This is a genomic window from Pseudomaricurvus alkylphenolicus (genome assembly GCF_011683955.1).
Taxonomy (GTDB): domain Bacteria; phylum Pseudomonadota; class Gammaproteobacteria; order Pseudomonadales; family Cellvibrionaceae; genus Pseudomaricurvus; species Pseudomaricurvus alkylphenolicus.
Genome location: NZ_JAAQPI010000001.1, coordinates 1,268,770 through 1,384,112, shown reverse-complemented (window position 1 = coordinate 1,384,112; position 115,343 = coordinate 1,268,770). Strand labels below are relative to the sequence as shown.

Here is a 115,343-nt window from a genome sequence, read left to right as displayed (position 1 = left end):
CTCCTCGGATGTCGGACGAAAAACATTGAGGTACAGACAATCCTCACTGCCTGCAAAGCCTTCGGTCCATGCAGACAGCCTCTGGGAGCAGATTTCCGGCATCTTATTTGCCAGGTAAGTGTCTGACCAGGCTTCGGGATCACGGGGAGCCTTCCAGCGAAGATCCCCCACAGGCGGCCTGGCAAAAGGAATACCAAGCCAGCTGTAAGCGCCTCCATCGCTTATCCCTTTAACCTTTCCGTCACGAATTACCGTGGTCACGGAATCATTCCACGACAACTCCACAGTGCCGACTTTATTGCTATAAGCCATTGGCACCCAGCTACATACGACGAGAAACGCGCTTAACAATAGAAACTTATTATTGGGCATATCACTTCCAGCTATCCTGTTTACTCTTCCCAAAAGGGCCTGACCACTAAGATATAAGTATGGCACAACAGATACTTATCCCTGCGGAACGATTTTTTGCTCAGTCGGCACTAAAAATGATAACTGACATCTACACCGTAAGTACGTGGTTCATTACGTTTAAGGGAAGTAAACCCCACCGTACTGAAGTCTTTATTGCTGGTGAGGTATTCCTCGTCAGTCAGATTTCTTGACCACAAGGAAATATCCAGGCCGCCCTCTGGATCGGTAAAACCGACACGCGCATTCACCAAACCATAGCTATCCATTTCTAACCCTGGCGAGATAAGCTGCTCACCGTTATAGCTGTAGTCAACGTGGAAGTACACTTCACCCAGATCGGATACCGCAACGAAATAATCCGCAGCAACATTACCTGAGAAGCTGGGAGAGTAAGTACGCTCAGACCCTTCAACAAAGTCGGGATTACCAGGAATACCCTCTTTTAGCTCCGTATCCAACCAGCCCAGACTAGCGCTTAGAGCCAGGTTCTCTGTCGCATGAAATGCCAACTCAAGATCAATACCCTGGCCCACTGCCTTACCGGCATTGTCAGTGCGGATAACACCATTATTTTCGGTCTGCACCTGCAGATCTTCCCAGTCATAGTAAAAATAGGAAGCATTGAACCGTAAGCGACCATCCATAAGAGTCGACTTCACACCCAGCTCATAAGCAGTGATTATTTCTTCATCAAAAGGCTCCATCTGACCAGGGGCTGAAAGGCCTGTACCAAGATCAACAAGCGGGTAGCCATTGAAGCCACCTGATTTGTAACCCTGGCTGATATTCAGATACGCCATGACCTCATTGCTGAACTGATAACTGACCGCTCCGCGCATGGAAAAATTGACCCAATCCTCTTTTAGGTTGGCGAGACTTGGATCAAGATTAGCCTGGCTGTCTGTCAACTGGCCGGCATGAGGGAAAAGTGCATTAATGCCAGGCCCCAGAGTGTCTTGAGCCGGAGTGAGGATCTTATTGACCTTCTCGTCGTATGAATAACGCGCCCCCCAGGTCAAGCTGAGTTTGTCGGTGACCGACCAGATTACGTCACCGAAAATACCATAGCTTTCTATTTCTGAGATATTCTCATTGCGCTCTCGGAGAACACTGCCAAGAATATAGGAGCCAAAGCTACTATCGGACAAGCCGTCAACTTCTTGTTTAAAGCCACTGACACCGATAAACCAATCGATATTCTCACCGGTTCCATTCAGGCGAAATTCCTGGCTAAACTCATCGGAATCAATGCCGGAGCGAACGCTTGCCAGGAGATATTCCGTACCGTCCCTGTCCTCTTCAATATAAGATTCCAATACTCGATATGACGTAATCGAGGTCAAAGTCAAATCGTCATTGATATCCCAGACAGCTTTTGCAGCATGACCTTCGATATCTCGACTAATTCTGTTGTTGACATGGGGCTCATCAGAAACTCCCGGTGCCCCCCCGAAGGCAGCTGCAATGTTGTAAGAGCCACTGGCAGTCTTTGTACCAGTGATATCGAACGCAGCCGGGGAAAATGCGGTGCGAGGAAAAGCCGTACCAGGATTACCAAAAATGTCCGTCAGTTCATTGAGGTGATTATAGCCAACATGGTCATCCTCCTTTTTCTTATCACTGGTCCAAGTGATCTCCAGATCATCTGTCGGCGTCCACTTCAATTTAACTCTTGCCAGCCATCTATCCTGTTCCCAACCATCACGATCGCCAGTGACGATATTTTTGGCCCAGCCATCTCTATCCAGCTTGCCCAGGTTCACTCGCATGGCCAGCGTGTCATCAATTAGAGGCAGATTTATCGTGGTATTCAACTTGCGCAAGTCATAGGTACCCAGCCTGGCGCTTACTTTGCCTTCGAAATCATCACTCACATCTGCAGTAGTCACACTGACTGCTCCACCCAGGGCGTTGCGCCCAAATAAGGTCCCCTGGGGACCTTTCAGCACTTCCACCTGGGCAATATCTTCCAGGTCACCAATCAAGGGCAGGCCAATCCCCATGTATGCCCCATCAAGGTAAACCGGAATACTTTGTTCCGCCGCAAAACTGGCGTCATCAGAGTTAATACCACGCACGGATATCCTGACATCGTCAGCTTGAGTATCTGTGATAGTGAGGCCAGGCACATTCTGTGAAATATCAGAAAGTGTCACAACAGCCCCTTTTGCCAACTTATCGGCACTGAGCGCTGTAACAGCAATAGGTACATCCTGAAGGTTCTGGGCACGTTTTTGCGCCGTTACGACAATCTCCTCGATAGCCCAACCTTCATCAACCGACTGTGCAGTAACCGATGCACTGATCGCCGACGCCAGTACTGACATGGCCAAGGTGGAACTAAGATTTTTCTTCATCACTATTGCTCTCCTGTGAAGGATTTATCGTTATGGCTAAACAGCCTACCCCCCTATGTTTTACCTGCATCAGCTTTCAAATGAGAAGGGGCATACCGTTAATCTATAACTGCTAAGCAGTGAATACTTGTCCATCTGGAACCAACTTTTACCGGGACGGCACTATTTGATTTGCATAGTTCAAAGGAGGAACAGACAGAGTCCGGCAGATTCCAACCATCCCAATCAAAAGCAAGTAAAGTATAGCGTGATTTCCTCAGCACCCGCGGTAGCACCCAGTCCAGGATATTACAAAGAGCGCTTTAAATGACATCTTTTATAATATCGAGGAATATAAAGACAGAAAACCAGACCCTCGGGATTATAGAAAGGAGAATCGAACCTAAGGAGACTCAAATACTGAGCAAGGCTCCTTTCCGAGCTCAGGCAGCCGGGCTGGTATCAGCCTTGACCTTCAGTTTGTGCTGAATTTCCTTAAGCTGTTCCTGCGTCATCGAAAAACGATAGGTGAAAAGCCATGCAACTAACAACATTGGAACCGTGCCAATAACTATGGCCCAAACCAGTCCAGACAAAACATCCGGCGGCACTGCGTCAGGGGTGACACTCTTATCGAGGCCGATAAAATCAAGTGCAAAGCCACCATAAAGAGGTCCGATAGAAGACGCAAGCTTGGAATTAAAAAGGAGCACCGAATAGATGCCGCCCTCCTGTCGCACGCCCGTGCGCAACTCATGCTCATCTGTCAAATCAGCAGCAAGTGAGTAAGTCGCTACCAGACGCATCAGGAAAAAACACAACAAACAGCAAAACTGCAGAATTAACAGTATTGTAACAAGCCAGTGACCATTTGCAGGCAGCACATCAAAGATACGAAGAGGGAACAACCAGACGGTATTTACCATGGCTGCAATAAGTGAATACCGAATGAGTATATGTTTAGGCCACAAATTACTGATGCGCTTCTGCATCAGCATCGATAAAGGTACCGCACACAAAACACCGGCCCCGAAGATAATACCCAGCGTATCCGACTCCACCTCCCAAAAATAGGTGTAGGCAATAACATTTAGCGCAAATATGATACCGTAAGCGATGGCAGCACCGAAATCATAGCAAAGCAAGTTACGAAAATTGGCCCCTTGAAAGGTGGACAAAAAGTCCGTCAGCAGGTCTCGTAAACCACCTGTGCTGGGAGCAGTGGCTGTATGGAGTGTACTTTTATCGATAAATCCCCAGATTCCCCTGATGGTAATCACGGAAAATACAATCACAATCGCGGCCGTCACAAAGCCATAAATGACGTAATTATCAGCAACGAAACGACCATCAACGCCCTCTGATTCACCAAACAAAAAATACAGGCTAAGTGCGGGCAGTAAACCACCCGTCAAGAACATGAGACCAGATCTGGCGCTGAAAAACTGGCTGCGCTCATGATAATCCTGTGTGATCTCAGCAACCATGGCCACATGCGGTACACTGAATAGAGTGGTTGCCGTTCGCAGCCAGATGGCGCTTCCCAAAAGCCAAATCGCCAAATGAGTTTGATTACTGGACACTATCTCAGGTGGTGCGAATAAGGCGATCAACCCCAATGGCATGGGGATAACACTGAATGCCATTATCGGCAGGCGCCTCCCCCAACGGGAGGAAAAACGGTCTGAATACACCCCAATCATTGGATCAGAAATTGCATCCCAGGCCACAGCTATTGTCAGCATTATTCCAGTCAGGGTACCGCTTAACCCTAAAACCTGGGTGTAATACAGCAATACAAATGTCGTAAAAGAAGCATCCTTTACCGAAAAGGCGATTCCACCAGCTCCGTAGACTGCTTGATTTTTAATCGATAGGCTCAAAACAATACTCCACTCTATCCCCTGCTCTTTTCTCCCTGATTAGTCAACCATCTATGTAATATTAGCGATTGAAACGGCCAGGGTCCATTTGACGAAAGGGTGTAAGAAACTTAAGACTATCACTGTATGGGTCTGATGCAGCGAATACTTGTCCTCACGGAACCTTATTTTGCTTTATCGGTACTTCTTGATTTCTCACACCAAAGCAAACTCGCTCCGCCAAGAATGCTGGCAGCGCCCTGGCACATTGCCCTTTGATTTTGCCATCGCGGGCTTAGGCGTTTGGATAAGGAAGCGACGCTGTCACTCGGGAAGCGAATGCTCGTACCCTGGCTGCTCCACAACTTGAAAAATCTTCTCTCTTAACTGATCATCCTCAATGGCTTCAATATCGCTGTACACCTTCTGAAGGGTAATGACATCAACATCCATTGTGAAAAGCGCTTGCGATGCATCGGCATCCAGGTTGATGCCCTTAGGCATTCCGGGTTCTTCCGACCAGGGCAACCAGGTCAGAGACTGGTCCTTATTCCAGCCGTTACCCGGGTTACCGGTGTGCATAAACTGCCTTTGGTAACTGATAATGGCATCAGAAAGCGCCAGGCGTCCCGGTCGATTAGAGTTATTGTAACCGTATGGGAGAAATTCGTTGTTGTCGGGATGGCCGTGAAAAAAGTCGAGATCGATGCCATGGGATGCGCCATAGACCAGTTGGAATAAACTGCCCTCATCGCCGTCCCAATTGAAGCTGAAGTCATACACATGATCCTGATGTTGTGACAGTAGCTGCGCAAATTCGTCCGATGCTTTTGCCCGCCACATATCGCTCTTTATGTTCTTCGTGGCACTGTAATAAAGTCGCTGCCTCGGAGCCATTTCAACATCTGTCTTACCATCAACAAGCGCTTTGGTTAACGGGAAATACTCCGGGAACATCGCAAGATACAGGGTGAACTCATCCTTAGTCGTGCCCACCATAATGGGGACCTTGTGATAACAGCCTTCACGCAATTGCTCACCGACATCCTTTTTAAAGACGCTACCGTCCACCGTGGTGATATAAGTCCCCACCTCGTGCGGATGGTGGGTCATCGCGATAATTTCTGGTGAAACGGAACTCAAGTAGCTCCTTTTTTCTTCCGATGAAAGCGAGGACTGATCACCCAGACCATTTTTTATCATCGCCTTGACCGCCCTTTCACTGATCAACTCTGCTTCTTCAAAGGTCCATGAGCGTACACCGACACCGGCGCCACTATGGTGAATCGCGCGCTGAAACAGATTCTCTTTTTTGACTGCCTCTGCTCCTAGCAGTAGGGAGATATCGCGTGCACCCGCGGATTGCCCTGCGGCAGTGACCAACAAAGGGTTACCACCAAAGGCCTTGATATTGTTCTTCACCCACTGCAAGGCCTTAATCTGGTCCAACAGCGCGTAGTTACCTGAAGCATCTTCCGGTGTTTCTGCATGGGCCCGTACCACCTCGTGGCTAAAGAACCCGAACCAACCCAAGCGATACTGGATAATGACTACCACCGCATTGAGTTTTTTTGCGATTATCTCGCCTTTGTATTGCGAAGCCGATCCTTCATAGTTGCCACCACCATGAATCCAGAAGTAGACAGGCAAGTCGGTTTCCTTTGTAGCTGGTCGAAACACGTTCAGATACAGGCAATCTTCACTTCCTAAGAAAGGCGGAGTGGCTGCATAGATATTAGCTTGAAAACTGGGTTCGGCCATCTCATTGGCAAGGTAAGTGGTTGACCAGGGCTCGGGGTCTCGGGGAGCTTTCCAGCGAAGGCCCCCGACAGGGGGTTTGGCAAAAGGGATGCCCAACCAGCTGTAGATGCCATCGACCATTTGCCCTTTGACTTTGCCGTGACGGGTTTCTATGGTTGTGGAGTCGTTCCAGGTTGACTCGTTTGTGCCGGCATTACTCTCTGTCATTGGTTTTACCTGCCCTCAAATCATTACGTTGCTTTAATACCGCCATTTTTTATCTGATCAGTTATCAATCGGGATAGGAATGTTCATGCCCTGGTTGTTCTACAACCTGCAATACTGCCTCTCTTAACTGAATATCGTCGATGGCTTCAATCTCCATATACACCTTCTTCATCGTAAGCATGTCTGTGTCCATAGAAATCACGGCTTGCAAAGCATCCGCATCAAGATTAATACCCTTAGCCTCACCGGGCCGCTTCGACCAGGACTGCCAGGTTACCGGTTGGCATTTACTCCAGCCATTGCCAGGGTCTCCGCTGCGGATAAATGCTTTTTGGTAATCCATAATGGCTTCAGAGATCGCCAGTCGACCGGCTCGAGTTGCGGCAACCTGACTGTACTGCGGATAGACACTGTCGTCGGGATGTCCGTGAAAGAAAACAACATCCAAGCCATGACAGGCTCCGTATATTAACTGGAATAAACTGCCGTCATCCCCGTCCCAGTTGAACCGAAAATCATATACATGGTCTTGGTGTTGTGAAAGCAACTGCGCGAATTCATCTGACGCCTTTGCTCGCCACATCATGCTCTTTTTACTCTGTATAGTACTGTAGTAGAGCCGTTGTTTCGGAGGCACTTCAAAATTTGTGTCTCCGTCAATAAGTGCTTTGGTCAGCGGGTAGTACTCAGGAAAGGTGGCAAGATAACTGCCGAACTCATCTTTGGTCGTGCCCACCATAACGGGGACTTTATAGTGACTCCCTTCATGCAATTGCTCCCCGATATCCTTTTTAAAAACCGTACCATCCACAGTAGTGATATAAGTCCCCACCTCGTGAGGATGATGAGTCATGGCGATAATTTCAGCAGAAACGGAACACAGGTAGTCCCTTTTTTCTTCAACTGAAAGGCAGGCCTGATCGCCCAGGCCATTTTTTATCATTGCCTTGACTGCTCTTTCACTGATCGGTTCAGCTTCTTCAAACGTCCATGATCGGATACCGACACCCGCGCCACTATGGTGGATGGCACGCTGAAATAGGTGTTCTTGTTTGACCGCTTCTGCCCCCAGCAACAGCGAGATATTACGGGCGCCCGCTGAGTGGCCGGCAACGGTTACCAAAGACGGATTGCCGCCGAAGCCGCTGATATTGTTCTTCACCCATTGCAAAGCCTTAATCAGGTCCAGCAACCCATAGTTACCCGAAGCGTCTTCCGGGGTTTGCGCCCGCGCTCGCACCACGTCATGACTGAAAAAACCAAACCAACTCAGGCGATACTGGGTTATCACTACTACAGCGTTGAGTTTTTCAGCCAATTCCTTGCCACTAACTCTAAAGGCCCCTCCGGTATAGTTACCGCCACCGTGAATCCAGAAGTAGACGGGCAGATCGACTTCCTGCGAGGCAGGGCGAAACACGTTTAGATACAGACAATCTTCACTCCCCAAATATTCCGGAACATCTGTGTAGAGATTCTTCTGAAATGCGGGTTCAGGCATTGTGTCTGCAAGACAGGTATCCTCCCAAGGTTCGGGGTCACGGGGAGCCTTCCAGCGAAGGTCGCCGACAGGAGGCCTGGCAAAAGGGATGCCCAGCCAGCTGTAAATGCCATCAGCTACCTGCCCTTTGATTCTTCCATCTCGAAGTTCAACCGTCGTAGACTCGTTCCATGTCAACTCACTGGTTCCGGTTTTACTTATGTCTATCATTGGCTTTTCCGTTAGATAAGTTGTTGAAAGCAGTAGCTGCCATAGTTTCAAAAATAGAGCGCCTTGACGTTAATCACATCAACACCATACTCCAACGTTCGCCTCGATGAATACACAGAAGTAACTGTATACAAGCAGGCGACTTTTTAGATATTTCCAGATTGCAGATTAGTATACAGAGGGCGGGGCCCTCCCTTTCCTGGCAAACCTGTTAAAGTGCCGCCTGAACAAGAAATAGTGCCTTTACAACAATTTGTCGGGTCATATCGCCTATATAATGAGTACTCATAATCCACCTTTGGCGATGTCCTGTCGCGGGAGCCCAGGCTCCCTATTTTTCAATTAACTTTGTCATCACATGAGAGCCGTTACCCTGTACGTTGCTACATGCTCGTTTAACGCTATTGGACTTGATAGAAGGGTTTCATTAAGACAAAAAATAGTTCCGACATGACAAGTATTTGTCTTTTTTAAATATTATCTTTCATCCTATTGCTATTATTTCTATGCTTATGGATCGGAATGATAGTGATAGGTTTGTAAAGGTAAGAGCATTCCAGAGAGGCTCAGAAACAGATATTCAATCAGTGTTGACGGATTATAAGAACCTCCCTATTTGGTTGCAATCGTTAAAAAAGGAAGTCTATCAGGTCTACAAAATAAAAATTATTTTGTCTCGTTAGAAAAATAATTTCAACAGTGGAGATAAAAATCGATGAAGAATAATCTTTGTTACGTATTCACATTGCCATTAATTGTGTCGGCGATAAATACAGCCGTCGCTGCACAGCAGAATCAACTGGAAGAGGTAGTGGTCACGGCTGAAAAGCGAGAGACGAATCTTCAGGAAACGCCATTGGCGATTACCGCATTGTCGGGAGACTTCTTAAAGTCAGGAGGCATAGAAGATTTCAACGACGTAAGTGTTCAGGTTCCAAGCCTCTCTTTTACCAGCTTTTCCAAGACGCGAGTGGTGCCGTCTATTCGTGGTGCTGTCTCATCAATCATTTCAGCAGGCAATGAACAATCCGTCGGTATATTTGTTGACGAAGTTTATATGGGGTCAGTGACCGACTTTGATCCTGATCTTTTTGACGTGGAGCGTGTAGAGGTGCTACGCGGACCGCAGGGCACCCTATTTGGCCGCAATGTGGTCGGTGGCGCGCTTAACATTATTACGAAAAAACCAACACAGGAGTTTGAGGCTCGGCTTGGCGTAACCGCCGGTAACTTCGGTGCACTTTCACTGCAGGGCTATGTTTCTGGTGCATTATCTGACAATGCGGCGGCGTCGTTCTCAGTAAATAGACGCAAAAATGACGGGCTTGCAAGAAATGTCACCACGAGCGATGATATCGACGATACCGACAAAACGAGTTTCCGAACTCGAATAGCAGTCGATGTGTCTGATACGTTTGAACTGCAAGCAGGACTGGATCACACGATTGATAAATCTTCTGTAGGTGCTAGGAAATTTCTTGGCCCCGCACCTACGGCTCCCACTTTGTTCGGTTGGATTCCAAACTCAGACCCGAATGACGTCTACCAGTCCGCCGAAGCCAGCCAGGATATGGATAACAAGTTTACCGGAGCCTGGCTAAAAATGACCTGGGCGTTTGAGAATATGGACCTTGTGTCAATATCCTCGTACAGGTCAAATGATATATCTCGACCCTACGAAGATGCGGTCGGTACTCCAGTCTCGCTTATCGGGCCGAGTTTGGATTACGACTCCAAACAGTATACACAGGAGTTAAGGCTGGTATCGACCAATGAAGATTCCCGGTTTGACTGGGTTGCGGGTCTGTACTACTTGGACAGCGAAATCGATTCAAGAACTCTCAACCAAATGACGACTATTCCCGGGACGATTTTCCACGACTTTAACTCCGGTAGCCCTGGCTGGGATGCAGATACTCCCCGCACCAGCAGAAATCTAGTCACGGCAAATGCATCCGTTGAGAGTATTGCAGCCTATGGGCAGATTACCTATGAAGTGGCCGATTCACTAAAAGTAACCTTGGGTGGTCGGTATACTCGGGATAAAAAGGCAGCTGATTTTGAATCACTTCCCGGCAGCAATACTGGTGACCCCAATGATGATATCGATTTTATCTTCTACGAGGGTGATTTCGCTGCCGGAGGATCAGACAGCTGGAGCAAATTCACACCGAAGCTCACCATTGATTACGCTCCAACCGGTGATATTCTTGTATACTTTTCAGCCTCCAAAGGCTTCAAGAGTGGCGGGTTTCAGGCTAGAGATACTGTCCTGGCAACTGAACGCGGCTTCGATCCAGAAGAGGCGGTGAACCTGGAACTGGGCTTCAAATCCCGTTTCCTGGATGATCGACTACAGTTTAATGCTGCGGCTTTCCAAACCGACTATAAAGATCAGCAGGTCACCACTACCCTGGGTGATACTTTTGTGACCATTACTGGCAATGCTGGTGAAACGGAAGTGAAAGGCCTGGAACTTGAGCTCAATGCAGTACCGATTGATGGTTTGACGCTCTGGCTTTCTGCTACATTCCTTGACGCCGAATACGTTACCGAAGAGTTCTTTAGCGATGGTGATGTCGCATTTGCTCCGGATTATGCTTATAGTGCAGGCTTCTCTTATGCTACAGAGCTGGCAAGCGGCGGAACAGCGGCGTTTAATATGAATTTATCGGTGAAAGACGAGTTTTTACTCGAGCCTCAAGCGGCTGGTGAGGAAGCTCCTTTCCTGAGCGGCTTTGATGAACAGGTCAATGCAAGACTGTCGTACACCTCTGCAGAGGGAGACTGGGAAGTCAGTCTTTGGGGCAAGAACATAACTGATGAGCGATATGTTGTTTATGGTCAGGATCTATTTCCTATCGTATACGGCTTCGGGGATCTGGGTACTAATCCTGCAGCTGCCGCTTCCACTCAGCCACGCTTCAACCCACCACGTACGTACGGTATAACCTTTGAGAAGAGCTTCTAAGTTCTATTCAGGTACAGCTGAGGCTCGGACTCACTGATGGCAATCGGGGGTTTGAGCCGATCTGAACACAGATTCCCATTCCCCCCCCGCTACTGCTACAAAGCCAAGAGAATGACTTTGCGTTAGAGTCCAGACGAGTGTACTTAGCCTCCTACCTGCTAATAGTCAGGCAATCCCGCCTGGTTTGCGAAATCAGGCCCGAAAGGAACACATAGTGATCCTCTCGGGCCGCTAAATAGGTGAATTGTTTTGAGCTTATCGATGAAGAACCGCATAGTTTTCGGTGCAGGTGGCATAGCCTTTTCGACAAAAGAGACTGCTTTTACCACCTTTGTATTGATCTACTACACCCAGGTTTTAGGTTTGAGTGGGACCTTGACAGGATTAATGCTCACGCTGGGTGTCGTTTGGGACGCCATTTCTGATCCAATGATTGGGGTGTATTCGGATCGTTTTTCCAGTCGTTGGGGGCGTCGTCTCCCGATTATGGCGTTCAGTATCCTTCCCATGCCACTGGGTTTCATTGCCTTGTTTATGCCGCCGGATATCATCGTCGGCGACTCCGTCTATTTGGCAATTTGGCTTCTGGGAAGCTCAATCTGGCTGCGAACAGCCATGACGCTATTCAGTATCCCCCAGCTGGCGATGGTACCGGAGATTGCGCGAGACTACCATGAGCGTAGTCAGTTGCTCAGTGTCAGAACAGGTCTCATGTATTTGGCTGGCGGCTTTTTGCCTTCGCTGAGTTTGTATTTTTTGTTTCGAGAATCCAGTGGTGGCGATGGCCTCTTCGTTGCAGAAAATTATGTGAATTTCGGTTTCGCGGCCGCAGTATTTACTGTTTTCTTTGCTGCAGTTTCGGTAACCGGGACCTGGGGATTTATCGATAAGAGTAAACTTCAGTCGGTGACTGTTCCCAACTCCGCCGGGCTGCGTGGTCTGTTTCGAGATTTTTTTGCCACGCTCAAATGTGGCAATTTCCGTAAGTTGATTTGTTACGACGTCTCGGCCGCCGCGGCCTATGGTGTTGTCTATGCACTGAATGTGATTTCCTATACCTTTTATTGGGAGGTGGATACCGACGCGCTCGGCACAATTTTTGGGGCAGGTATTTTGCTTGCGGTGCCAGTAGCCATGTTTTCACAAAAGTCCATTGGAAGATTATGGCCTAAGCACCAATTGATTCGTTATACACTGATTGGCGCCATGATTAGCACGGTCTGGTTATTTCCCCTGCGAGAATTTTCTGTTCTTCCGGAAAATGGCCATTGGCTGGTGATTGCGCTTTTGGTTCTTCAAAACGCTGCATTGAATTGCTTTTTGATGCTGCGTATCGTGTCCACTTTCTCTCTTGCGGCCGACCTGACGGATGAGCTGGAGTTGAATACGGGTAACCGTCAAGAAGGGGGTATCTATTCCGTATTGCTGTTAAGTGCCAAGTTTGCCTATTCTTTTGGGCCCCTGTATGGCGGTTTTGCGCTTGATCTCATCGGCCTTGATAAAACGGTATCGCCTGACGCGGTGCCACCTGATGTCTTGACTGGCCTGGTTTGGGCTATCGTCATTGGCACTGTTCCTTTATTCTTGCTTTCCTGGCGTCTTGCATTGCGCTTCTCAATGACACCGGAGCGGCTGGAGGAAATACAGCGTAAGCTTTGCAAGAGCAAGGCATAGGTGTCCGCGTATGTGTTCAGGTGTTAATAGCGTATTTGTGAGGTGTGGTTTGAACGGATTGAGAAAAGATCAAACGCAAAAGTCTTTGGGCAGAATACCATAATAACGCTTAAAGGCGCGGGTGAGGCTGGATTGCTCCTTATAACCAACGTGGTGGGCAGCCTCTGTGACCGACCTGCCCTGCCTGAGCATATCCGCAGCATTGATCATACGCTGTCGCAGTAAATATTCACTAACGGTATCGCCAAATAAGCCCTTGAACCCTTCGGTCAGTTTGCGTCGATTAAGGCCGACCTGACGACCAAGATCATCCAGTGTAAAAACCTGACTATAGTCCGACTCCAGCAGCGACTTTACGGTGTTGAGTTTTTCTATATCCTGATTCTTTAACTTATGAGTGGTCCCGCCTTCTGCTGCCTGGCCTCGCAGCAGTTTTAAGCTTTGCAGCAAGACATTTTTGGTCAGCGCCTCAACCTCCAGGAAGTACAGAAAATCATCAACATCAAGCTCCAGCAGCTGGTGCACAAGATTCACCAATTTGCCATCAATAGGAAATAGCTGTGTGACGGAGTCTTCCGCTCCCACACCTTTCCCCAGCAAATTCAAGAAATCGTTGTGATGAACATCCAGATTTTCATAGAGGGATTGAGGACTGAATAGTAGTGTTATACCCGTCTCAGGCTCTTCACTGCAAACGCTCTTATTGATCGGCGCACTTCCACCATAGGTAATCATGCCGGCAGCCTGGTTTAACTCTAGAAGATCGTCACCAATACGAAACGCAATATTGCCGTGCACGTTGATTTTCAGTAGTGCCCACCCATCAAGCCAGAAGGATGCAAAGCTTCTGGCTGGAACAATCTCTTGATTAAACAGGCACATCAAAAGCCCGGGACCAATCTGGTGGTAACATCGAGCTCCCTCCCCCCTTTCATGGTAGCGAACCAGGCGTGATATTTTGCCTTGCTGCTGCAAGTGTTCTAATAGATCGAGCAAGAGTGAAACATTAACATTGCCGAAATCACCGTCGAACAGTGGCGAATCTGAAAGAACATCATCACTCAAGTAAATATCCGTCAGAGCGCCGCGCCTGCGAACGATCAGGCTACTTTCACATCGCTTGGCAACGTCAGTGATATCTGCGTTCAGCGTGGTGTTTCCAAACATTCAGGATTCCTCGACTGCGGGACACGGTTGCGCTATCGGGCACTTATTGGCGAGAATAGTCTTCAACCAGCTGGTTAAATTCTGTCATAGGTCGCCTGTGGAACTTATTCTATTGTGAAGTTATTGATTGACTCAATCGGAAGGTAGTGTTCTCCTATACCAAATCGCTTGGGCCCACAGTTACTGACTGCTTGTTCTGTACGTAGGCGATTTGGAGAAGAAGTCCCAATAATGGTCACTCGTTGCCCGAAACGTAAGGCTTCAGCAGCGATGGGCGCTCCCGTCTCTGTATCAATAACACTAATCAGATCAGGTACCGTAGCCAGTAATTTTCCGCCTTTTTCAAGTTTCAAATACTCGTTTTGAAAGTTGATTTCAGCGATGTCGCCGGATTCACACTGGACTTTTACGTCGCCAACAACCCAGGCATGTTTCACTTCACGGTGAAGATGAGTCACCTTGCCTGACGCCAGCACGCCACATTTACTGTAGTGCACTGTTTGACGTAAATAATCCAGCAGGTCTTCTACCGGGTTTTTGTGGTTTGCCCTGACTGCCTGGCCAATACCGCGGGCGATACTCATCGTATAGGGAATAGAAGCGCGCTTCATATCCCTGCCCGGCATAGCATAGAGTGCACTCATGACTGATAGGCCCATTGCCGCCACGGCGTTTCGGGCAATGTCCTCAGCCCGATGCGGGCTGTCTGAATCAATGACCACAGAATCAAGGTGCTCACTGACCAATGCAATCGGCCCGGTTTTCAACACCGCGGAGTTCCAGGCGGTCATATCAATACCCGGTACAGCCCGCCCTACGCCGTCGGCATCCACCACAGGCAATCCCATACGGGCGGCGGTGCCAATGGGCAACATACCGTTCAGGCCACCGATTTCACCGGATATAATGCCGCTGACCTTACGGCCCAGCTTTTCCTCAACCATGCGAATAGCAAGAATAGCATCTTCGCCAGAAATACATTTCTCCTGCATTACGGAGGGTGCACCGATAAATGCGCAACCCACCACGAGCTCATCGTCATCAAAATCATCCGGTGAGATCAGCTCCGGTTCACCGCACTCTTCTATGGCAGCTTTTGCGATAAGATGGCCGATATAAGGGTCGCCACCACCGCCACAACCAAGAAAGCCAGCACCTGTGGCTATATTTTCCAGATCTTGCAGCCGTATTCTGTTGTTAAGTTCTGATGTGTTCATACTATTGTCAGTACCTGATTGGTTGTCTGGGCTGATCACGATAAATTCAATCCGCCAATGGCTTTAACACGAACTCTTGCTTCCCCGTCTGCCATTAATGGCAAGGGCACAACTTCGACGTCCGCAATCTCAACGGTTTCCGGTTTACCGCCAGCGGCGATAACCTTGTCCCTGGCTTCTTGTTCCAGCGCTTTGACAACCACTTCTGTCTCTCCTTCTGGAATAGACAGAACTTTTTCCACTTCCGCGCCCATCATCGCGATAGAGGCACCCACCGCATTGGCAACACCGGCGTGCTCTGGCAGCACAACTTCACTAACGCCATTCAGCAGGCGGTCAACCAGGATGCTGCCTCCGCCCACAAGGATCACGGGCACGTCATGTTCGTCGGTCTTCATGCGGTCAATGCCGTCTGCCAGAATCCGATGGATTTCGTTAACACCCTGTTCGACTACGGCCCGTTCCAACTGGCTGACCAGAGATTTGTCGCCCACATCGGCATAACCTGCAGCCACAGCAATATCTGTGCTGGTTAATTGAGAGCCACCAAAAACAAGTGCCTCAGAGGCAATACGATAACCTACAGAGCGAGGTCCGATTGACAGAGGGTTCGCGGAGGTATTCACCAGACTGCCACCTCCGAGGCCTAAAGCAAGTACATCCGGCATGCGGAAGTTAGTGCGAATACCGCCGATGTCCGCCACCAGAGCAGACTCACGGGGGAAACCGTTTTTGAGAACACCGATATCCGAAGTAGTACCACCGATATCAATAACCATGGCATCAGTCAGCCCTGAAAGGAAGGATGCACCACGAATACTGTTGGTGGGACCTGAAGAGAAGGTAAGAATGGGGTACTTCCGAGCCTGTTCGACACTCATCAAGGTGCCATCGTTTTGGGAGATAAAGAAAGGCGAGGTAATACCAAGGTCACTAAATGCCTGGGTGAACGCATCCAGCGTAGTCTTAGCCAAACCTGCCAAACTGGCATTCATAATGGCGGCATTTTCACGCTCAATAAGCCCGATTCGACCCAGCTCACTGGACAGTGTCAGACTTACCTCGCCGCTCATTTCGTTGAGGAGTATGTCGGCAGCACGCTGCTCGCCGACGTTGGTCACGGGAGAGAAAATTCCACTGATGGCCACGGACTTGATGCCACACGCCTTGAATTTTCGGGCAGCCTCTACAATGGCTTGTTCATCCAACGGTGCGATAGGGCGACCATCGTATTCGTGGCCACCCTGAACCAGAGCAACGTGGCCACATACGAGCTGACGCGCCTCTTTTGGCCAATCCACCATAGGAGGGAGACCCCGAGCGGCAGGTAAGCTCAAACGCACAATACCGACAGGCTCCAAGTGAGTGCGCTGTACGAAAGCGTTGGTAAAATGAGTAGTGCCCAGCATGACAGTAGCAATGTCTGAGGGAGCAACACCTCCTTCCGCCATTACGTGCTTAACACCGGCAACAATGCCACCACTCGGGTCCTGCGTGGTCGGTTGCTTAAATCCCGATAGAACGGTATCACCGCTAACCAATACCACATCCGTATTGGTTCCACCAACATCAATGCCCAACCGTAATCCTGTAGACTGACTCACTGCCCCCCCTTTCGGTTCTGTTACCGCTTGATTGCGTTAACAAACATAATGAGGGATGAAATAGAGATAATGAAGGGTCTAAACAGGTAGGTAGGGATAGAAAAACTGGTAGGTAGGCTAATGCTGGCTTCCTGGGTTGCCATCTATTCGCTGGCCGCGCTAATCTTAATAGCGGAGGAAAAGGTGTAAAACTCATTTGGTAAATGACCTACAATATGGCACCAGCACGCATTGATCATTTTTTGTTCGAATTTCCGGATCCGTAAGTACTGACTTTTATCAATGATAATGGACACCCAATATAAGCACTGGTTATTACAGGCAACTATTTCTCCTCCGAAACGCCGGGAGCTAATACTGCATCGATCGGCGCTTCTGAACTGCCTGGATGATACCCCCAGGGGAGGAACCATTGTCATTAAAGCACCTGCGGGGTACGGCAAGAGCTCACTGCTCTCTGATTGGCGCCAGGACCTGATTAACCGCGGTGAATATTGTGCCTGGCTGTATCTGGATGAGAGTGATGATCTCGAAATGGTTATCGCCCATCTTGCCTATGCGTTTCATCTTCAGGGTATTGATTTTGGCGGTCTTGGACTGCTTGAAGCTGACAGCAATCGAGAATTTGAACCTGTGCGCGCCTTGAAAACACTGTTGGCGGTAATTGAACGGCAGAAAAACAACGTCAGTATTATATTTGATGATATAGAGCGGGCTGAAGAAACAGCTTTCAAGCGTTTCTTCAGCTACCTCCTGCGTTGGCGCCCAGAGGAACTGACTATCGTCTTAAGTGGTCGAACGCATCCGCCTTTGGACCTGGGCGATATTGCCCTGCGCGGAATGCTGACAGAAATTGGCCCAACACAATTACAGTTCAATTCCAGCGAAATTGCTGAGCTGATGAAGACTGACAATCAGCACGACGTCGAGTTGGTTATGCAGAAAAGTGCTGGATGGCCGGCATTAGTGCAACTCATTCGTATGACTGAACTGGATAAAGGCAGCCATCTACTGCATGGAGAAGACAACCCATTACCCATAGTCTTTGAACATTATCTCGACGAGAACATTCTATCTTTCATCGCAACACCTGAGCTCGATGCCCTTCTGGAATCCTCCATATTTAAGACTATTCCTGTCGCATTCTTTAAGCGAAGAATTGCCAGCGGCAAGTCAGCTGCCAACATTCTGGATATACTAAACAATCTTCCCGAATTTATTACCGCTGTAGAAAACAACTCTGACCTATTGAGAATGCACCCACTTCTTCGGGACAGACTGGAAATTCTGTTAAATAAAACTTCCCCAAGCAAGGCGAGCGCGCTTCATGTTGAAGCCGCCTTATGGTTTACTGAACAAGAACAGGAGCTGCCTGCCTTATATCACGCCTCTCTCACAGGTAATTTGGCAACCGTTGAAGAAATACTGTTTAAAATTGGCGGACCCACGTGGATATTGTTCCAGTCACAAAGCCATCTCAGACGCGTTAACGAACTGATCCTTAAAAGCCGCGAAAATGCCAGCGCTGAGCATGAACTGGCTTTGTCCCCCCTGATAGCGCTGACCGACATCATCTCAGAAACCAAAATAGGACACCTGCATAGAGCTCGGAAAATCTACGACACCCTGGTTTCTCAATGGAACAATCTGAAAGAGGAAAAAAATAACTTTCAAACAGAAGAGCAACTGGCTGATTTCTCGATTCCACTGGCGAGAGTTTCACTGGATTATTACTCCCTATTGCCCATTGACGTAAAATCGGCCCATCTCCTGGTGTCCTATGAATATTCGAAAATAGCCTCAACTCCCTACTTGCAAGCCACCATATGGAATACAGATGCTTTACTGGCTAATGAACAGTCAGACTTTCCCAGGGCGGTCACCAGTGCACAACGGGCGATTGGAAAGTTTAGAGCGGCGTTTTCACACAATGGCGAAGTGCATGTTTTATTACTCAAAGGTGCGGCTGAGATTGCGTTGGGTCGTAAAACAGACGCACAAGACTCCATCTCAAGCGCAGGCCGCATTATCGAGAACTTCCTGGCAAGCAACCAGGAATTAACCTTCGCCTATAACGTCCTGAATAGCGAAATAGGATTTCAGCTGAACCCTTATAGCACTGAGCTCGTAGATAACCTCAACACATACATTCACGACAAAGAGGAAAAGATCAATCTCTGGTTTGACTATTATGCTTCAGCCATGCTGCAAGTTATCGATAACTTTTATTTGTCGGGTAAAAATGAAGAATCAATCAGTTTTATCGACAAGTGTTTATCCATTGCTACCGTAAGAAAATTGGAAAGGCTGATCTATTTCTTACACGACCTAAAAGCTTATGTTTTTTCCAAAAGTGGCAACATCCAACAAGCCATTAACATTCTAAATAATAATACTCGTCATCAATACAAGCACACCTTGGGATGGCGCGAGCAAGCAATTAGCTGTGAAGTGGCCCTCCTTTTGAACCATGACCAAACAACAGAGACGCCGTCATCTGTAACTGACGTCATAAATTTGGCTACTGAAAGCGACAACAAATGTCTGCAACTGCGACTATTATTCTCATTAGCCGAGCAACAGTGGCACAACCGCAATCGCAAGCAGGCTTTTACATCTCTACAATCAGCCTGTGCCATCGCACTTGAAACCGACTACCTGAGAGAGGCGGCGATATACTCAAGCTTTTTGGATGACATCAAAGACTATTATGAGAAGACTCACAAGGACACCGGAGATGCACACAAAAAATCCTATTTAAGTGAACTACTTGATATATTGAAAAATTTAAAAGCCGCTAATTCAAATAATTTTACCGAAAAAGAACTGGCGATAATTACCGAACTAACACATGGGAATAGCGATAAAGTTATTGCACGAAACCTTGAAATAAGCCCTAATACCGTTCGATTCCACCTGAAGAATATCTTCAAGAAACTGGGTGTTACAAACCGTAAGTTAGCGGTAGAGAAAGTACAGCTCAGAACTAGTAATATTAAATGAACAATGCAGCGGACATGCAGAACACTGAAACCCAAGAATTCTCTCAACGCCTTCCCTCTTTCTAACCTGCAAACCAACGATACAAAATATTACTCTTTACCTTCGCGCAAACTAAGCGATGTCATATCGACGTATTAATCGGCGCTACTGATCTACTTCCTAGAAAGATCTAAATCTAGCCATATGTTCCTTACAAATCGCAGTTCCTCTACGTCTGCTTTAGCCGCAACACCTTCCATTAGAAACTCATCGTTACACCTCACGGATAGAGACCACCTATTTCCCAGTCGAATTAGATCTCGCCCTCACTTATCCACCCGACAGTACGCCAGGATAGTCGATTCGTGGTTTAAGGCTATTTGACTTGATCCAATGGATTATAGCACCCATTCACTTCGTCGAACGAAAGCAGCCTTGATCTACAGGCGCACAAAAAATCTGCGGGTTGTACAGTTGCTGCTAGGTCACACCAAGCTTGAATCTACAGTTCAATACTTGGGGAAAGAAGTAGACGACGCGTTGGATATCGCAGAGAGAATTGAGATCTAGCTGACAAAACCCCCTTGCTCGCTACGCTGCAGAATCGTATCGCGTAAGGGGTCATGTTGTACCAAAATAATTCCTATATCAGAAGGGCGCTAGACTTCTGAAAGGTAGTCTGAAGCACCATTACTCGATTTCTACTTCAGGTGTCTACCCGTTTCCGACATTGTTCTTGCGAAAGTCTCTATTTCTTCGATAGCTAACGATAGTCCGCTGTGTGCTACATAGCCGTCTTTAAGAGAAACGACAGATACCTTCCAGACAGCAGTCATAGAGCCTAGTCAATATGTGCCGCATCATTCAGAATGATGTTAAAGCCCGTATGACTGAGAACATAAAGATTTCTCGAACTGAGTTGAACGTAATGAATAATTCCGGGGGTTATATTTCAAAAGCACGGAATTCTCCTATATATGATCAGATCCTATTCTAAACTCCAATCATGGGGATTGGGGAAATAACCAGAATCCGGATCCTGCAAATTGGCTCACGGCCGATACCAAATCGGAGAGGACCACGCCCTCTCCTGGATGGTAGACGGTGCGCCATCTATTAGGGTTAGATTATTGTTGACTGCGTCCCAAGTACTCCAGTGACAACTGGGTACTTCCAATGCTCGAACGTAATAGAAAGCATGCTGACGAGGCTTAAAATCGGGATCCCGCCAAACAACCGAAAGTGTCGAATTACCGCTGTCTTTCTGAATGTCGCAGGTATTCAGGTTTACATTCTCTGGAGGGTCACTGCATCGATGATTTTCTGGAGATGGCGAACCCTGTCCACAGGCAACATCGAACACCCGTTCGTAGACTTTTTCATCCTCCACCCAACCTTTGACGATTTGCAACCGATCCACTGGTGCAGCCCTTGGGTCCTCTGCCGCCCAAACCAGCATCTCCGGTACAGATTCTCCCTGACCTCGCAGCTCTGAGCCCATAGGAACGCCAAACCGATATGCCTCAGAACCACCGTTGTAACTCTTAGCCAAGGACTTCGGAAAACTCCAACCCGCGAACAAGCGCAGCCGAATTCGCGTTCCCGATGTAGCAAATGTTTCCCGACGTTTCAAAGCGGCAAACAGACTCCCGCGAGTATTCTCCTCCGCCCAGATACCTGTGAGTCCGGAGGCACTCCATATCTTCGCAAACCCTCCACTACGGCGCTTTTCCACGGTGGCATCCAAAATTCCCACTTTTCCGGTAAAGGCACTTTCTTCGACCGCCACATTGCCATTGTGGGAATCCGAGGAACCGATAACACCAAACTGAAAGGGGTTGATAAGCCCTCGCTGCCCATGCTGCAGTCCGGTTTTATAGGCGTCGCGAATGTAACTCCCCCTGCGCCGAACCTTGCTTTCTCCCGGTATGTTCCCCAGGAGATGCTCGTATATGCTGAACGACGACCACTCATCATTGGGGGATAATTGCGGATGGGTTTCTGACGTACCCTTAACTTGACTGATTTCCACTAAGGGTTCATTGGTGTTTCTGCGCTTCGCCCATCGCCTGTCTATTGGTTTACCCCAGGAATCCAGTGCGCTGAACATCATCCCGTTGCTCATATTGGAGTTATGAGGGATGGACAGTACTTTCCTTCCCTTCTGCCGGGAGCGCTCCATATAGCTCCACAGTTCCTCTGGTCTGTGCGAATCCAGAGCGCTGAAGGGTCGTCTCTCCACTTCACCCCTGCCCCCTCCAAAAATCACATTACGATGGATGGCGTTTCCATTCGGGGCTCCACTCCACTCGAATCCAGCAAAGGTGGTGAATTTCCCTGGTTGGTTGTGACGCTCTGCCGCATCAATTACTTGCTGCCATGTTTCTATGATCACCTTATTATCGTTCAGCTCTGCAATTGCATTGCCGGAAACGATGGAGGCGGAAATCATGGCAAAGGCGGATTGAATATCTTTGTTATCCAGCAACTTTTCGGCCAATGGATGTCGAGATAACGGGTGAGTTTTATCCCCCATGGTCTCAACAATTCCCAGATACTCGGCATGGTCTGTCACCGCCAGGAAGTCATAGGGTGCTTGAGCCTGGATTTTCTTGCCACTGACATGGTCAATGGCCTCGCCTTTGGCATAACGATAGGCATCGTCCGGTGTTGCACGAACATTGAATACATAGGCGTCGGAAGAGAAGCGGGTATGGACGTGAAGATCGCCGAAAAATGCATGTCGCTCCCCGCTTGATGTTTCAGAGACAGCCTGCGGGCACGGGGAAATCATTAAGATCAGCCCACAAAAGCCGTTTACCCACAAATTAGCTTTGATCATAGATGTTCATGGTCGATAGACATGCGGGATTCCTGTCTTTTGTGATAGATCTCACTAAACATAGCCCAATTCGTCTTTAACCCAGTCCCAGGTTCCCTTGGCTGGAGCATTAACAATGTTAAACTCCGTACGAAGCTCCTCGATTGATTTATGCAAGTGATCTTCCCAGCATATATAGAAAAATGGCGTATTCATATTTCGGGCCATGACTCGCCCCATCTCCAGACTGTCAAATACTGCCATCGTTATAGACGGATGATGCAATAACGCCGTGTTGATCTGACTGGCGATACTAAGGCCGTTAAACTTTTGCAGTTCCGCTGCCAATTCGGGATTGAAATAGTCAAAGTAGCAAGTCATAGCCAACATGACCAGTGCATTCTCACCCATGGGGGTGACGTCGAGGCCTGTGACCATATGCATAATGTCATGATTCTGCATAAAGCGTTTGAGAAAATACTGATAGTCATCCTCAGGCTCGCCCTTGAACATAAAATCAATATCGAACCCGGTCTCTAGCATAAATTTATGGATGTCGTTGCCCAAAGTTCCCGACTCGTAATTGGCCAGCTCTTCCTTTTTTATCGAGGCTACCTGCCTTCTGTTCAGCCACTCGGCGAACTCGGGCTTTTCGCGTTTTTCATGCTCAAACTGCTCCAGTATATAGGGGTAGTCAGTGACTTCTTCAAACGCCTTTAACCTATCCGGAATAAAGTAGGCCGGCGGCAAATCAGGCCCCAATTTTCTAAGCATTTCATTCGACACCACATCTCGCATACGCGCACTGTTCAGATATTTGGAAGAACTGATCAGAACACTGCTCTCGGTCGTCAAAGGCTTTCGCCCCTCCTTCAAATAGATGATTTCCTCTTCGACATCACGAGCCTTCTTTTCGATACTCTTCATACTCCTGAATATCTCCTTATCGTTGTGTTAATTCAGTAGCGAACCAGCAGGTTATCGATTTCTTCAGCCAATCGTTCGTCTAGTTCAGACAGCCCTCCGACATCATGGGTTGTAAGTTCGATGTCCACACGGTTGTACACATTGAACCATTCGGGGTGATGATTGAGACGATTTGCAACCTCCACCACTTCCGTCATGAATTTGAACGCTTGCTCAAAGTCAATGAACTCTAGCTGAGTCTTGATCGACCTTTGAGATTTTTCCCAGTTTGCCAGCATCGACGTTTTCCTATATTTATGTCGCTATATGCTTCCACATTTGAGACTAGTTGAAGATCTTCTGGTAATAATCGAATTCTGATTCCAGCTCTTTGCGCGAAACGCCAAAGCTCGCAAGATTGTATTGGTGCGCGGGTCTCTTTCCTCTCCTGTTGTTTTTTGTATGAGAAGCGAAGGCTTGCCGATCTTCATCCTCCAGAGTTAAACCAGCGCGTTTGAAGATGGACTCACAAGTTTCTATAGGTGCATCAAGCAGTGTTCGGTAATCAATATCCATAAACCGGTCCGCATGCCCTGCCCTTGACTTCATAAAACCCTGCAGGCTCTTATTGAGACGCCAGGTCCAATGTTTTGCCTGAGCCTGTCGCAATCCCTCTGCATCTGAGTCGGCTTCAGTCAGTGACCCCACCATGCTGTACCAGGACGGCATGACATCGGTGATACTTCGATGGGTATTGATGATCACCGCGCTCGAAAATACATCCAATACCGTATCGATTGCCGTAAGATGATGGGGGCTCTTTAGAACCCATTGTTGTCGTCGTCGTTTTGGAGTCTGCCATTGCAGGATCTTCAGGTACTCCACCAGTTCTGCGTAGGCATTGCTTTGATCTGCCTGCAGCAGCCATTTACCATAGCTGGGTACGTACATCATGGATTCGGGCATATTGCTGATAAAGGACTGTTCTATGAGCGTGAGTTCTTCATCGTAGGCGTGGGCATCCAACGGGTGGATCGAATCGAAATTTTCCGCGGCTCCCATGATGTTCTCGACTAAACTTTCTGCCTGCTGAATACGTCCAGAGGGATCACCCTCAACCTCACCCTCCAGGGGCATCGGAAAGATGGTCTCCCACCAGCGAGTGGCGGTCAGCTTGGGCGATGCAGCGATAAGTCGCTGCAGCATGGTACTGCCAGTTCGAGGTAGCCCCACGATCACGGCCGCTACTTTGATCTCTTCATTCAGCACCTGCGGGTGCTTTTGCAAGAATGCGGTTTTTCGCAAACGGCTGCACAGCGCATTTATCAACCGTTCGCTTTGCGCTCTGAGCCCCGCCGGTGACAACCTTGCTTCCTCGCGCATGGATTTGAGCAAGACCTCAAGTGGTTCTACAAAATGCTCAGGGCCAAAGTCTGACAGTTGGGTTCTTTGCATCGCAACGGCCATCAGATTGGAAACGTTTAGTTGGCTGCTATTCATACTACCGCCTGTAGCTTGGATATTTGACTAATTTTGTTTCATTGAATTGGATAATTGGGGACTGCTTGCCAACTACCCTTTGGCAATACTGAGAACCTTGATGTGCGTAAATTCATCAATGCCTTGTTCGGCAAACTCGACCCCCAGACCGGAGTGTTTGATACCGCCAAAAGGGATATGAGGACCAAAGGCGCAGTGTTGATTTACCCAAGCCGTTCCACACTCCAATCGGCTGGCCACCTCAGCGGCACGATCCGGATTGGAAGACCACACTGAACCACCCAGGCCAAACTCGGTGTTATTGGCCCGCTCAATCGCTTCATCAACGCTTGAATATCTCAGTATCGGCAAGATCGGTGCAAAGGGCTCTTCATCCACCAGCGGAGTACCTTCGTTGATGTCCCGAACCACCACAAAGGGGGCAAAATAGCCGTTGCCGGCGGACGCCTGTCTCCGAGTAATGATGTTGCCGTCACGCTCGGCCAAGGCCAGATAGTGGTGGAAACGTTCCAGTTGGGCCGAGTTTTGCAAGGGGCCGTATTCCGATTCAGAATCAAGACCATTACCAATCTTTGCGGCATCGGCCAATTCCGCCATGCGGTCGCAGACCTCATCATACAAAGAATCGGGGACGTAAAGGCGTTTGATGGCAATGCAAACCTGGCCAGAGTTGATAAACGAGACGGCAAAGAGTTGTGGAATCACTTTCTCGACATCAACATCATCCAGTAAGATCGCAGCATCATTGCCACCAAGCTCAAGTGTCAGTGGTTTCAAAGTGGCCGCTGCGCTGGCCATGACGGCCCTACCCGTCTGTGTTGAACCCGTTACTGATACCTTGTCAATACCAGGGTGCTGGCTGATCATTGGTCCCAGTTCGCCCTCGTCGGTAATCACATTAACCAACCCTGCCGGAAAAAACCTCTTGATCAACTGGCCAAACATCAACGTCGTTAAGGGCGTTGTGGGAGCGGGTTTAATAATCACCCCATTGCCGGTAAGCACTGCAGGTGCCATCTTGTACGCGGCCTGCAGTAACGGGAAGTTCCATGGAGTAATGCAGCCGACGACGCCAAGAGGTTGGCGTGTCACGGTCACGGTTTGGGTGTCGCTGTCTTCGATAACCTTGTCCGCCGTGGGTGACTGCTTCGCAAAGTAGTTCAAAAACTGCACCGTTGCATCGATCTCAAAACGTGCGAAATCCAGTATCTTGCCCTGCTCCTGGGTCAGGGTCTGCGCAAGCGCCTCGCGCTGCTCCTCCACGGCCTGGGCCAGTTTTGAGAGCGCCTGCTGACGTGTCTCAATGGAGGTGGACCGCCATTGCTGTTGAGCACGTCGTGCGGCGGCGACAGCTTGATTCAACAGGTCGCCATCTCCACGCGGGCATCGAGCAAAAACTTCACCAGTTGCGGGATTAACAACGTCAATGTGCTCTTCAGTGTCTACCATGTGTCCGTCGATCAGTAATTCGTAATTCATCAGGCAATCTCCAGTTGCAACAGCGGTGCTGCTCCACGCAAAAGGTTTCTCCCAGGTGAACCTTCGCAATGATTGTTATTGATTTTGAGCAAAAAAAAGGGCAGCAGAACTCATCCACTGCCCTTATCCAAGACTAACGGCTGTCAGAATTAGAATTCGATACTGACGTCCACACCATAGGTCCGGGGGCGTACAAAAGTGCTGGTCAGGGTGGGGCCGCCGAGGGTGAATCCATATTCCTTCCCATCTTCATCCAGCAGGTTTCGGCCCCAGATGGATACCCTTGCGCTGGTGTCACCGACAGGGATGTCAGCAATGCTCAACTGGGCACCCAACATCGAGCTCGCATCCAGCAGCGCCAAATCGTCGAGAGCTTCATCCGCCGTTCCCACACATACATCCGACGCTGGCACTTGATCCTGGCCCGCTTTACATACCAGGCGGTGTACATCGTCTCGCCAGCTCATATCCATTCGAAAGGAGGCTTGAACTCCATTATCAAAGGGTGCAAAGTCGTATTGCATTCCAAGATACGCGGTCTGTTTCGGCTGGAAGGTTCTCAAATCCCCGGAGTTGTCCACATCCGTGTAACCGTAGGAGGCGTTCAGAGTAAGGCTTTCCATCGGCATGTAAGTCACTTCAAGTTCAAGACCATCGACAGTCATGTCCCGTCCGACCCCCATGAAATAACCGACACCGGTAAAGCCCTCGATCTGTACATCGGTTCGCTTCTGATTGAACAGCGCCGCATTGATTCGCAGGCGATGATCGAGCAGGTCCGACTTGACACCAATCTCGTAACTGACCATCTCCTCTTCGTCAAAGGCGTTGCCAAAAATGGTACCACCGGATACATAACCGGTAGCGTACTTAAAGTAGACGTTGGCGTCGTTGCTAAGGTTGTAGGTCACCGAGAAATCGTAGTCGGTGTGACTGCCGCTGGTACTGAATTCGGCGCTTGGAGTAAAGAGACCAATCAGACCCGCCGCTATCACGTCCTCTTGTCGATCATCCTCGGTATAGCGAACACCGCCGCTGATATCGAAGTCACCCAAGTGATAGGTGGCATGGGCGTATGCCGCGTTGGACTCGTTGCGCACCTTGACATTCTGGCCAACGAAGTAATCGAAGTTTGCGGTGTCAATGGGGTTGATATCGGTAGTACTGGTGTCACCAATCACCCTCGAGAGCAAAATTGGCGCATTAACGTGGCCTTCTTCCTCGTAGAAGAACGCGCCGACAATCCAGTCCAGATTATCGTCGCCACCCAGCAATTGAATTTCGTGCGACGTTTGTTCCTGAGATTCGATTCTCATGGCAAACAGGGGAGTAAACACTCCTCCGACCGGACCGGGCAACATCCCATCGTTGATGTACTCACCGCCACCCCAGACCTGATTGCCGCCGACATCCAATTCATGTTCGCGATAGCCGCCGATGTACTTAACGGAAATGGTGTCCGTGAGTTCGTACTCAGCCGTGAGCGAATGTCCTCTGACGTCTAAACGACCCGTTGATTCCAAAGGCACGGCCTGGGCATCTTCGTAGTCGAAAGACAGCGATAGCGGGTGCACGGCTCGAACCAATCCGCTACTGATAATGCATTGTCCCGGTGTCGTATTGAAATCAGCACAAGGTCCCATATTGCCGACCTGCCGATAATTCATGGTGCCTTCCCAGTCAGAGCGATCGTATTTGTAGTCAAGGGACAGGCTTTCAATCCCCTCATACTTGACAGCCAGGAACACGGCGTCAGTTTCGTTGTCACCACCCCGGTCATTAGTGGTAATGGCTCCAAACGGCTCAGGAAAAACAAACGTTCGTTTTTCTGCCAGGTTGTCAACATCACCCTCTTCCTCAGAATGGCTCAGATTCAGTCGCGCCTTGAATCCATTCCATTCCGGCAGTTCCAGGGTAGCCTTGTAACGGCGGGCCTCAAAGTTGCCTAACCCCACCTGCAGCTTGGCCCCCAGTTCCCCGGTGGGCTCTGAGGTAATCAGGTTGATGGCTCCGCCGGTGGAGTTACGACCAAACAACGTGCCCTGAGGGCCCCGCAGTACCTCGACACGCTCCAGATCTGCCAGATCAAATGAAGCGCCACTGGCTCGGCCAATGTAGACGCCGTCCACATACATGCCAATGCCCGAGTCCACCTGGTAGTTGAGCGATCCGTTGGAAACACCACGGATCTGCATTTGCGGTGCTGTGGGCATACCGCCCTGCTTCTGGATATAGACATTGGGAACGGTTTGACCGACCGACTGAAAACCGTCGATTTGCAGTGCTTCGAGATCTTCTCGTCCAACGGCGGAAACGGAGGTGGGCACGTCCTGCAGGCTTTCCTGCTTGCGTCGGGCAGTAACCACTATTTCCTCTAGAGACCACTCCTCTTCACTGGCTATGGATTTCTGGGAAAGAGGCATCAGTACCGGCAGCGCCAGCGCGATAGCCGAGGCGAGATATGTGTGTTTGGCTTTCATCGTTGTTATCATCTGTTCTCTCCGAAAGGTGCTTCATGCTTGTGGGGCTTGGCCCAGTAACTACTGTATTGGATCGACACCAGGGCAACTTCACCTGATTGAATGAAGTTGCTGTCATCTGGTGGTCAAAGCAGTTCGAAGGCCTCGAACTTGGGCGCCTTCATCTCCGCCTTGAAGCGACTGCGAGTCCAGGGCCAGGTCGCCGGTACACCTTTACCATCAAGGTACCAACTGCTGCAGCCGGTCGCAAATATGGTTTGTTTGGCCGCTTCGACCCGCTCAGCCTCAAAGCGTTTGAAACTCTCGTTGGAAGCGCACAACGCGCGACAGCGACCGTCTTCAACCAACGCCATCAGCTGTTCGATGTAGCCCCATTGATGTTCAGCGATTTCGATGAGGGAGAAGTTACCCACGGGGCCGTTAGGACCATTTAGCATAAAGAAGTTGGGCATATCCGGTACGCTAATTGCCATGTAAGCGCTGGGGCCTTCCTTCCAGAGGTCATTCAGGCGAACTCCACCTCTTCCCTCAATTTCCATGGGACGCACAAAGCGATCAGCCTGAAAGCCCGTTGCCAGCACGATGACATCGAACTCGTGCAATTGACCATCCTGGGTACGGATACCCTTGGGTTCGATACGATTGACACCCTCTACCACAACGTCCACATTGGGTCGCTGCACCGCCTCATAAAAGTCCGGCGAATAAATGAGTCGCTTGCAGGCAGGTCGGTAGTCAGGTCTTAGCTTCTCGCGCAGCACCGGATCCTGGATTGACTGCTCAAGATTTTGCATGACCTCTTGGTCAATTTGCTTCATAGCTTCAGAGTCAGGGTCGGTAATCGCGGCCGAAAACTGCTCAATACCTGCTTCCAGGTCGGGGTCGTTTTGCATACGCTTGAGCAGCGCCGGATCACTGCGGAACGCCGTCTTCTCCGCTTCTGTAAATTTGCGGTTCTGGACCGGCCTGATCCACTGGGGGGTGCGCTGAAAATGCGTCAGCTGACTGGCTCGCGTCGAAAGTGCCGAAACGATTTGAACGCCGGTCGAGCCCGTTCCGATCACGGCGATTCTGGCACCATCCAGCGGCACGCTGTGGTCCCATCGGGCACTGTGAAACAGAGCCCCTTCGAATTTGTCCATGCCATCGATATCCGGATATCGAGGGTGATGCAATACGCCGGATGCCGCGATGATGATATCTGCGTTATCCTTAACGCCACATTTGGTTTCGATTCGCCACTGGCCATCGATGTACTTGCAGTGGTTGATTTCCTTATTGAACTGTATCCAACGGCGCAGATCGTATTTGTCAGCAACGGACTCAAAATACGATTGAATCTCCGCACCGGAGGGCATCACCTCGGACCAATCCGGGTTGGGTTCAAAGGAATAGGTATAGGAGTGGGATGGTACATCACAAGTAAGACCGGGGTAGGTGTTTTCACGCCAGGTACCGCCAATGCGATCGGCCTTTTCATAAATCACAAGATTGCGTTTGCCTTGCTCCAACAGCTTGATGGCCGCCAGCATGCCGGACATGCCGGCACCTATAATCAAATAACGCAGGTCATCTGTTTTTTGTTGTTCAGTCATGCAAAGTCTCCTAACTTGGGCAATGAGCATGAGTTGAGGCTATCAAAGCCATCGAGACAAAAATTCATATAAACAGAGGAGATTGATGACTTAGAGCTTATTGATCATCTCCAAATTCCCGAATCAGTTGCTTGCCCAGTGACATCATGTGCACCTGGTCAGGCCCATCGGCCAGGCGGATCTGACGGGCGTAGCAATAGGCTTCCGCCAGGAACAGGTCGCCGCTCAAACCCGCCGCCCCGTGCAGCTGAATGGCCCGGTCGATCACCCGGGTGGCCATGTTGGGTACCGCGATTTTGATGGCAGAAATCAGATCGCGAGCAACCTTGTTGCCAAATTTATCCATTTTATCAGCCGCGGTCAGTGTCAGTAGACGCGCCTGTTCAATATCGCAATAGGACCGAGCGATGTCTTCACGCACCGACTGATTTTTCGACAGCGGTTGACCGCAAACGACGCGCTGCTGTGAACGTCGACACATCATCTCCAAGGCCCTTTGGGCGCATCCAATCAGTCGCATGCAGTGGTGAATTCGCCCGGGGCCCAGGCGCCCCTGGGCAATCTCAAAGCCCCGACCTTCCCCCAGCAGAATGTTCTCGACTGGTACCCGAACGTTATCAAAAACAATCTCCGGTTCGCCGTAGGGTTGCTCTGCATAGCCCAGGGTTGTTACTGATCTCAAGACTCTGACCCCCGGCGTACTGCGGGGAACGAGAACCATGGATTGCTGTAGATGTCGACTGGGATTACTCGCATCCGTTTTCCCCATCAGAATCAGCAGTTCGCAGGATTCCCGCATGGCACCGGTGGTAAACCATTTGCGGCCGTTGATAATGTATTCGTCTCCGTCCCTGTCAATTGAGCACTCAATGTTGGTAGCATCGCTGGAAGCAACATCGGGTTCGGTCATCGCAAAGGCGGAACGAATAGTGCCGTCCAGTAGCGGGTGCAGCCATTTTGACTTTTGTTCCGGCGACCCGTATTTGGACAGCACTTCCATATTGCCGGTATCCGGTGCATTGCAGTTAAACACCTCCGATGCCCAGAGTACACGACCCATTTCCTCGGCCAGAGGAGCATACTCCAGGTTCGTCAGCCCGGTGTCTCCCAATCTGGGCAAGAACAGATTCCAAAGCCCTTGACGCTGTGCTTCTGCCTTTAATTCTTCCATCAGCGGCGGAGTGCACCAGGGGCTCTCCTGTTGTTCCAGTAACTCGCGATAACGATGTTCATTCGGGTAAATGTAGTCATTCATAAACTGCCGCAACTGATCAAGCTGTGTTGCAGAGGGGGTAGCATCCATGATGGTTTACCTGTTAAGGAGATGATATCAAGCCAAGTGTCAGCGAAACGGACGACACATTCCTCCTTCGAACAGATGAAGCCGCCATTCATCCAATCAAATGAGGTATCTGAGAGCCACTATGACCACAATCGGACAAGGGCCTGATGGCCGTGTACGTGGATACTTCCGAGAGAACGAAATATGCGAGACAATCTCACCATTGAGCCGGAATTACTGGACATCATTGATTCTCTGCCAAACCTGGATATCAACGATGTTGCCGCCGGTCGGTGCAACGAACAGAAGGCCTTTGAAAGTGCACTTGAAGCAGGGGTGATATCATCGATCCCCGGCCGTACGGAAATCGATAAAGAACTCAACGTCGTTGAGCAGTTGATTCCGGGGCCCGCTGGCGAGCCCGATATACCTGTGCGAATTTACCATCCCAAGTGTCCATCGGGTCCACGCCCCGGTTTTGTGCTCTTTCACGGTGGCGCTTGGGTATTCGGCGGCCTGAACTCTGAACATATCCGCTGTCTGAAACTGGCGAAGGAAGCCGGAGCCGTGGTGGTTAACGTCGATTATCGGCTGGCACCGGAAAATCCCTTTCCAGCCGGAGTCGAGGATTGTTACGCTGCTTTGCAATGGACCGCCAATAACTCCGAGGCGCTGGGTATTGATAAAAACCGTATCGCCGTCGGAGGCGCCAGCGCGGGAGGCAATCTGTCGGCGGCGGTGGCGTTAATGGCCCGCGACAGAAGCGGGCCCGCCATCGCATACCAAATGTTGATGTATCCGGTAATCGACAACCTGATGGATTCCCCTTCCATGCGTCATGGAGAGGGTTTGCCTGTGTGGGACAAGGCTCTGATGCAGGGGGCATGGAAGTATTACCTTGGCACTGACGCTTTTACCGAGCATACGTCTCCTTACGCCGCCCCCGCCAGAGCCAATGATCTCGGTAACCTGCCCCCAGCCTACATATTAACGGCTGAACACGATCCCCTACGGGATGAAGCCATTATCTACGCCATGAGATTACTGCAGGCCGGAGTTTCCACGGAACTGCACCAAGTCCCCGCTACCGTGCATGGTTTTGATCTCTTTGGATGCGGTGGTGTGTCCGACAGGGCATTGGATTTGCAAGTCTCTGCATTCAATCGACAAATGGCACTCTGACCGAAACTTAGAGGTTAATATCATGCGGAAAACCGAAATAAACCTTGGGATCGACGATCAACAACGTCGCGAACAAAACATTGAATTGTTCAAGAAAGCGATTTATCACCTGGGTCGACAGGAATTTGACCTCTGCGTCTCTCATCTGTCCGAAGATGTTGTCTGCGAATGGCCTTATGTTCCCAGGCCTGATCTGCCGGACACGCTGGTCGGGCGAAACAACGTCAGGGCCATGTTTCAACAAATGGAAGACCTGGAATATGACCCCTACAACTACCAATTTGACGACATCCACGAGCTGCTTGACCCAAACACGCTAATCGCCGAGTATCATGCCGAGAGCCGTCACCGCCCAAGCGGTAAGCCCTATGCCAATCGATATATCAGTATTCTGAGATTCAATTCTGATCGGAAAATCTCTCTGTGGAGAGAGTACCTCAATCCATTGCCCGTTTACGACACACTGAACATTGAAATTTAGAGTATCTGTGTGGCTGGAGTCGTAGACCATCAATTACCAGTCACACAGAGTTTTTGTCAGTGGATACTCAACCTTATACTCCGAATCCACCATCGACGGGAATCAGTTGCCCGGTAGTATAGGCCGCATGATTTGAACCCAGAAATACGGCCATTCTCGCCACTTCTTCCGGTTGGCCAAAGCGGTTCAGCGGTAGCATGGCCTTCACTTTGCTCTGCCAGGCCTCATCAAACACACCCTCCTCCTGTAAGCGCAGGAAAATGCCTGTTTCAATAACCCCGATGGCGATGCTGTTTGCACGGATACCAAACTTGCCTTCTTCCTTGGCAATGCCTTTCATCAACTCTTCGATCGCCGCTTTGGGCGCCACGGACATGATATCCAGATCAGCAAATCGCTGCAGGGCTGCGGAGCTGATATGGACGTAGCTGCCGCCACCTCCCTCGCGCAAATGAGGCAGTGTCGCGTAAACAATATTGAATACACCTTCTGCATCGGCGCGCAGCACCTTCTTCCACAGTTCTGGCGTAACGTCACGAACCTGAATCTGGGGGATATCAAATCCCGTAGCGATAAACACCGAATGCAGACGGCCGTAGTCCCTCACCAGCCCTTCTACCGTGGTCTTGATACAGTCCAGGTTATCCATGTTCAGTTGAGCAATTTCGGCCTGTCCACCTTCCGCCACAATTTCAGCGGCCAGTTCTTCAGCTCTGGCGGAATTATTATTGTAGGTGAGAACCACCCTGACATTCACGTCGGCCAACTGTTTACAAATCACCCGGCCTACGCCGCCACTGCCGCCCACCACCAGCGCGACGCCGTCGGGGTACATTTCAGATTGATTGCTCATTGTTACTCCTTAGTCACTAAGCCGGGTGCATCACCCATTTGCAGTAAATTCATTTGGCCTTCTTCGGCATTCAGAAGAAGGTTGGACATCAAGGTGTACTTGGAGACTTTCATCTTCCATTCACCATTGATCTTTATATACTCATCCTCGTAGTAGCCGTGCATCATCTGCACCAGCTTTTTCTCCGTTTCCAACAATTGAAACCGCATACGCCAGCGTCCCGTCGCCGAATCAGGGCCAGTTATATTAATTTCCGGAGCCATTCCGTGATGCATGTCGATATGGCTGGTATGACATGCCAGCTCCTCAAACGTAGCGATAAATTTGTCCATGTCTCGATATTGGCCGATAAAACCGAAGTCGATCAGGAAATCCCGCTCGTCATAGCACGATCGCATATCGGCGGTGGATCGTACATCACAGGCGAACCACCAGCGGGCTTTCAGTTTTTTGATGGACTCAATATCTTCCAGCATCTGTATCTTGCGGGCTAATGTGCTTAATTCCGACACGAAGACTCCTTGACTTGCGTTGATAACTTTTAGAGACGGATTAAATCAGGCGCCGTATAAACAGAGGTCGGCGTCCGGGATTTGCTCGGACAGCAGCACATCGACACGGCGTTTATATTCCGGTTTGAATTCCGGATGCGTAAATATCCAGTAGCGACGCTCTTCAATGGCATCAAAGGTGATTTTGGCCAGTTCCTGGGGTGACATACCGTACGCCTTGAGCTGGCCATCCATCAGTTCGGCCATTTCTTTGCCATGCTCGCCAGCATCGCCATGTTCCAATGACTCTTGAAAGATGTTGCTCTGAACTGTGCCAGGACAAAGAACTGAAAAACCCAGGTTAGACTGCTTCTGGTATTCGTAGTGCAATGCTTCGGTGAAAGCCACCACCGCGGCCTTGGCCGCACCATAGCTGCTCATCGAATGCCAGCTCAGCAAACCACCGACCGAGGCGGTATTAACAATATGTGAGTAAGATTCGGAGGCAGACATTTGAGGTAAGAAAGCTCGGGTTCCATGCATCACACCCAAGGCATTAACCGACATGACTTTGCTGTAGGCTTCTGGCGCCGTGTCTTCGAGTCTCCCGGTCACCATGATACCGGCGTTATTGAACAGAAGATCGGCACCGCCAAACTCTTGCTCCACAAGCTTGGCCAGCCCCAATTGCTGTCGATAATCAGAAACATCCACTTGCTGGTGGATCACCCTGACGGCGTCGTTGACCAAACTGGCAGCCAGGTGCTCTAAGCCCTCCGAATCAACGTCCGCCAAAACCACATTCAATCCGCGGCGAACAGCCTCTATCGCCAATCCGGATCCAATTCCACTGGCCGCCCCAGTAATCACAGCCGTCTTGATGTTCATCAGATTTACGCTTCCGTCCTGCCTGTCTTTGTCACTGGAATCTATCGTCGGCCATTCGTCGGTTCATTACCTCGTCTGTTTAGATGAAGTTAATTGTTGTCCATGTTCTAGTATTGAGGCTTTCGCCATACTGGAGCTTCGACAGCACGATGATGCGAACCGATCAGAAACTATTGGCAGCGGTATGTGTTTTGGGACCGGCGCTGGTATCGTTGATTCCCATGGCTGCCGCCCCCACTCTGCCCGCACTTGCCAGCGAAATGAGTCGTTCCGGTGACGGGCAATTTTATGCGCAATTGGTCATGACGGTGCCGGCCATAGCGTTAATGCTCTTCTCCCCGGTTTCCGGTCTGTTTATCGAGAAGTATGGTGTTCGACGGGTGCTGCTGGCTTCACTTTTGACTTATGCGATATCAGGCTTTGCCGTCTTCTTCACCGAAGAGCATGTACACATCATCGCCCTTCGATTACTGCTCGGCGTGGCGGGTGGCGGGGTACTCACCGCTTGCCTGACATTAATTGGTGATCAGTTTAAGGGAGGATCGAGAGAACGGCTTCTGGGTTACGCGACTGCTTTGGCATCCATCTTTGCCGCACTGGCCATGGTGTTTGGCGGCGTACTGGTGGATCTCTGGGGGTGGAAAGCGCCATTCTCTCTGTATCTTATGGGGCTGCCGGTTTTCGTGGCCGCCTGGCGCTGTGCCGGGGAGAATGGAGGAAGGTTATCTGATAATGGCGTCGCCGAACCTGCGGTTGATGATCCAAACCACAGCCACCTGCCGCTGTTGTCGCTTTGGCCGTATTATCTGATGTTACTCCTACTGACGGTAGGCATGTTTTCACCCTCCATTCAGGGCCCCTTCGCCCTCGAGTCACGAGGATTGAGTAGCGCCTCTGACCGAGGCATGATTCTCGGTCTCACCTCGGTAATGGCCTTTTTCTCGGCCAGCGCCTATGGCCGCTTGCGAGATCGGCTAAGCGCGGAATCTATTCTGGTCATTGATTTCCTGTGTATGGGCATTGGATTTTTGACGTTTTCCCAGTCCACAACCATTGAGTCTATGGCCTTTGGCTGTGCCATTATCGGTGTCGGTGCCGGTATGTCCGAGCCGGCCATCGCCTCCATTGTGATCAAGAAGACGCCGGTTTACCTTCATGGCCTGGCAATGGGATTGATTGTCAGTGCGCTGAACGGTGGTCAGTTTTCCAACCCTTTACTCATGGACCCGCTGCGCCACTGGATTGAAATCGACGGTGCCTTCATGGTGTTGGCGTTGACGTTCATCACAATCGGGGCTGCCCGGATCTTTAGCAGCAGAGTTCGTTCATCAGAAATCGGCAAATACTCCCCAGAGCGCTATTAGAGAGATCGACATGAAAAATCCATTGGCCTTGAAACAAATCAACGACGCTAGAGGCACGCTTTCCCGGGAACAGATAGAGCGAAAAGTGCGTGACTTCCAAGCCTCATATGCCAACAAAGACTGGCAGACCAGGGCTGCGCTCTTATCGAATGATGTCGTGTTCGAGGACACCGTTGGCGTCCCACCACCTGCCATTGGCCGTGAAGCAGCCGCGGAGTATTTTCAATCCGTTATTGCCTATGGGATCAACGTCAACATGACGGCTGAAAAAATCATCGTCATGGGCAATGAGAGCTTTGTGCTGACACGAGCGATCTGGTGGAAAGACGGGGATGAGCCTGAACGCTTGCTACTGATTCAGAATTTTAAATTCAATGACGACGGTGAAATGTGCCACATCCGCATCGCCTACGATGAGGGGTGTTTGGAGTAAATTCACTACTTATTACATGATCCTGAGGAGGATGACATGACATACCCGAGAGAAGAAGTGATGGCCGCAGCTGAGCGACTGAAGCAGGCCTTTGTCGAAGCTGAGCAGCGCAATACCTGGTCCTGGATCGCTGACGAGCTGTATCACGAGGACGCGACCTATTACTGCCCCTACGGGGGCTGCATGCCGGTATTTGCCCGCAACCGGGACGAGATCCGGGCAACGCACTATGGTCGCGACATGGACGTAGGATCAGGATGGACGGGCTGGAGTTTTCCCATCACACATATTTCCGTCGATGGCGACCAGATTGTCACCCGCTGGGTCAACCGTGGGCCAGGCCAGCGCCCCGACGGCAGCTACTATGAAACCGAAGGTGTGAGTTTTATTACCTACGGCGGTAATGGAAAATTCTCCTCCCAGTATGACCTGTTCGATATCGGTCATCAAATGAAATTATGCGATGAACTTAAAGAAGCAGGGCTGCTAGACCCAACGCTGGAGGCAGAATGGGTAAAACCCATGAAACGTCGTATCATTGATTCGCAGGAGCAGGGGATCTCTCCCGCCGAGAAGGTATAGGTTCTATTGGGATTGCGTAAGGTGGATTACGCCGCTTCGCGGCTAATCCACTCTACAATCAGTAATATCCAATGCCGCCAGAAAACCGAAGGTCATCGCCGGACCCAGTGTGGAACCGGCACCGGGATACGCGGGGCCCGTCACCGAGGCAGCATTATTGCCAACCGCATACAGTCCCTTAATCACGTCACCACAATTATCGATCACTCGGGCCGTTTCATCCGTGGCCAATCCACCCTTGGTGCCAATATCCCCGGGATACACCGGCATGGCATAAAAAGGCGCTCTACCCAACGCCGCCAGATTAGGATTTGGCTTTACATTCTGGTCTCCATAGTAACGATCGTAAGCAGCCTCCCCCCGTCCGAAATCGCTGTCAACCCCGGTAGTGGCAAAGCCATTAAATCGCTCAATGGTGTTTTCAAGTGTTTTCGCATCCATTCCCGTTTGTTTCGCCAGACCGGCAATGCTCGATGATTTGCAGATCATTTTGCGCACCTCGCGGCGGTGCACCCAGTCTGGCAATACTGGCATCAGTGGCCCCATGGGGTATTTTTTCCGGAAGGTCGCGTCAAATACAATCCAGGAGGGAATCGTGCGCTTGTCCGGCTGATCCGCATCAATCATGGCCTTGGCCGCCACGTCATAGCTGCGTGCTTCGTTCATATAGCGTTCGCCCCGCTGGTTGACGATAATGCAACCCGGTAATGCCCGTTCGTAGAATAAGGGCCGACCACGGCTTTCTCCCGGCACCCTGACCGTTGGCGCCCACCAGGCGTGCTCCATGAGATCCGTGGCCGCGCCAATACGCATACCCGCCAGAATCGCATCACCGGTATTATTCACCTGGCCGCCAGACCACTCAGGCCGTCCCTCACCCGGCAGGTACTGATCGCGCATCGCCTGGTTTCTTTCGAATCCGCCCGCTCCCAACACCACACCCTTTCGTGCCCGAACGCGAATTCGTTGCCCCTCGCGGTTAACGATGGCCCCTGAAACAGCACCGTCATCTCCACGCACGAGATCCAGCAATGGTGACTGCAGCCACATTTCGCCGCCATATTGATTGAACGCACGCTTGAGATGCGCGGCAATGGCATTGCCAAACACAAGAAAGCGGCTGCGTTTAGAGCGTAACCGCTGTGGGACATCGCTGAAGTAGCGCCACAATACCTTAGCCATGGTGCTCATCCAGCCTGGGCCACGGGTTACCATTGGCGCCGCTTCCATCGTGGTCCAGGGAATGCACCCGAACAAGGCCGTACTGGGATGGCCCGGCAATAGCCGGGAAAAGTCTTCATCGCGCAATTGGGAAGCGTGCAAGGTATTGGTTTCGTGGGTACGATAACCGTGTTTACCACCCGGCAATTCCGCATGGTAGTCGGTATAGGGAATAGCGTTAAAACGCAGACCGGAAACAGACTCAATATGCCTGGCCATGTTTCTGGCGCCTTCGGTAAAGGCACGGATCTTGGCATCGTTTACCGTATCACCGGTCAAGGATTTGATGTATTGAAAGGCCTCTTTGGGACTGTCCTCCTGACCCTGAGCCTGTGCGGAATCACTGGCGGGAATCCAGACACCACCGCCGCAGGTGGCTGAACTGCCACCGTAGTGTTCTCCCTTTTCGATCATTAACGTTGTTGCGCCCCGTTGAGCGGCAGTGACAGCGGCAACCATGGCGCCCGCCCCGGTCCCAACAACGAGTACGTCTACCTCATGGTCCCAATGACCATTGGATGTATTCATGGGCTGCGATTCTCCAGTTTCACAATTTTGCTGGTTGGTACGGGATGATGTGAGGCACGAACCCAACGCAATAACACAAAACCCTCGTCGTGCCCTTCCGTTGGTAGCCAATTACCGAAACCAGGATCAGTTTTTGCAATGACGATGGTCGCAGTGCCATCGCGGTTGAGTGTTACTGAGTGCTTATTTACCCAGATGTTGTGGTAGCGATAATCCAGCGATTCCATCCACCAGTTGTTGATCTGAATATTCCAGTGTTCACACTCTGGCACTGGCGTATCGATAACCAGCGCTTCGCCGGGTTTGAGCCGCCAATAGCCATGCACATAAAAAATTTGAGGATCGCCACCGGCCCTGATAAACATGTCCTGCCCCCAATCCTTCAGTTGGTTGGGGCTTTGCATAAACGTTTCAGCCCAGCCAGCGAACAAGGCAGAGGAGTGAACCACAAAGTCCGCTGCCGCCATCAATCGATTGGCTAGCACGGTCGGGTCCGCTGGTGGTGGTACCGAAGGACCGTCACTGATGCGTTCGATTCCTATGGTGGCTGGCGTTTCACGTCTGCGGTCCAGAAAAGTCTGACGAAGATGTAACATCGAAGAATCCTCCGCCAGGGGCAGCCAGGGCTGATTATCTTCTGGTTTGGTGACACTGACGATGATGTTAAAGTTGCCGTGTTTATCGGGACAGAATTGTTCACCAACCAGCTCACCGGTAGATGGCATAGTCCCATCAATGGCATAGCGATTGGCCTTGGATCCAATGCTCAGATAGGAGACCGAGCCAATATTTCCCCGCAAGCGATATTGATGCTTACCGGATATGGTGGCTGAGAGATAAAGGTTATCCGGGTTGTCGCCACCTAACTTGGCGGTTTCGTGACTCGGTTGGTAGAACGACGGAAACTCCGGATCACCACTTTCCAGATAGATCTCCAGTCCCAGGCGAATCAGTCTGCTGAGGTAACGGCTGCCTTCTGCCTGATCAAAGTCAGATGTCGGAGCACCGGGATGTCTTAAGGTAGCTGTCGCCTCGGACAAACGCTTACAGAATTTTTGCCACAGCTGTCCGTCGCAAACAGCAGCGTCATCAGTGTTCAGTGCCACAGGCTCAGTCCTTTAATTCGTCCGGGTTGGGGTAAAGCAGCACCTTGATGGCTTCAGGCCCGCCTTGGGTCACAAAAGCCCGGTCAACCTCATCGAGATCAAAGCAATGGGAAATAAGGGAGCGGCGATCCACCTTACCCTGTGCCATCATATCCAGTGCCTGGCCAAGTTCTTCTGCGGCATAGCCTTCGGAGCCCATAATGGTAATCTCTTTTTCAATGGTCGGCATAAAATCCACATCGAACCGCCCCTCATAGGCACCAAAGCAAACGATGCGGCCCACACCGCCACCCTTAAGCATATAGAGGGCGTTTTGCAGAGGCGTGTTGCCCTGCATGCTCTTGATGTAGCCGGCGCAGTCGATCACGGCATCCACCGCCGGTGGGTTAATCGAGGGCCATTGCAGCGGTGCCGAACCACAGTGCTGCCGGACCTTTTCAATGACATCACCCTCGCTCGCATTCACAGTGACCGCTCCCAGCTCCCGGGCCTTGTCGAGGCGACGCTCGGACACATCAATCACGACAACCTTGCCCAGCTTTACATCCGCGGCGAACAGTGCCTGAACGACACCCAATCCAATAATACCCGCGCCGTAAACCACGATGTTTTCGCCTGACTTCGGATTGACTTTGCGTACCATCTGCAAGCCATCGGCCAGGGGTTCTGTCGTTGCCGCTTCCTGAAACGACACGCCATCAGGCATCTTCGCCAATTGGAAGGGATTATTGGGCACCGGTACATATTGTGCGAATCCACCCATACCCACACCCACTACTCGTTCACCCAACTCGAAGCCTTCCACTTCGGATCCCATTTCAACGATAACGCCGCTGAATTCGTGCCCCGGGATTTCTTTTCCACAACTGGTTTTTCGATTCAGCACATGGCGGTGGGCTTCGGTGCGATACATATGCATATCTGATCCACAGATGCCACAGGCCATCACCTTAACCAGGACTTCGTCTGAGCGGATCTGTGGGTATTCAACATTATCTTCGGTGACAATGTGAAGTGGATCCTTAAAAACCGCGGCTTTCATACCTTGCTCCTGTGCAGAATCATATATAGGCCACCTTGTCACCATGCCACTTGTAAATCAGATCAGCATGAGGCGCTTGATAGGCGGCGGTTTCCCGATCCATCAGAATTTGCACCAGTGCCGGCTTGCCGCTTTCAAAGGCCCGTTGCATCGCCGGTTGAATCTGTTCGGTACGTTCACAAAACTCACCGTGGCCGCCCATTTCTTCAACCATTTTGTCTAATCTGATAAACTGGTGATCAACCTCAAAAGTGCGACCAAAGCGGTGTTGATAATACGGAACCTCCAGTGCCCAACCCTGATCGTAGGCAACCACCACCACGATCGGCAGCTGGTAACGTACAGCCGTTTCAAATTCCATGGGGTAAAAACCGAAGGCACCATCACCGGTAAAAAGACACACGCGTTTATCTGGATGCGCTAATTGAGCGCCGATGGCATAGGGCACTCCCACTCCCAGCATTCCCATTTTCAAGGTAGCCAGGAAGTCACTGTGCTGGTTGTGTAGATAGCGTTGTTGCCAGAGAAAAGTAGCACCACCATCGCTGACCACGACGGAATCATTGGGCAACGCCTTTTGCGCTTCCAGTATCAGGCGACCTGGATGCACGGGTTCCATTTCTATTGCCGCATCGGAAAAAGCATTAATCGCCTCAAGGCGCTGCTCTCGCCATGCAGACATTTCACTGGGCTCAGCACGGCGCTGACGCCTTTGCAACGACTGAATCAGCAATGGCAGAACCTCAAGGAGATCTCCGGTCAGGGCAATATCCAGCGGCCGATTGCGCCCGGCAATATAGGGGTCTTTTTCAACTTGAATCCAGGTTTGATCGTCGCCAAAAAATGGACCAAATCCCTGCTGTTCCCGCCAGTAGAGATTGTCTCCGAACATCAACTTTTCGCCAATGGACGAGCCAAGCATCAACAACAGATCCGCCTGCTGCGTGGCTTCGAGTCCGGGGCCATAGCCAAAATCCAGAACCTGTGGGTGGTTATCCGGAAAAGTGCCTCTTCCGCCGTAGGTGCGAATCACCGGGCATTGCAGCAAATCAGCCAACTGTTGCACCAGTTTGTGCGCGCGCGCATTTCTGACACCGGCCCCCGGCATCAATACCGGCAGGCGAGCTTCGATCAAGCGGTCCGCCACCTGCTCAATAGTCTCAACTGACGGCATCAGCCGAGCGGGTCGATAACGCTCTGGTGACACCAGAGGTTCGAAGTCGTACTCTTCACGCAACATATCGAACGGCAGTCCCAGGTATACCGGACCGGGACGTCCGATTTTCATTTGCCGAAAAGCCTCCCGGAAGAGTTCATCCACCTGTTCGGGCCGCTCGAGTATTGCCGCCAGCTTGGTGACCGGCTTTACCATATCGAGCAGATTGGGGCACTGGAACTGTGAACTGCGCACAGAGCTTCGGGCTACAAGCCCCCGTTCTGAACCCAAGTAGAGAATCGGTAGTCCTTCAGCTTCGGAATGGACAATGGCTGGCAGCAGATTGCTGGCACCTGGCCCGCAGTTGCCCCCCGTTACCGCAATATTGCCGGTGGATTGGGCATGGGCTTCGGCCATATAAGCACAGGCGGTCTCATGGTGACCGGCAATAATTTTGCCACCCTGTTCTACAAGGCGGTTGTGAATATCACCGAAGGTCACCTCCGGCAAGGTAAACATGGTGTCTACACCTTCGAGCATCAACAAGTCCGCAATGCGGCTTCCCAGTGTTTGTCGTATGGTCATGGATTTTGTCCTGATCTATGTCTATTCGAATGCGATACATTTAGCTTAGTGCGGCATAAAATCACCACCGTTCACGTCCAGGCTGGCGCCGGTGACAACCGATGACAAATCGGAGGCAAAGAACAAGGCGGCTTTGGCACATTCATCGTCGGTGGGAATACGTCCCAGGGGAATCTGGCGGATAACCTCTGCCTTAACCGTCTCCAGATCAACTCCCCGCTGTTGAGCTTCACCACGCATATATTCCTCGACGCTGGTGCCCCACATCCACCCCAGATACACCGAATTAACCCGGATATTATCCGCCCCAAGCTCCAGAGCCAGATGCGCCGATGCACTGGCCAGAGCCGCTTTAGAGGCCGCATAACCACCGTTGAACAGCATGGGTTTGTGTACCGCCATGGTGTTGACCATAACGATACTGCCACCGCCGTGAGCTCTCATATGGGGCACCACTGCCTGAGTCAGCTGCAACGTTCCAAACAAGTTGACCTGCATGGGCCTCTGCCAGGAGTCCAGATCAGCTCGGTCCACGCTTGAAAAGCTACCGGGGTCGTAGGCGCTGTTAATAAGTGCATCAATACGACCAAAATGGGAAACCGCGTGATCTGCCAGTGCATCGCAGACCCCACGATCGGTTATATCCGCAGGATGTTTAAGAATACTTTGACTGGAGAAACCCTTGTCGACGGCGGATTCTTCAAAATGGATCAGACGGTCTGTGTTACGTGAAGCCAACACCACCGACGCCCCCTGTTCCAGCGCGGCCAGCGCCAGCTTGCTGCCCAGGCCCGGACCAATCCCGGTGATCATTACCACCTTGCCCTTCAAGATCATGCTGTTGTTTACCCCTCACCTGTGTTGATAGATAAAAGCTACCACAGCGCACAGCGGGGGGATTCATGCGATCAAATGAGGTTTGCTGGCAGGCCTCTCACGTAGCATTAACCGTGATTATTCAGAGAGTGAAGTGTTGATGAAGGAAACAGAAAATACGCCGCATCAAGGTCACCAGGATTTCCTGGGGTGGCGCATGGTGGCAATGGGGTTTTTGTGTCAAAACCTGGTATTGGGCGCGACCTACGGGACATACAGTTTACTGATCAACCCGTTGACCGAGACCTTTTCGACGCCACGATCACTGAGTTCCTCCGGCATAGCGCTTATCACCTTAATGATGGGCGTTGCTGCACCCTGGATCGGTAAAGCCATGGATCGCTTCTCCATCCGCTCAATCATCACCATCGGTGCGCTGTTGACGGGTCTGGGATTATTAGGCGCAGCCCAGGCCCGCAATCTAACGCTATTTCTATTGGCTTATACGCTCCTGGTAGGCATGGGGGCCGCGATGATGGGGCCACTGGCAGCTGCCACCTTGGCCAATAACTGGTTTCAGAAAAAGCGCGGCCTGGCCATGGGCATCGTATCAATACCTCTGTTGCCCGCCCTGATGCCTCTTATGTTTAGTCAGGGATTGGAAGTCTTCGGTTGGCGCCACTCGCTGATGGGTACGGCGTTGTTATTTTTCCTGGTGCTGCCGCTGCTGACCATGATCGTCAGCCGCCCTTCGGACGTTGGTCAACGTCCCTATGGATCAGCGAAAGTCGACCATTCCAGCCCTTGCGCCCTAACGCAAGACTGCCACCGCTGGACCACACTGATGTTGCTGAAAAATTTGAAATTCTTCAGTTGCACGGTGTTCGCAGGACTGATCACTGCCGGATCGATTGTGATCGTCACCCATATCGTTCCCTACGCCACGGACTATGGCATTAGTGCGGGCAATGCGTCGTTGCTGTTAGCTTGCAATGGTGTCTTCTCGATGGTTGGTGCGCTTTCAATCGGCTGGATCTCGGACCGTTTTGGCGCCGGCAAAGCACTGGGGATCAGCGCCCTCATTCAGGCCGTGCTCTGGTGTGTACTGCTGACGCAGCCTCCCTTTCCACTACTGCTGCTGGCCGTGATGGGTATCGGTTTTTCCGCTGGAGGCTGTGTGCCGGCATTTAATAACTTGCTGGCTCACACCTTTGGCGCGCCCTCCTTTGGCACAGTGTTGGGATTGGCCTCGGTGGTGCTGTTACCAATGAATTTTGGTGCTCCGGTATTTGCCGGCGTCATGTTCGATATGTTTGGCAGCTATGAATGGGCGCTTCGTATCCATATTGCGATGTTTTTTGCCGCTGCGATTTTCTTCGTTTTTGTCTGTCACCGAATTTCTCTGCGCTCCCCCACAAAGTCTACCGTAGGTTTCGCACTATGAACCAACCCCATAGCACTGCAGTCATCGTAACGGGCGCTGCCTCCGGCATTGGTCGCGCATGCGCAGAGCTCCTGGCCGCCGCGGCAAGACCCGTAGCGCTATGGGACCTGAACACAAAAGCCGCCCGGAGAATAGCAGCAGAAATACGGGAACAATATGGCGTCGATACCTGTGCATTGGGCATCGATATATCACACACGAGAGAATTTCCACAGGCAGTTGAGGCCAGCCACCGTTCACTGGGCTCCATCGGTGGACTGATCCACGCCGCCGGGATCTCCCACGAAAGTCCTGTCGATACCATGACGGAAGAAGACTGGGACCATGTTCAGGCCATTAACTTACGCAGTTATCCGTTTTTGATCCAGGCCCTGTTGCCGCAGCTCAAACGCCAGGTCGATTCCGCCATTGTGGGAATTGCCTCTATAAACGCGATCATGGGCAATGGTCGTATACCCGCCTACTCGGTGTCCAAAGCCGGGGTGATGGCGTTAACGCGCTCACTTTCGGACAGCTTGGGAGAACAGGGCATTCGCATTAACGCAATTTGCCCCGGTTATATTCGAACGCCTATGTCTCAAGCGGCCTTTGATCAGTCACCTGGTTTGGAGCAGCAATTGCAATCTCAAACGTTTTTAAACCGAATTGGTACACCTGAAGAGATTGCCAGGGTTGCCCGGTTTTTGCTGTCTACCGAATCCAGCTATATCACGGGTCAGTCGATTGTCGTCGATGCCGGTGCAACCCTTTCTCAATTATAAGGACCGACAAGTGTCGACCTATGGAGTTATGTCGTAACGCCCGTGCGCGCTTAGATCACCAAACAAGTCGTTACTGATACGACGCTCGATAAAGTGCCACTCACCATCGACTTTTTGGAATCGATCGTGATAGTCGCCTGTGATGATAGGTTGGAGAGGCAAGACCTTGGTTTGCTGGAATACAACGACAGTACTACTTGCCGTAGCTTCCTCAGATCCGTCTGGTTCAAGGATCAGGTTAGCAATAATATGCCTGGTCCGAGGAATGCCCTCATAAAGTTGAAGAAAGTCTCTAAACATACCGTTGATTGTCTCAGGATCACAATCAACCGGGTTTTCAATCCCCTCGAAATATACCTTGGCCCTGGCAAACAGTTTTCCCAACTCCTCCAAATCACCAGAGTCCAGGTGCTTGGGGTAACGATGTATCAGATTCTGGATTTGGATATAATCTTCTGTCGTGAGCATGATTTGATGTCCATTGTGTGATTTAGTCGTGCCTGAGGGCGCTAGATGTCCAGGCCAACTTGATGCCCGCCATGCATAGCCCCTTCGATATAGCCCACTTGACTGCAGTCCCCAACCAGCTCCACCTCAAAGCCACGTGCGCGAATCGAATTCGCCAGTTTGTGATTATGCACGGTGCCTGAGGTCACAATGACGTGATCGGCGGCAATCGTCCGCTCTTGATTTCGCTCATTCAGGTAAGTCAGCGTGCGAGTCGCAATTTTTGTTAAACGTGCTTTGGACAAGAAACTGACCCCGTGCCTTCGGCAGTCGGCCAGATTGCGCCAGCGCCGTACCACCGGCGTCTCTCTGCCAAATCGATCACTCTCCTCAAGAATGGTGACCTGTCTGCCACGTTCGGCCAGATACTCAGCCAGTTCCAACGCCACCAGGCCACCGCCTACCAGAACCACCCGTTTTCCCAGGGGCAACCAGAGCTTACTGAGTTCTCGCATCATAGCCGGGTAAGCGGTAATACCCGTCAGGCGGCCCGCGGTTAACATCCACTGATCGATGTTCGAGAACTTGCCCTTTAAACCTTCAGCATTGTCTCCGGTAATCATATCCCGCATGTCATCACCACTGAGTACGTGGGGTAAATCGATTCCCGGCACCTGAGGCATCTCTCGGCCAGCACCAACCGCGACAACGACTTTAGCTGGTCTCTGAGCCTGAACGAATTCGACGGTTGCTGTAACCCCCAGATGAATATCAACCGGCAACTGCCGTAACTGATGCTCTAAATATTTCACCAACTTGCTGTTGGGCGGGTAGGAAACGCCTGAGAAGAACACCGTGCCTCCCAAACGCCGGGATTTTTCCACCAACGTCACTTGATGCCCACGCAGTGCAGCCACTCGTGCCGCCTCCATTCCCCCCGGGCCACCACCAATCACCAAGACCTTTTTGGGTTGGTCAGTGGCGATTAATTGGCGTTGATTTTCGTAACCCGTGGTGGCGTTGACCGCGCAGCGGATATGGCTGCGTTTAAAGATACTGCTGATGCAGGTATAACAGAGAATACAAGGGCGAATGTCTTCCATCCGACCCTGCTTGACCTTGTTCGGTAACTCGGGATCGGCCAGTAGCTTGCGTCCCATGGTCACAAAATCGATTTTCCCTTGTGCAATAAGTCTGTCACCCACCTCAGGTTCAATACGCCCCGGCATGATAACCGGCACATCAACGACATTCTTTATCGCAGACGCATAGGGTAAAAACCCGGCTGGCGTGTGCGTAGCATGCCCTTCGGTATAACAGGTTCCTTTATGGTGATCACCATCGGCACTGCAATGGACGGCATCTGCCCCGGCCTCAACGGCTAGCCGTGCCGCTACCTGGGCGTCTTCATTGGTAATGCCGCCTTCGGCGAATTGATTGGAATCCAACCGAAACCAGATCGGAAAATCCTTGCCAACCCGCTCGCGGACGCGCTTTATGACTTCCACCAACAGACGGGCTCGGTTTTCAATGCAGCCACCATACTGATCGGTGCGGGCATTGACCTGTGGGCTCAGGAAGGTGGAAATCAAGTAACCATGACCGGCATGTATTTCGGCACCGTCGAAACCAATTCGCTTGGCTCGAACTGCTGCATCGGCATAGAGATCAACAACCCTCGCAATATCCTCGTTATCGGCTTCCTTGTAGTGGAGTTTGAACGTATCCACCAGGCAAGGCTCACTGATAATGGCCATTTCCTCGTGGGTAAAATAAGGCGACAATTCATCAGCGCCACCCTCCTCGGGCACAGAAGGACACAGCAGCGCCTCCCCGCGGCAAGAATCGTTCTGAGCCATGAGTCCGCCGTGATGCAGCTGGACCGCCGCTTTGCATCCATGAGCGTGTACCCGACCCACCAGCTTTTTTAGACCGGGAATATACTTATCGTCCGAAATCGCAATATGCCGCCAGTTGGCCGAGCCCTCGGGCCAGCCAACGCTGACTGAACCCATAATAACCATGGCGGCCCCACCGGCGGCCCGTGCTTCGTAGTAAGCCTGAGTCTGCTCGCCGCAGAAGCCACCTTCTTCGGCGGTATTGGAACCCATGGGTGTCATGATAATGCGATTGCGCAACTCAAGGCTGCCAATCTTTCCCGGCGCCATCAGGTGATTCAGTTTCTTGGACATAGACGTTTCTAAAGCGCGGTCTGACCGCCATCAATGGAGAGTGTGGAACCGTTAATAAAGCGAGCTTCGTCCGATCCCACATAGGCGACCAGACCCGCTATTTCCTCAGGGGTGGACAGATCAACCCCCGGCAGTGGCAGCATCCGATTGACCAGGGCTTGATCGGCATCCTCGGGGAAACTGTAGTTGTCGTAAATCGGCGTCAATACGCCACCGGGACAGACGGCATTCGCGCGAAGACCGCGACTGCCAAACTCGGCTGCCACGGACTTAGTAAACCCGATCACACCCGCCTTTACTGCACAGTAAGCCGAGTTATAGGGTTGCCCTTGAAGTCCGGAAGCCGAGGCCATATTCACCACATTACCCCTGCTTTCCAAAAGCAAAGGCAAAGCCGCCTGGGTAATCACAAACACGCTAGTCAGGTTGATACTGAGCATCAGCTCCCATTGCTTTTGAGTCATCGCCTCCAGTCGCCAGGCCCCGGCAATGCCCGCAATATTGCAAAGCAGATCCAGTCGGCCAAACCGCTGCTCAGCGTTCGTTACCATGGCGCGGCAGGAGTCTGCGTCCGTTGCATCAAAGCGCACACACTCAGTTTCGATACCACTCAACTCCTCTGCCACTGCAGTCAGGGCGTCGAGATTAATATCCGCAAGCACCAACCGAGCGCCCTCGCTGGCCAACCGCATCGCCGTAGCCTTGCCAATGCCGGAAGCGGCGCCCGTTACCAGTGCTACTTTTTCGTTGTATCGTTTGCTCACTCGCTGAGTTTCCTCCTGTTCAAAGTTAGTCGATAATGGAATAGCCGCCATCGGCCACCAGCGTATGCCCACACACAAAGGCTGCGGCCGGGCTGCAGAGCAGCATCACTGCGCCTGCAATGTCTTTAGGGGTTCCCCAGCGCCCCATGGGCGTCTTGCTGATTACGCTCTGACTGATCTCATCGTTTTTGACATACATATCAGTCATGGGAGTTGCAATGGAACCTGCGGCGACGGCATTGACTCGAACACCTTCAGCGGCCCAAAGGGCAGTAAAAGTCTTCGTCATTTGCACAATGCCGGCTTTCGCGGCTCCGTAGCCGGGGAAATAAGGACTGCCAAAAAATGACATCATGGAGGCAATATTGATGACACTGGCACCACCGGGAAATTGACTGCGCTTTAAGGTTGCTTCGCATGCGCAGGTCAGTCTATGCACTGAGGTCAGATTAACCAACAGCTCCTTTTCGAAGGCATCTGATCCATAGGTCGCTCCTGCATTGTTAACCAGTACGTCCAGTTCCCTCAGGGATTTACCGAGTCTCTCGACCGAATCCAAATCGGTAAGATTCAACTGCCGGTAATGAAATCCCCTGAGATCGTTGTCATAGTCCTGAGGGCTTTTTCGCGTACCAGTGATCGTCACACAAGCCCCCGCCTCCACAAAGGCGGTCGCGATGGCCAGACCAATTCCGCTTGTTCCGCCGGTCACCAGGACCTGAATACCGCAAAAATCGAAGCGGATACGTGGCCAATTCAGTGATGCTTGCTGAGTATCCATATCAGGCATAACGCTCCCGTAGCTCCCTTTTCAATACCTTGCCTGCGGTATTTACCGGAAGCTCGTCTGTAGAAATATACTTCTTCGGTAATTTGTAAGGAGCCAGGCGAGTACGAAGGTGGTCGTTCAATTCTTCAGTGTTCAACTCGTGTCCTTCCATCGGTACCACCACCGCACAAATGGCTTCGATCCACTTGTCATCCGCAATGCCGATCACTGCTACCTGAGAGACGCTGGGATGGCCATACAGTGCCTCTTCGACCTCGCGACTCGACACCACGACTCCACCAGTGTTGATGACGTCCTTCTTTCGATCTGCGATATAGATATAACCATCGTCATCGATGTAACCCATATCGCCTGAATGGAACCAGCCACCCGCGAAGGCCTCTTCCGTTGCTTCGGGCTTTTGCCAGTAACCGGCAAGCAATTGAGGGGAGCGGTGAACAATTTCCCCAACTTCACCTGGCGCCATGTCCTCAAGCTCCTCGTTAACAATTCGCGTTTGCACATTGATGACGGGCAACCCCACCGAGGTGGGCTTGTGAACATGCCCCGCAGGCGGTAACACTGTCGCCAGGGGAGCAATTTCCGTTTGTCCATAGCAGTTGTAGAACCCCACTGCAGGCAGTAACTCCTTCATCCCGTTCAGGATTTCTTCCGGCATGATGGAAGCACCGTAATAGGCCTTGCGCAGCGAGCGGATGACTGATCCCGAAGTGGATTTATGTCTCAATAACCCGGTCCAGACAGTGGGCGGGGCGAAGAACGAATTCAATTGCTCGGCTTCGATCAGCGCCAGACAGCCCTCGATCTCCGGAGATTGCAGTATGAAGTTACTGGCACCGACCAATAGGCTCGGCATGCTGAATGTGTGCATCTGGGCACAGTGGTACAGTGGTAGCGCTGCCAGCAGGCGATCATCCTCTTTGAGATCCAGAGCAATGATACAACTATAATATTGACTCATCAGCGAGCGATGGGTATGCATAACGCCTTTTGGCGCTGCGGTTGTACCTGAGGTATAAATGATTTGGGCCAGCTCATCATCCGCAGGCGCTGTCCGCTGGACCTCTCCCATCCTCTCGTCTAGAGCCCAGTTCAACACGTCCAAATTCCCGGACCCGCAAAGCGAGCCCACGAATTGCGGTCGCTTATGAGGCTCCAGATCATCAACAGTACCCGTCTGTTTCAAATCGTGAAACAGCGCAGTGGCGCCTGCATCCTCAACAATATAGGCCAATTCCGGCGACGTTAGCGCGTAGTTTAGGGGTACATGAACAATGCCTTGACGGGCACAGGCCAACCATAACAACAGGTAGGCATCTGAGTTTTGAGCAAAAGCGACCAGTCTCTGGCCTGGTTGTATCCCAAGTTGCGTCAGACCAGCGGCGACCCGCTCTACCGCCCGGCAGATCTCTCGAAAGCTCCATTGCCGCTGTTCAAACACCAGGGCCAGCTTGTCTCCATAGCGACGAGAGGATCGCTCAAAAGCGCAATAGACGCTATTTTCGCTTATCGAATGATGGTCAGCGTTCACGCTTGGCTCCAATATTTAGAAATCAGCGTTTATCATAGAGCTCGAGCGATACCGGCGACTCACCTGATCAGGTGAATTCTCTCCATTCAGTGGACTAAATATGTATATACAAACGACTGTGAATCAGCGTTTATCTAAGCTACACTTTCGTCAATAACACCAAAAGATCCCATTTCACGATAATTACGCTGATGTCTGAATTGAATATCTCTATCGCCCAATATGCTCAATTAGTCGAATTGGTCTATGAAGGCGTTGAGGAGGAAGCACCCTGGTCAAGCTTTTTGAAGCAGTTGGCCATCGCCACCCATTCCCTTGATGCCTCATTGATCTTTAGTGTGATTAAGCCGGAGCCGGATTACTACCTGCTGACCAGTGATGAAAAGTTCAATATGAGGTCGGACAACGCCACCAAACAGCTGCTCTCGCTTAGTGAGTTGCTGCACACGTTTCAACCCAAAGCAACCACGCTGAAAGATTCCATCGATGAAGAAAAATTTTACCAAAGTGAACTGTATCAACGTCACTTAAAACCCATTGATGTCAAATATATGATCGGGCAGGATATTGTCTTTGAGGACTCCCTTAGAGCGAAGCTCTCAGCAGAGAGAACTAGTGATAAAGCGGACTATGATGATGCCGATAAGGCGCTGTTTGAAATACTCATCCCGCACCTGAGACGTGCAATCCATTTGCGAGAAAAACTGCTGCAAAACAACCGCCTGAGAGAGGTTGCCAGCGCCACGCTCAGCAAGGCCTCCATTGGCTCCATAATGCTAAACGCCAATGGTGAGGTAATTTCAACTAATCAAATGGCTGAAGTTATTCTGGCCGACAAGCGCGGTTTGGCCCTTGTCAATGGCCGCCTTAAAGCAACCAGCAGCAAGTACAATTCGCAACTGAAGGCGTTGATAGAAGAAGCCATCCGCAACGCCGTGAGTGGAGAGTCTTACCAAGGTGGCTCGGGATTCAGCATAGAGAACTTGCCGGGTGAACCAGTGCTGGAAATGGTGATTAAACCCATCACCAAAAACTGTTACGATGGCACTAACTTGGACCCCGCTGTGGCTATCTACATCAATGACTTCCAAGACAACAATCTTGAAATCGAGGTCGACACACTCCGCAAGATCTATGGTATGACTCGCTGCGAAGCTCAGGTGAGTATTCAATTGGCAGATGGAAAATCTCAGGCGCAAGCGGCTGAAGAACTGAATGTTAGTATCAATACCGTCAAGACACATTTGAGAGGTATCTACGAGAAGCTGGGGGTCAATAACCAATCCCAGGTGGTCGCCATCATCAACCGGAGCAGTGCAAGACTCCTGTAGCTTGGCTTCATTCGATCAAATGAAGCCGTCCAGTCGGGCAATTTGCTACTCTAGGCCACAAACGGTGGGTTTAAGAGCAAAATGCCAGTGTGTCTCAACTCCAATTTGCTATCGAATTTAATTCTGTCGCTGTATGGCTCCGCAACCTCCTCGGATCAAGGGAAAGACTTCCTGACCCGTCTCAAGCGGGGACTCAATCTTAAGCAAGCGGCGTTGATTATCCGACCGCCCACAATGGACGACTCGGGTTTAATATACGTCAGTGGCGACCAGACAGATGCACCTGTACATGACAGCGACGACTCCTGCGCTACGCTTTACATGCAGGATCCGCTCTACGGTATTGCCCAGAACAGACTCGTGACCATTGATGACATGATTCCCCGAAATCAGCTGCTTAGCAGTGAATATTTTCGCAAAACCTTGTCACCACTGGATATCCATTATCTCTGTGGCTTTGACTGCGCTTATCAACAAGATTCAATCATCTCTATTCGTTTTGTCAGAAGCGAGCAGCAAGGGCTATTCAACCAAAGAGAAAAGGCGTTTTTGAGCCTTCTGATTCCACATATGCAACAATCGCTGTCCTTGGGGCTGGATATCCGCGGACTTCGCTCCCAACGACAAATCTACTCTGACGCCATGAGCGGCCGCTCGCTGGGTGTTTTAACGCTGGATCGTTTTGGTCGAATTCTTCAGAGCAACGCCTCTGCCAAAGACATTCTTCGAGCCGCCGATGGTATTTCCGAAGTTAATCGGTATCTGAGGGCCGACAACGCTGACATACATCAAACCCTTTCGGACAACATTCGAAGCTGTATTGACTTGGTACTCCGTCAGAAACAGAAATCATCAAAGTCTGAATTCAGAGCTTTGTCGGTTCCCCGGTTATCCGGGATGAGCAATTATCAATTGATCGTCAGACCTCTTGATGTTGATTTGATTGACTGCTCGGATGTCACGCCATTTGCTTCTGTTTGGATTCAAGACCCCACTTGTAACCGCGACATTTCGGTTCGCACACTGATGGAGTTTTACTCATTAACAATTTCGGAAGCAACGATATCAATCCTCTTTTCCGAAGGTAACACGACGGAAGAGGTTGCGAACCAATTAGGCGTAACCCGCAATACTATCCGTGCACACCTGAGAACGATTTACGCAAAAACCGGAGTCACACAGCAGTCAAAGCTGGTTGCTCTGGTTTTGACGAGTCTGGCATCAACCATTTGATTTTGCCTATGCTCCTGATTGCGCCCCTGAAAGCCGAGAGCGGGAATTTCTACTGGACAGAATGATGATCAAATACACTCTACGCCATCTGGAGGTTTTCCTGGCCGTCGCCAGAGAACAGAGCATCAGCCGTGCAGCAGAGCAGCTTTGCATGTCTCAATCTGCCGTGAGCGCCGCGCTGCAAGAGTTCGAAAACCGCTATGACATGCTGCTGTTCGACCGCTCCGCCAAACGTTTGAGACTCAACAGCCTCGGCGCCACGATTCGCGCCAAGGCCGAACAGTTACTGTCCAACGCCCAGGACTTTGATAGCGAGTTAAGGCAACATGAGGAACTGGAACCCCTGAAAGTAGGCGCCAGCCTCACCATCGCCAATTACCTAGCGTCTGAATACCTCGCTGATTACCTGCACCGACACCCCAGATCGGAAGTCGAAGTAGCCGCTGCCAATTCGCCGGAGATCGCCAGGAAGGTGCTGAACTTTGAGATAGACGTTGGCCTGATCGAGGCCGAAATGCACCACAATGACCTCGCTCAGACTCCCTGGCGTAAGGACAAGATGGTGGTCTTCAGCCGTCCTGATCACCCGCTATCCACCAAGCGGCAACTGACCGACAAGGACATCCTGAACTGCCAGTGGATCCTGCGAGAACCGGGCACCGCCCATCGCAAAACCTTTGACGAGGCCATGCACGGGCTGCTGGTGGATTTGGATATCCGGCTGCAATTACCGCAGAACGAGGCCATCAAGAACGCTGTTAAGGCAGGCCTGGGCATCGGCTGTCTGTCTCAGCTGGCAGTGGCCGATGATCTCGAACGGGGATCTTTAGTTGAACTCACCCTAAAAAAAAGGCCAATGAACCGGCTTTTCTATATCGTCACCCATAAACATGCCGCCTCCAGCCGAGCCGTAGAACGCTGGATGAATTTGTGCAAGGATCACTGCAACTAACGGTTGACCAACGATGATTAAGGACTTTGGACGTCCGTTTATCGCTTCCGAATTAGTCGCACTGTATTGGCGCAGATTATCATCTGATTGAACCCCGTTTGCTATTTGTTGTCTCCAGTACCGAGATGTATCTCATTGGTATACCCGTAAAGCTGTGTTGTCATGGAAATTTTCTACAGGGATGCGATGAGTAGAGACGAACCATAGCACCGTATTGAAATGAGTCGAATTAAATGAGTATCAGGTAGCAGCGGATAAGAAAGATGTAAGACTCATGTTGTTTCAGCCTATCACGGCAACGGTATATTAGAATGATTACTATGCATGTAGACGATGTAAACTCTTTGCCCACATATGTCCCACCAGGAGTGTCTTGAATAGTTAGTGCTCCTCTAATTTCTCCCGATGTAACAGTGGTCGGTGGTCCCGGAAGAGATCAACTTCAGAAAAGGAGCTGAAACCAGCCATTCATTACTTTCAAACTGAAGCACCTCTACGACGGCTTTAGCCTTGACACCTTCCGTTAGAAACTCATCGTTACAGTGACACGGCTAATTCCGGTAATGGCTGTTCTCTGAAGTTGACCGCCACCATGAAATTGGTCGCGCCCTTTGAATTGTGAATTCAGCAAGTCTTGCTCTAGCCTTCATTGCTCAACAAGAATAAAAACTGGGCTATTTCTGAGTAAGACGTCCCGTGACTACACCACAACTGTAAAACAAGACCTGCCCACTGCCAGACACCATACCGGCTTAAATCAATTCGTAGCGAATTTTTTGTGCTATCTCTTTGAGGACATTACCCAAACAAAACAAATACTGATCTACTACTATGTTCGACCATTTAAAAAGCGCCTTTCAAGCCTCAAGCAACTTTTCCTCAAAGATACCCAACCTCTCCCGCCGATACACCCCCGGCGGTAAACCCGTCCAGCGTTTAAAGCTGCGACTGAAGGCGCAGGGGTCAAGGTAGCCCATCATATAAGCAATATCCTTGATGCTCAACTCTTCGCGCCCAAGGTAATCTACTGCGGCATCACGACGAGTGTCGTCCTTGATCTGCTGGTAGGTGGTCCCTTCACTGCGCAGGCGTCTTCGTAATGTCGTTGTGGACACATGCAGAATTTCCGAGACACGTTCGTAGCTGGGGGGCGCTTTGGTAAAATCTCCGCCAATGATATAGCGAATTTTCTCCGTCAGGCTGTTATCCTGATTTTTGGGTATTGTCACCAGGTGGTAGGGAGCCGTTCGAATAAACTCCTCTATCGATTCTTCATTGTGCACCAGGGCGCTTTTCAGATAGTCCGAATGAAAATGGATGGCGGTATGGGCTTGATTGTAATGAATGTTCCCACCCAGCAATTTCATATAACGATGTTCGTAGTGTGGCGACCTGTCGCTAAGTGAGACTTGATCAATATTGATATACTGCCCACTGATCCAGGACCAAAACCGGAACCACATCGCCAGTTCGTAAACACTGAACAACGAGTCCTGTCCGCCAGTGCGGTTTTCAAACTCAACTGCCGCAGTATCACCCTCCTGATGTACCTGAAAAGACCAATTCTCTTCACCACAAAGACGGTAGAAGTCGCGTGCCCTCTGCAGTGCCTCACCCAGGTTTGCACAATGCACCACCGATAACGCCATCAGACGAAAGCCCTCGGTAGCGCTGTTGCCCACCACTGGAAGACCAAAAAAGCTTCCGCGAGTGCATAGTGAATACTGCCTGAGGAGTTCACAGTATTTGTGCAGCGACACGGACTCTTCTGACTCAAGACTCAGGTCGTCCTCTTCAAAGGTATAAGAGGACTCACTAAGTGCCCGCGTGAGATTGACCCCGCGTTTTCGAAACTGGTACAGCAGGGCTTTTTTGTATTTGGCGGGAACAGACTCTACATTCATGGCAGTAGTTTACTCCAGCAGTCATTGTGGGGCGGTGGCATAATGTCTTCGCTCTGCCCCGGTTTTGTTTGGATCCGTCGTCAGAAGTATCAGGCTTCTTTGTCAAAAGTAATGTGCATTGCCTTAATACCGTTGACAAAATAGGAACGCACGTATTCCACGGGTTTGGCAAATTTCGGGTTTTTTAATCGAGGTATAATCTCTTCGAACATGACCCGCATTTCCAACCTGGCCAGATGGGATCCAAGACAAAAATGTTGACCAATACCGAAGGATCGATGTTGCTTATGCAGGTCCGGCATGGTCTTGTGCCGCATAATGTCGAATTCCATCGGGTTGTCGAATACCCGTTCATCGCGATTAATGCCGTGCCAAAAAAGGATAACCTTATCGTCCTCTTTCAGTTTCTGGCCCGCCAGTTCTGTATCTTCCATCACTGTACGACGCATGGCCATAAAAGCGGCACTGTGGCGTAACACCTCTTCGCAAAAATAAGGAATCAGGGAGGGGTCGTCCACCAGCATCTGCAACTGATGAGGGTTTTCCATTAATAGACGCATGCCGTGAGCCGTTACGGTTCGGGTGCTTTCGTTGCCCGCCGAGATCAGCATCAGGAAAAACGCGCTGAATTCTTCAATCGTGAGCTTTTCTTCGTCGACTTCGTTGTCCAGTAGCGCCCCAACAATATTGCTCATGGGGGTTTCGGCGTGTTTCTTGGCCAGCTCGGCGGCATAGAGGTACATATGAATGCCCGCATCCTTGGCCGCCTGGATATTGTCTTCTCCTTCGCTCATGGTATCGTCGCTGGTGAAAAACATAGCATTCGTCCAATCGAAGAATTTTTTTCGATCCTCCTTGGGAACACCACACAGCTCCAGGATGGCGATCAGGGGCAGTTCGGCTGCCACCTCTTCGACAAATTCGCACTCACCTCGATTGGCAACGCGATCAACGATTTCTTTGGCGTACTGGCGAAATTTGGGTTCGTAGGAATTCACCGCGGACGGTGTAAATGCGTTTCTGGAAATACGACGGTATTTGTTGTGACGAGGGGGATCCATGCTCACCACCATCAGGCGTTGCTTGGCCATCTCCTCTTCACCCTGCTCCATGGGCACTGCTGTTTTCGCTTCGCTGGAGAACAACTGTGGGTTTTTACAAATGTAGTCGACCTCATCACGGCCCTGTATAGCCCAGTAGGGAACACCGGTGATGGGATCATCTAATTTTACAACCGGCCCACCTTGGTCTCGAACCGCTCTCATTGTCTCGTGGTGTGACCCCTCTACGTAAAGATCGGGATCCAACAAATTGCTATAGGGGCAACTGGACATTCTTGACTCCTTGTGTGTTGTCCGCCGTAACCGAGTGTCACTGCGGGTTGGATTTCAGGGTCACCACGAGCAGCATCAATCGCTGAAGAATCGGTTGTCGATCAAATCAATCATGGTTTCGATACCTTCTTGCATTGAAGTATCTTCACTGCCGTTGTGATACAACACCATGCCAATGGTGCTACCCAGAAAAAACATGGCAAGATTGGCATTACTTCTGGTGCTCTTGATCTCACCTCTTGCCTTTGCTTGCTCGAACATGCCACCGATCGCCTCCAGCACGTTGCTGTTACGCGACATAAAATATTTGCGCAGCTCTTCTTCACGGTGGCTCTCCACGGCAACCGTTGACAAGAATGCAGTGGCCTCCGGGGCGTTAGCCTGTAATTCAACCGTCGCTCTCAATAGCACTTTGATCTGTTCGCGGAAATTCAGGTCTGCGCGTGAGGCCATCTGAATCTCCGGGATCAGACGCTGGTAAACCAAGTCGAGCGTCGCCCCGTAAAGCTCCGCTTTAGAGCTGTAGTACTGGTAGATCGCCGGAGATGTCATCCCCGCTCCCTGAGCCACATGTTTGAAGGTGGTGTTGGCATAACCCCTTCGGGTGAAACAGGTCAGCGCACTGTTAAGAATGCGGGCAGTTGTCATTTCACGGCTGCTGCCCTGTGGCCGACCGGCGCGTTTCTTCTTGGGCTCTCGGGTGCCATTGTCGGTGTCCAGGGCCTGATCGTCTTCAATCGTCAATATCAGTGTCCTTCAAATGAATTCGTCAATAAGAGCAATCATGTTACCCGAAGTTTATTTAATTTACATGTTTGTTAATTTATTTTTTATACCAATATTCAAATAAAAAAGAACCATCTATTTCTTTATGGAATATGCCGTCGATTGCATTTGTTAGCTGCTTTCTGGAGGCTGCCGGCTCTGCATAGTCACCTCGGATCCCACCAATCCCATAGCTGTGGGCTCCGTGGTCTGCTAGTAGCCCTCCAATAAAGCAAAACGGTCACGATGGAATCGGCTGTCACCCAGTAGTTGCACAGTGAGTCGGGATCGCTTGAGGTATAAGCCAATGTCCAACTCCTCTGTGACCCCGATTCCACCGTGTAATTGCACGGCTTCGTTGGTCATGGCGATACTCAGGTCATTGAGCTTGGCTTTAGCCAGGCTGGCCAGTTTTGGCAGAGCGCTGTCTTCGTAGCTTGAGGGACTGCCGTTGGCAGGACTTTCGGTATCCGCAGCTTTGAGCGCTGCCAGGACCACTGCACGGCATTGTTCCAGATCGATATACAGACGGGCCATTCGGTGTTGCAGTGCTTGAAAGCTGCCAATTATGGCATCGAATTGATCGCGCACCTTCAGGTACTCCAAGGTCGCCTCAAAGCAGGCTTCCACCCCACCAAGCATTTCCGCCGCCAGCAGACAACGGGCAACATCCAGCCCCCGCTGCAGCCCTTCCGAAGCCTCGTCTACTGTTCCGAGTAACGCCGTCTGCTCTACCCGAACATTGTCAAACTCCAGGTGCGCCATATTGCGATGATCAAGCATGTTCAGTGATTCACGGGTCAACCCCGGGTTATCGGCTTCTACCACAAACAGGCCCACGTGAGAACAATCTCTAGAGTGCTCGCCTGTGCGGGCAACCACCAACAACGTATCGGCACAAGCACCATCCACTACAAAACGTTTATTCCCCTGCAGGAAATAACTATCACCGTCTTTGATAGCCGTCAATGCGATATTATCGGGTTGATGGCGATGACTTTCATCGATGGCCAACGCCAACGTTTTTTCACCGGCCGTCACCTGATTCAGTAAACAGCGTTGTGCTTCGGGGAATTCCCGTGGATCGGAGTCACCAATCACTTGTAACCAGACCGGTAGCGCCAGGCCAGAGCTGCCCAGGAGTGGGCTGGGCAACAGGTATCTGCCGGCTTCTCGCATCAAGGTACCCAATCCGACGTAGCCGAATTCATACCCACCCTGTTTTTCAGGCACTGCGGTCGCCGGCCATCCCAATTCACAAATGCTGCGCCAGGTATCCGGGTCGTACCCTTGCCAGTCGGGCTGTTGACTCTGTGCACGGAAAATTTGTACCGGCTCGCAACTTCTCAGGAAGTCCTCGGCCGATTGTTGCAACAGTCGCTGGTCGTCGTTCACATTCCAGATCAAGGGAGGACCTCACTATCGGGTGGGGAGCTGCAGCGCTCGTCGTGCAATCACATTAAGCTGAACTTCAGAGCTGCCTCCGGCAATGGTAAGCGCTTTGGAGTAAGCCCATTGTCTCAACAGCTGCAGTTCTTCTTCCGAGAAGGCCTCACCCTCCCAGCCAAGTCCCTGCATCCCCATCAGCTCCAACAATAACTCCGCACGCTGCTGATCGAGTTCGGTTGCGCAGATTTTGAGGATCAGTTGTGTATTGGAGGTATCCACCCCCGAAACCGATGCCTCGAATAGCTGCTGGCGAGTATGCTCCATCGCCATTCTGTCCATCTGATAACGTGCCAACCTGTCTCGGGTCACCGGATCAAGAGTACCTTCCGGGCCAGCTGCTGAGAATTTTAGCGCGCAATCAACCGGCGTCAGCTTTGGACCCGCAGACACGGCGGAGAGTTCAGACATCAAAGCGCGTTCGTAGTGCAGCAGGCGTTTTGCTACAGCCCAGCCCTGGTTCAATCCCCCAATTACATTGCGGATGTGCGCGGTGGCATCGTCAAAAAACGTCTGGCAAAACTCTGAATCGCCGGAAATCAACTCAATGGGTTTAACGGTGACTCCCGGTTGCGCCATATCAATCAATAAGAACGTAATGCCACTTTGTTTAGGGCCTTGGTCAGAGGTCCGAACCAGGCAGAAAATCCAATCGGATTGATCGGCACCGGATGTCCAGATTTTGGTGCCGTTGATGCGCAACAACTCACCTTCTTGCACTGCCTTGCAGGAAAGGTTGGCGAGGTCGGAACCCGCGCCAGGTTCGCTGTACCCCTGGCACCAACGAATCTCTCCCCGAAGGATTTTTGGCAAGTGTTGCTGTTGTTGTTCGAGTGTACCGAACTCCAGCAACGCAGGGCCCAGCATCCATAAGCCAGAGCCGGACAGAGGCACGCGACAGCCCAATGCCTTCATTTCTTCGCGCAGGACCTTGGTGTGTTTCGCATCCAATCCTCCGCCACCAAACTCCTCAGGCCAGTCAGGTGCGGTCCAGCCACGCTCCAGCATGCGCTCGAACCAGGTCTGAGCATCCGGAGAGGGAAAGGAGCCCTTGCGTCCCCCACGGTATATGGCTTCGGGTGCCGCAGGACCACGCATGCTGGCCGGGCAATTCGCTACCAGCCATTCACGGGTTTGCAGACGAAACTGATCTGGATCTGACAAAGCACACTCTCTGTTTTGGATTGTGTTAATTCATATTCGCTCATTATTGTCACTCCCTTGCCGTAACGACATATCAATTGGGACCGAATGATATTGGCCTTTAGTAATCGCGATGTGAGTTTTGTTGCCGGTCGGAATCGCTTCAGGCTAACATGGATAAATCCACTGGTCGCAGGTTAGCGGAGGCAGCCATGCGAAAGAACCGTCTCAGTTTTTATCTGGCGAGAATGCAGCAGCGAGGTTTTTCACCTGCTCAGGTTATGGCCGATACCGGCCTTGATGCTGAAACCATAGAGTCCGGCCGTTTTTGTCCCAAGCCAGAACATTATCGGGTGATAATCCGAAACATGTTGTCGTTAACCGGAAATCCAGCGCTGGGGTTGGAGCTGGGCAGGGAGTATCATCTTGGTGATCTCGGCGTATTGGGCTACGCGGCGCTCAGCAGCGACACTTTGGCGCAGGCCAGGCGGGTATTGATGAAATATGCGCACCTTAACGAGTACCTGCTGTCGCCGGCGAACTTTTTCGAAGGCGGGCAATGGGTGAACACTCTGCATGAAAACTTTCGCCTGGGGCCACTGCTGCCATTCGCTGTTGAGGAGTTTGTTATGCGAATGGTGACCCTTGCCTCACGCCTCACCGGCAGTCAATTTCGGTTGTTGTCATTGCAGGTAAGCTACCCTCGGCCAAGCTACCATCAGCAGTATCATGAGGTTTTTCAATGCCCTGTCCTTTACGAACAACCCAACATTAGGATTCAATTGGATACGGAGCACCTGGAATCCGAATTGTTGCTGTCTGACCCCGAAGTGTTTCGCTTGAGTATCGAGCGTTGCCGTAAGAAACTGAAACTCAGCCACGTGAATACCCAAACCGTGGCGCAAGTAGAGGCGATTCTCGAACAGTGCAGTGGAGAATTTCCTGAAGTGAGTGATGTCGTCGCGGAGCTGGGCATCAGCGCAGGCAAACTTCGAAAAGCCTTAACCGAACAGCAGCTCAGCTACAAAACTCTGATAGAACGAACCCGTAGACGGCGAGCCATGGATTATATCCGTCAAAGTCACCTTACGCCGAAGGAAATCAGCTATCGTCTGGGTTACCAACACGTGAGCAATTTCCGTCGAGCACTTAAGAGCTGGACCGGAAAAACATTTTCCGAACTACGACAGGAAGCTGAACGCAGCCTCTAACGAAATGAGGTCTGCACATGGTGGATTACGCCTTCGGCTAATCCACCCTACGTAATGTGATAGTACTTCGTAACGCGGGGAAACCTATGAACCAGGCGGCCAGCCAATAAACTTGGTCTCGGTATAGGCATCAATTGCATTCAAACCATTATCGCGACCGATACCACTTTGTTTAAAACCACCAAACGGGGTATCCGGCCGTGGCGGCGTACCGTTGATTTGAACGGTACCCGTGCGAAGTTGTCGAGCAACGGACTTGGCCCGCTCCAGATCTCCACTCCACACGTATCCTGACAAGCCATAGTCGGTATCATTAGCCATGGCGATAGCCTCCGCCTGATTTGAGAAAGGAATCGCCACGATCACCGGACCAAATATCTCTTCACGGGCCACGCGCATGCGGTTGCTGGCATTGGTGATAAGCGTTGGCTCGAAGTAAAATCCCTTCTCCAGACCCTCCGGACGTTTACCGCCGCAGGCTATAACTGCACCCTCCCGGAGCGCAGAAGCCACGAAGGATTCCACCCGCTGACGTTGCGCGTCCGAGATCAAGGGTCCGAGAACCACGTCGGACTCCCTGGGGTCACCAATCTTCAGTGTTGCAGCGACTTCGACCATGCTCTGAGTAAATTCAGTATAGATCGACTCTTCGATGAAAAGCCGGGTGGGAGCAATACAGGCCTGGCCGGTTTGAAAGGTCCAGGTGTTGATGGCGGTTTGCAGCGCTTGTTCCTGATCACAGTCGGCAAACACGATATTCGCCGACTTTCCGCCCAGTTCCATCAGACTGCGCTTCATGGCTTTGCCGCATTCCTGCTGGATCTGCCGACCAACGGCGGAGCTACCGGTAAAAGACACCATATCGATATCCGCTGCCACCAAAGTAGCGCCGATTTGCGGCTCAGAACCACTGACCAGGTTGAGAACCCCATCAGGCAACTCTTCTGCGAGAATTTGACACATGGCAATGATTCCCATGGGGGCTGCTGGTGGTGGTTTGACCACGACAGTATTACCCAGCGCCAACGCCGGTCCAATTTTGCCGGCACATACCAATACCGGAGCGTTGTAGGGGGCGATGGCGGCAACCACACCTACCGGGTCTTTAACAATAACGCCTTGTGTTGCCGACGCCCCGGCAGCGCCAACGTCAATATCCAACACCGGCGCTTCGGCTTCCGTTGGCATAGCCGCCATGTCGGCGTAAAAATCGATGCGAGTGGCCGCCATGCCCAAGTGCAGTTGCTCACTGATGGTTGTTAATGCGCCCGTCTCATTGATGGTCAGGTCCAGCAGCTGAGGCAGCTCCTGTTGGAATCGTCGGGCTGCACGCTTCAGTGCCTGTTTGCGTTGCTCTCCTGTCATGCGGGGCCAGGGGCCGTGATCAAAAGCTTCCCTGGCAGCCGCCACGGCCAACTCCACTTGCTGCAGAGAACACTCCGGTGCGTAGCCGCACACATCCTCTGTGGCGGGATTGATGATGGGATAGCGACCGAGATCTGCCGCAGCCCATTGCCCCCCGATCAGTACGTTTTCAAAAATGGGTGTCATCTCGATTCCCCCGTGTGTTTGGGATTATTGTGTTTCGGTTCTTGTGTCCAGCATCAACGAAGCGATGTGTTGCTCCAAGAAACAAGGGTCCCACATCAGTAACTGTTGCAATTTGGCGTGTCTGAAAAACAGCTGTGGGTTAGCTTCTCTGGTAAACCCCAAGCCTCCATGAATTTGCGTTCCGACTGCGGTGGTACGACGAAAACCGTCGCCTGCCTGCAGCTTCGATTGAGCCGCCAACAAGTGCCAGTCTCGCCCTTGGTCAAATGCCCAGGCCGCCTGGTGATTCAGTGTTTTGCTGCCTTCCAATTCGGTAGCGAGTTCGGCCATATAATGAGACAGCGACTGAAAAGCACCAATGGGTTTACCAAACTGGATTCGGTTATTGGCATACTCAACGGTCATCGACAGCATCGCCTGCGCTCCACCGTTACACTCTGCTGCGGCCGCTACCGCGCTGTAACTCATGGCGGACTGCCAGAGACTCCAGAACTGATCGTTGTAAACTATACACTCCGATTCGACAGCAACGTCAACCATTGTGACGCGGCTGACCTCGGCGCACGCGATATTGTCCTGTGGGGATACCTGCAGTGATGATTGCCGCGTATCCACAAGGCAACATACAGGCATCTCGTTATCCTCATCTGTGGCCAACACCAGAAGGTGTGTAGCGAGGGAAGCATGGGGAACGAGAATTTTTTCACCGTTCAACTTACCCTTCTTCAGGGTTGTGATAAACGACGAACTGCCGTAGCCACATCCGGCTTCCAACTGAGCCACTGACACCACACAGTCGCCACTGGCAATAGCCGGTAACCACTGGCGTCGCTGCGTGGACGACGCCAGAATATCAATGGCGCGAGCGGCCAACAGTGAAGACACCAACAAGGGGGATGACGCCAGGTGCCGTCCCAATGCCTGGAAGACGGACACCGCATCGAGTAGGCCGAGACCGGCACCGCCAAACTCCTCGTCGATGACCAACCCGCTAAAGCCGGCATTCACCAAAGCCTGCCAAAATTCTTGCGGGCAGCTGTCGTCCGCGCTACGTTTTTGCCGGATTCGCTCCAGACCGTAAAACTGCTCACAGATACTCTCAATGGTATCGGCCAGCATGAGTTGTTCGTCACTGAATCTGAGATCCACCGTAAATGCTCCTGTGTTGATAATTTGTTGAGGCTAGTCACTTGGATAGGACGTTAGTTTGGGTTGGGCAATCCCAGGTGACGCCGGGAAATAATGTTTTTTTGCACCTGTGAGGAGCCTCCGCCAATGGTATCCACCACTGTTGCCCGCAACGCGCTTTCCCAGCGACCATCCAGGGGCGCCTCATCTACCCCTTCACTCAGCAGTGCTTGCGGACCCAGCAGATCCATTGCCGTATCGCAGATTTCCTGGCCCAACTCGGTGCAATAAAGTTTGCACATGGCGGACTCCACCGTCGGCACCCGCCCTTCGGCCGCGGCGCAGATCACCCGGCGTTGATGCATTTTGGCAACCTCCAGTTTGGAACCCAGCCGTGCCAGTTTGCGTCGTACATGGTCCGTCTCCAGAGCGGCTTGACCCGCCACCTTCCAGTCCCGCAGGGTGGCTACCAGAGCATCAAACTTGAGTCGCAGTGGGCTGTAGGTAAACAGTGTAAAGCGTTCGTAGTCGAGCGCCTGGCACATAAGTTCCCAGCCTTTATCGACTTCACCCACGACATCTGCTGCGGATACCCGGACATCATCGAAGAACACCTCGTTAGTGCGGTGACAGGCCATGGTCTCAATTTCAGACACGCTGATGCCCTTGCTATCCATGGGAATCAGGAACAGGGTAATACCGTGGTATTTGCTTGGCCCGCTGTTATCGGTACGTGCCGCAAGCCAGTACCAATCCGCGAAATGTGCAGAAGTGTTAAAGGTTTTTTGGCCGTTAAGCCGGAAACCGTCGCCATCACGCTGCGCCTTGAGTTGCAGTGACGCCAGATCGGAGCCTGCTCCTGGTTCGGTGTAGCCCAGTGCAAACTCAATCTCTCCTGCCAAAATTTTCGGCAGAAAATACTGCTTTTGTTTTTCGGTGCCTTTTTCAATCAGTGTCTGGCCGATAATGCCGATCCCTTTGCCGATCAGGGGTGCGCCCACTGCCGCCAGTTCTTCGTTGACAAAGTAATCGTAGATACCCGGAAGTTCCTGTCCGCCATATTCTTTGGGCCAGCTTAGGCCCAACAGCCCTTCAGCGGCGAGTTGCCGACAGAATTCACGCCGTTCGGGGCTGTCAGCCAATTGCGAGTGAGCCTCCCGCTCTGGCGCCATGACTTCATCGGCATAGTTCTTTTCAGCTTCCCGGGCGATAAAGGCTCTTACCCGGTCGATAAAACGTTGCTCCGGCTCGCTAAATTCGAAATTCATGGTTGTTGCTCCCAGGTTTGATTTGTATAAGTTACTGCGTTCGATTCGGTACTTTTAACTGTCTTTATCGCGGACCCTCTCAGAACGTAGCAGCCCGCTCCGAGGGCGACTGACTGTGGCAGCCCTATCGCGGTACCCGATAAAGCGGGGCAGGCCCTCAGAGCCCGCTGCTACGGTAAGTTCAGCTATTTGGTTTGCTGGAAACCTTTCGAGAAACCTTCTGGTCGCTAGTGTCTCACTGCGTCAACGTCTATAATGATCGTCTTTTACATACCACTAAGGACCTTCGCTTGAACTGGTTTGACAAACTCTCCGCCTCCTGGGTTGAGGCCAATCCCAATGAGGATTACAGTGTGTTGCCACCGCTTGTGCGACTCTCACGCCTTAGTCTGCTGATGGAGAGCTTCCAGAAGGAAGTTTGCCAACCTCACGATTTGCAACCCACCGACTACAACGTTCTGGCTGCATTACGCCGCAGCGGTGAACCCTTCCGCTTGTCGCCCTCCGAGCTCTACGGCGTACTGGAGCGTTCTTCCGGTGGCATGACCAAAATGCTGGGCCGTCTGCAAAAACAAGGGTTGATACGGCGCGTTCCCGATCCTGACGATGGCCGCAGCAAGCTTGTACAGCTGACCAAGAAAGGTCAGACCGTAGAACACCAAGTGTTCAGCACCTACCTTGAGGTTTCCCGTCAGCTCCTCGGCGATCTGGAGGCATCCGAACTTGACGAAATCAACCAGTCACTTGAGAAACTGATGTCCAGCTTCGAGAGCTACTTTTACCGGTTCTCGTCCCCCTGAAGCCGCAATTCCTGGTGCAGTGATTGAGAACCTCGCCAAGCCAGGTATATTCCCAAACAGACTGATGGTAGCACCAGCAACAGGGAATACCGTATGGATTGCGTACCCCAAAACGGCTGCAACAGATCATTCAGCCAACCAATTACAAAGGGCCCCAGCCCGGCCCCCAGTACCGCAGCCATTAAGTGAATCTGTGCCGATGCCGTTGCCCTTGTACGTGTGTCTGCCAGCCCTTGCGCCATGGCATAGATCGGTGATACATGGAAAGACACCAAAAATATAGACACCCCTAACAGACACAGTGCCCAAATACCATCCGGCACAAATAGAAAACTTACATACAGTGGCAACATGATGGCCGCCGCCAGTGCGGGAGCCCACAGGTACCAGCGCAGATCCCGCTCTCCGAGTCGGTCGCAAAGCATGGAACCGATAATATTGCCCGACATTCCACAGAGACCAACTGTCAGCCCCAACCACAGACCGACTTGGGCGATCTCCCATTGATGGACACGCAGCATAAAGACTGCCCCCCAGATGTTGATGGCATAGTTGGTAAAGACGAACAGCGGCAACACAAAAATGATGTGACGATAACTGCGCAGTCGCCACAGACTCCCCAGAGCCTGCATCAGTGGCGGCGGAGACGCTGTCGTTTCTGTTGCTGCCGACGTAGAATCCCAGGGGCGCCCCTCGCTCCCTCTGGGCGGCTCCTTCACCGTGAGAACAAAAAGCAGTGCCAGCGCCAACCCCGGCAACCCCACCACGATCAGAGTCATTCTCCATCCCAGGTACCCATAAAGAACACCCCCGAGCATCAACCCCAACATTAACCCGATATGGCCACCGGTGGTAAACAATGAGATGGCAGTGGCACGGCGATTCGGTGGAAAGTAATCGGAGATAAGTGAGTGAGCCGCCGGCGAGGTTGACGCCTCGCCAATGCCGACGCCAATTCGCGCTGCCGCCAAGCCGGTGAAGGTTTTAGCGACGCCCTGCAATGCGGTTAAAACCGACCAGGCCCCCAACCCTAAGGCAATGATCCACTTGCGTGAATGACGATCCGACATCCTGGCCAGCGGTATAGCGGCAACGGCGTTAAAAAAAGCGAAAGCCAGGCCGTTGAGAAACCCCATGGCCGTGTCACTAACTCCGAGTTCGGCTTTGATGGGCTCTAGCAGTATCGAAAGAATGTAGCGATCCAGTATGCTGAAAACGCTGACCAGAAACAGTAACGCCAGCACATAACGGCGGTGGCGACGCCACCTCGCTTCGCCCCAGCCCCCGCTTCGGTCTGTTTTGCTTGCGGTGCCACGAGGCGCGCCATCATCGACGGCCGCTGCGGATTCTTCCCAATTCATGATCACCTCCGACGAATGGTCTTAGCGTTATTTCAGCGTTGTCGCGGAGCCTTGTAGTTGCCGCACGTGCAAACGCCAGCGCAGGTCTTCGAGTCGGAACTCGTCCAGGTAGACACCCATGGCACGCAGTTGTGGCTGACTGTCGAGATCCGTGTAAAAGTGAAATACCGATTTGGCGGTTGCACGATCGCCCAGTACCTGTACATAAGAGGTGGTGACCACATGCCTTGCACCGCTGCCCGGACCGGTAACGCCACTTTCCCTTCTGCCCCGTGCGCCCTTGAGGATGTCTTCCCTGCCGTTTAGCACCGGCTGTCCTCCTCCGCCCCAGCTGGCCGTCTCGGTAAAACATTCAATGTAGGTTTCTAGCTCTCCGTCATCCGCCAGATGCGCCAGCTGACTGATCAGGTTTCGGATTTCCATTTCAGACTGCAATCTTTCGATGTTCATGACCCGTCCTCAACCCACTTTAATGGGTTTACCCTGTTCGTCTTCCGTCAGTTCGATTCCCCTGGCGGAGACCTGCTCCGGAATCATTGTGACCGTAACCCTTTCGAAACCGGGCTGGTCGTAGGGGTACTCATCACGTCCCAGGTATTTTTTGGCGACTTGATTGATAAAGGTTCGATCAGGGTCATCTTCAATCTCTGCCCGCCCTCTGATTTCCAGATAAAACAGCGGATCCTCCAATGATGAAATACACATGGTCAGACGTGGATCGGCCACCAGGTTTTTGTACTTCATGCGGGTTTTAACGGTACTGAAACGAACACGCTCGCCGTCCCACAGCATGGATACCGGGTTTGAAGACAGCCTGCCGTCCGCCCTCATGGTGGTGACAATGGGGTAACAGGCGCTTTCCAGGATTACGTGATGACTGGTGGGAATCTTGGCTCTGTTTTTGGTTTTTGCTTTATCGTTCATAACGATTTGCCCTCAGTTTTTTGGAGCGATACCGTTACGGTGTCAACACCGGCACGTAACACCGTGCCTGGCAATGCACCGGTAGGCTCACCGTCAGCGACAATCGCGGTACCGCCAACATAGACCCGTTCGACACCCGTGGACTTGGCGTACATGCGGCAGGAGTCGCCCGGAAGATCGTAAGCCAGATGAACAGTACCGGACCCAACAGTTTGCGGATCGAATACCAGAATATCCGCCACCGCACCTGGTCGTATACGACCGCGATCCTTCAGGCCAAATAGATCAGCAGGTTCAGCGCTGAGCATCTGTACGGCCCGCTCGACGCTCACCAGCTTGCGACCATGCAGGCAATCCTTCAGGAAGAGCGTGCCGTAATTGGCTCCGCACATGACATCAAGGTGGGCACCGGCATCAGATCCCCCGAGCATGATGTAAGGATGATCCCAGGCCTCAGCCCGCATCCGCCAGCTCTCGTCGTCGTTGTCGGTAAACTTGGGCCAAAGAATAGTACGCAGCTCATCTTCCAGCAGAATATCGACCAAGGTATCAAAGTCTGAAGTTCCACGTTCGCTGGCGATCTCGTGAACATAACGTCCACTAAGTTCGCGATTGGCCTCGCTGAAGGTATCGCCGATACGGACGTTGCCCCAATCGGCGAGACGGGCAAAGACGCCGGCTTCGTCCGATGCTGCTCCTTCTTCGAGTTTGCGGCGCACATTCGGATCGCGCAAGGCCGTCATTTTTTCGTCCAGTGGCAGCGTCATTACCTCCATCCATCCGGGCAATTGATAGATAGGAGAACGGTGATAGAAACTGATGGTAATGCCAACCAGTACCGGCATGGTCAGAGCCATCACCCGGGCACCCATCTCAGCGGCCTTGTCCAAGGCTGCGATTTGCGTCCGATAGAGTTCCTTCTCCTTGGAATCGATAGTAAACACATTCCAGTTCAATGGGCGGTCTGCAGCCAGTGACATCCTTGCCATCAGCTGAGTTTCTTCATCCGATAAACCCAGCAGACAACCTTTGGTAATAAACTCAAGCGCGGTTCCTTCGTGATCCTTGATCTCTTCACAAAGGGCGAGCACCTCTGCCTCCGATGCGAATCGGGAGGGAACAGGGCCCCCCTGGCCGTCCACATGGCTAAAGGATCGAGAGGTGGAAAAGCCCATCGCACCGGATTCAATGCATTCTCGCAGCAGCGCTTTCATCGCCTCCAGCTCTTCTTCATTGGACTCGCGGTTACAGGAATCTTCTCCCATCACCGCTCGACGAATCGCGCTGTGTCCCGCAAGAAATCCCACGTTCACCGCAACGTTTCCGCGCAGTCTCTGCATGTATTCGGAATAGCTGTTCCAGTCCCAATTTATGCCTTCTTCAAGAGCCTGCAAAGGCATACCTTCGACCACGGACATCATACGGCGGGTGTAGTCGGCATCCTCAGAGCGCAAGGGTGCCAAGGCGAAACCACAATTACCGGCCATGACGGTGGTTACTCCGTGCAGATTCGAAGGGGAAGCATTGGGGTCCCACAACAGCTGCGCATCGTAATGAGTATGAGGGTCGATAAATCCCGGGCAGACCATTTTCCCGGTCGCGTCCAGGGTTTCGCGAGACTCCCCTTCGACAGGCCCGACCGCAACAATGCGGCCGTTCTGGACGGCTATGTCTGCCGGTCTGGCAGGGTCGCCGCTACCGTCAATTAAGGTCGCGCCCTTGATCACTAAGTCGTACATAATTCATTCCTCAAATAATAGGGTTGGGATGGACACTGACTAACGGTTGCGAGGGAACTTCAGTGCCATCTGCCCAATCAGGCTATAGAGAATTTCCAGCGTGCCGCCGTAGATAGTGGCTACCGGAGTTGCCCGGTAAGCTTCTGCGAACGCGCCCTCGGACAGAGCGTTTTCTGTCCCATGTTCCAACAGCGCCAGCGGTCCCATCAGATCCATCCAGTCCTGTGCATCCTGCAAAAAAACTTTGGCAGAAAATGCCTTTGTCATTGTTCCTTCGGTCTGTTGAGCCATTCCTTCCGCCTGCATCCAGGTGGAGCGATAGCGCAACAATCGGGCGACTTCTGCATTGGCGGCCATGCGCCCCAGCTGCTGCTCCATACGGGGGTCCGGCGTCGTTATCGAGTTGTTATCGGTGCTCGCCAATGCCCACTGTTCTGCCTTTTCCAGCAATGCCTCCTGGCGATCGGCATAACCCATGGCCTGTTCCAGACCCAGGGCGAATCGCACCACTGCCCAACCCTCGTTTACCTCTCCTACACGTTGTGCATCTTCGATCTTTACTCCGCCAAAGAATACGGAGTTTGTGCGTTCGCCGCCCATGGTGTGGACCGGGTAAATTTCCACCCCCGGTGCGTCCGTCGGTATCAGGAACATCGTCAGCCCACGATGTTTGGATGCCTTGGCATCTGTGCGCACCAGCGTAAAGATGTATTGCGCCATATGCCCTGTGGTGGTGAACATTTTCTGCCCCTCGATCACCCAGTGATCCTGCTCTCGCCGGGCACTGGTGCGGGCCGCCGCCACGTCGGAGCCGGATGAAGGCTCGGTGTACCCAAGAGCCACCATAATGTCGCCCGAGGCAATCTTGGGAACCAGCTCAGCCTTTTGCTGCTCTGACCCCATCGCCATCAACGTATGGCCGATAAACGAATTGTTCAGTAGTCCGAACCAGGGAAATCCTGCTTTGGACAGCTCCCAGTACAAAGCCAACATTTCGTATGGGTCGCGGCCGCCACCACCAAACTCCTTGGGCCAGGCCGCGCTCACCCATCCTTGATCAGCGAGCTTTCGGTACAATGACCAGTTGTGTCCATCTCCCGTGTCACGCTCTTGCTGTCGATGCGTTTGGCTGAATTCCTGTTCGAGAAATTGCCTGATCTCTGTACGCACCCTTTCGGCCGCTTCGCCCAATCGAAAATCCATACTGGTCTCCTTACTTTCCGGCCATTGCATTGGCGCGGCGCTGTCGTGCCACTTCGCAGTATGCGTTGCTGACCCCGCCGAAGTAGCAGCTCCAGGCACCACTGCGGCGATAAAACAGTTGAATGTCGTACTCGGTGGTGAAACCGTAGCCACCATGGGTGTGCAAAGCGACATCTGAGGTGTGGCGAGCCACTTGCGAGCAAAACGCCAACGCCATACTCGCCAGCTCCAAAAAACGCTTTGCCGAATTGGCTCGAGACCATGCCGCCTGCTGCCAGAGGAGCTCTGCGCCATCTACCTGTGCTGCTGCTTCCGCCAGCGGATGGGCAATGGCTTGAAAGGAGGCGATGGGTACATCGAACTGAATTCGGGTGCGGGCATAATCCGCACCTATCTCGAGAGCTTTCTTGGCCAGTCCCGTTTGCATGGCCGCCACCAGCAGCTTCCATTCTGCCAGGGCATGTTCAAACTGCATGCGTGCTTGTGGTCCGCTTGCCAGCCGTCTTGGGACGGCGAGCGACAGATCATGAATCGCCAGCGCTCCGCTGCCCATGTTAGCGACGGTAGCGTGTTGCGGCTCCAGATCCCAAAGTAGCAGGTCTTCCCCTTGCATGGTGATCACCTTGGCAACAATGGCACCATTGGGTAAACACACCTTATTACCGCCCGGAAGTTCTTGCGATCGATCACATAAACTGATCAGGCCGGTTCCTTCAGCAATTGAGGTCATCAAGGCTTCGTCTACATCCGGCAGTGTCGCCAATAATCGACCCGCCGAGGCAACATCGGCAAAGGGTAAGGGTGCCAGGGACTGTCCAATCTGTGCGGCTACCAACCCGAGGTCAAACAGCCCCATATCCAGTCCACCATAGGCTTGGGGCAATCCCATGGCGGCGGCTCCAAGTTCACAGAAGCGCCGCCACAAGGTTTCGTCAAACCCGGTGGATTCGCTGCCACGCACTAACTCTGTGGGACATTCCCTGGCAAAGAATTCAGAGAAACTGCGCTGCAGAATTCTCTGCGATTCATCCAATGAGAGATCCATTACCCTTACCTCGCTCGTCTTCTACGCACTCAGACTCTTGAGGTATTGCGCTACTTGAGTTTCGACTGCGGTTCCCTTGAAAAAGTCGGGATTCGATTGGCCCCAAAACCTGGCCGGATTTTCAAACATTTGCGCTTTAAAGTCGTCGGCGGTAATGACACCTTTTTTAACCAACTTGTGAGCCTCTACCGTACAAGAGGACATGTCGGACACGTCGAAGTGACCGATGTCGGAACCAAACAGCGTATTCAGTTTGCTGCCAAACGGATTATTATTGGCAGCGTAGGCCCAGGCCACCGTGCGATCGTCCGCTTCGCAACCGAAGTAGAAGGGTTTGGCAAATCGCTCGGCCAGATCACTGAGTTTGTCCACCTTCGCTGCGGCAAAATCATCCCGCGGCGCAACACGTTCCGGAAGCGTGGCGTTGTCGAATATGGCATTCTCATCGCGCATGGCCGCCGCCATTTCCGGCGCGTACTCATCCGCCAACTGGCACAACAAGTCTACATCCAGATTATCAGGATCTAGAATTTCCAGTTCTTCTGCACTGCGGGTCTCGTAGTGTTCAACCATGTCTGCAAACAGTGAGCACGCCCAGGCAACACCGCCCTCCTGGAAAGCGAACTTGAGTTCGGGGAAGCGTTCTGTCACGCCTCCGAGGACCAGCGCCTTGGCCACCGCTTCACTGGCAGCGGCGAAGTGACCGATATGGTTGTAGACAAAATTGGATGGCGAAGTGCGATTACCCATACCGCGAGAACCGGTGTGGAAGGTTGGGTTAACCTTGAGATCACGACAGCTACTCCAGACCTCGTCGTAGTTATGAGCTGAATCCAGCCCCAGAGTATCGTGCCACACCAGAAAACGTTTATATTGTTCCGGTGCATCCTTGCAGGCGGGAATCTCTCTTGGAATCAGGCTGCCCATCATGATGGCTTTCATTTTCAAATCGCCTACGGCATGTTCCAACTCAGCCACCGCTTCGGCAGGGTCGTGCATGGGAATCACTGCCACTGGCGTCACCTTGTCGCTGTAGCGACCGAACATTTCCATGCTCATGACGTTAAAGGCGCGACAGGTGGCACGGCGCACCTCCGGATCGGGTATGCGTGTCAGGCCCAGACCCGCAGTTGGGTAGAGCACCGCGAAGTCGACTCCGAAGTCCCCCAGTCGCTGGTACAAAAGCTCCGGCATCATCACCGTGGCACGGTCGCGGGTGTTGGACGTTGGCAGCCCCCACCAAACCGGGTGTGAGATTCCTTGGTGGCGGCGTTCTTCGTCGCTGAGTGCCAACTGGTTTTTAACAATATTGGTGGTGTAATACTCGAAACCCTGTTGCGCCATGTCGCCCCCGATTTTGCGCATCATCTCTGAGGCATAGCTGCCGAATTCCAGCCAGTGACCGTCAGCGTCAATAATCGGGTGATCGAGGCTGGCGTTTAGTTCAGCGGCAGGCGTCAAGGTCTTGTTGCTCGTAGTCATAATTCCGGTGTCTCCGAATGAGGGGGTGGCAAGATTTGAATTCACTATAACTCTGGATTTTTATCTTTGTCAAAAGCTTTCGCGAAAGATAATATCGAATGTATGGGCTATCCTGTGTTGACAAAAACAGTCCATTCCTTTCACTACGAGCCTGGAGTTAGACACCATGAACCCAACTGAAAATCCAGAAACTCTTTCCGCCCCAAACTCTGCCGAAACCTCCTCAACGGCCCTAAAAATGGCGTTTATCGGCACCGGGACCATGGGATTTCCCATGGCGGAACGATTTATTCGTGCTGGTTATTCTCCTTTGATCTATGACCAGAACCCCCAGTGCGTTGATGCACTGGTTGAACTGGGCGGACGAAGGGCCTCAGACCTGATGCAGGTATCATCATCGGCCAATGTTGTATTCCTGTCGTTACCGGGGCCAATACAAGTGCAGGAAGTTGTCAGCGGCGAACAGGGATTGATGCATAATCTTAAACCAGACAGCGTCATTGTGGACCTGTCCACCAGCGCGGCTGAAACGTCACGCCGGTTATCACAACAATGCCGCACCCGGGATATTCAGTTTTTGGATGCTCCGGTCAGCGGCGGTGTAAAAGGTTGTCGCGACGGCAGTCTGATTTTGATGATGGGCGGACACCAACCCACCGTCGACAAAATTCGACCGTTGCTCGATGTTATTAGCCGAGAGGTGGTTTACCTCGGTGAAAGCGGCTCGGGCAACATCGCCAAACTGGTTCATAACCAGCTCTACTTATGCGGCGAAGTTTTATTTTATGAAGCATTGGTTCTAGCGGGAAAATCGGGAGTAGAACTCCCCTCTCTGATCAAAATTCTGAACGACAGCGGCCTTGGAGGCATACACACAAAAATGTCCGGTCGCGTACTCGAACGGCAACATGACCAGCCGGTGTTTTCGCTGGCACTGGCCGAGAAGGATGTAGCTCTGGCATTGTCGGAAGGCCGTTCCTTGGACGTCCCAATGCCTTCCAGTAGCGCCGCACACCAGACGCTGTTGGCGGCCAGAGCGGCCGGCTTTGGCAACAGGAATTTTTGGTCAGCCATCGAAATACTGGAGCGCAATGCGAACTTTCGCTTAGACGCGTCCAATGCCAATTAAGGAGCCTCATTGACATGAGCTGTAGTAATCTGAAAATCGAACGTATCTCGCACTCACTGGGAGCGCGAGTCTCCAATGTTGATCTCAACCATATTGACGATGCCACCTTTGAACTGATTCGAGAAGCGCTGTACGAACATCTGATGCTGGTTTTCCCGGATCAACACGATCTGGAACCCGAAGGTCATGCGCGTTTTATGGCGCGATTCGGGGAACTGGTGGTACACGCTCACGCCGACCAATACAGCGACGCATTGCCTCAGGTTTGTGTGCTTAACAGCGAAACCGGTGGCCGGGCCGATGTCTGGCACTCTGACGTCACCTATATTGAAAAACCACCCATTATCACCTGCCCCCGATTAGTCTATGGACCGGAAGTGGGCGGCGAAACCATGTTCGCCAATATGTACCTGGCTTACGAGCAGCTGTCGCAGCCTCTGCGAGAATTGCTGGACGGTTTGAGCGCCCTGCACTCTTCAACGATTGACCCTGACATGTGCTGGGAACACCCCTCCATTATCGACCATCATCACACCGGGAAACGTGCGCTTTATGTAAACCGTCTGTTCACCACCAGCTTGCGGCAACTGCGCCCTGAAGAAAGTCGCGTACTGCTCGATTATCTGTACCAACACTCCGAACAACCCGAATTCGGCACTCGACACCGTTGGAGTAAAGGCGATGTTGTGATGTGGGACAACCGCGCAGCATTGCATTATGCCGTAGGGGATTACGACGAACCACGGATGTTACACCGCTGCATGGTTCATGGCCCCGCTCCCCGAGGTAACCCCCCTCGCTGGCAGCGCCCGGCCAAAATGCGGGCATCATCAAAAGCCGGACTGATTGCCCGCTCCGGTGAATCGCGTGAAGCCATTAGCGGGTGAATTAAAGGCCATTAGTGGCTAGAAGGAGTAAAGACATGTTTAATTTGGAAGGCAAAGTTGCACTGATTAGTGGCGCCGCACGCGGCCAGGGAGAAATCGAAGCCCGGCTTTTCGCCGAGCTGGGCGCCAAAGTAGTCATCGCCGATCTACGCGAAGAAGAAGGCAAGCAGGTAGCCAACAGTATTGGGCTTGAGAAAGCCATGTTCTGCGAACTGGATGTCACCTCTCGTAAAAGCTGGACCGCCGCGGTGCAGGCGGCACAGGAACGTTTTGGCGAACTCAACGTTTTAGTCAACAACGCCGGCATTGTATGCACTGGCAGCATTGAACACCAATCGGAAGAAGAATACATGGTGGTGGTACGTGTCAATCAATTAGGCACTTACCTGGGCATGCAAACAGCTATTCCCGCGCTGCGTGCGGCCGGTGGAGGCTCCATTGTCAACATCGCCTCCAACGCCGCCAATCGAGGCGCCATGAATTCCAACGCCTATGTGGCTTCAAAATGGGCCGTTCGCGGCATGACCAAAACCGCTGCGCTGGAGTTAGGCAAAGATAAAATTCGCGTTAACTCGGTGCATCCCGGGGTGATCAATACCGCCATGGTGCAGTGGGACAAATACAGTGAAGAACAGAAGCAGGCGGTTGTGGGTAACTTTGCCCTGCCTCGCATCGGCGAGCCACAGGAAGTGGCTACCATGGTGGCGTTTCTCGCTTCCGATGCCGCCAGCTACAGCACCGGTGCCGAATTTATGGTTGACGGTGGCGCCATTGCCGGCAACGCCCATACCGCGTTTAAGGAATAACCGGGAGCTACGCCATGAACAAGCAGCTGACTTTGTGGGGACTGATCGCTGAGCGCGCCCGCCTGACTCCTGGTAAACGCTTCTGTCGGGATGAGCATAAACGATCATTGAGCTTTGCTGAGTATCGGCAGGAAGCCGAGCGACTGGCGCTGATTCTGCACCAACGGGGTATTTCCAGCGGTGACCGTGTTGCCTGGCAACTACCCAGCTGGATTGATACCTTGGTCGTCTGCGCAGCACTGGCGCGGCTCGGTGCCGTACAGATGCCGCTGTTCCCCAGTTTGCGATTCAATGAAGTCAGCCACTTGTGTTCGATGGCGGAACCAAAGCTTCTGATCACTCCTGCCACATGGAAGTCATTCGACTATGCCGATATGGCAGCACGGATTCAGGCACAACAGATTTCGTCCATGGATACCATGACCCTATCGCCCCCAGATCATACTGCGGAGCATCGAGATGGGAGTTCTGGTTTGGAGCGTACATTGCCCGAAGCACAGGAAACGGTCGACGATTATCCTGAACGCTGGATTTACTGTACCTCGGGAACCACGTCATCGCCCAAAGCCGCGCGTCACAGCGACCTTGCCTTTATTACCGTCGGACACGGTATGAATGCTGCTCTGGAGCTTACTTCCCGAGACGTGGTGCCCATCTATTTTCCCTTTGCCCATGTTGGGGGCCTGATGTGGCTTGTCTCCAGTTTGTTGACAGGTTGCGAGCTGGTTATGGTAGAAGCCTTTAACGACGACGGTCTGCGGGTGGGTGACAGTTTCGGTGCCACTATCGGCGGTGCAGGCACGGCCTTTCATCTCGGGTTTCAGCGCTATCAGCAACAATCCGAAGGTGATTGCTTTTCGATGATGAGGTGTTTTACTGGCGGAGGTGCCCCCAAACCCCCTTCTCTTCACTACGAGATGAAAGACGCGTTCGATTGTGCCGGTATCATCAGCGGCTATGGCATGACCGAATGCCCGATTATCACCATGAATACGGTGCGGGATCCGGACGATAAGCTCGCCAACACAGAGGGACGCTTGCTGCCTGGAATGCGGGTCAAGATCGTTGACCGCAATGGACAGATATGCGGACCAGGACAGGAGGGAGAAATCCGAGTCAAAGGTCCGCATTTGTGTCTGGGGTTTCTGGACTCACACCTGAACGAGACGGCGTTTGATAATGAGGGCTATTTTCGCAGCGGTGATTTGGGTCATTTGGACAATGAGGGCTGGCTCACGATCAGCGGTCGCCTGAAGGACATCATTATTCGTAAGGGGGAGAACATTTCCGCAAAGAAAGTCGAGGATGTTCTGTTCCTGCACGCGCTGATTTCCGATGCTGTTGTCGTTGGGATACCCGATAACGAACGCGGCGAAATGGCCTGTGCTGTTGTTACGCTGGCAGAGAGTCAGTCCGAGTTTGATATCAATAGTCTGCAACGACACTGCCTTGATAAGGGTCTGATGATCCAGGAAGTACCGGAACGTTGGTTGCGGGTTGACAGCCTGCCCAGAAATGCAAGCGGCAAGATCCTCAAAGACCAAGTCCGTCGGCAGTTGCTGGAGCCATCGTGATCAATGCCACTGAACTGTCTGCGCTACTGTTCGAACTCTATCAGGGTTATCACAGTGAAAAATCATCGGGTCATTGGTGTGCACGCTTTTTGTCGCTGCTTGTTGAGCAACTGCGGCTGCAAAAAGCGTCACTAATTGTTATCCCCCCGCATGATGACGACCGGGGGCTGATATTCACAAGCTCTCCAGACGGAGACATTGCGCTTGCCCAGGATATACTGCAAACCTACGCCGACTACTACGCCCGGGATCCCTTGGTCAATATTCCCACCGGACGCCTATTAACGGTGGATGATCTGATCTCTCGTGCCGAATTTGAAGCCAGCGACTACTACCAGGCATTTCTGCAACCACTTGGAGTACATAAAGTCGCCGGTATGGACTGGTGCTCGGATGATGGTGCCCGGTGCTCTTTGCGCTTGATGCGGACTAAAGAACAGGAGCGATTTGGTTCCCGTGAACGACAATTCCTGACACTGCTTTTGCCTCATTTGCGCCAGGCCACAGCGATCGCCAATCACCTCAGTTGCTTGGCCAGTGAAAGCCGTATCTATTCCGATATGGTGGCCAAGCGGGCAATCGGAATCGTCACACTGGATGATAAGGGCTGTGTCCTCAAAAAGAACACCGCTGCCGAACAATACCTGTCGCACATGGGTAGTACTGCGCTGGGGAAAGGTCGACCACGACTGGGAGATCACGATGCCTGTCGCCGTCTTGAAAGGTTTATTGATGAAGCCATCTCCGCCGCCCGAAAAAACGTCAACTACTCCATTAACGCGTTATCGGTTAACACGGACCAAGGTAGCTTTCAGTTGCTGGTAAAACCACTGCCACAGACCCGAAGCCCCACCTGGGAAGCCGCCCCCTGTGTGGCCCTGTTGATTCAGGCGCCCGAACATCGCTTTGATATTTCGGTGAGAACATTGATGAACCTTTACGGGCTCACACTGACCGAAGCAACCGTGGCAACCATCATGTCGGAGGGCCACACCTCTGAAGAAGTGGCGCAAGAGATGAACATTAAGAAGAACACCGTTCGGGCTCATATTCGCTCGCTGTTCGCCAAGTTGGGTGTGTCACGGCAGTCTATGTTGGTCTCTGTTGTGCTCAATAGCCTCGCAACGACCTGAATTGCCAATCGCTTTTGACGGATTCGATCATTCTTCGCCTGCTGGGTATCCGATAGTCTGTCGTGAATAATACAAGGACTGAGGTACCAACGATGTCAGCAAAGAGTTTCTGGGACTATGCACAGCAAGCCCCCTCCAAGTTAGGCCTGGTTTCCCCCGAGGGGGAGGAGTTTTCCCGAGGCGAGCTTTTTTCGGAGTCCAATCGTCTTGTGCGGGGATTGCGCGAGCAAGGCCTTGCCGCAGGAGACGTAGTCGCGGTGTGTATGCCCAACCGCAAGGAGCTGCTGAGCCTGAGCCTGGCGACGTTTCAGGCAGGTATGTATCTGGTTCCTATCAATTGGCATCTCGCCGCCGCAGAAGTTGCCTACATTCTGTCGGATTGCGGAGCCAAGATCTTTATCGCGGACGAACGCATCGACAACGTAGCCTCAATGGCAGTAGAAGAAGCCAGTTTGGAACACCGCAGTTGTTTTTGCATTGGCAACATCGAAGGCTTCAGGCCCTTTGACGAGCTGGTCTGGGATTATTCCGACCAACTTCCGGAGGATCGTAGCGCCGGGGCTGTTATGAATTACACCTCGGGGACCACCGGTAAACCCAAAGGCGTACAGCGCCCCCTGGCCGGACTGGATCCAGAAACGGCTGCACAGCTTGCAACGGGATTGTTGCAGATTCTCGGCAGTAAACCCGAAGACGACAACGTCAATATCACCTGCTCGCCGCTGTACCACACCGCAGTACTGGTTTGGGCCAATGCTTCTTTGCATTTGGGTCATCCCGTGGTTTTGATGGACAAATGGGACGCCGAAGATATGCTACGTCTGATCGAAAAGTACCGGGTGACCACTTCCCACATGGTGCCGACGCAACTCACGCGTTTGCTCAAACTGCCTGAGAGCGTGCGCAATCGCTACGATTGTTCCTCCACCCGAAGAATGGTGCATGCCGCCGCGCCCTGCCCGCCGGATATCAAACGAGGCATGATTGAGTGGTGGGGCAACAGTATTTACGAATACTATGCGGCCAGTGAAGGCGGCGGTACCATTGTCTCGCCGCAAGAGTGGCTGCAACATCCCGGCACCGTGGGCAAACCCTGGCCCAACGCGGATATCCGGATTTTTAATGACGATGGCGAAGAGATGCCGACCGGCGAGCAGGGAACGGTTTACATGCGCCTCAGCGAGCGGGCGGATTTCGAGTACAAGGGAGACACAGACAAAACCCGGGCCAATCGCATCGATAATTACTTTACCGTCGGCGATGTTGGCTACTTGAACGACGAAGGGTACTTGTTTCTGTGCGACCGAAAGATTGACATGATTATTTCCGGCGGCGCCAATATCTATCCCGCGGAAATTGAAAACGTGTTGATATTGCATCCTCAGGTGGCAGACTGCGCGGTCTTTGGTATTCCCCACGAAGACTGGGGCGAGGAGATCAAAGCGGTGGTGCAATTGGCGGATGGAGCTACAGAAGACGATAACACCACCGCAACATTACTGGACTTCCTGGCGACCCGGCTCGCGAAAATGAAGCTGCCCAAATCCATTGATTACTTGCCGGAATTACCTCGTGATCCCAACGGTAAGTTGTTCAAACGGCGGTTGCGTGATCCTTACTGGAAAGATCAGAAACAAAAGGTATAGCGATAAAATACACCACTGCAAAAGTGGATTTTTTAGGGGATTTGCGAGTGTTTGTATCCAGGCTATGGCAGAAATGTGCCATAACCGGAAGTTGGAATTAGCAGAAATTGCGTTCGAGCGTAGGTCGGATTAGGCGCTTTGCGGCGTAATCCGACGGTGCCGCAGGCGTTGTTCGTTGGCTGCGGCCCGATTTTTGACCCCCTTGGATGTTGCTGCAACAGGCGGTTTATTCGCGGCCGCCGCCAATTTAAACCTTCGGCGGAACGGCGGATTACGGCTTCGCCTAATCCGCCCTACAATCGTGCGGCCGTTGCAGGCATCTGCGGCATCCCGCACCTTGCAAAAGAAGGCAAAAACGTGAAGGTAAGGGCCGCTTCGAAGGGAGCACAGAGCTCTAATTAAGAAACCAATTATCGATGCAAAGGGCCGATTCGGGGTGCATCCATATGTGACAATGTTCCGCCATGGACAAGGTGAATTCGAGCAAAGCTCGAAGAGAGGGCAGCCTGGGCTGTGGCGGAACTATTAGCGACCATGGACGGCTCGAGCGTGTTCCAGATGGCTGCACCCCGAAGCGGACCGTTCCCGAACTATAAAAGAAAACGGCTCCCTTCGAAGCGGCCCGCCACGATCCATCTAGCGCACGAACAAAACACCAACCAATGGCCGGTTATGGCACATTTCTGCCCATCTGGTCCCGCCTATCTCTTCTGGCAATTTTCCGAAGATTCGTAAAGCCAGCATGTTTATGGCGCCCCAAGCTGGCACCTTTGAGGTAAGTAACTCAAACTGAGTTCGAGGGCTCGGTAACCACTTCGCTGTGAATCAAAACGTCTGCATCCAGCTCCAATTGTTGCAGTATTTCCCGACTGTTTTGCCCCGGTTTGACTATCGGTCCCTGTATCTGACTTGGTGTCTGGTCAAAACGAGGTGCCGGTGCGGACTGGATAACCCCCTCAACCTCAACAAAGTTGCCCCGCGCGATATTGTGGGAATGAAACATTGCCTCTTTTAACGACAGTACCGGTGCGAAGCAAACGTCGCTGCCTTCCAACAGATCAATCCATTGGGCCTGGCTTTTTTGACGAAACAGATCTGCCAGATCCCGCCGACCTGTTTCCCAGCCATTGCTGTCGAAATGGGATTGACGGGAATCTCCTGAAGGTTGAAATCCGGTTTTCTCCACCAACAGCTGGAAAAACTGTGGCTCTATGGCACCCACAGAAATATACTCACCGTCGGCGCATTCGTAGGTGTTGTAGAAGTGAGCTCCACCATCGAGGATGTTTTGCTGGCGCTGGTCCTGCCACAAACCACTGGCAGCGAAACCATGAATACAGCTCAAGAGTGAAATGGTACCGTCGGTGATGGCGCTATCCACCACCTGCCCCTGGCCACAGGATTTTGCGTGGATATACGCCGACAATACGCCCATGACCAAATAGAGAGCGCCACCCCCTAGATCACCCACCAGATTAAGGGGTGGTGCAGGTTTATCGCCGCCGATCGCATGCAGTGCTCCAGTGATAGCAATGTAATTAATATCGTGCCCAGCGGCGCCCGCCAGTGGCCCTTGCTGGCCCCACCCGGTCATTCGTCCATATACTAGTCTGGCGTTGCGTTGATGACAGATTTCGGGCCCCAGCCCCAGCTTTTCCATAACGCCTGGGCGAAATCCCTCCAGCAGAATATCCGCCGACTCAATTAGCGACAGTGCCACTTGCCTCCCCTCTTCATGCTTAAGATTAAGGGCTATGGATTTTCTGCCTCGGCTGGTGACATCATAGGGATTGGGGGAGGCGTTACTGCGATCAATGCGGATCACTTCAGCGCCCATGTCAGAAAGCAGCATCCCCGCAAAGGGTACGGGGCCGATGGCAGCCATTTCGATAATTCGCAGGCCCCGCAGGGGGCCGCCAGAAGTTTTTATCTGGTCACTCATTGTTGGTTTCCTCGTTAACAAAAATTGACCCGCAATATGCCATAAACACGGGGTCGCAAATGGCATTTACCCTGGTGTCAGCGGGTGAAACAATATTTTTTGTTTAGGAGGACATTGAAAAGAGAAGTCTGCGCCGACGGCACTCGGCGCTCAGTTACAATACTAACTTAGTTCGGAGACTGTGAAAACTCATTAATTTTGAATCCGCTGTAGCGAGACTGCCTCTGACCAAACAGTATTTTATCCGCCGTATTGAAGAGAAAATTCTCCAGCAGCGCTTCGTCAAAGCCAAGCTCGTGAGTTTCCTTCAAACAACGCTCGATGGTTAGTACGGGATGATCAGAGGCAAACATAATTTTCTCCCGGCCGCGGGTTTTCATATAGTGGAGTAATTCTGGCGGGAAATACTTTGGTGCGTAGGCGGAAGTCATCATGTAGAGATTGTGGTACTTGATCATAAGCCGGATGGCAAAGTCCCACCAGGGGTCGGCGCCGTGCTGCATGATGATTTTTAACTCCGGAAAAAAATGACAGACACGGTCGAGATAGAACGGGTTCTGACACTCGCTGGGTAGTGGCGGACCACAGATACCGGTGTTAATGCCAACAGGAAGATCCATCTCAATGCACTTGGTATAGAGAGGATAATAGATAGCATCATTCGGCGGCACGTCGATTTGAAAGGGCGCGACACGCGCCAGGGCGACGGGATAGTCTCTCGCCAGCGCTTCCAGCTCCCACAGCGTCTTCATGCCACGTTTTAGATCCGGAACCACCGACAAAAAGAAGCGGCCAGGATATTTGTCGGCAAATTCCAATATGCGCTGCTTGGGCTCTTCTAAACTGTAGGTAACCAGCGCCTTCTCTACATTCAAGCGATCCATTTCCCCGATAAGCTCATCGGGCTCAATGTTTTTGATGAAGCTTTCGTCACCACGAAAGTAGTCCTTTTTAACGGATTTGATGTAGTCGAGATCCGCCACATCGCCCATGTTGACATTAATCCATGGGTCTATTGATTTTTGGTACATTTCTGATTCTTGACTCAAGAAACCACCCCTTTGCATAGTCAGTCAATAAAGCATCATCTTACTCTGGCACGCCGCCCCCAACGTGGTCGTTTCCCGCCGATATCGCCCTACAAATTACACCAAAAAGCGTTGGCGTCTGTTGCCCAGATATCACGGTGGAAAACGCCATTGTGGGAAAGTGTCGGATTGGTGCATGTTGGATCTTCTGAAAAACATTCACGAACCCAAAAAAGAAGGATCCAACCATGATATCGCTGACTGGAAAAGTGGCCATTATTACCGGTGCTGCTCGCGGGCAGGGCGCTGCAGAAGCACGTTTGTTCTCCGAGTTAGGTGCCAAGGTTGTTGTTGCCGATGTTTTGACGGACGAAGGACAACAACTGGCTGCCGATATCGGCGACAACGCCGTTTTTCATCCACTGGATGTCACCTCCACGCAACAGTGGCAAGAGACAGTCAAGTTCACCCTAAAGACATTCGGCAAGCTCGACGTGCTGGTTAACAACGCCGGCATTGCGCCGCCCGCCATGCTCGAAGACATTTCTGACGAGTTGTATATGAACGTGGTATCGGTCAATCAGCTGGGTGTGATACTCGGAATGCGCACCGTGATACCGGCAATGAAGGACAACCAGGGCGGCTCTATTATCAACATCGCCTCAACCGCTGCCATGCGAGGCGTACCCAGGAGTATTGCCTATTGCTCCACCAAATGGGCCGTCAGAGGCATGACCAAGACCGCCGCCATGGAGCTGGGCCGTTACGGCATCCGCGTTAATTCAGTACATCCCGGCGCCATCGATACTGCCATGGTGGAATGGGAAAAACGCAGCGACAAGGAACGTCGTGCTATTGTCGGCGGTCTGCCGATCTCCAGAATCGGCTCTCCCCACGAAGTGGCGCAGACCGTAGCCTTTTTAGCGTCTGACGCCAGCGCATACAGTACCGGTGCCGAATATATCGTCGATGGCGGCTCCCTGGCCGGCAATCCATTATTTGGCTAACAGGAGTCAATGCCATGACTGATACAGGAATTTATCGGCCGGGAATTTTCCATGGCCACAAAATTGTCGCGTTGACAGTCTACGCCCAACTGTTCGCCGTCGGTTGTTCCAGCTATATTTTCGGGTTGTTTATCGAGCCCATCAGCCAGGACCTCGGCGTTTCTCGCAGCCTGTTGGGTTGGGGGCCAACCATTATATTCCTGATGTCTACCGGGCTCTCTCCCCTGTTCGGCTATTGGCTGGACAAGGGAGGCTTTCGTTCGATGGCAATTGCAGGCAGTCTCCTGCTCGCCGCCGGACTGTGTGCTTTGTCGGTGTTAACACAACTCTGGCAACTGGGGCTGGCATTGGCTTTATTGGTTGGGTTGGGAGCGGGCCTGCTGGGCCCTGTGCCCAGTTCGGCAGTCATAGTTAACTGGTACGAACAACACCGGGGCATGGCACTGGGAATTTCAGCTGCCGGAATTTCACTGGGCGGGTTTATTCTGCCGCCGGTAACCGCCTTGCTCATCGCACAGTTCGGTTGGCAAGGCTGTTTGCAATTGCTGGGTATTGTTGCCCTCTTGACCATCACCCCCGCAGCCTGGAAGCTGGCCATCGCCAAACCAGCAGATATCGGGCTTCGTCCCTTGGGCGAAGATGTCGGCAGCAGCGTTGAAAATAAAGGGGCCTGTGGAGAAAACTCCGAGACTACAGTAACGCAGATATTAGGTCGCGGTGGATTCTGGATCATCGCTTTGGCTATTGGCCTTGGCAACGGCACCGGAATCTTCTTGATTACTTATATTGCTCCCTTTTCGGCTGAGCTGGGTGTCGACAGCCAAAGAGGCGCCTTTCTGATCTCAGCGCTGGCGGCCTCTTCGTTGTCCGGTAAATTTGTATTCGGTTATCTGTGTGATCGATTCAGTGCTCACCGTATGTTGTTGTTGATTACGCTGGGTTTGATGTGTGGCTGGGGGGTTCTTCTCAGTGGCCAGCCCTCACTGGTCGCTTTGATCGTCGGTATTGTGGTCACCGGCATCTCCACCGGTGGTCTTCTACCCGTCTGGAATCTGCTGGTGGCGCAGTTTTTTGGACAAGCCGCCTTTGCCCGTGCGATCGGTTTGATGTACCTGGTCACCACCGTGTTTATTCTATTGCCGGGCCCCATCGGTGGCTATGGCTATGACCTGTACGGCGGCTACGCGCCGGTCATGAGAGTGCTGTGGTTTGCCTTTCCCGTGATGGCCGTTTTGTCTTTGCTGTTAGGCCAGAGACACTTCAAGACCGATAAGGCCTCGACTACAAGCGCCGGTGCCACCGGACAAACCTGACCAGAGTCTGGTTCAATAACTGACATTGTTGATTTGACGGCAATGTGCCATAACCGGTCTTAGAAATTCGCAGGATTGGTACTCTGACGGCGTTGTTTATGCGTAGGGCGGATTAGGCGCTTGCGCCGTAATCCGCCGGTTCTGCCGGTTCTGCCGGTTCTGCCGGAGATGTTCGTTGGCTTCGGCCCGGTTTTTAACACCCTTGAATGTGCCTGCAACAGGTGATTTGTACACGGCCGCCGCCAATTTAAACCTTCGGCGGATCGGTGGATTACGAAGCGCAAAGCGCTTCTAATCCACCCTACGTCGTGCGGTCGTTGCAGACATTATCGAACGCCCATGGTGCCCTGAACCAGGATTATGAACTTCCGGTTATGGCACTTTGCCGTCGAAGCCCAAGCCCAAACCGACCTCAGCGGGCTGCAGCAGAACCCTCCCAGGGGATTATCCGGACCAAACGTGGTTCGGGAGAAGTGCATTATGATGTATAGTGGCCCTAAAAGCCGGGAATCAGACAGGAATGAATGGATTCTTCACCGGGGATCTCCCGGGCCAGGGTTTTAATGGCCGTCTCTGCATCTTCAAGTGCAAAGTTGTGAGTGTGCATGGCTTCAAGTGGCAAACTGCCTGACTCAATCGCCCGAATGGCCGCGCGATAACCGCTGGAAGTGACACCACTGGCACCTTTTATCGTCAATTCCTTACCAATGATCTTGTCACTGATAAAATCCGGTACCGCCTTATAACCTTTCATCCCCGCCAGTACCACCGTACCGCCCTTGCGAGCAAACTCGATGGCATCAACAATCGGCCGGGTCGCATAAGGGGTCAGATCAATCACCACATCCACACCCTTGCCGTCAGTAATCTCCTTGACTCTTTGGATAGGGTTTTCTACTTCGACATCGATGGTATGATCTGCACCAAAAAGCTTTGCCAATTTCAGCTTTTCCTCGTCAGCGGACAAACCAGTCACGATAATCTCCCCGGCGCCTGCCTGTCTGGCAGCAATCACGCTTGCCAACCCGCGTTGCCCTGGCCCCATAATTAAAACACTGTCACCCAGTCTGGTTTGCGGCAGCTCCACCGCCCAGCGGAATCCGGCGCCCAGCGGATTAAACATCACCGCAATCTCGGCGGGAATGGAATCCTTCATTTTGTGAACGATGGAATTGCCATCGAGATACATATACTGCGAATAGGCACCCCAGAGCCCTGGAGAATATGACGTCGGCATAAATGAATATACACGCAGGTCGCCGCAACGCTGGTACTGACCGTCGTGGCAAGTGGGGCAATTGTGGCAGGCAATCAGTGTTTCCACGGCCACCCGGTCACCGACGTCCACACCCCAACGCTTGGCGGCCTTATCTCCGATGGCAGCAATTCTCCCCAGAGGTTCATGACCGGGGACGGCCGGGTAAGGGGTTGGTAAATGCCCTTCGTACTGTTCGTAATCACTGCCACAGATACCGCAGGCTTCGATTTGCAGAATAGCACTGTTGTCGTCAATATCTGGAATGGGAATGTCACGGCCCTCCAGCATTCGAACACCGGTCTGGACCATGGCAAAGGAAGTCTTTGGCAACATATTGTTCACCTTCTGTTGAATTTGAATCAGAATAGTGAATCTGCTCCGGGGTTTGAATGGAGAAAGCCACCGCTTTGTGGTGACCAAATCCACCGAAGCAGCGGCTTTGTTTCATTGACAACTGCCACGGCCTGTCGCCCTCGGAGATTCAATGCAGGAAATGATTCACCCGTAGCAGCGCGCTCTGAGCGCGACCGGAATATCGTGCCAAACCCGGTCGCCCTCGGAGTGGGCTGCTACGTTTTTTGCGTACGTCGTTGGAGGGGATTGCATTGGGTTTTGAAAAGAACTTTTGGCAAAAATCAGCCGAAGCGCTGCTTAAGCTGTTCCTTCATCACCTTACCACTGGCATTGCGGGGAATCGCATCCACGAATTCGAGCCTTTCCGGGACTTCCTGCCGCAGAAGTCCCTCCTGCAAACAAAACGCGGAGAGTTCCTGCAAGCTTAACTTATGCTTGATGTCTGTCATTTGAATCACCGCACAGGCCAACTCTCCACGCAGGTCATCCGGCAACCCGATGACGGTGATATCCTCGACCGACTCGTGCAGAATGATCGCATCTTCTATTTTCTTCGCCGACAGGTTCTCCCCTTTGCGAATAATCACGTCTTTAAGCCGTCCGGTCACCGTTAACCAGCCATCTTCGTTAACGAAACCAATATCGCCACTGCGCAGGTAACCTTCGTCATCGAAGGCCTGGGCATCCAGCCTGGCGTCCACGTACCCTTTGCACAGATGCGGCCCCTTGAGGCAAACTTCTCCAGCTTCACCGGGTAGCAGCCGGTTTCCCGAGGCATCGGCAATTTTTAACAGCATGCCCGGTAAAGCGCGCCCCTCCGTGGTTGCCAACATGGCATCTGGGTCGTGCACCGTGTTCATGGTGGCTATCGGGCATTCAGTCAGCCCATAGCCGGATACCATACCCAAACAGTCCAGCTCCCGCTGTGCCTGTTCGTGCAGCAAAGGGGGTTTAGCCGCGCCGCCACCGGTGGTGCATCGCAGATTCGGAAACAACGGCTGCTGCGGTTGATTTCGCTGCGCATTGAGGTAACTGTGAACAAACGCCGGCCCGGCACCGGCAACCGTCACCCCGCGCTCCGCCATCAGCGGAAACATGGTCTCAGAAAAACGAGACATTACCAGGGATTCAGCACCACTGATAAAATGGGCCGCCAGCCAGATAAAGCCTCCGATATGGGTAAATGGGAATACCATCGGAATCACATCGCGGCTGGACAGCTCCAGCACCATACTCATGCCCATTGCGGTGCTGACAATGGCCTCATCACAATGCAAGGCGCCCTTCGGGGCCGCTGTGGTGCCGGAAGTATAGAATATCCAGGAAATTTCCTGCGCGGGATTGTGGCGTGCGTACGGCTCCAACGCAACATCGGTCGATTCCTTTGCCGGGACTTCCGCATCCGCTGATAATACCAGGCAACTGAGTTGCGCATTGTTCTCGCTCAGCCCGGCCGCCATACCAGCGTAGTCAAATCCGTTCCATTCAGCGGGCACAACCAGCCATTGCACATGACTTTGGTCGCAAATAAACCCCACTTCTTTCTGTCGAAGAAAAGGCAACAGGGGCACTTGCACCGCACCAAGACGACATAAGCCGGAGGCCAGTAGCAACGACTCCAAAGATGTTGGCAGTTGCCAGGCAACGCGAGTGCCACGACGGATGCCGTGAGTTTGCAGCCACAATGCGTAGCAAGCCGCCCGCTCCGAAAATTGCTGAAAAGTCAGGGCACGATCCTGTTCGTCCCGCACAAATAATCTATCGGGCGACATCCGTGCCCGCTCTTCGATGATCTCCCAGAGCGTCATCCCGTTCACGATATTCCTCCCACTAAAACCTGTACAACAGCGACATATTGTAGACCAACGCCGGTTTGCCACTGCCCTCGGCCTGGATCGCAACTTCACTCGTCAGCAGTACGCCCTTCGGGTGCTCTTCGACCGCCATCAGCTTCTGGCGCGCATGTATGCGGGAACCTGCAACGACCGGCGCCAGAAAGCGAAGCCCCTTGGAACCGTAATTGGCCACGCTACTGTGGTTAACGACGTTAAAGCTGGCTGGGGGGCGCACCCGGGACATCAAGCTCAGAATCAAAAAACCGTGGGCGATCGTAGCACCGTACGGACTTGATTGTTTTGCCCTTTCAACGTCAGTGTGAATCCACTGTCGGTCGCCACTGAGTTCGGCAAAGCTATCAATCACACTTTGTGTCACTTGAAAATAGTCCGACCAGGGGCCGTAATCGTCGCTGATCTGCCCGCGCAGTGCATTAATGTCGTTGCAATCTATTGTCAGCATTGGATTCTCTCCTGCCGTAGTCTGGAGCGGCAAATCTTGCCTGCATCATCGCGCAGGAGTTCGCCAACAAATTCGAAGCTTCTGGGAATTTTGACTGCAGCGATGGTCGCCTCGAGATGTTTAAGCAAGGCCGGTTCAGCAATCTCCGTTTCTGAATCAATGATGGCATGAACCCGTTGACCCAGGTCTTCGCAGGGTAGACCAACCACCCCACAAGAACGTACACCCCTGTAGGACTCTATGGCCGCTTCCACCTCCGCCGGGTAAATATTGATGCCGCCACTCACGATCATGTCGACGCGCCGATCAACCAGATAGAGATAACCATCTGTATCCACATAACCGACATCGCCCAGGGTTTCAAAACCGTCCCAACAGGTCGTCTCTGCTCCCAGATAGCTGTAGGTGGAACCGGGCCCGGTAGCAGGCCTCATATACACATCCCCAATCACACCCGCTTCGACTTCTTGCCCATGAGTGTCCAGAATTTTAAGTTCCGTGCCCGCTGCCGGCCGCCCCACTGAGCCTTTGTGGGCGAGCCATTCAGTACCGCTGATCAGTGTGCTTCCGATGCGCTCAGAACCGCCGTAAGACTCGTACACTTTCTCAGCGCCCAGCCAATCGATCCAAATCTGTTTCAGGTTTATTGATATCGGCGCACTGCTGGACATTACCACCTGCAGGGAATCGAGGTTGTAGCTGTCGCGAACCGCTTCGGGCAGATGCCAGATTCTGTGCATCATGGTGGGTACGAGGATAATCCAGTTGATACGGTGCTTCTCGATCATACGCAGAGTCAATTCCGGATCAAAACGACTCATCAACACCACGGTGCACCCTTTAAAGAGACTGTCTGTGGTGGTGATAAAAGGCCCGGAATGGTATAGAGGCCCGCCGGGTACTAATACATTGCTGCCGCTTTTGCGTCCCCAACGTGACACTTCCGGATCCAACTGTGCCGGTTTGCCATCTACAATGAGTTTGGGTGTGCCAGTGCTGCCGCCCGAGGGCAGGGCCTGAGCATGGGGCGACACTTTGTCGGGCAGGGGAGCATCCGACAGATCCAGTCTTGGTTGAAAGCCAGCGGCCAGGGTCTTCAGTCCATTGGAATGTTGCTCACTTAAGCCAACCACGAGCCGGGGTGATGTCAGATTCAGTAATGTGTCAAGCTCGACGCCGGGTAAACGCGGTGACAAGGGTGCGGGAATGGCACCCAGTTTCCAGCAGGCCATGGCGGCAATCACAAACTCAATGCCGTTGGGCAGCACGATACTGACAAAGTCTCCTTCGGCGACACCCTGTTCGGTGTAGGCTCGAGCCATGCGATTCGACTGTCGGTCCAGCTCCTTAAAAGTAATGGATTTTAAATCGCAGATGATCGCTGTTCGATCCGGTGTCTCGTCAGCGAACTTTCTCAGAGCGCTGGGGTAAGAAATCACAGCTCACTCCTCCCGCTTTTTTTGCACAAAGAAATAGTCGTTACGGTTACCAATGGCCGGCAGATAATCCCAGGCCACCTCTTGCTCATAGAACTCAGCAATTTGCGTTTCGGTGTAACCCAATTCCTGTAACACCTGCCGTGTATGCTGCCCTACCTTGGGTGTAGGGCTGAGCTTTTGATAGTGAAGATCTTCACCGCAGCGGACCCAGGCAGGCAGGGGTAATATCATCGGTAAGCCGCAGGGGTGGTCTTCAAAGCAGGCGAAATCCAGCGTTGTGTCGCTCTTCAGGATAGCTGGCTGATTGTCGGTAACCGGCAGTGGCCCGCCGTGACACAGCTCGTCAATATTCAGCACAGGATGGCAACCGATGCCTGCCGCCGAGAGTGTTGCGTACCAATACTCGGCATTCTGCTCCAGAAAACCGGCTTCCAAAGCCCCCTGTTCCAACTGCTCTTGCGTGTGGTTGCTGCGCCCGCCAACCAACTCGGCCAATACTTCTTTGTCTGCTGGCAAAGCGCCAACATAAAGCCATTTATCGCAGCAAGCGTAGAGGCGTTGGTACCAGCATTCACCGTAGGCAAACCAACCTTCACTTCCGGCGCGCCCCGAACAAGTCTCACCACTGATCAGCTGCGGCAACTGATAAAAATTGCATCCTCGTGCCAGGGAGGCAAAGCCGCTGCCGGCAAAGCCGGTTCGTCCCTGTTGGTAGAGGGCCAATAGACTACTGAACGCCAGACTCAGACCTCCCATCAAGTCGGTAAAAATCTCCATAACCTGGCTGGGTGAATCGATGGTTCCTCTGGAGGCTTCCAGGCCGCTGGTCATATTCGGGTTGGGATCGTAGCCGGGCATGGCTTCCCAGCCCCCTGCTTCTGTTGCACCAAAGGCGCTGACCTGGCAAACGATAACTTTGGGGTTAATGGCCTTGAGTTGCGGTGCACTGAATCCCAACCGTTGCGCCACCTCTTGCAAGCGGTTATGCAAGACGATATCCGCCTCGGCCAGCAGTCGTTCAAATACCGTCCGGCCCGCTTCTGTCCTGGTATCCAACACCATGCTGCGTTTGCCCTGATTAACCTCCAGTGTCCAGCCAAGGTGCATGGGCAAATTGAAACTCTTTGGTGGTTCAATGCGGATCACCTCGGCACCGTACTGTGCCAGGGTATAGGCAGCATTGGGGCCGGCCACTACGTTGCAGAGGTCGATCACTTTTACGCCCTGGAGCAGCTTTCCTTTGGTAAGGGTTTCGGCCCGGTTGATTTGCTGGTCATCCCCCGGGCGTATCTGCAAAAAGCTTTGCTGCAATTGTTCCCAGCTCGTGTCGACAGGTTCACGAAAGTCTGCGTCCGCGGTCAAGCCCATGACACGCTCCCCCGGACCGGTCACATCCACGGTTCGCCCCACTGTTGTGATACGATCTCTTCCCTCACCCATGGGCACAAACATGCCCGCATGTGCCAGCTCAGGTATGGTCAGCCATTGTTCCCGACTGCGAACGTAAGAAAACGGGATGCTGGCCTCCAGCATCAGTTGCTGACATTCATCCGCTGTTTTGTGGGCTACCTGTGCTTGAATCAAATCAATCAGATAGGCGCTGTCTTCTGCTGTCAGTTCCCAGGCATTGGCCAGATTGCGAATACCCGTCGCTTCCTCCGGATTCCAAGGTGAGTGAATCACAAACCCCTGCTGCTGCAATTGCTCGCCTATGCCGAGAACCCTAAAAAAGCGGTGCGCCATTTCGGGTTTAATGGGCATAAACATCATCAGTCGCTCATCTTTCGAGCGGTAGGCGTGAGTCACAAAGTTCTTGGGCATCAGTTTCTGCGCGTTCTTGAGTTTGCGCTCAGCCACTACCTGATCGTCAGAACGGGAATAGACCAGAGGTTGCAGTGCTTCCGGCAGAGGCCCCTGAGAGAGCTTGTCATGTCCGCTTCTGAGACTGCCCCCCCGGTAGATAAAACCGCGGGTACAGGTCGACAGGCCCGCCGCCGCCAATGGCGTCTCAATATAGATCCCACCACCTGGGTTATCCGCGCTGTGTTGACTGCGGGCGTGCAGCCCGGCCAGCACCGCCACCACCCCGTGCATAGCGCCAAATGCCGAACAGGGAGCAAGCTTCATATAATGGGGCGGAAAACCGAATTTGTTGCGCAGAGGGTCCATCGCATAGAGACTGGTGGCCGCGCAAAGCACACCTTCCCAAGCCTGAATATGTGCTCGCGCGGAGTCCTTGGCGGAAAATCCCGGCAGAGACAAATACACCAATGACGGATTGATGGCCTTCACAGCCGGGTAAGATAATCCCAGGGTTGCCATCACACCGGGACGAAAGTTCTCAATCAGCACATCCGCACTGCGCACCAGCGCCATGGCCCGCTCTTTACCTTCGGCCGTTTTAAGATCGAGCGTTAACAGGCGTTTGTTGCGATTCAATACCCGGTGCTGTGCCTCGGAAAGTTCACAGGCACCGGGGCGTATCACCCTGACAACATCCGCCCCCTGATCGGCTAATAGCATGGCTGCCATGGGTCCGGCGTAATAGTGCCCAAAGTCCACCACCTTGAGGCCCGCCAGCGGACCTTTGTATGCTGTTGCGTCTTTCATCGCCATCTCGGTGTCAGAGTCAGTAAGGGTGGTAAACGCGGCTGACAAACTTCCATTCTGTCCCTTCGCGGACATATTCGTCTTCGTAGTAGCCGCCCTTGGGGTTGGTATAGGCTTCGGGCAAACCACGAATTTCAACCGAACATTTGCCGGTTGCGTGGTCGCCGTTTACCGTAATGCTGTGGTTGTGGATATAGGGTTTGGGGGCCATGGCTACCATATCTTTGTAAAATTCGCGCATGGCTTGCTTGCCGGAAACTTCGCCAAACTGCCTGTCACTACTCTCGACCTTGACATCGAGACGGGCGCTTTCTGAGAACAGTCCTAACAGGGCGTCCAGATCACCAACGGCCACCGCGTGGCAGTAGTCCGCCGCAAGGTCACGAATGGCGTCCTTGGCGATCAGATAGTCGACGGCCGTTCCACCCTCTTTCCGAGTCTCCGGGTCAAACTCGATGGGCATGGCCTTGATGGCGTTGACGAAATAGTCTCTGACGTATTCCACCGGCCCCGCGAATTTGGGGTTGCGCAATCTCGGTACGATTTCTTCGAGCATCACCTTCATTTCCATACGCGCCAGGTGCGACCCGAGACAAAAATGTTGGCCGATCCCAAATGCGCGGTGCTCTTTGTAGAGTCCGGGCATCCTTTGACCGCGGGTAATATCAAAGGTCATCGGATCGTCGAACACACGCTCATCGCGGTTAACGCCGTGCCAAAACAAAATCACCTTATCGCCCTTGGCAATGGTGTGGCCGGCCAGCTCCACATCCTCGGTGGCGACACGGCGCATGGCCACAAACGCCGCGTTGTAACGCAACATTTCTTCACAGGCATCAGCAATCAGACTGGGGTCTTCCACTAACATCTGCAGTTGTTGCGGGTGTTCCATCAGCAGCCGCATGCCGTGTGAAATCACCGAGCGAGTACTCTCGTTGCCAGCGATAATCAACATCAGGAAAAACGCACAAAACTCCTCTTCCGTCAGTGATTCCTCATCCACTTTTCCGTCCAGCAAGGTACCGACAATGTTGTTAACCGGTCGTTGCCTATGTTTCTTCGCCAGTTCCAGCGCATACAGGTATACATTGGCGCCGGCATCCTGGGCCGCTTTCAGGTTATCCTCCCCTTCACTCATGCTGTCATCCTGGGAGAACATCATGGCGTTGGTCCAATGGAAGAACTGCTTTCTGTCTTCCGGCGGCACACCGCATAACTCCAATATTGCGATCAGCGGCAGCTCTGCTGCAACCTCCTCCACAAATTCACAGTGCCCCCTCGCTGCCACACGATCGACGATCTCTTTGGCGTAGCGACGAAATTTCTGTTCGTAGTCCTGTACTGCCGAGGGTGTAAACGCATTGCGGGCAATCCGACGGTAGCGACTGTGCCTGGGGGGATCCATGCTGACGATCATCAAGCGCTGCTTGGCGAGCTGCTCTTCGTCCAACTCCATAGGGGCTATCGAACCGATCTCGCTGGAAAACAGCTGCGGGTTTTTGCAGATATAGTCGACCTCGTCCCGACCCTGTATCGCCCAATAAGGTACACCGGTGATGGGATCATCAATTTTGACAACAGCACCGCCCTGCTTGCGTACTTCAAGCATGATGTCGTGATGATTACCCTGTTGGTACAGATCCGGGTCCAACAGATTGTGATAGGGGCACTGGCTCATGTTTCCTCCTTGTTGTGCTCTTTAAGGTATTGAAAAAATCTTCCTGACTTTTTCAATACACGAAAAGGATAAAATGCGATTTTTCCGACCTAGGCGTATTGTGACTCACGTGCATTGACGAACAGGTAACAGCCCGAATCTTCCGGAATTTGCTCCAGCGGAGTTTCGATCATGTCGGCGGTGGGGCCGTACTTCTGTGCCAGTGGCTTAAGTTTTTCCAGATCAAACTTGTAGAGCCGCGCCGCGTTTTCCGCAAAGATCATGCGGCGTTCGCGTTCGGGAACTTCGCCAAAAGTCAGCTGCAAAGACTCCAGGTTATAGGGGTAGGTCCCTTCATAGTGCGGATAGTCGTTGCCCCAACAGATTTGGTCGACAGTGACATTGTCGCTGCCCTGCAGCTCTTCGATACTGGGGAAGCTGGCGCCGTAAAAGCAATTGCGCTGAGCATAATAGCTTGGTGGCTCGCTAAGCACCCAGTCGGTTTTTGCCAATTCCACTTCACCCAGGGAACCGGCCTTGGCGCCATAGTGTATCTTGTCCAATAGCGACAACACACTGGGCGCCCAGGAACAGCCAGACTCAGTAAGAATGTATTTGAGTTTCGGATAGCGTTCAAAAACGCCGCTGAGCAGCAAATGGCTGTAGCCACGCTTGCCGAAGTAACCCACCTCCGACAACCACACCGCCTTGGCCACGGTACCATCTCCGTAATCCGGCGTGCCCTGACCCGAGTGCTGGTTCATCACCAGGTCGCAGTCCTGAATGGCGGCAAACAGCGGCTCCCAACAGGGATCGTAGAGAGGTCGCAGCCAGGTGCAGTCTTCAGGGATCAGAGGTAACAAAACGCCACCGCGCAAACCGGCCTTGGCAATCCACTCTACATCTTTGATCGCCTCGTCAATGTCATTGGGCAAGATCAATCCCACACCGGCACGACGATCGGGATCCTCGTCGCAAAAGTCCTTCAACCAGCGGTTATGTGCGCGTATTCCCTGCAGACAGTATTCGTACTCTTCGGGCTTGGGGGGTTGTGACGTGACCAAACTGCTGCGATAAAACGGCGGTACTGTGTTCGGATAAATCACTTCACCTACAACGCCCTGGCCGTTCTGCTCTGCATTGCGCAATTCACCGTCCCAGTTCTTGTTTTTCTTAATACCGACGTGGTCGCGAGAAGGGTTTTTGTAGCTACCACGCCAATCGTCAAACAAAGGGCGATACTTTGGATCCAGATACTCTCGATATTGCTCAATACTGGCACCGGCATGGCTGTCCGCGGTGATCAGGATATAGGGGTCATGGCTCATGATTGTCTCCGACAAATAACGATGGGCCTCATCTTATAAGCTGCCCCACAGCCACAGAAGAACGAAAACCACCGTTTACGATGGTCAATTTCATTCATCAAAAGTGGAGAGCTGTTCGTGTTCGATATTTTGAACATAAGTAATATTTTCGCTAATTATCAATAACTTATACTAGCCACCGGTGACAGAGACGGCGTCTGAAGGAACCACGCGGTGAACATATAAACTCCTACTTGAGCAACGCCGGCCATAAAGTAAGTAAATCTTTATTTACTTTTTATCGGTTTGGGTCTACCTTACTAGAATGGCATTCAGACCAATGACTCGCGAAACGGCCTTTTGATGAATAAAACCGCAAAACCAAGGAAAATCGGGCGCCCCTCGGGCAGCTCCCGTGAGCAGACACTGGAGAAGATTCTCGCCAGTTCACTCAAGCTCTTTTCCAATAAGGGTTTTGCCGCCACGCGTTTGAAAGATATTGCTGAAGATATCGGTGTGACCACGCCGACGCTCTATAAATATTTTGAATCCAAGGTACCTATTTACGGCGCCATCTTCGACAGTATCTATGTGGACTTGATTCCCAAGTTTGAAATTGCTATCGGCAACAGTCAAACCCTGCGTGAGCAGTTGCGTGGGCTGTTACGAGTGACCATGGAGCTTCACAGCAACAACCCCGATATCACCATGTTTATGGCGACGGCCGCGATTGAAACCCGGCGCCACGAAGAGCTGGCCACCTACTTTGCCAATCGCTCCAGCCGCTTCAATCTGGCGTTGCAACGAATGTTCGATGCCGCCAAGGCTCGTGGGGAAATCTCCCACGAACTGGAAACCGGCAATCTGATTTCGACGTTCCTGGGCGGTATTATGGGAATGTCCATCGCCTATCAGGGCATTCCCGGTGCTTCGCTGGAAAAATCCGTGGATGTGTTTATCGCCCTGATGGAAAACTCGTTTTTTGAGGGGAGCTGATGTTATGTTCAATCAAACCGTACCCGTGGATCGAGTCAAACTTGTACTGAACTCCGTCAGGAATAAAGGCCACGACGTCGACGCCCTGGCAACAACCCTGTGTTTTCCCTATAACCCACTGGCGCCGGAAAGTGCAGAAGAGACTGAGTTTCCGGCGTTGCTTTACTGCAAACTGCTACAGCGGGCCGCGCTGATATCCCAGGGACATCTGTTTGGCCTGCCCGGCAGCGAGCAGGACCCCACCAGCGGTTTTCGCATGATGTGCCTGAGCATCATTCACAGCAAGGACCTGCGCGATGCTATCAACCGCGCAGTCAGCTTTTACGACCTCTACGCCAGAACCGAGTGGCGATTCTCAATGCAGGAAAGCGGCGATCAGGCATTGCTGCGATTTCACGTCGAAACCGCAGAACCTTCGTTGCCGTTTAAAATCGTGCACTATATGTCGTTGCTGTGCCGGTTTTGGGCCTGGATGAGCGGCCAATACATTGAACTGGCATCCGTCAACTTTCGTGGCTGCCCCAACTACAGCCTTGCCAAGTACTTTAAGCTCTTTGAGTGTGATCTTGAATTCAACTGCGAGGAAAACGCCATCAGGTTTGACCGCCGGTACCTGGATCACCCTATTGTGCAGACAGAGGATTCGCTGGAGAAGTTTCTGGAAACCGTGCCCTATCAGCTGATGACCATGCCCCGGGATGACTCCGATACTGTAGCCTCCAAGATACGGTTTATCATCGGCAATGATTTCACTCGCGAAATTCCCAGTCTGGAGACAATCACCGACCTGTTGCACACCTCCGCCACCAGTCTGCGGCGCAAGCTGAAGAAAGAAGGCACCACCTACCAACAAATCAAAGACCGGGTACGCCGGGAGGCCGCGATCGAATACCTGAGCCGCCCTGACCTGACCATCAATGCCAGCGCCCTGTTGATGGGCTTTGACGACCCCAGTGCATTCAGTCGTTCCTTTAAAAAGTGGACAGGACTGTCACCGGGGGTTTATCGAAATCGTTACCTGCTTGGCGGAGAATCGAGTCACTAGTATTCAGACCGGCACCTTTTGTCATAGGATTTTGGTGTCTTTTTCCATTTCCATGCGCTTCAGGTTTGTCGACACTGGTACTCCTCATAAATCCGTAAATCGGTCGGAGGATTAGTGAAACAATGAACGATGACTACACCACCAGATATCAACAGGCGGTTGAGCGTCTGACAACATCAGGCCCTTTTGCCCTGACACAGGCCAGCGTCAACGGTCACCAGATGCCGGTATACGCCAACGCCCCCAAAACCGTGAATGAATTGCTACAGCCCGGACGGACGTACGCTGAACGGGACTGCGTAGTTTATGAAGGTGAGCGCTGGAGCTACAATCAGGTTTTTCAGCAGGCCGATGCCATCAGTCAAGGTCTTGCGGACACCCTGGGGGTACGCAAGGGGGACCGGGTTGCCATTGCCATGCGCAACCTGCCGGAATGGATGACGGTCTTTATCGCCATTGTGCAAATCGGTGCAGTCGCGGTGCCACTTAACAGTTGGGGACGCACCCGAGAACTGACCCAGGGCCTGAACGATGCCGGTGCCAGGGTTGTTTTTTGTGACCCGCAGCGGCTGGAATACATTGAGGATGCTTTACCACAACTGGGTATTGAAGCTGTCGTCGTACGCCCCAACTCTGACCAGCTACCCCGACACAGCCGCTCGCTGGAAACGTTTCTAGCCGACAAGCTGCCCAGTGCTCCCCCACAAACTGACATCTCTGGCAACGATATTGCCATGATCATGTACACCTCGGGCACAACCGGCGCTCCAAAGGGCGCAGTATCCACCCATTTTGCACTGTGTCAGGCGATATACAGCTTTGAGGTCTCCGGCGCTTTATCAGCCATGCTTAATCCGAGCGCAGTCAAGGCCATGAGCGCCAAGGGATATCCGAGCTGTTCGCTGTTGTCAGCCCCGCTGTTTCATGTCAGCGGATTACACGCGCATCTTTTGGCGGGAATTCGCAGCGGGCGTAAAGTGGTTATGCTTTATAAGTGGGACATTGAGCAAGCATGCCGTCACATCGAAAGCGAGAGAGTCACACTGCTGAATGCGCCACCTTCTGTCGTGCAGCAACTTTTGGAATCCCCACAGTTCAGTGCAATCGACAGCAGCAGCCTGTTCAGTATCAGCGGCGGTGGCGCGGCATCACCTCCCCGTCTGATCTCCCTGATCGATCGTAATGTCGCCAACTCACTGCCAAGTGCCGCATGGGGTATGACGGAATCAAACGGCATTGGCACCGGCGTCGCAGGCGAGGGCATCAAAAACAAACCCCACACTTCTGGCCTGCCCCACCCGGTGGTGCAATTGCGCATCAGCGACGAGACAGGCAAATCTTGTCCAACCGGTGAGCAGGGTGAAATATGGATCAAGAGCCCAACCAATATCAGCGCGTACTGGAATCGACCGGAGGCCAACGCCAGCGATTTCTACCAAGGCTGGTTTAAGACCGGCGATATCGGTTATCTGGACAAAGAGGGCTACCTGGTTGTCTGCGATCGAGCCAAGGACATGGTGATCAGGGGCGGAGAAAATATCTACTCGATCGAAGTCGAAACTCTGATTGCCAGTCATCCCGCAGTGGAGGAAGTGGCCGCAGTGCCGGTACCCGATGAAAAAATGGGGGAGGAACTGGGAGTGCTTGTACGCCCTGCCAAAAACGCCAAGTTAAGCGGCACCGATATTCAGACCTTCGTCGAAGCGAATCTGGCAAGATTTAAAGTGCCCCGTTACGTCGTCTTCCGTACTGAGGAATTTGCAAAAAACGCCAGTGGCAAAATCCTGAAAAAGCAGGCTCTGCAGATTCTGCTTGCGGGCATCACCAGCCCCGAGCCAACTCCTGAGAATTCATAATATGACTACCACCACAGCCACCACTCATCACAGGAAATTTCACGGCAACAAAATTATTGGCCTGGCGCTGTTCTGCCAGATGATTGCCATCACCTATTCCATCTATCTGTTCAGTCTGTTTATCGAACCGGTAAGCACCGAGTTCTCAGCCTCCCGAACCACCATTGGCATGGGCCCACCCATCGTTTTTGTCTTCTCCACCCTACTGTCGCCGCTGGTGGGTGGTTTTATCGATCGAGGCCATACCCGTGTTGTGATGATGCTGGGAGCCTTGAGTATGTCCCTGGGTATGTGTTTGTTATCACTGGCAACCCAACTGTGGCATATCGCAATCATAATGGGCATTTTTGTCGGCTCCGGGGCGGTTATGCTCGGAGTCATGCCCAACTCCTCGCTGATAATTAACTGGTTTAACCGCAGACAGGGAATCGCCCTGGGCATTGCCGCCTCCGGGGCGTCAATCGGTGGTTTTCTCCTGCCACCGGTAACGAGCTGGATTATTGAATCTTATGGCTGGCGCCAGGCCCTCATGTCTCTGGGCATCTTCTCTCTGCTTACCTTGCTGCCTGCCATTTGGCGCCTGGTAATAGTGCGGCCGCAGGATATCGGTCAAACCGTAGATGGTGACCCGCAGGAACCTGCCTCCCGAGAGCAGGCCAACGTGGCCGCCAAATCCAAAGACGGCGCTCAGAGCGGTTGGCGGGACATCGTTTTACGTCGGAATTTTTTTACCTTGGCGTTTGTTATCGGCTGCCTTAATGCGGTTGCGGTATTGCTGATAACCACGCTCGTACCTCTGGCTACTGAACAGGGGCTTTCTCCGCAGAGCGCGGCTCTGGTTTTTTCCGGTCTTTCGTGCGCGGCATTGGTGGGGAAGTTTTTGTTTGGTTATTTGTGTGATCGAATCGGCCCGCGGCGGGTCATGTTTTTGATCATCGCAACCTATGGAGTGGGTTGGCCCTTCTACTTTTTGTTTCCCTCAAGTATGGGAGTCGCGATCGGTGCCGTCATCTGCGGCCTGGCCAGCGGTGGGTTGATGCCTGCTTCCTCCTCTTTGATGGTAAAGGTATTTGGCCCTGGCGCCTATGCCCGTGGTTACAGCATTCTGCGTGTGGCCATGGCCCCGATGGTGATGTTGCCACCACCATTGAGTGGGTATGTTTTTGATCTGTACGATAGTTATGTTCCCCTGCTGCAGTTTTCCTGGTTTATTTTTCCGGTGGTGGCGGTTGGATTGTTGCTATTGCGTACGGCGGAGGTATCAGCACTAAATGCCCAAACCGGTTCGGCTGAGGTTTCTTGATAAGGATTTTCAGGGAAATGTGTATGCGGTTTGGACTCGGGTATTGGCGGTGTTGTGCCGGGAGCGGAAATTCGAAACGGCAGGATTTCCTTCCCGCGTAGGTCGGATTAGCTCCGCTTCGCGGAGCGTAATCCGACGGTTCCGCTGGAGCTGTTTGTTGGCTGCGGCCCGGTTTTTAACACTTTGGGATGTTGCTGCAACAGGTTGTTTATACACGGCTGCCGCCAATTTAAACCTTCGGCGGAACGGCGGATTACGGCTTCGCCTAATCCGCCCTACATTCGTGCGGCCGTTGCAGACATTATCGAATGCCCATGGTGTCTTGAACCAGGATTATGAACTTCCGGTTATGGCACTTTCCTGCCTATTCAGGCTCGCTTAGACCACCTGCTAAAAGCATCCACGTCGATATTCCAGACAAAAAAATCCCCTGGTGTTTAGCCAGGGGATCAACTCGCTTGCGGAGTCTGTCAGGATTGCTCCTGACACAAGCTCAGAAAGTGTAACTCGCTTCCAGTCCAAAGGTACGGGGCTCACCCAAACGGCCGCTGCGATAGCTGGAAAAATCAATAACCATATCGAAGTACTCGGTATTGGCCAGGTTTTTGCCCCACAACGAAACCACCAAATCACCACCGGCCATCTCAATGCCGGACAACTGCAGGCGGGCATCAACCACACGGCGCGAATCGGACTTGGAATTAGGCGCGGTACCCTGTCGGGTGACACTCAAGACATGAGCGCCGGAGCTGTAATTGTAATTGAGAAAAAAGTCCAACTGCCCAAACTCAAACTCCGGGAAACGATAGTCGAACGAAATATTATAAGAATCCTCAGGCGCATTGGTCATCTTGGCTTCGTCAGAAACATCACCATTAACACCCTGATCATACTCCTTGATGTTATATCCCAGATAACCGTAGGTCAGTCCCATGCGCAGGCGCTCAGTCAACATGGCGATAGCTTCGATCTCCATGCCCCACAGATCAACTCTGCCACCGTTCTCAGTCAAAGACAGGGTACCGTCGAAAACCCCGAGCTGAATATCGGTATAATCGTTATAGAAGGCGGCCGCATTTACCTGCAGACGTCGCCCCCAAAGATTCGATTTGACACCGATTTCATAGGAATCAATGTACTCGGGATCAAAGGTAATACCGGCGGCCACAGGATCGGCGGTGGAGCCATCGTAGCCGCCACTGCGGAAGCCCTCGGCATAACGGGCATAGAAGTTTAAATCGTCGTCAATGGTATAGCGCGCAGACACCGTGTAGGAACTATTACTGTAATCCGCGTCCGGGAACTGGAGGGAAAAATCCGGATCACTAAAACTGATATCGTCCCGTACCAATCCAAAGGGCGTGCCGAACCGTTCGCGCACGGGAGTAAATCCGCCTTCAATATACCGATCCATCTGCTTGGTTTCTTTGGTGTGGCGGGCACCCAGCGTTAAGGTGAGCTTATCAGTCACATCCCAGTCCAACTGCCCAAACACCGCATGATTGCGATTGTCCGCTTTGCCCCCCAAGCGACGATTAATATACAAACCAAAGGAAGGTATGGCGACACGCTGCATGCGTTTCATTTCGGAGTTTTCAGAAAAATAGTAGGCACCGACAACGTATTTGAAATTTTCATAGTTACCCAGCAGCTGCAGCTCCTGAGAAAACTGATTGGCATCCGTCAGCTGGTGGTTGGCGTAGATATCGGTGGCACTGCCATCCAAATCCAGCATTTCATCGGCCTGGGTTTCACGGTACCCGGTAATGGTCTTGACGGTCAGATTATCGGAAATATCCCAGGTGACGGTCAGAGAGTGTGCATCCACATCACCGTCGTAGAATACGGGATGATTGGCTGAACCTCTGGATTCGAATTCCTCGGTGGCATAGTTGGCAAAATTCGGTTCATTGGCCGCCGGCACCAGATCAATTAACTGGAAAAATGCAGGCCTTTCATCCATAGTCGATTTGATGTAATCGTAGGTGACCAAAAGGTTGTTGCGAATTTCCCAGTCCACCGCCAGATGTCCCCCCAGGCGATCCTGTACACCGAATTCCGAGAAATCCGCGATGGGCAATTCCGTCGGGCTCAGGTTTTGCTGAACGTTTTTGGTCAATCCGTCCCTTTCGCGGGAATAGAAGCTGAAGCGCGCGGCAATCTGCCCCAGCCCCTGGTTGGCCTCACCGAGATAAGGCGTATTCAGGGTGGCACCGTATGTCTGCAGGTGCTTGTTGCCCAGCCCGGCCTTCAGCTTACCGCTGAATTCACCGCTGGGGCGTGCGCTGATCAGATTGATGGCGCCACCGGTGGTATTACGGCCATACAGGGTGCCCTGAGGACCGCGCAGCACTTCGATACGTTCAATATCACCCAGCTCAAACAAGGCACCGACACCGGCGGTGAAGAAGACACCATCCATGTAGGTGCCAACGGTATTGTCGATACCCACATTGGATGCCTGATTATTGGTCACGCCTCGAATGGCCAGAGACAAGTCCGTGGATACCACGTTTCTGATAAACAGATTGGGCACCGAATCCGCCAGGGAGTTGGTATCATTGATGCCCTTGATCTCCAGCTGCTCCTGGGTCATTGCGGTAATGGCAATGGGAACGTCCTGAAGATTCTCTTCACGCTTTTGTGCGGTTACGATTATCTCTTCCAGCTGAAATGCATGAGCGTCACTTTCTGCGACGGTCGCAGCGCTAAGCAGCGAGGTGGCGCAGCTTAACAATACAGAAGATGTGGTTATTTTTTTCATCGTCACTTCCCTCTCTTTGAGCTATCTTCTATTTTTTTGCCGGTGTTGGCTATTGTTTCACGGTAAAAAAGTTGCCTGTTTATTAGAACTAGTTAGTCACGTAGCCGTAAGTTTTTAGACTGCGTCCTACGCCCAGGCGATGGTACTCGGTCTTCATCTGCGCAATCACATCACCACTCAGATTCTCGGCTGTCTCCTGTGGGTTCAAGTTATAAAGCCGGGCGCCGTTTAGACCGAAAATGGCGTTTTTCACGTATCCATCTTCGGGGCCCAGCGGGGCGAAACCGAAGCGCTCCTGCATATCCTGTGGAATTTCCAGGCGCCTGAGGGCTTCGATCTGCCACTGGGGAGAGCCGTACCAGACGGAATCGGTACCCCAGAGTACGTGGTCAACTCCCATTCCCTTGATCAAAGTGCCCATCAGGGCCGCACAGAAGCGGGGGTTGGTTATGGCCGAATTGGCGAAGGCAGAACCAATTTCTCCGTACACATTGGACACCCCATATTTGCGGGGAATGTCTGCCAAATCAGTGACCCAACGGATGTAGCCGGTTTTCTCAAACTCGGCCATTTCGATATCCGGTTTCTCCAGATAAGGTCGTAGCGCCGCGTGATAAATGACAAAATTGATCTGAGGCCAATCCTTCGCCGCCTTGCCCACATCGTCGACGGTGGCATAGGGCCAAAGATCGGATAGCTCCTCCAGATAATTACGCGGCAGCAGCCCCTTGTGTATACAAATGGTGTTGATGCCGGACTTGACCATCTTTTCGTAGAAGGGATACATCAGCTTCTCGTCATCCAGACGATAAGGCAGGTTTTGAGGGTGGTAAGGATTACCGACGGTGTACCCCTTCCAGGAATTAGGCTGCAGCTCTTCGATATTGCGGTCCACTTCATCAAGCCAGCCGTCCTGGCCGGGAATAATAACGCTATGACACAACATACGTTGGGTTCCCGACAAGCGGTTGACCAGTTTGCGGGTCTCCGCCATTTGCTCATTGGATATCAGCAAACCTTCCAACTGACCCGTTGTCGGCGCACTGGATACCAGGGCCACTTTGGTGTCGCTGTCGAGATAAACCTCTTTGATAAAGTTGTCGAAGCGATAGCGGTCCAAATCCAGCCCACGCTCGTTAAGCATGGCGGGATTCCAGTGCTCGGCCGCATAGCGACCATAATCCAACATGAATTCCGTATTAAAGTCTTCATGAACAAAGTGCACCTGATCGTCAAAAATAAACTGCGACGAAAGACGCTTGGCACGCTCCTCGGCAACCGAACGCTCAATGGCCTCGGCCTCCTTGACGGAGAACAGGGAACCGTAGACGGCATTCATAGAGAGAAACGCAGCCGCCATGCCGCTGCTGCTGCGGAGGAAGTTGCGACGACTGATATTGAGCTTCTTGCTGTTGGTGTCCGCGATTTCTGACAGTTTTGCCTCAAACGCCCGTTGCTGGTCGGTTTGCGGCAGTGGTGTGAATTCGCCATTGGAAATCGACCGCGATGGGATGGGCGACTGATCATCAAGCGTATTCGACAGGGTGAATTTCTTGCGTTTTTCAGGCGGAAATAAATCGGTCATCGCTAGCTTCTCTTTTACGGTTTGATGATCATCGTAGCAACGGGTTTAGAGCCGAACAATGCTCAAAAACACCGCAATAGTTGGACAAAACACACCGTAAAGTCCCGTGGTTTGATTGATGTCCGTACAGTCATTTTTCTGGCGCCAGAATGCCCTTGTAAAATGGATACGGTGTTTTCATCAGACCAATCGGCTCCAGCTGTTGCCCCAAATGGCTGCGAAAATGCTGGTCGATTTTCTCCAGGCTCCATCCCCCTGGCATATAGATCCCGTTACCATAGCTCGGTTGACTGAGCAGGGTGATGCGCTCCCCTCCGGTACCAAATATCTGACCGGAAATGTAGTTGCCCTGGACGCTGCACAGGTAAATCACCATGGGACCATTAAGCTCCGGGTCAAAGAACGGCATTTCCACCTCCTTGCCGTCCTCCCCCTTGAAGGTATCCGACATGCGCGTGGTCGCCAGGGGCGAAATTCCATTGACACGGATACCATAACGGGCCAACTCAAGCGCCAGGGTATAGGTGAGCGAGGCGATACCGCCTTTGGCAGCCGCATAGTTCGCCTGACCGAAGTTGCCAAAGTGAGCTGCCGAAACTGTGGTAATCAGAGAACCGCCCTGTCCCTGTTCTTTCATCCTCAGAGCCGCCTGTTGCAGACAAAAAAAAGTGCCTTTCAGATGAACATCGATCACCAGACCCAGTTCCTCCTCGGACATTTTCAGAAACGTTCGGTCCCTGACCACTCCCGCATTCGCCAACATGATATCGATCGCACCGAAACTGTCGACACAGCAGCTAACCAATCCGGTGGCCCCATCGAGCCTGCTGATGTCATCGGTATTCGCAACTGCCCGCCCCCCTCTTTCTACGATCTCAGTAACGACTTTTTCAGCCTCGGCACCATCCACATCATTCACAACAACAGCGGCACCAGCGTTGGCCAGTTGCAAACAGTGCGCGCGACCGACACCGCGCCCCGCCCCGGTAACCACTGCGGCTTTGCCTTCGAGTACTTTCATCCCAACCTCGTAAAATCGTCAATAAAAATGCATTTCGGTTATGCAGTCATGGTATTGCTCCGACGCCACAAGCTATAGCAACAGGACAGTTCAAGACTGACCTTTCGGGTGTCGGATCTGGCCATCTGTCAAAGACAGCCCTATACTGGCAAACGAAACCTATGAGACACCACTGACCGGTTTAATGTGAGAAAGAATAAAATTTCGTTTTATTTGCAGCGGATGCAACAGAGAGGCCACAGTCCCGAGAATGTGCTTTGCAACACCGGGCTGAGTGTAGAGCAGATTGGCGATGAGAGCTTTCGCGCAGACAGCGAAGATTATCGTTCGATTATACGCAATATGCTCTCCCTTACGGGTGACTGTCACCTCGGTATCGCCCTGGGGCGAGAGTTTAACATCAGTGATCTGGGTGTGTTGGGCTACGCGGCTTTAAGCAGCGCCACCTTGAGCCAGGCTCGGGATGTCATTCAGCGATACAACGCTTTGAGCGAGTACATTCTTTCACCCAGTAACTACACCTGCACACGCAATGGCAAAGAAGTCTGGTTCAGCGAGTTGAGCGAGCCATTTCCACTGGGAGAACTGTTACCGTTTGCTGTGGAGGAATTTGTCAGCCGCACCATTAAACTGTCCGCCAGTCTGACAAACCGGCCTTTTCCTGTGTTGGAACTCCATCTATCCTATCCGCCCCCGAAAGATGAGAGGTTGTATCGGGAGACGTTTGACTGCCCGATTCACTATAATCAGCCAAAAAACCTGATCAGGCTGGATATCGAACGCCTGAATGACCCCATCACCATGGCAGACCAAGATGTCTTTGCCATCTGCGAGCGCCAGTGCCAGGCATTGGTCAATGAGCAGAAGGGACAGGACCAACTCAGTGACAAAATCAAACGCGCCCTGTTAAAAATGCCTGGGAGTTTTCCCTCCATGAATAGCATGGCCGAGCACTTGGGCATCGGCTCGCGGACGCTAAGGCGCCAGCTGGAAAGCGAAAACACCACTTACCAACAGATCATTGATGCAACACGCCGCGAACTGGCCCTGCAATACCTGACCCATACATCGCTCAGTCCCAAGGAAATCGGTTACCTGCTGGGTTACGCCAATGTCAGCAATTTCCGCCGAGCCTTTAAGGGCTGGACCGGCAAGAAGCTCTCGGACTATAGGCGTTAATCGTTATCTCTAACGGCTCTTCGGTAACCCCAAACCCACCTCGGCGATCACACTGCGAAGGATTTCCACCGTACCACCATATATGGTGGTCACCGGCGCAGCCCGATAGGTTTCCGCAAACGCCCCCTGCAACGGCGCCTGTTGCGCACCGCGCTCCAACGCCGCCAAAGGGCCCTGCAGATCCATCCAGGCTCTGGCGTCCTGCAGATATTTCACGGCGGAAAACGCTTTGGTCATTGGACCCGAGGCGGTGCCGGTAATCCCCTGCGCCTGCTCCCAGGTCGAACGGTAGCGCAACAGCTTGGAGACTTCTGTGTTAATGGCCATTTGCGCCAATTGCTGTCGTACCAGCACACCTTTCTCACCAGACTGCTCAGTTCCGGCTGTCCAGGCTTCGGCCTCCTCCAGAAACAGCTCCTGACGATCCGCGTACCCCATCGCCTGTTCCAGCCCCAATGCGAAACGCACCACCGACCAGCCTTTATCCACCTCGCCGACCCGCAGCGCGTCCGGGACTCGAACACCATCGAAGAACACACCGTTGGTTCTCTCACCACCCATGGTATGAATTGGATGAATTTCCACGCCTTCGGCGTCGGTCGGTACCAAAAACATCGTCAGTGAGCGGTGCTTGTGCTCCGGGGGCCCTGTGCGCACCAGGGTAAAAATATACTGAGCGAGGTGCCCGGTGGTGGTAAACATTTTCTGCCCATCGATGATCCAATCGTCGCCCTCCGGGCGTGCTACCGTTTTCGCAGCCGCGACATCCGAACCGGAACCGGGTTCCGTATAGCCGAGGGCAATGAGGACATCACCCGCCGCAATTCTGGGTACCAGTTCTGTCTTTTGCTGTTCACTGCCCATCGCCATAAGGGTATGGCCGATAAAGCCATTATTGAGTAAACCGAACCAGGGGAATCCCGCCTTCGACAACTCCCAGTAGAGAGCCAGCATCTCGTAGGGGTCACGGCCGCCACCGCCGAATTCCTTCGGCCAGCCGGCCGAAACCCAGCCCGCCGCTGCCAGTTTCTTGTACAACGACCAGTTGTGACCATCACCACTGACTCGCTCCTGCTGCCTTTCGGACTCGGTAAATTCCCTGCGCAGAAATTCACGAATGTCCCGCCGCACCTGCTCGGCCTTATCACCCAGTTGAAAGTCCATGTTATCTCTCTCCCGCTGCAAAATTGGCGGCGATGTTGGATCTGAGTCTGGCCAGGCTCAACAACTCTTCACTCACGCCGCCGCCCTGCAGTGCCCAGGCACAGGCCCTTCGATAGTAGAGTTGAATATCGTATTCTTCGGTAAAACCATAACCGCCATGGGTATGCAAACTGGTTGAGGTTGTTTCCTGTGCGGTCTGTGCCGCAAAGATCAACGCCATGGCGCACAATTCCTGAAACCGCCCCGGATTCTGATCAGCCGACCAGGCAGCTTCCCACACCAACAGCTCAGCCCCTTCGACCGCCATGGCACAATCCGCCAGCGGATGAGAAACCGCCTGAAAACCGCCAATGGGTACGCCAAACTGTTCACGCGTACTTGCGTACTCAACCGCAATCGCGAGCGCCTTTTGCGCCAGCCCCTGCAGGGCGGCGGCCGTTAGCAACTTCCACTCTGCCCAGGCTGTCGCGAAAGCCTGTTTCGCCTCGACTCCCTGGGCCAGAATAATCGGCTCCGCAGCGGACTCACTCCCCATACGCCAAAAGGCCGGGCAGCCAGAACCGAGATTGGGTGGTGTCGGCGAACGCCGCAGGTCGGCATCGCCATAAAGGCACAAGATATCATCCTCCAGCGCCAAGACCGCGTCAGCCACGCCGCCGCCGGGGACCAGAATATCTTGGCTGACGCCAACTCTTGCGGTGGGCAATGCCAGGGACAGCAATGCTTCCCCGCGAGCAAGCCGTCGCACTAATTGTGCGTGTTGAGAATAACGTGCCAGTAAACGCCCGGCGGCGGCAACCTCCGCAAACGGCAAAGGCGCCAGGACCTTACCAGCCGCGGCGGACACCAAACAGAGTTCCAACAAACCACAATCGAGCCCATCCATGTCTTCAGGCAAACCCATTCCCGGCGCCCCCATTTCGGCAAAGCGCCGCCAAAGTTCCCTGGAAAAACCCTCGGATTCCGTCTCTCGCACCAATGACGGAGGACATTCCTTGGTAAAAAAATCCGAGAAACTTCGCACCAACAGGGTTTGTGATTCGTCCAGAGCAAGATCCATCATGAGCGTTTACTTTCCACCTCGATTGTAAAGGGGTCTGCAACCGCCAGCGGTTGGTCGCTGTCCAACACCGCAGCGGCCACTTGTTTTTCCAGGTATCGGCTGTCCCACCAGTTCAGTTGCTGTTGCTTGGCGCGGCGGAAGAATAACTGAATGTCATACTCCATGGTAAAACCGATACCGCCATGAATCTGTTCCGCCTTGGCCGTAACATCGCGAGCGGTATTGCAGGCAAACAGCTTCGCCATGGACGCCAACGCCGCATAGGGTTTTTCTGAAGCGTGAGCCCAGGCAGCTTCATAGACCAGCGCCCGCGCGCCTTCGACGGCAGTCGCACAGTCGGCCAGGTAGTGGCCAATCGCCTGGAAGGCACCGATCGGTTTATCAAACTGCTCGCGCTCCTTGGCATAGCCAACGGTAATCTCCAGTGCCCGTTCTGCCAGTCCCACGGCGCTGGCTGCATCCAGAATAATGGCCTCGTTGAGCACATGGGACCACAGCCGCCAGCCATCTCCCTCGGCATTTATCCGGCTGTTTGTATCGACAATAACGTTGTTCAGTTCGATTCGATACTGACAATCCGATGCCATACTGTGTTCCTGAATCAGTTGTACACCTTTAGCATCTCGCGGTACCAGGAAAATATCAATATCCTTTTTGTTCTCTCCTGTGCGAGCCAGTACCAGCAAATAATCGGCGGAAGATGCATAGAAAACGTGGCGTTTTACGCCCTTGAGAACATACCCGGAGGATGTCATCGTGGCGGAGGTCTGTATGCCTTCGGGTTCATAGTCGCCCTCCGGCTCCAGACTTGCGGGTGTGAGAATGATATCTCCGGCGGCAACGCCCGGCAGCAACTGATTCTGTAACTGAGTATTGTCGCCGCCGTCGATTATCAGCGCACTCACCACCGAACTGACGAAATGTGGCACCGGTGCCAGTGCATAACCGAATTGTTCGTAGATGGCGGCACTCTCAAGCATTGGCAGTTTGCTACCGCCATGGGTTTCGTCTATCGCGATACCCAACAGGCCTGACTGCGATAGCTGATCCCATAGAGCTTTGGCATAACCCAACGCGTCGTCTTCGCAGCTTCTGACAACGGTGGTATCACAAAAATCGTGGCAAATGTTGCGTACCAGATCACTCAGTGCGATCTGATCTTGTGAATAATTTAAATCCATAAAACACCTATTGAGTTCACATCGATACTTTTTCGAGCCTAATCGGGCTGAGCCAGGGGTTGTTGTGTTGATCAACAGCAATCGCCACGCTTGCCTGACAACTCGTCGCCTGTCGACTGCCCACGTGGATGGCCAACTCCATTGCCACCCAACCGTAGCCCCATTCTGTGGGCGAAATCTCAGTGACCTTACCCGTCAGCCTCATACGATCACCGGGGTACACCGACGTTTTCATCTGAAACCTCATGGCCCCAAGCCGCCCTTTCGGTCCGCTCCAATCCGTAATCAGTCGTTCAAGCCAGGCGGCTTGATTGGGGGTATTTAAAAAAATATCCCGAGCTCCATTGCGATT

General features: G+C 52.3%; 89 protein-coding genes (2 of these 89 only partly in view). 29 read left to right on the top strand and 60 right to left on the bottom strand.

Annotation, left to right across the window (positions count from 1 at the left end; genetic code table 11):
• From HBA55_RS05435 to HBA55_RS05415, 5 genes are all read right to left on the bottom strand, one after another.
• Positions 1-372: the beginning of a carboxylesterase/lipase family protein gene (locus HBA55_RS05435; protein ID WP_166988134.1), read on the bottom strand. The gene continues 1,317 nt to the left of window position 1, outside the view; only the first 372 of its 1,689 coding nucleotides appear in the window; it begins with the start codon at positions 370-372; its stop codon lies off the left edge, out of view.
• 110 nt (positions 373-482) lie between these two features.
• The gene (locus HBA55_RS05430) at positions 483-2,771 is read right to left on the bottom strand and encodes a TonB-dependent receptor (RefSeq protein WP_166988132.1); all 2,289 of its coding nucleotides are present in this window, start codon (positions 2,769-2,771) and stop codon (positions 483-485) included.
• A 422-nt stretch (positions 2,772-3,193) separates the two neighbouring features.
• A complete protein-coding gene (locus HBA55_RS05425; RefSeq protein ID WP_166988130.1) occupies positions 3,194-4,633 on the bottom strand; it encodes an MFS transporter in 1,440 nt (479 codons plus the stop codon).
• A gap of 303 nt (positions 4,634-4,936) precedes the next feature.
• Positions 4,937-6,580 carry a carboxylesterase/lipase family protein gene (locus tag HBA55_RS05420; RefSeq protein ID WP_166988127.1) on the bottom strand — a complete coding sequence of 548 codons (1,644 nt, stop codon included), beginning with the start codon at positions 6,578-6,580 and terminating at the stop codon, positions 4,937-4,939.
• Positions 6,581-6,644: 64 nt separating this feature from the next.
• Positions 6,645-8,291, bottom strand: coding sequence for a carboxylesterase family protein (locus HBA55_RS05415; RefSeq protein WP_166988125.1), 1,647 nt, complete (start codon positions 8,289-8,291; stop codon positions 6,645-6,647).
• Between the two features lie 715 nt (positions 8,292-9,006).
• On the opposite strand from HBA55_RS05415, the gene HBA55_RS05410 reads away from it, so the two are divergent.
• On the top strand, positions 9,007-11,262 hold the full coding sequence (locus tag HBA55_RS05410) for a TonB-dependent receptor (RefSeq protein WP_166988123.1): 2,256 nt from the start codon (positions 9,007-9,009) through the stop codon (positions 11,260-11,262).
• Between the two features lie 261 nt (positions 11,263-11,523).
• Positions 11,524-12,936 (top strand): MFS transporter, encoded by a 1,413-nt coding sequence (locus HBA55_RS05405; RefSeq protein WP_166988121.1) that lies wholly within the window; start codon positions 11,524-11,526, stop codon positions 12,934-12,936.
• 69 nt (positions 12,937-13,005) lie between these two features.
• On the opposite strand, the gene HBA55_RS05400 is transcribed toward HBA55_RS05405, so the two are convergent.
• The 3 genes from HBA55_RS05400 to HBA55_RS05390 all read right to left on the bottom strand — a co-directional run bounded on the left by HBA55_RS05400 (position 13,006) and on the right by HBA55_RS05390 (position 16,924).
• Positions 13,006-14,103, bottom strand: coding sequence for a helix-turn-helix transcriptional regulator (locus HBA55_RS05400; RefSeq protein WP_166988119.1), 1,098 nt, complete (start codon positions 14,101-14,103; stop codon positions 13,006-13,008).
• 104 nt (positions 14,104-14,207) lie between these two features.
• Positions 14,208-15,320 carry a DUF917 domain-containing protein gene (locus HBA55_RS05395; RefSeq protein ID WP_166988117.1) on the bottom strand — a complete coding sequence of 371 codons (1,113 nt, stop codon included), beginning with the start codon at positions 15,318-15,320 and terminating at the stop codon, positions 14,208-14,210.
• Positions 15,321-15,355: 35 nt separating this feature from the next.
• A complete protein-coding gene (locus HBA55_RS05390) occupies positions 15,356-16,924 on the bottom strand; it encodes a hydantoinase/oxoprolinase N-terminal domain-containing protein (RefSeq protein ID WP_166988115.1) in 1,569 nt (522 codons plus the stop codon).
• Between the two features lie 282 nt (positions 16,925-17,206).
• Here HBA55_RS05390 and HBA55_RS05385 point away from each other — a divergent pair, with 282 nt between their 5' ends.
• Both HBA55_RS05385 and HBA55_RS37190 read left to right on the top strand, forming a co-directional pair.
• A complete protein-coding gene (locus tag HBA55_RS05385; RefSeq protein WP_166988113.1) occupies positions 17,207-19,927 on the top strand; it encodes a helix-turn-helix transcriptional regulator in 2,721 nt (906 codons plus the stop codon).
• 372 nt (positions 19,928-20,299) lie between these two features.
• On the top strand, positions 20,300-20,476 hold the full coding sequence (locus tag HBA55_RS37190; protein ID WP_206019524.1) for a tyrosine-type recombinase/integrase: 177 nt from the start codon (positions 20,300-20,302) through the stop codon (positions 20,474-20,476).
• 481 nt (positions 20,477-20,957) lie between these two features.
• On the opposite strand, the gene HBA55_RS05375 is transcribed toward HBA55_RS37190, so the two are convergent.
• The 8 genes from HBA55_RS05375 to HBA55_RS05340 form a co-directional block, all read right to left on the bottom strand.
• Positions 20,958-22,700: a DUF3604 domain-containing protein gene (locus tag HBA55_RS05375; RefSeq protein ID WP_166988111.1), complete on the bottom strand. Its 1,743-nt coding sequence runs from the start codon at positions 22,698-22,700 to the stop codon at positions 20,958-20,960.
• Positions 22,701-22,802: 102 nt separating this feature from the next.
• Positions 22,803-23,654 (bottom strand): Coq4 family protein, encoded by an 852-nt coding sequence (locus tag HBA55_RS05370; RefSeq protein WP_166988109.1) that lies wholly within the window; start codon positions 23,652-23,654, stop codon positions 22,803-22,805.
• A gap of 32 nt (positions 23,655-23,686) precedes the next feature.
• Complete coding sequence (locus HBA55_RS05365; RefSeq protein ID WP_166988107.1) at positions 23,687-23,932, bottom strand: 4a-hydroxytetrahydrobiopterin dehydratase; 246 nt, start codon at positions 23,930-23,932, stop codon at positions 23,687-23,689.
• 46 nt (positions 23,933-23,978) lie between these two features.
• Positions 23,979-25,133 (bottom strand): sulfotransferase family protein, encoded by a 1,155-nt coding sequence (locus HBA55_RS05360; RefSeq protein WP_166988105.1) that lies wholly within the window; start codon positions 25,131-25,133, stop codon positions 23,979-23,981.
• A 72-nt stretch (positions 25,134-25,205) separates the two neighbouring features.
• Complete coding sequence (locus tag HBA55_RS05355) at positions 25,206-26,612, bottom strand: aldehyde dehydrogenase family protein (protein WP_206019521.1); 1,407 nt, start codon at positions 26,610-26,612, stop codon at positions 25,206-25,208.
• Positions 26,613-26,761: 149 nt separating this feature from the next.
• Positions 26,762-29,104 (bottom strand): TonB-dependent receptor, encoded by a 2,343-nt coding sequence (locus tag HBA55_RS05350; protein ID WP_166988103.1) that lies wholly within the window; start codon positions 29,102-29,104, stop codon positions 26,762-26,764.
• 113 nt (positions 29,105-29,217) lie between these two features.
• On the bottom strand, positions 29,218-30,687 hold the full coding sequence (locus tag HBA55_RS05345; protein WP_166988101.1) for a flavin-containing monooxygenase: 1,470 nt from the start codon (positions 30,685-30,687) through the stop codon (positions 29,218-29,220).
• A gap of 97 nt (positions 30,688-30,784) precedes the next feature.
• Positions 30,785-31,990: an acyl-CoA dehydrogenase family protein gene (locus tag HBA55_RS05340; RefSeq protein ID WP_166988099.1), complete on the bottom strand. Its 1,206-nt coding sequence runs from the start codon at positions 31,988-31,990 to the stop codon at positions 30,785-30,787.
• Between the two features lie 183 nt (positions 31,991-32,173).
• Between HBA55_RS05340 and HBA55_RS05335 the strand changes: the two genes are divergently transcribed.
• Complete coding sequence (locus HBA55_RS05335) at positions 32,174-33,151, top strand: alpha/beta hydrolase (protein ID WP_166988097.1); 978 nt, start codon at positions 32,174-32,176, stop codon at positions 33,149-33,151.
• Positions 33,152-33,173: 22 nt separating this feature from the next.
• Positions 33,174-33,632, top strand: a complete 459-nt coding sequence (locus HBA55_RS05330; protein WP_166988095.1) for a nuclear transport factor 2 family protein — start codon at positions 33,174-33,176, stop codon at positions 33,630-33,632.
• A gap of 73 nt (positions 33,633-33,705) precedes the next feature.
• On the opposite strand, the gene HBA55_RS05325 is transcribed toward HBA55_RS05330, so the two are convergent.
• From HBA55_RS05325 to HBA55_RS05315, 3 genes are read right to left on the bottom strand one after another with little or no spacing between them, the layout of a single operon-like run.
• On the bottom strand, positions 33,706-34,485 hold the full coding sequence (locus tag HBA55_RS05325; RefSeq protein ID WP_166988093.1) for an SDR family NAD(P)-dependent oxidoreductase: 780 nt from the start codon (positions 34,483-34,485) through the stop codon (positions 33,706-33,708).
• Between the two features lie 2 nt (positions 34,486-34,487).
• Entirely contained in the window at positions 34,488-34,997 is a 510-nt protein-coding gene (locus tag HBA55_RS05320) for a nuclear transport factor 2 family protein (RefSeq protein ID WP_338109357.1), read from the bottom strand.
• A 45-nt stretch (positions 34,998-35,042) separates the two neighbouring features.
• Positions 35,043-35,864 carry an SDR family NAD(P)-dependent oxidoreductase gene (locus tag HBA55_RS05315; RefSeq protein WP_166988091.1) on the bottom strand — a complete coding sequence of 274 codons (822 nt, stop codon included), beginning with the start codon at positions 35,862-35,864 and terminating at the stop codon, positions 35,043-35,045.
• A 149-nt stretch (positions 35,865-36,013) separates the two neighbouring features.
• Between HBA55_RS05315 and HBA55_RS05310 the strand changes: the two genes are divergently transcribed.
• From HBA55_RS05310 to HBA55_RS05300, 3 genes are read left to right on the top strand one after another with little or no spacing between them, the layout of a single operon-like run.
• Positions 36,014-37,228: an MFS transporter gene (locus tag HBA55_RS05310; RefSeq protein WP_166988088.1), complete on the top strand. Its 1,215-nt coding sequence runs from the start codon at positions 36,014-36,016 to the stop codon at positions 37,226-37,228.
• A gap of 10 nt (positions 37,229-37,238) precedes the next feature.
• Positions 37,239-37,661, top strand: a complete 423-nt coding sequence (locus HBA55_RS05305; protein ID WP_166988086.1) for a nuclear transport factor 2 family protein — start codon at positions 37,239-37,241, stop codon at positions 37,659-37,661.
• 36 nt (positions 37,662-37,697) lie between these two features.
• Positions 37,698-38,243, top strand: coding sequence for a nuclear transport factor 2 family protein (locus tag HBA55_RS05300; RefSeq protein ID WP_166988084.1), 546 nt, complete (start codon positions 37,698-37,700; stop codon positions 38,241-38,243).
• 42 nt (positions 38,244-38,285) lie between these two features.
• Here the strand turns inward: HBA55_RS05300 and HBA55_RS05295 are convergent, their stop codons facing one another.
• Genes HBA55_RS05295 through HBA55_RS05275 form a run of 5 tightly spaced genes read right to left on the bottom strand, consistent with a single transcriptional unit; the run spans position 38,286 to position 44,718 of the window.
• A complete protein-coding gene (locus tag HBA55_RS05295; RefSeq protein ID WP_166988082.1) occupies positions 38,286-39,992 on the bottom strand; it encodes an FAD-binding protein in 1,707 nt (568 codons plus the stop codon).
• Positions 39,989-41,098, bottom strand: coding sequence for a DUF1214 domain-containing protein (locus tag HBA55_RS05290; RefSeq protein WP_206019520.1), 1,110 nt, complete (start codon positions 41,096-41,098; stop codon positions 39,989-39,991). The genes HBA55_RS05295 and HBA55_RS05290 overlap by 4 nt, the downstream gene beginning before the upstream one ends.
• A gap of 4 nt (positions 41,099-41,102) precedes the next feature.
• Positions 41,103-42,140 (bottom strand): zinc-dependent alcohol dehydrogenase, encoded by a 1,038-nt coding sequence (locus HBA55_RS05285; RefSeq protein WP_166988080.1) that lies wholly within the window; start codon positions 42,138-42,140, stop codon positions 41,103-41,105.
• 19 nt (positions 42,141-42,159) lie between these two features.
• On the bottom strand, positions 42,160-43,881 hold the full coding sequence (locus HBA55_RS05280) for a thiamine pyrophosphate-binding protein (RefSeq protein ID WP_166988078.1): 1,722 nt from the start codon (positions 43,879-43,881) through the stop codon (positions 42,160-42,162).
• Positions 43,882-43,926: 45 nt separating this feature from the next.
• Positions 43,927-44,718, bottom strand: a complete 792-nt coding sequence (locus tag HBA55_RS05275; protein ID WP_166988076.1) for an SDR family oxidoreductase — start codon at positions 44,716-44,718, stop codon at positions 43,927-43,929.
• A 139-nt stretch (positions 44,719-44,857) separates the two neighbouring features.
• Here HBA55_RS05275 and HBA55_RS05270 point away from each other — a divergent pair, with 139 nt between their 5' ends.
• Together HBA55_RS05270 and HBA55_RS05265 are read left to right on the top strand one after the other, a co-directional pair.
• Complete coding sequence (locus HBA55_RS05270) at positions 44,858-46,141, top strand: MFS transporter (protein WP_166988074.1); 1,284 nt, start codon at positions 44,858-44,860, stop codon at positions 46,139-46,141.
• Positions 46,138-46,902: an SDR family NAD(P)-dependent oxidoreductase gene (locus HBA55_RS05265; protein ID WP_206019519.1), complete on the top strand. Its 765-nt coding sequence runs from the start codon at positions 46,138-46,140 to the stop codon at positions 46,900-46,902. The genes HBA55_RS05270 and HBA55_RS05265 overlap by 4 nt, the downstream gene beginning before the upstream one ends.
• Before the next feature lie 18 nt (positions 46,903-46,920).
• Here the strand turns inward: HBA55_RS05265 and HBA55_RS05260 are convergent, their stop codons facing one another.
• Genes HBA55_RS05260 through HBA55_RS05240 form a run of 5 tightly spaced genes read right to left on the bottom strand, consistent with a single transcriptional unit; the run spans position 46,921 to position 52,626 of the window.
• Positions 46,921-47,370 carry a nuclear transport factor 2 family protein gene (locus tag HBA55_RS05260; RefSeq protein WP_166988070.1) on the bottom strand — a complete coding sequence of 150 codons (450 nt, stop codon included), beginning with the start codon at positions 47,368-47,370 and terminating at the stop codon, positions 46,921-46,923.
• Positions 47,371-47,411: 41 nt separating this feature from the next.
• Positions 47,412-49,541, bottom strand: coding sequence for an oxidoreductase (locus HBA55_RS05255; protein WP_166988068.1), 2,130 nt, complete (start codon positions 49,539-49,541; stop codon positions 47,412-47,414).
• A gap of 8 nt (positions 49,542-49,549) precedes the next feature.
• The gene (locus HBA55_RS05250; RefSeq protein WP_338109356.1) at positions 49,550-50,305 is read right to left on the bottom strand and encodes an SDR family NAD(P)-dependent oxidoreductase; all 756 of its coding nucleotides are present in this window, start codon (positions 50,303-50,305) and stop codon (positions 49,550-49,552) included.
• A gap of 25 nt (positions 50,306-50,330) precedes the next feature.
• Positions 50,331-51,086 (bottom strand): SDR family NAD(P)-dependent oxidoreductase, encoded by a 756-nt coding sequence (locus tag HBA55_RS05245; RefSeq protein WP_206019518.1) that lies wholly within the window; start codon positions 51,084-51,086, stop codon positions 50,331-50,333.
• A 1-nt stretch (position 51,087) separates the two neighbouring features.
• On the bottom strand, positions 51,088-52,626 hold the full coding sequence (locus HBA55_RS05240; RefSeq protein WP_166988064.1) for a fatty acyl-CoA synthetase: 1,539 nt from the start codon (positions 52,624-52,626) through the stop codon (positions 51,088-51,090).
• Positions 52,627-52,817: 191 nt separating this feature from the next.
• Here HBA55_RS05240 and HBA55_RS05235 point away from each other — a divergent pair, with 191 nt between their 5' ends.
• The 3 genes from HBA55_RS05235 (at position 52,818) to HBA55_RS05225 (ending at position 56,142) form a co-directional block, all read left to right on the top strand.
• Positions 52,818-53,957 (top strand): helix-turn-helix transcriptional regulator, encoded by a 1,140-nt coding sequence (locus HBA55_RS05235; RefSeq protein WP_166988062.1) that lies wholly within the window; start codon positions 52,818-52,820, stop codon positions 53,955-53,957.
• Between the two features lie 81 nt (positions 53,958-54,038).
• Positions 54,039-55,190, top strand: a complete 1,152-nt coding sequence (locus tag HBA55_RS05230; protein ID WP_166988060.1) for a helix-turn-helix transcriptional regulator — start codon at positions 54,039-54,041, stop codon at positions 55,188-55,190.
• Between the two features lie 61 nt (positions 55,191-55,251).
• A complete protein-coding gene (locus HBA55_RS05225; RefSeq protein ID WP_240945867.1) occupies positions 55,252-56,142 on the top strand; it encodes a LysR family transcriptional regulator in 891 nt (296 codons plus the stop codon).
• Between the two features lie 857 nt (positions 56,143-56,999).
• Here the strand turns inward: HBA55_RS05225 and HBA55_RS05220 are convergent.
• The 5 genes from HBA55_RS05220 to HBA55_RS05200 form a co-directional block, all read right to left on the bottom strand.
• Positions 57,000-58,046 (bottom strand): AraC family transcriptional regulator, encoded by a 1,047-nt coding sequence (locus HBA55_RS05220; RefSeq protein ID WP_166988058.1) that lies wholly within the window; start codon positions 58,044-58,046, stop codon positions 57,000-57,002.
• An 89-nt stretch (positions 58,047-58,135) separates the two neighbouring features.
• A complete protein-coding gene (locus tag HBA55_RS05215) occupies positions 58,136-59,380 on the bottom strand; it encodes a cytochrome P450 (protein WP_166988056.1) in 1,245 nt (414 codons plus the stop codon).
• A gap of 75 nt (positions 59,381-59,455) precedes the next feature.
• On the bottom strand, positions 59,456-60,124 hold the full coding sequence (locus HBA55_RS05210; protein WP_166988054.1) for a TetR/AcrR family transcriptional regulator: 669 nt from the start codon (positions 60,122-60,124) through the stop codon (positions 59,456-59,458).
• Between the two features lie 234 nt (positions 60,125-60,358).
• Positions 60,359-61,552, bottom strand: a complete 1,194-nt coding sequence (locus HBA55_RS05205) for an acyl-CoA dehydrogenase family protein (RefSeq protein WP_166988052.1) — start codon at positions 61,550-61,552, stop codon at positions 60,359-60,361.
• A 12-nt stretch (positions 61,553-61,564) separates the two neighbouring features.
• Complete coding sequence (locus tag HBA55_RS05200; protein ID WP_166988050.1) at positions 61,565-62,755, bottom strand: acyl-CoA dehydrogenase family protein; 1,191 nt, start codon at positions 62,753-62,755, stop codon at positions 61,565-61,567.
• Between the two features lie 191 nt (positions 62,756-62,946).
• Here HBA55_RS05200 and HBA55_RS05195 point away from each other — a divergent pair, with 191 nt between their 5' ends.
• Entirely contained in the window at positions 62,947-63,945 is a 999-nt protein-coding gene (locus HBA55_RS05195) for an AraC family transcriptional regulator (protein ID WP_166988048.1), read from the top strand.
• Between the two features lie 84 nt (positions 63,946-64,029).
• On the opposite strand, the gene HBA55_RS05190 is transcribed toward HBA55_RS05195, so the two are convergent.
• The 3 genes from HBA55_RS05190 to HBA55_RS05180 are packed head-to-tail and all read right to left on the bottom strand — an operon-like array spanning position 64,030 to position 67,892.
• Positions 64,030-65,496 (bottom strand): aldehyde dehydrogenase family protein, encoded by a 1,467-nt coding sequence (locus tag HBA55_RS05190; protein ID WP_166988046.1) that lies wholly within the window; start codon positions 65,494-65,496, stop codon positions 64,030-64,032.
• Between the two features lie 24 nt (positions 65,497-65,520).
• Positions 65,521-66,645 carry an acyl-CoA dehydrogenase family protein gene (locus tag HBA55_RS37995; protein WP_166988044.1) on the bottom strand — a complete coding sequence of 375 codons (1,125 nt, stop codon included), beginning with the start codon at positions 66,643-66,645 and terminating at the stop codon, positions 65,521-65,523.
• Between the two features lie 53 nt (positions 66,646-66,698).
• A complete protein-coding gene (locus HBA55_RS05180) occupies positions 66,699-67,892 on the bottom strand; it encodes an acyl-CoA dehydrogenase family protein (RefSeq protein WP_166988042.1) in 1,194 nt (397 codons plus the stop codon).
• A gap of 290 nt (positions 67,893-68,182) precedes the next feature.
• Here HBA55_RS05180 and HBA55_RS05175 point away from each other — a divergent pair, with 290 nt between their 5' ends.
• The gene (locus tag HBA55_RS05175) at positions 68,183-68,692 is read left to right on the top strand and encodes a MarR family winged helix-turn-helix transcriptional regulator (protein WP_166988040.1); all 510 of its coding nucleotides are present in this window, start codon (positions 68,183-68,185) and stop codon (positions 68,690-68,692) included.
• Here HBA55_RS05175 and HBA55_RS05170 read toward each other — a convergent pair.
• Genes HBA55_RS05170 through HBA55_RS05140 form a run of 7 tightly spaced genes read right to left on the bottom strand, consistent with a single transcriptional unit; the run spans position 68,671 to position 76,446 of the window.
• Positions 68,671-70,053 carry a spinster family MFS transporter gene (locus HBA55_RS05170; RefSeq protein ID WP_166988038.1) on the bottom strand — a complete coding sequence of 461 codons (1,383 nt, stop codon included), beginning with the start codon at positions 70,051-70,053 and terminating at the stop codon, positions 68,671-68,673. The two genes, HBA55_RS05175 and HBA55_RS05170, sit on opposite strands and share 22 nt — an antisense overlap.
• Before the next feature lie 27 nt (positions 70,054-70,080).
• Positions 70,081-70,503: a nuclear transport factor 2 family protein gene (locus tag HBA55_RS05165; protein ID WP_166988037.1), complete on the bottom strand. Its 423-nt coding sequence runs from the start codon at positions 70,501-70,503 to the stop codon at positions 70,081-70,083.
• A 9-nt stretch (positions 70,504-70,512) separates the two neighbouring features.
• A complete protein-coding gene (locus HBA55_RS05160) occupies positions 70,513-70,977 on the bottom strand; it encodes a PPOX class F420-dependent oxidoreductase (protein WP_166988034.1) in 465 nt (154 codons plus the stop codon).
• A complete protein-coding gene (locus tag HBA55_RS05155) occupies positions 70,974-72,716 on the bottom strand; it encodes an N-acyl-D-amino-acid deacylase family protein (protein WP_166988031.1) in 1,743 nt (580 codons plus the stop codon). Before HBA55_RS05155 ends, HBA55_RS05160 begins: the two co-directional genes overlap by 4 nt.
• Positions 72,717-72,755: 39 nt before the next feature.
• Positions 72,756-73,919, bottom strand: a complete 1,164-nt coding sequence (locus HBA55_RS05150) for an acyl-CoA dehydrogenase family protein (protein ID WP_166988028.1) — start codon at positions 73,917-73,919, stop codon at positions 72,756-72,758.
• A 10-nt stretch (positions 73,920-73,929) separates the two neighbouring features.
• Positions 73,930-74,964, bottom strand: coding sequence for an acyl-CoA dehydrogenase family protein (locus HBA55_RS05145; protein ID WP_166988025.1), 1,035 nt, complete (start codon positions 74,962-74,964; stop codon positions 73,930-73,932).
• A gap of 21 nt (positions 74,965-74,985) precedes the next feature.
• Positions 74,986-76,446 carry an amidohydrolase family protein gene (locus HBA55_RS05140; protein ID WP_166988022.1) on the bottom strand — a complete coding sequence of 487 codons (1,461 nt, stop codon included), beginning with the start codon at positions 76,444-76,446 and terminating at the stop codon, positions 74,986-74,988.
• A 166-nt stretch (positions 76,447-76,612) separates the two neighbouring features.
• Between HBA55_RS05140 and HBA55_RS05135 the strand changes: the two genes are divergently transcribed.
• From HBA55_RS05135 to HBA55_RS05110, 6 genes are all read left to right on the top strand, one after another.
• On the top strand, positions 76,613-77,575 hold the full coding sequence (locus tag HBA55_RS05135; protein ID WP_166988019.1) for an NAD(P)-dependent oxidoreductase: 963 nt from the start codon (positions 76,613-76,615) through the stop codon (positions 77,573-77,575).
• A gap of 14 nt (positions 77,576-77,589) precedes the next feature.
• Positions 77,590-78,462 (top strand): TauD/TfdA dioxygenase family protein, encoded by an 873-nt coding sequence (locus HBA55_RS05130; protein ID WP_166988016.1) that lies wholly within the window; start codon positions 77,590-77,592, stop codon positions 78,460-78,462.
• 35 nt (positions 78,463-78,497) lie between these two features.
• Entirely contained in the window at positions 78,498-79,268 is a 771-nt protein-coding gene (locus HBA55_RS05125) for a glucose 1-dehydrogenase (protein WP_166988013.1), read from the top strand.
• Positions 79,269-79,282: 14 nt separating this feature from the next.
• Positions 79,283-80,842: a class I adenylate-forming enzyme family protein gene (locus HBA55_RS05120; RefSeq protein WP_166988010.1), complete on the top strand. Its 1,560-nt coding sequence runs from the start codon at positions 79,283-79,285 to the stop codon at positions 80,840-80,842.
• A complete protein-coding gene (locus HBA55_RS37990; RefSeq protein ID WP_166988007.1) occupies positions 80,839-81,975 on the top strand; it encodes a LuxR C-terminal-related transcriptional regulator in 1,137 nt (378 codons plus the stop codon). Before HBA55_RS05120 ends, HBA55_RS37990 begins: the two co-directional genes overlap by 4 nt.
• 92 nt (positions 81,976-82,067) lie before the next feature.
• Positions 82,068-83,621, top strand: coding sequence for an acyl-CoA synthetase (locus tag HBA55_RS05110; protein ID WP_166988004.1), 1,554 nt, complete (start codon positions 82,068-82,070; stop codon positions 83,619-83,621).
• Between the two features lie 784 nt (positions 83,622-84,405).
• On the opposite strand, the gene HBA55_RS05105 is transcribed toward HBA55_RS05110, so the two are convergent.
• On the bottom strand, positions 84,406-85,563 hold the full coding sequence (locus HBA55_RS05105) for a CaiB/BaiF CoA transferase family protein (RefSeq protein ID WP_166988001.1): 1,158 nt from the start codon (positions 85,561-85,563) through the stop codon (positions 84,406-84,408).
• A 167-nt stretch (positions 85,564-85,730) separates the two neighbouring features.
• Positions 85,731-86,594 (bottom strand): amidohydrolase family protein, encoded by an 864-nt coding sequence (locus HBA55_RS05100; RefSeq protein WP_166987998.1) that lies wholly within the window; start codon positions 86,592-86,594, stop codon positions 85,731-85,733.
• A gap of 245 nt (positions 86,595-86,839) precedes the next feature.
• Between HBA55_RS05100 and HBA55_RS05095 the strand changes: the two genes are divergently transcribed.
• Positions 86,840-87,598: an SDR family NAD(P)-dependent oxidoreductase gene (locus HBA55_RS05095; protein WP_166987995.1), complete on the top strand. Its 759-nt coding sequence runs from the start codon at positions 86,840-86,842 to the stop codon at positions 87,596-87,598.
• Between the two features lie 14 nt (positions 87,599-87,612).
• Positions 87,613-88,911, top strand: a complete 1,299-nt coding sequence (locus HBA55_RS05090) for an MFS transporter (RefSeq protein WP_166987992.1) — start codon at positions 87,613-87,615, stop codon at positions 88,909-88,911.
• A gap of 496 nt (positions 88,912-89,407) precedes the next feature.
• Here HBA55_RS05090 and HBA55_RS05085 read toward each other — a convergent pair whose 3' ends face one another.
• The 7 genes from HBA55_RS05085 to HBA55_RS05055 form a co-directional block, all read right to left on the bottom strand.
• Complete coding sequence (locus tag HBA55_RS05085; RefSeq protein ID WP_206019517.1) at positions 89,408-90,502, bottom strand: zinc-dependent alcohol dehydrogenase; 1,095 nt, start codon at positions 90,500-90,502, stop codon at positions 89,408-89,410.
• Between the two features lie 302 nt (positions 90,503-90,804).
• The gene (locus HBA55_RS05080; RefSeq protein ID WP_240945925.1) at positions 90,805-92,331 is read right to left on the bottom strand and encodes a class I adenylate-forming enzyme family protein; all 1,527 of its coding nucleotides are present in this window, start codon (positions 92,329-92,331) and stop codon (positions 90,805-90,807) included.
• A gap of 22 nt (positions 92,332-92,353) precedes the next feature.
• Positions 92,354-92,821 carry a MaoC family dehydratase gene (locus tag HBA55_RS05075; protein WP_166987986.1) on the bottom strand — a complete coding sequence of 156 codons (468 nt, stop codon included), beginning with the start codon at positions 92,819-92,821 and terminating at the stop codon, positions 92,354-92,356.
• Complete coding sequence (locus tag HBA55_RS05070) at positions 92,815-94,260, bottom strand: AMP-binding protein (protein WP_166987983.1); 1,446 nt, start codon at positions 94,258-94,260, stop codon at positions 92,815-92,817. The genes HBA55_RS05075 and HBA55_RS05070 overlap by 7 nt, the downstream gene beginning before the upstream one ends.
• 3 nt (positions 94,261-94,263) lie before the next feature.
• On the bottom strand, positions 94,264-96,870 hold the full coding sequence (locus tag HBA55_RS05065; protein ID WP_166987980.1) for a CoA transferase: 2,607 nt from the start codon (positions 96,868-96,870) through the stop codon (positions 94,264-94,266).
• A gap of 19 nt (positions 96,871-96,889) precedes the next feature.
• Positions 96,890-98,548 carry a cytochrome P450 gene (locus HBA55_RS05060; protein ID WP_166987977.1) on the bottom strand — a complete coding sequence of 553 codons (1,659 nt, stop codon included), beginning with the start codon at positions 98,546-98,548 and terminating at the stop codon, positions 96,890-96,892.
• Positions 98,549-98,637: 89 nt separating this feature from the next.
• Positions 98,638-99,855: an amidohydrolase family protein gene (locus HBA55_RS05055; RefSeq protein ID WP_166987975.1), complete on the bottom strand. Its 1,218-nt coding sequence runs from the start codon at positions 99,853-99,855 to the stop codon at positions 98,638-98,640.
• 342 nt (positions 99,856-100,197) lie between these two features.
• Between HBA55_RS05055 and HBA55_RS05050 the strand changes: the two genes are divergently transcribed.
• The 4 genes from HBA55_RS05050 to HBA55_RS05035 all read left to right on the top strand — a co-directional run bounded on the left by HBA55_RS05050 (position 100,198) and on the right by HBA55_RS05035 (position 105,034).
• Positions 100,198-100,830, top strand: coding sequence for a TetR/AcrR family transcriptional regulator (locus HBA55_RS05050; protein ID WP_166987972.1), 633 nt, complete (start codon positions 100,198-100,200; stop codon positions 100,828-100,830).
• Between the two features lie 4 nt (positions 100,831-100,834).
• A complete protein-coding gene (locus HBA55_RS05045) occupies positions 100,835-101,875 on the top strand; it encodes an AraC family transcriptional regulator (RefSeq protein WP_166987969.1) in 1,041 nt (346 codons plus the stop codon).
• Positions 101,876-101,997: 122 nt separating this feature from the next.
• Positions 101,998-103,731, top strand: coding sequence for a class I adenylate-forming enzyme family protein (locus HBA55_RS05040; RefSeq protein ID WP_166987966.1), 1,734 nt, complete (start codon positions 101,998-102,000; stop codon positions 103,729-103,731).
• Position 103,732: 1 nt separating this feature from the next.
• Positions 103,733-105,034, top strand: a complete 1,302-nt coding sequence (locus tag HBA55_RS05035; RefSeq protein WP_166987963.1) for an MFS transporter — start codon at positions 103,733-103,735, stop codon at positions 105,032-105,034.
• A 493-nt stretch (positions 105,035-105,527) separates the two neighbouring features.
• Here HBA55_RS05035 and HBA55_RS05030 read toward each other — a convergent pair whose 3' ends face one another.
• The 3 genes from HBA55_RS05030 to HBA55_RS05020 form a co-directional block, all read right to left on the bottom strand.
• On the bottom strand, positions 105,528-107,798 hold the full coding sequence (locus tag HBA55_RS05030) for a TonB-dependent receptor (protein WP_166987960.1): 2,271 nt from the start codon (positions 107,796-107,798) through the stop codon (positions 105,528-105,530).
• Between the two features lie 88 nt (positions 107,799-107,886).
• Positions 107,887-109,383 carry an amidohydrolase family protein gene (locus HBA55_RS05025; RefSeq protein ID WP_166987956.1) on the bottom strand — a complete coding sequence of 499 codons (1,497 nt, stop codon included), beginning with the start codon at positions 109,381-109,383 and terminating at the stop codon, positions 107,887-107,889.
• 130 nt (positions 109,384-109,513) lie between these two features.
• On the bottom strand, positions 109,514-110,404 hold the full coding sequence (locus HBA55_RS05020) for an SDR family NAD(P)-dependent oxidoreductase (protein ID WP_166987953.1): 891 nt from the start codon (positions 110,402-110,404) through the stop codon (positions 109,514-109,516).
• A 186-nt stretch (positions 110,405-110,590) separates the two neighbouring features.
• Between HBA55_RS05020 and HBA55_RS05015 the strand changes: the two genes are divergently transcribed.
• The gene (locus HBA55_RS05015; protein ID WP_166987950.1) at positions 110,591-111,583 is read left to right on the top strand and encodes an AraC family transcriptional regulator ligand-binding domain-containing protein; all 993 of its coding nucleotides are present in this window, start codon (positions 110,591-110,593) and stop codon (positions 111,581-111,583) included.
• A gap of 9 nt (positions 111,584-111,592) precedes the next feature.
• Here the strand turns inward: HBA55_RS05015 and HBA55_RS05010 are convergent, their stop codons facing one another.
• The 4 genes in view from HBA55_RS05010 to HBA55_RS04995 are tightly spaced (at most 16 nt apart) and all read right to left on the bottom strand, a layout consistent with a single transcriptional unit that may run on beyond the window.
• Positions 111,593-112,747, bottom strand: coding sequence for an acyl-CoA dehydrogenase family protein (locus HBA55_RS05010; RefSeq protein WP_166987947.1), 1,155 nt, complete (start codon positions 112,745-112,747; stop codon positions 111,593-111,595).
• Between the two features lies 1 nt (position 112,748).
• Positions 112,749-113,810, bottom strand: coding sequence for an acyl-CoA dehydrogenase family protein (locus HBA55_RS05005; protein WP_166987944.1), 1,062 nt, complete (start codon positions 113,808-113,810; stop codon positions 112,749-112,751).
• Entirely contained in the window at positions 113,807-114,991 is a 1,185-nt protein-coding gene (locus tag HBA55_RS05000) for an acyl-CoA dehydrogenase family protein (protein ID WP_166987941.1), read from the bottom strand. Before HBA55_RS05000 ends, HBA55_RS05005 begins: the two co-directional genes overlap by 4 nt.
• A 16-nt stretch (positions 114,992-115,007) precedes the next feature.
• Positions 115,008-115,343, bottom strand: the 3' portion of a protein-coding gene (locus tag HBA55_RS04995) for a hotdog family protein (RefSeq protein WP_166987937.1). The gene runs 156 nt beyond the window's last position; the window shows 336 of its 492 coding nt (coding positions 157-492); its start codon lies off the right edge, out of view — the gene reads right to left on this strand; the stop codon is at positions 115,008-115,010.

What these genes read in the sequence shown, in the direction of transcription:
- HBA55_RS05430 (WP_166988132.1), bottom strand. Translation starts at nt 2,771, where the DNA reads ATGAAGAAAAATCTTAGTTCCACCTTGGCCATGTCAGTACTGGCGTCG.
- HBA55_RS05420 (WP_166988127.1), bottom strand. Translation starts at nt 6,580, where the DNA reads ATGACAGAGAGTAATGCCGGCACAAACGAGTCAACCTGGAACGACTCC.
- HBA55_RS05415 (WP_166988125.1), bottom strand. Translation starts at nt 8,291, where the DNA reads ATGATAGACATAAGTAAAACCGGAACCAGTGAGTTGACATGGAACGAG.
- HBA55_RS05410 (WP_166988123.1), top strand. Translation starts at nt 9,007, where the DNA reads ATGAAGAATAATCTTTGTTACGTATTCACATTGCCATTAATTGTGTCG.
- HBA55_RS05405 (WP_166988121.1), top strand. Translation starts at nt 11,524, where the DNA reads ATGAAGAACCGCATAGTTTTCGGTGCAGGTGGCATAGCCTTTTCGACA.
- HBA55_RS05400 (WP_166988119.1), bottom strand. Translation starts at nt 14,103, where the DNA reads ATGTTTGGAAACACCACGCTGAACGCAGATATCACTGACGTTGCCAAG.
- HBA55_RS05395 (WP_166988117.1), bottom strand. Translation starts at nt 15,320, where the DNA reads ATGAACACATCAGAACTTAACAACAGAATACGGCTGCAAGATCTGGAA.
- HBA55_RS05385 (WP_166988113.1), top strand. Translation starts at nt 17,207, where the DNA reads ATGATAATGGACACCCAATATAAGCACTGGTTATTACAGGCAACTATT.
- HBA55_RS37190 (WP_206019524.1), top strand. Translation starts at nt 20,300, where the DNA reads ATGGATTATAGCACCCATTCACTTCGTCGAACGAAAGCAGCCTTGATC.
- HBA55_RS05375 (WP_166988111.1), bottom strand. Translation starts at nt 22,700, where the DNA reads ATGATTTCCCCGTGCCCGCAGGCTGTCTCTGAAACATCAAGCGGGGAG.
- HBA55_RS05370 (WP_166988109.1), bottom strand. Translation starts at nt 23,654, where the DNA reads ATGAAGAGTATCGAAAAGAAGGCTCGTGATGTCGAAGAGGAAATCATC.
- HBA55_RS05365 (WP_166988107.1), bottom strand. Translation starts at nt 23,932, where the DNA reads ATGCTGGCAAACTGGGAAAAATCTCAAAGGTCGATCAAGACTCAGCTA.
- HBA55_RS05360 (WP_166988105.1), bottom strand. Translation starts at nt 25,133, where the DNA reads ATGAATAGCAGCCAACTAAACGTTTCCAATCTGATGGCCGTTGCGATG.
- HBA55_RS05355 (WP_206019521.1), bottom strand. Translation starts at nt 26,612, where the DNA reads ATGAATTACGAATTACTGATCGACGGACACATGGTAGACACTGAAGAG.
- HBA55_RS05350 (WP_166988103.1), bottom strand. Translation starts at nt 29,104, where the DNA reads ATGATAACAACGATGAAAGCCAAACACACATATCTCGCCTCGGCTATC.
- HBA55_RS05345 (WP_166988101.1), bottom strand. Translation starts at nt 30,687, where the DNA reads ATGACTGAACAACAAAAAACAGATGACCTGCGTTATTTGATTATAGGT.
- HBA55_RS05340 (WP_166988099.1), bottom strand. Translation starts at nt 31,990, where the DNA reads ATGGATGCTACCCCCTCTGCAACACAGCTTGATCAGTTGCGGCAGTTT.
- HBA55_RS05335 (WP_166988097.1), top strand. Translation starts at nt 32,174, where the DNA reads ATGCGAGACAATCTCACCATTGAGCCGGAATTACTGGACATCATTGAT.
- HBA55_RS05330 (WP_166988095.1), top strand. Translation starts at nt 33,174, where the DNA reads ATGCGGAAAACCGAAATAAACCTTGGGATCGACGATCAACAACGTCGC.
- HBA55_RS05325 (WP_166988093.1), bottom strand. Translation starts at nt 34,485, where the DNA reads ATGAGCAATCAATCTGAAATGTACCCCGACGGCGTCGCGCTGGTGGTG.
- HBA55_RS05315 (WP_166988091.1), bottom strand. Translation starts at nt 35,864, where the DNA reads ATGAACATCAAGACGGCTGTGATTACTGGGGCGGCCAGTGGAATTGGA.
- HBA55_RS05310 (WP_166988088.1), top strand. Translation starts at nt 36,014, where the DNA reads ATGATGCGAACCGATCAGAAACTATTGGCAGCGGTATGTGTTTTGGGA.
- HBA55_RS05305 (WP_166988086.1), top strand. Translation starts at nt 37,239, where the DNA reads ATGAAAAATCCATTGGCCTTGAAACAAATCAACGACGCTAGAGGCACG.
- HBA55_RS05300 (WP_166988084.1), top strand. Translation starts at nt 37,698, where the DNA reads ATGACATACCCGAGAGAAGAAGTGATGGCCGCAGCTGAGCGACTGAAG.
- HBA55_RS05295 (WP_166988082.1), bottom strand. Translation starts at nt 39,992, where the DNA reads ATGAATACATCCAATGGTCATTGGGACCATGAGGTAGACGTACTCGTT.
- HBA55_RS05285 (WP_166988080.1), bottom strand. Translation starts at nt 42,140, where the DNA reads ATGAAAGCCGCGGTTTTTAAGGATCCACTTCACATTGTCACCGAAGAT.
- HBA55_RS05280 (WP_166988078.1), bottom strand. Translation starts at nt 43,881, where the DNA reads ATGACCATACGACAAACACTGGGAAGCCGCATTGCGGACTTGTTGATG.
- HBA55_RS05275 (WP_166988076.1), bottom strand. Translation starts at nt 44,718, where the DNA reads ATGATCTTGAAGGGCAAGGTGGTAATGATCACCGGGATTGGTCCGGGC.
- HBA55_RS05270 (WP_166988074.1), top strand. Translation starts at nt 44,858, where the DNA reads ATGAAGGAAACAGAAAATACGCCGCATCAAGGTCACCAGGATTTCCTG.
- HBA55_RS05265 (WP_206019519.1), top strand. Translation starts at nt 46,138, where the DNA reads ATGAACCAACCCCATAGCACTGCAGTCATCGTAACGGGCGCTGCCTCC.
- HBA55_RS05260 (WP_166988070.1), bottom strand. Translation starts at nt 47,370, where the DNA reads ATGCTCACGACAGAAGATTATATCCAAATCCAGAATCTGATACATCGT.
- HBA55_RS05255 (WP_166988068.1), bottom strand. Translation starts at nt 49,541, where the DNA reads ATGTCCAAGAAACTGAATCACCTGATGGCGCCGGGAAAGATTGGCAGC.
- HBA55_RS05245 (WP_206019518.1), bottom strand. Translation starts at nt 51,086, where the DNA reads ATGGATACTCAGCAAGCATCACTGAATTGGCCACGTATCCGCTTCGAT.
- HBA55_RS05235 (WP_166988062.1), top strand. Translation starts at nt 52,818, where the DNA reads ATGTCTGAATTGAATATCTCTATCGCCCAATATGCTCAATTAGTCGAA.
- HBA55_RS05230 (WP_166988060.1), top strand. Translation starts at nt 54,039, where the DNA reads ATGCCAGTGTGTCTCAACTCCAATTTGCTATCGAATTTAATTCTGTCG.
- HBA55_RS05225 (WP_240945867.1), top strand. Translation starts at nt 55,252, where the DNA reads ATGATGATCAAATACACTCTACGCCATCTGGAGGTTTTCCTGGCCGTC.
- HBA55_RS05220 (WP_166988058.1), bottom strand. Translation starts at nt 58,046, where the DNA reads ATGAATGTAGAGTCTGTTCCCGCCAAATACAAAAAAGCCCTGCTGTAC.
- HBA55_RS05215 (WP_166988056.1), bottom strand. Translation starts at nt 59,380, where the DNA reads ATGTCCAGTTGCCCCTATAGCAATTTGTTGGATCCCGATCTTTACGTA.
- HBA55_RS05195 (WP_166988048.1), top strand. Translation starts at nt 62,947, where the DNA reads ATGCGAAAGAACCGTCTCAGTTTTTATCTGGCGAGAATGCAGCAGCGA.
- HBA55_RS05190 (WP_166988046.1), bottom strand. Translation starts at nt 65,496, where the DNA reads ATGACACCCATTTTTGAAAACGTACTGATCGGGGGGCAATGGGCTGCG.
- HBA55_RS05180 (WP_166988042.1), bottom strand. Translation starts at nt 67,892, where the DNA reads ATGAATTTCGAATTTAGCGAGCCGGAGCAACGTTTTATCGACCGGGTA.
- HBA55_RS05170 (WP_166988038.1), bottom strand. Translation starts at nt 70,053, where the DNA reads ATGAATTGGGAAGAATCCGCAGCGGCCGTCGATGATGGCGCGCCTCGT.
- HBA55_RS05165 (WP_166988037.1), bottom strand. Translation starts at nt 70,503, where the DNA reads ATGAACATCGAAAGATTGCAGTCTGAAATGGAAATCCGAAACCTGATC.
- HBA55_RS05160 (WP_166988034.1), bottom strand. Translation starts at nt 70,977, where the DNA reads ATGAACGATAAAGCAAAAACCAAAAACAGAGCCAAGATTCCCACCAGT.
- HBA55_RS05155 (WP_166988031.1), bottom strand. Translation starts at nt 72,716, where the DNA reads ATGTACGACTTAGTGATCAAGGGCGCGACCTTAATTGACGGTAGCGGC.
- HBA55_RS05150 (WP_166988028.1), bottom strand. Translation starts at nt 73,919, where the DNA reads ATGGATTTTCGATTGGGCGAAGCGGCCGAAAGGGTGCGTACAGAGATC.
- HBA55_RS05145 (WP_166988025.1), bottom strand. Translation starts at nt 74,964, where the DNA reads ATGGATCTCTCATTGGATGAATCGCAGAGAATTCTGCAGCGCAGTTTC.
- HBA55_RS05140 (WP_166988022.1), bottom strand. Translation starts at nt 76,446, where the DNA reads ATGACTACGAGCAACAAGACCTTGACGCCTGCCGCTGAACTAAACGCC.
- HBA55_RS05135 (WP_166988019.1), top strand. Translation starts at nt 76,613, where the DNA reads ATGAACCCAACTGAAAATCCAGAAACTCTTTCCGCCCCAAACTCTGCC.
- HBA55_RS05130 (WP_166988016.1), top strand. Translation starts at nt 77,590, where the DNA reads ATGAGCTGTAGTAATCTGAAAATCGAACGTATCTCGCACTCACTGGGA.
- HBA55_RS05125 (WP_166988013.1), top strand. Translation starts at nt 78,498, where the DNA reads ATGTTTAATTTGGAAGGCAAAGTTGCACTGATTAGTGGCGCCGCACGC.
- HBA55_RS05120 (WP_166988010.1), top strand. Translation starts at nt 79,283, where the DNA reads ATGAACAAGCAGCTGACTTTGTGGGGACTGATCGCTGAGCGCGCCCGC.
- HBA55_RS05110 (WP_166988004.1), top strand. Translation starts at nt 82,068, where the DNA reads ATGTCAGCAAAGAGTTTCTGGGACTATGCACAGCAAGCCCCCTCCAAG.
- HBA55_RS05105 (WP_166988001.1), bottom strand. Translation starts at nt 85,563, where the DNA reads ATGAGTGACCAGATAAAAACTTCTGGCGGCCCCCTGCGGGGCCTGCGA.
- HBA55_RS05100 (WP_166987998.1), bottom strand. Translation starts at nt 86,594, where the DNA reads ATGTACCAAAAATCAATAGACCCATGGATTAATGTCAACATGGGCGAT.
- HBA55_RS05095 (WP_166987995.1), top strand. Translation starts at nt 86,840, where the DNA reads ATGATATCGCTGACTGGAAAAGTGGCCATTATTACCGGTGCTGCTCGC.
- HBA55_RS05090 (WP_166987992.1), top strand. Translation starts at nt 87,613, where the DNA reads ATGACTGATACAGGAATTTATCGGCCGGGAATTTTCCATGGCCACAAA.
- HBA55_RS05085 (WP_206019517.1), bottom strand. Translation starts at nt 90,502, where the DNA reads ATGTTGCCAAAGACTTCCTTTGCCATGGTCCAGACCGGTGTTCGAATG.
- HBA55_RS05080 (WP_240945925.1), bottom strand. Translation starts at nt 92,331, where the DNA reads ATGACGCTCTGGGAGATCATCGAAGAGCGGGCACGGATGTCGCCCGAT.
- HBA55_RS05075 (WP_166987986.1), bottom strand. Translation starts at nt 92,821, where the DNA reads ATGCTGACAATAGATTGCAACGACATTAATGCACTGCGCGGGCAGATC.
- HBA55_RS05065 (WP_166987980.1), bottom strand. Translation starts at nt 96,870, where the DNA reads ATGAAAGACGCAACAGCATACAAAGGTCCGCTGGCGGGCCTCAAGGTG.
- HBA55_RS05060 (WP_166987977.1), bottom strand. Translation starts at nt 98,548, where the DNA reads ATGAGCCAGTGCCCCTATCACAATCTGTTGGACCCGGATCTGTACCAA.
- HBA55_RS05055 (WP_166987975.1), bottom strand. Translation starts at nt 99,855, where the DNA reads ATGAGCCATGACCCCTATATCCTGATCACCGCGGACAGCCATGCCGGT.
- HBA55_RS05050 (WP_166987972.1), top strand. Translation starts at nt 100,198, where the DNA reads ATGAATAAAACCGCAAAACCAAGGAAAATCGGGCGCCCCTCGGGCAGC.
- HBA55_RS05045 (WP_166987969.1), top strand. Translation starts at nt 100,835, where the DNA reads ATGTTCAATCAAACCGTACCCGTGGATCGAGTCAAACTTGTACTGAAC.
- HBA55_RS05040 (WP_166987966.1), top strand. Translation starts at nt 101,998, where the DNA reads ATGAACGATGACTACACCACCAGATATCAACAGGCGGTTGAGCGTCTG.
- HBA55_RS05035 (WP_166987963.1), top strand. Translation starts at nt 103,733, where the DNA reads ATGACTACCACCACAGCCACCACTCATCACAGGAAATTTCACGGCAAC.
- HBA55_RS05030 (WP_166987960.1), bottom strand. Translation starts at nt 107,798, where the DNA reads ATGAAAAAAATAACCACATCTTCTGTATTGTTAAGCTGCGCCACCTCG.
- HBA55_RS05025 (WP_166987956.1), bottom strand. Translation starts at nt 109,383, where the DNA reads ATGACCGATTTATTTCCGCCTGAAAAACGCAAGAAATTCACCCTGTCG.
- HBA55_RS05020 (WP_166987953.1), bottom strand. Translation starts at nt 110,404, where the DNA reads ATGAAAGTACTCGAAGGCAAAGCCGCAGTGGTTACCGGGGCGGGGCGC.
- HBA55_RS05010 (WP_166987947.1), bottom strand. Translation starts at nt 112,747, where the DNA reads ATGGACTTTCAACTGGGTGATAAGGCCGAGCAGGTGCGGCGGGACATT.
- HBA55_RS05005 (WP_166987944.1), bottom strand. Translation starts at nt 113,810, where the DNA reads ATGATGGATCTTGCTCTGGACGAATCACAAACCCTGTTGGTGCGAAGT.
- HBA55_RS05000 (WP_166987941.1), bottom strand. Translation starts at nt 114,991, where the DNA reads ATGGATTTAAATTATTCACAAGATCAGATCGCACTGAGTGATCTGGTA.